89 protein-coding genes and 3 pseudogenes (2 of these 92 running past the window's edge) are annotated in these 115,343 nt (G+C 62.5%); 50 read left to right on the top strand and 42 right to left on the bottom strand.

Annotated features, from left to right (window positions below; all coding sequences use genetic code 11):
• On the top strand, positions 1-287 hold the final stretch of the coding sequence (gene glmS, locus SMA01S_RS04885; RefSeq protein ID WP_066818044.1) for a glutamine--fructose-6-phosphate transaminase (isomerizing). The gene continues 1,537 nt to the left of window position 1, outside the view; the window shows 287 of its 1,824 coding nt (coding positions 1,538-1,824); its start codon lies off the left edge, out of view; it ends in the stop codon at positions 285-287.
• Positions 288-473: 186 nt separating this feature from the next.
• A complete protein-coding gene (locus SMA01S_RS04880) occupies positions 474-1,844 on the top strand; it encodes a cytochrome P450 (protein WP_066818041.1) in 1,371 nt (456 codons plus the stop codon).
• On the opposite strand, the gene SMA01S_RS04875 is transcribed toward SMA01S_RS04880, so the two are convergent.
• A complete protein-coding gene (locus tag SMA01S_RS04875) occupies positions 1,841-2,659 on the bottom strand; it encodes a helix-turn-helix domain-containing protein (RefSeq protein WP_066818038.1) in 819 nt (272 codons plus the stop codon). The two genes, SMA01S_RS04880 and SMA01S_RS04875, sit on opposite strands and share 4 nt — an antisense overlap.
• 94 nt (positions 2,660-2,753) lie before the next feature.
• On the bottom strand, positions 2,754-3,866 hold the full coding sequence (gene dapE, locus SMA01S_RS04870; protein WP_066818035.1) for a succinyl-diaminopimelate desuccinylase: 1,113 nt from the start codon (positions 3,864-3,866) through the stop codon (positions 2,754-2,756).
• Between the two features lie 89 nt (positions 3,867-3,955).
• Here dapE and SMA01S_RS04865 point away from each other — a divergent pair, with 89 nt between their 5' ends.
• The 4 genes from SMA01S_RS04865 (at position 3,956) to SMA01S_RS04850 (ending at position 7,004) form a co-directional block, all read left to right on the top strand.
• A complete protein-coding gene (locus SMA01S_RS04865; RefSeq protein WP_066818032.1) occupies positions 3,956-4,300 on the top strand; it encodes a hypothetical protein in 345 nt (114 codons plus the stop codon).
• 2 nt (positions 4,301-4,302) lie between these two features.
• Positions 4,303-4,752, top strand: coding sequence for a cupin domain-containing protein (locus SMA01S_RS04860; RefSeq protein ID WP_066818030.1), 450 nt, complete (start codon positions 4,303-4,305; stop codon positions 4,750-4,752).
• A 125-nt stretch (positions 4,753-4,877) separates the two neighbouring features.
• A complete protein-coding gene (locus SMA01S_RS04855; protein ID WP_245649160.1) occupies positions 4,878-5,981 on the top strand; it encodes a DUF47 family protein in 1,104 nt (367 codons plus the stop codon).
• Between the two features lie 9 nt (positions 5,982-5,990).
• Positions 5,991-7,004, top strand: coding sequence for an inorganic phosphate transporter (locus tag SMA01S_RS04850; RefSeq protein WP_066818028.1), 1,014 nt, complete (start codon positions 5,991-5,993; stop codon positions 7,002-7,004).
• Between the two features lie 19 nt (positions 7,005-7,023).
• On the opposite strand, the gene SMA01S_RS04845 is transcribed toward SMA01S_RS04850, so the two are convergent.
• The 4 genes from SMA01S_RS04845 to SMA01S_RS04830 all read right to left on the bottom strand — a co-directional run bounded on the left by SMA01S_RS04845 (position 7,024) and on the right by SMA01S_RS04830 (position 12,261).
• Positions 7,024-7,455: a globin domain-containing protein gene (locus SMA01S_RS04845; protein ID WP_066818026.1), complete on the bottom strand. Its 432-nt coding sequence runs from the start codon at positions 7,453-7,455 to the stop codon at positions 7,024-7,026.
• 50 nt (positions 7,456-7,505) lie between these two features.
• The gene (locus SMA01S_RS04840; RefSeq protein ID WP_066818022.1) at positions 7,506-8,177 is read right to left on the bottom strand and encodes a glutathione S-transferase family protein; all 672 of its coding nucleotides are present in this window, start codon (positions 8,175-8,177) and stop codon (positions 7,506-7,508) included.
• 72 nt (positions 8,178-8,249) lie between these two features.
• On the bottom strand, positions 8,250-10,772 hold the full coding sequence (locus tag SMA01S_RS04835; protein ID WP_084250075.1) for an ATP-binding protein: 2,523 nt from the start codon (positions 10,770-10,772) through the stop codon (positions 8,250-8,252).
• A 7-nt stretch (positions 10,773-10,779) separates the two neighbouring features.
• Positions 10,780-12,261, bottom strand: coding sequence for an ATPase domain-containing protein (locus SMA01S_RS04830; RefSeq protein ID WP_066818020.1), 1,482 nt, complete (start codon positions 12,259-12,261; stop codon positions 10,780-10,782).
• Between the two features lie 198 nt (positions 12,262-12,459).
• Here SMA01S_RS04830 and SMA01S_RS04825 point away from each other — a divergent pair, with 198 nt between their 5' ends.
• Positions 12,460-13,119 carry an SH3 domain-containing protein gene (locus SMA01S_RS04825; RefSeq protein ID WP_084250074.1) on the top strand — a complete coding sequence of 220 codons (660 nt, stop codon included), beginning with the start codon at positions 12,460-12,462 and terminating at the stop codon, positions 13,117-13,119.
• 40 nt (positions 13,120-13,159) lie between these two features.
• Here SMA01S_RS04825 and SMA01S_RS04820 read toward each other — a convergent pair whose 3' ends face one another.
• On the bottom strand, positions 13,160-13,546 hold the full coding sequence (locus SMA01S_RS04820; protein ID WP_066818015.1) for a carboxymuconolactone decarboxylase family protein: 387 nt from the start codon (positions 13,544-13,546) through the stop codon (positions 13,160-13,162).
• A 108-nt stretch (positions 13,547-13,654) separates the two neighbouring features.
• On the opposite strand from SMA01S_RS04820, the gene SMA01S_RS04815 reads away from it, so the two are divergent.
• Complete coding sequence (locus SMA01S_RS04815) at positions 13,655-14,557, top strand: LysR family transcriptional regulator (protein ID WP_066818012.1); 903 nt, start codon at positions 13,655-13,657, stop codon at positions 14,555-14,557.
• A 17-nt stretch (positions 14,558-14,574) separates the two neighbouring features.
• Here the strand turns inward: SMA01S_RS04815 and SMA01S_RS04810 are convergent, their stop codons facing one another.
• From SMA01S_RS04810 to SMA01S_RS04755, 12 genes are all read right to left on the bottom strand, one after another.
• Positions 14,575-15,705, bottom strand: coding sequence for a zinc-binding dehydrogenase (locus tag SMA01S_RS04810; protein WP_066818009.1), 1,131 nt, complete (start codon positions 15,703-15,705; stop codon positions 14,575-14,577).
• Between the two features lie 62 nt (positions 15,706-15,767).
• Positions 15,768-17,123, bottom strand: a complete 1,356-nt coding sequence (locus SMA01S_RS04805) for a M28 family metallopeptidase (protein WP_066818006.1) — start codon at positions 17,121-17,123, stop codon at positions 15,768-15,770.
• 54 nt (positions 17,124-17,177) lie between these two features.
• On the bottom strand, positions 17,178-17,816 hold the full coding sequence (gene yihA / locus SMA01S_RS04800; protein WP_066818003.1) for a ribosome biogenesis GTP-binding protein YihA/YsxC: 639 nt from the start codon (positions 17,814-17,816) through the stop codon (positions 17,178-17,180).
• Between the two features lies 1 nt (position 17,817).
• Positions 17,818-19,524, bottom strand: a complete 1,707-nt coding sequence (gene yidC / locus SMA01S_RS04795) for a membrane protein insertase YidC (protein WP_066818000.1) — start codon at positions 19,522-19,524, stop codon at positions 17,818-17,820.
• Positions 19,525-19,551: 27 nt separating this feature from the next.
• Complete coding sequence (gene yidD / locus SMA01S_RS04790) at positions 19,552-19,764, bottom strand: membrane protein insertion efficiency factor YidD (RefSeq protein WP_066589294.1); 213 nt, start codon at positions 19,762-19,764, stop codon at positions 19,552-19,554.
• Positions 19,761-20,084, bottom strand: coding sequence for a ribonuclease P protein component (gene rnpA, locus SMA01S_RS04785; RefSeq protein ID WP_245649156.1), 324 nt, complete (start codon positions 20,082-20,084; stop codon positions 19,761-19,763). Before rnpA ends, yidD begins: the two co-directional genes overlap by 4 nt.
• 80 nt (positions 20,085-20,164) lie before the next feature.
• A complete protein-coding gene (gene rpmH, locus SMA01S_RS04780) occupies positions 20,165-20,299 on the bottom strand; it encodes a 50S ribosomal protein L34 (protein WP_066589281.1) in 135 nt (44 codons plus the stop codon).
• A gap of 244 nt (positions 20,300-20,543) precedes the next feature.
• Positions 20,544-21,962 carry an efflux transporter outer membrane subunit gene (locus tag SMA01S_RS04775; protein WP_066817997.1) on the bottom strand — a complete coding sequence of 473 codons (1,419 nt, stop codon included), beginning with the start codon at positions 21,960-21,962 and terminating at the stop codon, positions 20,544-20,546.
• Complete coding sequence (locus SMA01S_RS04770) at positions 21,955-23,121, bottom strand: efflux RND transporter periplasmic adaptor subunit (protein ID WP_066817994.1); 1,167 nt, start codon at positions 23,119-23,121, stop codon at positions 21,955-21,957. The genes SMA01S_RS04775 and SMA01S_RS04770 overlap by 8 nt, the downstream gene beginning before the upstream one ends.
• Entirely contained in the window at positions 23,114-26,344 is a 3,231-nt protein-coding gene (locus tag SMA01S_RS04765; protein ID WP_066817990.1) for an efflux RND transporter permease subunit, read from the bottom strand. Before SMA01S_RS04765 ends, SMA01S_RS04770 begins: the two co-directional genes overlap by 8 nt.
• A gap of 142 nt (positions 26,345-26,486) precedes the next feature.
• The gene (locus tag SMA01S_RS04760; RefSeq protein ID WP_066817987.1) at positions 26,487-27,827 is read right to left on the bottom strand and encodes a sensor histidine kinase; all 1,341 of its coding nucleotides are present in this window, start codon (positions 27,825-27,827) and stop codon (positions 26,487-26,489) included.
• A complete protein-coding gene (locus tag SMA01S_RS04755) occupies positions 27,817-28,491 on the bottom strand; it encodes a response regulator transcription factor (protein ID WP_066817984.1) in 675 nt (224 codons plus the stop codon). Before SMA01S_RS04755 ends, SMA01S_RS04760 begins: the two co-directional genes overlap by 11 nt.
• A gap of 188 nt (positions 28,492-28,679) precedes the next feature.
• Here SMA01S_RS04755 and SMA01S_RS04750 point away from each other — a divergent pair.
• Together SMA01S_RS04750 and SMA01S_RS04745 are read left to right on the top strand one after the other, a co-directional pair.
• Positions 28,680-29,405 (top strand): annotated as a pseudogene (locus tag SMA01S_RS04750) (magnesium chelatase domain-containing protein); the annotation flags it as partial.
• Between the two features lie 68 nt (positions 29,406-29,473).
• On the top strand, positions 29,474-30,370 hold the full coding sequence (locus SMA01S_RS04745; protein ID WP_066817982.1) for a hypothetical protein: 897 nt from the start codon (positions 29,474-29,476) through the stop codon (positions 30,368-30,370).
• On the opposite strand, the gene SMA01S_RS04740 is transcribed toward SMA01S_RS04745, so the two are convergent.
• Positions 30,367-30,591, bottom strand: a complete 225-nt coding sequence (locus SMA01S_RS04740) for a DUF6471 domain-containing protein (RefSeq protein ID WP_218016836.1) — start codon at positions 30,589-30,591, stop codon at positions 30,367-30,369. The genes SMA01S_RS04745 and SMA01S_RS04740 overlap by 4 nt on opposite strands.
• 101 nt (positions 30,592-30,692) lie before the next feature.
• Between SMA01S_RS04740 and SMA01S_RS04735 the strand changes: the two genes are divergently transcribed.
• Both SMA01S_RS04735 and SMA01S_RS04725 read left to right on the top strand, forming a co-directional pair.
• Positions 30,693-31,655, top strand: coding sequence for an IS1595 family transposase (locus SMA01S_RS04735; RefSeq protein WP_439654298.1), 963 nt, complete (start codon positions 30,693-30,695; stop codon positions 31,653-31,655).
• A 218-nt stretch (positions 31,656-31,873) separates the two neighbouring features.
• Positions 31,874-32,656 (top strand): KilA-N domain-containing protein, encoded by a 783-nt coding sequence (locus tag SMA01S_RS04725; RefSeq protein WP_084250073.1) that lies wholly within the window; start codon positions 31,874-31,876, stop codon positions 32,654-32,656.
• Positions 32,657-32,771: 115 nt separating this feature from the next.
• On the opposite strand, the gene SMA01S_RS04720 is transcribed toward SMA01S_RS04725, so the two are convergent.
• A complete protein-coding gene (locus SMA01S_RS04720) occupies positions 32,772-33,206 on the bottom strand; it encodes a hypothetical protein (protein ID WP_066817966.1) in 435 nt (144 codons plus the stop codon).
• A 65-nt stretch (positions 33,207-33,271) separates the two neighbouring features.
• Here SMA01S_RS04720 and SMA01S_RS04715 point away from each other — a divergent pair.
• The 6 genes and pseudogenes from SMA01S_RS04715 to SMA01S_RS04690 form a co-directional block, all read left to right on the top strand.
• A pseudogene (locus SMA01S_RS04715) lies at positions 33,272-34,066 on the top strand (YifB family Mg chelatase-like AAA ATPase); the annotation flags it as partial.
• A 204-nt stretch (positions 34,067-34,270) separates the two neighbouring features.
• Positions 34,271-34,843 (top strand): DUF805 domain-containing protein, encoded by a 573-nt coding sequence (locus tag SMA01S_RS04710; RefSeq protein WP_369405657.1) that lies wholly within the window; start codon positions 34,271-34,273, stop codon positions 34,841-34,843.
• 45 nt (positions 34,844-34,888) lie between these two features.
• Entirely contained in the window at positions 34,889-35,437 is a 549-nt protein-coding gene (locus SMA01S_RS04705; RefSeq protein WP_084250072.1) for a DUF805 domain-containing protein, read from the top strand.
• Between the two features lie 711 nt (positions 35,438-36,148).
• Positions 36,149-39,151 carry a TonB-dependent receptor gene (locus SMA01S_RS04700; RefSeq protein WP_066817957.1) on the top strand — a complete coding sequence of 1,001 codons (3,003 nt, stop codon included), beginning with the start codon at positions 36,149-36,151 and terminating at the stop codon, positions 39,149-39,151.
• 62 nt (positions 39,152-39,213) lie between these two features.
• Positions 39,214-40,764, top strand: a complete 1,551-nt coding sequence (locus tag SMA01S_RS04695; RefSeq protein WP_066817954.1) for a tryptophan halogenase family protein — start codon at positions 39,214-39,216, stop codon at positions 40,762-40,764.
• Complete coding sequence (locus tag SMA01S_RS04690; RefSeq protein WP_066817948.1) at positions 40,761-42,299, top strand: tryptophan halogenase family protein; 1,539 nt, start codon at positions 40,761-40,763, stop codon at positions 42,297-42,299. The genes SMA01S_RS04695 and SMA01S_RS04690 overlap by 4 nt, the downstream gene beginning before the upstream one ends.
• Before the next feature lie 250 nt (positions 42,300-42,549).
• Here the strand turns inward: SMA01S_RS04690 and SMA01S_RS04685 are convergent, their stop codons facing one another.
• Entirely contained in the window at positions 42,550-44,112 is a 1,563-nt protein-coding gene (locus SMA01S_RS04685) for an aldehyde dehydrogenase (NADP(+)) (protein WP_066817947.1), read from the bottom strand.
• Positions 44,113-44,564: 452 nt separating this feature from the next.
• Between SMA01S_RS04685 and SMA01S_RS04680 the strand changes: the two genes are divergently transcribed.
• Positions 44,565-45,530: a LacI family DNA-binding transcriptional regulator gene (locus tag SMA01S_RS04680; protein WP_245649154.1), complete on the top strand. Its 966-nt coding sequence runs from the start codon at positions 44,565-44,567 to the stop codon at positions 45,528-45,530.
• A 280-nt stretch (positions 45,531-45,810) separates the two neighbouring features.
• On the opposite strand, the gene SMA01S_RS04675 is transcribed toward SMA01S_RS04680, so the two are convergent.
• From SMA01S_RS04675 to SMA01S_RS04655, 5 genes are all read right to left on the bottom strand, one after another.
• Positions 45,811-47,394 carry a DUF5597 domain-containing protein gene (locus SMA01S_RS04675; RefSeq protein WP_066817942.1) on the bottom strand — a complete coding sequence of 528 codons (1,584 nt, stop codon included), beginning with the start codon at positions 47,392-47,394 and terminating at the stop codon, positions 45,811-45,813.
• Positions 47,395-47,733: 339 nt separating this feature from the next.
• Positions 47,734-50,154, bottom strand: coding sequence for a glycoside hydrolase family 2 TIM barrel-domain containing protein (locus tag SMA01S_RS04670; RefSeq protein ID WP_066817940.1), 2,421 nt, complete (start codon positions 50,152-50,154; stop codon positions 47,734-47,736).
• Positions 50,155-50,267: 113 nt separating this feature from the next.
• Positions 50,268-52,262 carry a glycoside hydrolase family 9 protein gene (locus tag SMA01S_RS04665; protein ID WP_066817939.1) on the bottom strand — a complete coding sequence of 665 codons (1,995 nt, stop codon included), beginning with the start codon at positions 52,260-52,262 and terminating at the stop codon, positions 50,268-50,270.
• A 280-nt stretch (positions 52,263-52,542) separates the two neighbouring features.
• A complete protein-coding gene (locus SMA01S_RS04660; RefSeq protein WP_066817931.1) occupies positions 52,543-54,051 on the bottom strand; it encodes a tryptophan halogenase family protein in 1,509 nt (502 codons plus the stop codon).
• A 199-nt stretch (positions 54,052-54,250) separates the two neighbouring features.
• A complete protein-coding gene (locus tag SMA01S_RS04655; protein ID WP_066817928.1) occupies positions 54,251-57,712 on the bottom strand; it encodes a TonB-dependent receptor in 3,462 nt (1,153 codons plus the stop codon).
• A gap of 1,059 nt (positions 57,713-58,771) precedes the next feature.
• Here SMA01S_RS04655 and SMA01S_RS04650 point away from each other — a divergent pair.
• The 4 genes from SMA01S_RS04650 to SMA01S_RS04635 all read left to right on the top strand — a co-directional run bounded on the left by SMA01S_RS04650 (position 58,772) and on the right by SMA01S_RS04635 (position 64,214).
• Positions 58,772-59,890, top strand: a complete 1,119-nt coding sequence (locus tag SMA01S_RS04650; protein ID WP_169804186.1) for a sensor histidine kinase — start codon at positions 58,772-58,774, stop codon at positions 59,888-59,890.
• 4 nt (positions 59,891-59,894) lie between these two features.
• Positions 59,895-60,695, top strand: coding sequence for a LytR/AlgR family response regulator transcription factor (locus SMA01S_RS04645; protein ID WP_066817925.1), 801 nt, complete (start codon positions 59,895-59,897; stop codon positions 60,693-60,695).
• Positions 60,696-61,514: 819 nt separating this feature from the next.
• Positions 61,515-62,939, top strand: coding sequence for a GH39 family glycosyl hydrolase (locus SMA01S_RS04640; protein WP_245649153.1), 1,425 nt, complete (start codon positions 61,515-61,517; stop codon positions 62,937-62,939).
• 207 nt (positions 62,940-63,146) lie between these two features.
• Entirely contained in the window at positions 63,147-64,214 is a 1,068-nt protein-coding gene (locus SMA01S_RS04635; RefSeq protein ID WP_066817923.1) for a glycoside hydrolase family 43 protein, read from the top strand.
• 707 nt (positions 64,215-64,921) lie between these two features.
• Here SMA01S_RS04635 and pcaF read toward each other — a convergent pair.
• The 10 genes from pcaF to bglX are packed head-to-tail and all read right to left on the bottom strand — an operon-like array spanning position 64,922 to position 75,455.
• A complete protein-coding gene (gene pcaF / locus SMA01S_RS04630; protein ID WP_066817921.1) occupies positions 64,922-66,127 on the bottom strand; it encodes a 3-oxoadipyl-CoA thiolase in 1,206 nt (401 codons plus the stop codon).
• Positions 66,124-66,792 (bottom strand): 3-oxoacid CoA-transferase subunit B, encoded by a 669-nt coding sequence (locus SMA01S_RS04625; RefSeq protein WP_066818700.1) that lies wholly within the window; start codon positions 66,790-66,792, stop codon positions 66,124-66,126. The genes pcaF and SMA01S_RS04625 overlap by 4 nt, the downstream gene beginning before the upstream one ends.
• Positions 66,792-67,502, bottom strand: coding sequence for a CoA transferase subunit A (locus SMA01S_RS04620; protein ID WP_066817918.1), 711 nt, complete (start codon positions 67,500-67,502; stop codon positions 66,792-66,794). The genes SMA01S_RS04625 and SMA01S_RS04620 overlap by 1 nt, the downstream gene beginning before the upstream one ends.
• A 60-nt stretch (positions 67,503-67,562) precedes the next feature.
• The gene (locus SMA01S_RS04615; RefSeq protein WP_066817915.1) at positions 67,563-67,940 is read right to left on the bottom strand and encodes a Rieske (2Fe-2S) protein; all 378 of its coding nucleotides are present in this window, start codon (positions 67,938-67,940) and stop codon (positions 67,563-67,565) included.
• On the bottom strand, positions 67,933-68,781 hold the full coding sequence (locus SMA01S_RS04610; RefSeq protein WP_157093800.1) for a dioxygenase family protein: 849 nt from the start codon (positions 68,779-68,781) through the stop codon (positions 67,933-67,935). Before SMA01S_RS04610 ends, SMA01S_RS04615 begins: the two co-directional genes overlap by 8 nt.
• Entirely contained in the window at positions 68,778-69,896 is a 1,119-nt protein-coding gene (locus tag SMA01S_RS04605) for a maleylacetate reductase (RefSeq protein ID WP_066818696.1), read from the bottom strand. The genes SMA01S_RS04610 and SMA01S_RS04605 overlap by 4 nt, the downstream gene beginning before the upstream one ends.
• Positions 69,865-71,355, bottom strand: coding sequence for an aldehyde dehydrogenase family protein (locus SMA01S_RS04600; RefSeq protein ID WP_066817912.1), 1,491 nt, complete (start codon positions 71,353-71,355; stop codon positions 69,865-69,867). Before SMA01S_RS04600 ends, SMA01S_RS04605 begins: the two co-directional genes overlap by 32 nt.
• 2 nt (positions 71,356-71,357) lie before the next feature.
• Complete coding sequence (locus SMA01S_RS04595) at positions 71,358-72,386, bottom strand: hydroxyquinol 1,2-dioxygenase (RefSeq protein WP_066817909.1); 1,029 nt, start codon at positions 72,384-72,386, stop codon at positions 71,358-71,360.
• A 40-nt stretch (positions 72,387-72,426) separates the two neighbouring features.
• Entirely contained in the window at positions 72,427-72,936 is a 510-nt protein-coding gene (locus SMA01S_RS04590; protein ID WP_066817906.1) for a cupin domain-containing protein, read from the bottom strand.
• Between the two features lie 53 nt (positions 72,937-72,989).
• On the bottom strand, positions 72,990-75,455 hold the full coding sequence (gene bglX, locus SMA01S_RS04585; RefSeq protein WP_084250066.1) for a beta-glucosidase BglX: 2,466 nt from the start codon (positions 75,453-75,455) through the stop codon (positions 72,990-72,992).
• 581 nt (positions 75,456-76,036) lie between these two features.
• On the opposite strand from bglX, the gene SMA01S_RS04580 reads away from it, so the two are divergent.
• The 9 genes and pseudogenes from SMA01S_RS04580 to SMA01S_RS04540 all read left to right on the top strand — a co-directional run bounded on the left by SMA01S_RS04580 (position 76,037) and on the right by SMA01S_RS04540 (position 90,200).
• Positions 76,037-76,840, top strand: coding sequence for a helix-turn-helix domain-containing protein (locus SMA01S_RS04580; RefSeq protein WP_245649152.1), 804 nt, complete (start codon positions 76,037-76,039; stop codon positions 76,838-76,840).
• A gap of 602 nt (positions 76,841-77,442) precedes the next feature.
• On the top strand, positions 77,443-79,791 hold the full coding sequence (locus SMA01S_RS04575; RefSeq protein WP_084250065.1) for a TonB-dependent receptor: 2,349 nt from the start codon (positions 77,443-77,445) through the stop codon (positions 79,789-79,791).
• Positions 79,792-79,865: 74 nt separating this feature from the next.
• A complete protein-coding gene (locus SMA01S_RS04570; protein WP_084250064.1) occupies positions 79,866-80,936 on the top strand; it encodes an alpha/beta hydrolase fold domain-containing protein in 1,071 nt (356 codons plus the stop codon).
• A gap of 93 nt (positions 80,937-81,029) precedes the next feature.
• Positions 81,030-82,076: an alpha/beta hydrolase gene (locus SMA01S_RS04565; protein ID WP_066817894.1), complete on the top strand. Its 1,047-nt coding sequence runs from the start codon at positions 81,030-81,032 to the stop codon at positions 82,074-82,076.
• Positions 82,077-82,324: 248 nt separating this feature from the next.
• Positions 82,325-85,699 carry a glycosyl hydrolase gene (locus SMA01S_RS04560; RefSeq protein WP_084250063.1) on the top strand — a complete coding sequence of 1,125 codons (3,375 nt, stop codon included), beginning with the start codon at positions 82,325-82,327 and terminating at the stop codon, positions 85,697-85,699.
• Positions 85,700-85,760: 61 nt separating this feature from the next.
• Positions 85,761-86,009, top strand: coding sequence for an SAM domain-containing protein (locus SMA01S_RS04555; RefSeq protein WP_066817888.1), 249 nt, complete (start codon positions 85,761-85,763; stop codon positions 86,007-86,009).
• 30 nt (positions 86,010-86,039) lie between these two features.
• Positions 86,040-86,718, top strand: a pseudogene (locus SMA01S_RS24095) (IS5 family transposase).
• Positions 86,719-87,029: 311 nt separating this feature from the next.
• Positions 87,030-89,507 carry a TonB-dependent receptor gene (locus tag SMA01S_RS04545; RefSeq protein WP_084250062.1) on the top strand — a complete coding sequence of 826 codons (2,478 nt, stop codon included), beginning with the start codon at positions 87,030-87,032 and terminating at the stop codon, positions 89,505-89,507.
• 138 nt (positions 89,508-89,645) lie between these two features.
• The gene (locus SMA01S_RS04540; RefSeq protein ID WP_066817872.1) at positions 89,646-90,200 is read left to right on the top strand and encodes a nuclear transport factor 2 family protein; all 555 of its coding nucleotides are present in this window, start codon (positions 89,646-89,648) and stop codon (positions 90,198-90,200) included.
• Positions 90,201-90,399: 199 nt separating this feature from the next.
• Here the strand turns inward: SMA01S_RS04540 and SMA01S_RS04535 are convergent, their stop codons facing one another.
• Entirely contained in the window at positions 90,400-91,182 is a 783-nt protein-coding gene (locus tag SMA01S_RS04535) for an OmpA family protein (protein ID WP_066817869.1), read from the bottom strand.
• Entirely contained in the window at positions 91,182-92,354 is a 1,173-nt protein-coding gene (locus tag SMA01S_RS04530) for a hypothetical protein (protein WP_245649150.1), read from the bottom strand. The genes SMA01S_RS04535 and SMA01S_RS04530 overlap by 1 nt, the downstream gene beginning before the upstream one ends.
• 783 nt (positions 92,355-93,137) lie before the next feature.
• Here SMA01S_RS04530 and SMA01S_RS04525 point away from each other — a divergent pair.
• Complete coding sequence (locus SMA01S_RS04525; protein WP_218016835.1) at positions 93,138-94,319, top strand: MFS transporter; 1,182 nt, start codon at positions 93,138-93,140, stop codon at positions 94,317-94,319.
• Positions 94,320-94,399: 80 nt separating this feature from the next.
• Positions 94,400-95,623 (top strand): GntR family transcriptional regulator, encoded by a 1,224-nt coding sequence (locus tag SMA01S_RS04520; RefSeq protein ID WP_066817860.1) that lies wholly within the window; start codon positions 94,400-94,402, stop codon positions 95,621-95,623.
• 8 nt (positions 95,624-95,631) lie between these two features.
• On the opposite strand, the gene SMA01S_RS04515 is transcribed toward SMA01S_RS04520, so the two are convergent.
• From SMA01S_RS04515 to SMA01S_RS04505, 3 genes are all read right to left on the bottom strand, one after another.
• A complete protein-coding gene (locus SMA01S_RS04515; protein WP_066817857.1) occupies positions 95,632-96,405 on the bottom strand; it encodes an SDR family oxidoreductase in 774 nt (257 codons plus the stop codon).
• A 1-nt stretch (position 96,406) separates the two neighbouring features.
• Positions 96,407-97,828, bottom strand: coding sequence for a carotenoid oxygenase family protein (locus tag SMA01S_RS04510; protein WP_218016834.1), 1,422 nt, complete (start codon positions 97,826-97,828; stop codon positions 96,407-96,409).
• 275 nt (positions 97,829-98,103) lie between these two features.
• Entirely contained in the window at positions 98,104-99,345 is a 1,242-nt protein-coding gene (locus tag SMA01S_RS04505; protein WP_245649159.1) for an acyl-CoA dehydrogenase family protein, read from the bottom strand.
• Positions 99,346-99,960: 615 nt separating this feature from the next.
• Here SMA01S_RS04505 and SMA01S_RS04500 point away from each other — a divergent pair.
• The 16 genes from SMA01S_RS04500 to SMA01S_RS04435 form a co-directional block, all read left to right on the top strand.
• Complete coding sequence (locus tag SMA01S_RS04500; protein ID WP_066817853.1) at positions 99,961-101,361, top strand: TldD/PmbA family protein; 1,401 nt, start codon at positions 99,961-99,963, stop codon at positions 101,359-101,361.
• A complete protein-coding gene (gene tldD / locus SMA01S_RS04495) occupies positions 101,358-102,854 on the top strand; it encodes a metalloprotease TldD (RefSeq protein ID WP_218016832.1) in 1,497 nt (498 codons plus the stop codon). The genes SMA01S_RS04500 and tldD overlap by 4 nt, the downstream gene beginning before the upstream one ends.
• Positions 102,855-102,856: 2 nt before the next feature.
• Positions 102,857-103,879: a thioredoxin-disulfide reductase gene (gene trxB, locus SMA01S_RS04490; RefSeq protein ID WP_084250084.1), complete on the top strand. Its 1,023-nt coding sequence runs from the start codon at positions 102,857-102,859 to the stop codon at positions 103,877-103,879.
• Positions 103,880-103,892: 13 nt separating this feature from the next.
• Positions 103,893-104,228, top strand: a complete 336-nt coding sequence (trxA, locus tag SMA01S_RS24090) for a thioredoxin (protein ID WP_157093798.1) — start codon at positions 103,893-103,895, stop codon at positions 104,226-104,228.
• A 41-nt stretch (positions 104,229-104,269) separates the two neighbouring features.
• Positions 104,270-105,151 (top strand): hypothetical protein, encoded by an 882-nt coding sequence (locus tag SMA01S_RS04480; protein WP_157093797.1) that lies wholly within the window; start codon positions 104,270-104,272, stop codon positions 105,149-105,151.
• Complete coding sequence (locus SMA01S_RS04475; protein WP_066817846.1) at positions 105,151-106,059, top strand: helix-turn-helix transcriptional regulator; 909 nt, start codon at positions 105,151-105,153, stop codon at positions 106,057-106,059. The genes SMA01S_RS04480 and SMA01S_RS04475 overlap by 1 nt, the downstream gene beginning before the upstream one ends.
• 2 nt (positions 106,060-106,061) lie before the next feature.
• Positions 106,062-106,211 carry a hypothetical protein gene (locus SMA01S_RS24800; protein WP_169804183.1) on the top strand — a complete coding sequence of 50 codons (150 nt, stop codon included), beginning with the start codon at positions 106,062-106,064 and terminating at the stop codon, positions 106,209-106,211.
• Positions 106,208-106,810 (top strand): sigma-70 family RNA polymerase sigma factor, encoded by a 603-nt coding sequence (locus SMA01S_RS04470; RefSeq protein ID WP_066817844.1) that lies wholly within the window; start codon positions 106,208-106,210, stop codon positions 106,808-106,810. The genes SMA01S_RS24800 and SMA01S_RS04470 overlap by 4 nt, the downstream gene beginning before the upstream one ends.
• Positions 106,779-106,988, top strand: coding sequence for a hypothetical protein (locus tag SMA01S_RS24460; protein ID WP_157093796.1), 210 nt, complete (start codon positions 106,779-106,781; stop codon positions 106,986-106,988). Before SMA01S_RS04470 ends, SMA01S_RS24460 begins: the two co-directional genes overlap by 32 nt.
• Positions 106,989-107,203: 215 nt before the next feature.
• Positions 107,204-108,169, top strand: coding sequence for a hypothetical protein (locus SMA01S_RS04465; RefSeq protein WP_066817842.1), 966 nt, complete (start codon positions 107,204-107,206; stop codon positions 108,167-108,169).
• 42 nt (positions 108,170-108,211) lie between these two features.
• Complete coding sequence (locus SMA01S_RS04460; RefSeq protein WP_066817839.1) at positions 108,212-109,996, top strand: ABC transporter ATP-binding protein/permease; 1,785 nt, start codon at positions 108,212-108,214, stop codon at positions 109,994-109,996.
• Between the two features lie 266 nt (positions 109,997-110,262).
• Positions 110,263-113,334, top strand: coding sequence for a TonB-dependent receptor (locus tag SMA01S_RS04455; RefSeq protein WP_066817835.1), 3,072 nt, complete (start codon positions 110,263-110,265; stop codon positions 113,332-113,334).
• Positions 113,335-113,445: 111 nt separating this feature from the next.
• Positions 113,446-113,769 carry a thioredoxin family protein gene (locus tag SMA01S_RS04450; RefSeq protein WP_066817832.1) on the top strand — a complete coding sequence of 108 codons (324 nt, stop codon included), beginning with the start codon at positions 113,446-113,448 and terminating at the stop codon, positions 113,767-113,769.
• A gap of 10 nt (positions 113,770-113,779) precedes the next feature.
• Positions 113,780-114,730 carry a hypothetical protein gene (locus SMA01S_RS04445; protein ID WP_066817829.1) on the top strand — a complete coding sequence of 317 codons (951 nt, stop codon included), beginning with the start codon at positions 113,780-113,782 and terminating at the stop codon, positions 114,728-114,730.
• An 89-nt stretch (positions 114,731-114,819) separates the two neighbouring features.
• Entirely contained in the window at positions 114,820-115,143 is a 324-nt protein-coding gene (locus SMA01S_RS04440) for a thioredoxin family protein (RefSeq protein ID WP_066817826.1), read from the top strand.
• A 104-nt stretch (positions 115,144-115,247) separates the two neighbouring features.
• A protein-coding gene (locus SMA01S_RS04435) for a PLP-dependent cysteine synthase family protein (RefSeq protein WP_245649149.1) crosses the window boundary here: on the top strand, positions 115,248-115,343 show its beginning. The gene runs 969 nt beyond the window's last position; the window shows 96 of its 1,065 coding nt (coding positions 1-96); it begins with the start codon at positions 115,248-115,250; its stop codon lies off the right edge, out of view.

Raw genomic sequence — 115,343 nt, 5'->3', positions numbered from 1 at the left:
CGATCATCGTCATCGCGCCGTCGGGTCCGCTGTTCGAAAAGACCGTCAGCAACATGCAGGAAAGCCAGGCGCGTGGCGGTAAGATCGTGCTGATTTCCGATGCTGAAGGATTGGCCGAAGCAGGCGACGGCTGCCTGGCGACGATCGAGATGCCCAAGGTCCACCCGCTGATCGCGCCATTGGTCTATGCGGTGCCGGTACAGTTGCTGGCCTATCATGTGGCTGTGGTGAAGGGGACCGACGTGGATCAGCCGCGCAACCTCGCGAAGTCGGTCACCGTGGAGTGATCTTTTATCTCCTGATCATCGGCGGCATCGTCGCATTGCTGATCCACACTGCGCGGGAAGGGCGACGGTCTGACCGTGCGGCCAGCGAAGATCCGGACGACGGCGACGGCGGAGACAAAGCAGGTGACTGATCAGCGGCCGCCGGTTTGGTTGCCGGTGCTGGTCCGCTTAGGATAAGCAGGGCCTATGGCCTATGCCCACACGTTCGGTGCCAATCCGCATTGGTTGCCGCGGAACCCAGGAGGGTCGCTGGCGCATATCCCCGGCGATGATGGCCTGCCGATCCTTGGCAACTCGCTCCGCCTGCTGGCCGACCCCGTCAAGTTTGGGCGCGAGATGTTCGAGCGGTTCGGCCCGGTCTATCGCAACCGCGCGCTCGGCAGCACCAGCGTGACGTTGCTCGGCCCCGACGCCAACGAACTCGTCCTGTTCGACCGCGATCGCTTATTCTCGTCCGAACAGGGCTGGGGACCGTTGCTCAACCTGCTGTTCCCGCGCGGGCTGATGCTGATGGATTTCGAGAAGCATCGCGCCGATCGGAAGACTCTGTCGGTCGCCTTCAAGCCTGAGCCGATGCGGCATTACGCCACTCAACTCGATGCTGGCATCGCCTCGCGGATCGGCGAATGGAGCGGTAGCCTGCGGTTCTATGACGCGATCAAGAAGCTGACGCTCGATCTCGCCGCGACCAGCTTCCTCGGCGTATCACTCGGCACCGAGGCCGACCGCATCAACCAGGCCTTCGTCGATGAAGTGCAGGCGAGCGTCGCGCCGATCCGCTCGCCGCTACCGGGAACGATGATGCGGCGGGGTGTCAAAGCGCGCGCCTATCTGATCGACTGGTTCGAACGCGAGATCCCGGCGCGGCGGCGCGGCGCGCGGGGCGGCAATGGCGAGGACTTCTTCTCGCAATTCTGCCGCGCGACCGACGAGGACGGACAGGAGCTGTCGGCTGCCGCGATTGCCGACCACATGAATTTCCTGATGATGGCCGCGCACGACACGATCACCTCGTCGGCGACGACCCTGGTCATGCTGCTCGCGCGCCATCCTGATTGGCAGCAACGATTGCGCGAAGAGATTGCCGGGCTCGACGCGCAGACACCGCTGACTGAGCAACTCGATCGTCTGACCCTGACCGATTACGCCTTCCGCGAGGCACTGCGGCTGATGCCCCCCGTACCGTCCCTGCCGCGCCGCGCGCTCAGGGATTTCAGTTTCGGCGGCTTCGACATTCCCGCGGGCACCAATGTCGGAATCGGTATCGCCTGGACGCACCGCATGGCCGACATCTGGCCGGATCCGCTGCGATTCGATCCAATGCGCTTCACGCCCGAGGCGTCGAAGGGCCGCCATCGCTTCGCCTGGGTGCCCTATGGCGGTGGCGCGCATATGTGCCTCGGCTTGCATTTCGCGCAGATGCAGATGAAACTGCTGATCGCACACCTGCTGACACGCTATCGGATCGAGATCGACCAGGGCGCCGGCGATGCCTGGCAGATGTTCCCGATCCCGCGGCCCAAGGACGGCCTGCCGGTCAGATTGATTCCCGCCTAACCATTCCGCGCCAGTTCGGCGCACACCGCGGCGGTATGTTCGTCGGCCGGGAAGGTGCAGTCGATGCGGATTTCGTCGAGCGTCACGTCGTGCGGCGCGGCGAAAGTGGTGATCGTTTCGAAGAAGCGCAGCTCGCCGCGCGGGCTGGCGAAGGTGAAGGTGACGATCGGGTCGCCGTCATCGTCGGCGTCGCCAAGCTGCCAACGCTGCGGCACGCCCGGATAGGACAAGGCGGCGTCGAGCAGCGCGCGCGAGCGGCGATCTGTGGGGTTGGCGGCAAGGTCGTCATGCAGGTGCCGGACGAAGCGCCGCGCGACCTCCGGCCAGTTCAGAATGACCTGACGGAAGTCGTTGGGATCGAACAATTGGTGGATCAAATTGCTGTGCGCGCTTTGCCAATCGCCGAGCAGCAGCTTGTTCATCCGGATCGCCGCCTGGTTGACCTCCAGCACTTCCCAATGACGGCTGATGACGAAAGCGGGATAGGGTTCCTGATGCGTCAGGATCAGGTCGATCGCCTGGCGGACGCGGTCGAGCGCGGGCGCCGCCAGCGCACTTTCGGGATGGATCGCGGCATAGCCGGCGGCGCGGAGCAGGGCGTTGCGGTCACGCAGCGGCATGTCGAGCGCATCGGCCAAGCGCGCCACCATCTCGCGGCTGGCGCGTGCCTTGCCGGTTTCGATGCAGCTGAGATGTCGCGTCGAAATCCCGGTATCGAGCGAGAGATCGAGTTGGCTCATGCGCCGTGCGCCGCGCCATTCGCGCAACAATTCGCCGACCGGGGAGAGAAGGGGCGCAACGGAGGAACTGGCCACGAATCGTCCTGCATTCAGTGATCTGCAGGCAGCCTAGCTCATGCCGATACGCACCACACGCCCAGATTCCGCGACGCCACGAGCCGTAGGCTCATCAACCAACTGCCGTGATGATCTCCGCGTAGATGTCGACCAGGTCATGCAAGTCCGCGATCGCCACCGCCTCGTCGGTCTTGTGCATCGTCGCGTTGACCAGCCCGAATTCGACCGTCGGGCAGAGCTGGGACAGGAAGCGTGCGTCGCTCGTCCCCCCGGTGGTGGACAATGCCGGCACGACGCCCGCGACTTTCTCGATCGCGCGCGTGACCAGGGCCGACAGCGCGCCCGGCTGGGTCAGGAACGCTTCGCCGGAAATGCGGGCGATCACATGCGCGTCGGGCGCGTGCGCCTTCACCGTCCGCTCGATCAACGCGACCAGATCTTCGCCATTCTGCTCGTCGTTGAACCGGATCGACATCCGCGCCGATGCCTTGGCAGGGATGACGTTGGTCGCCGGGTTACCGACGGTCACGTCGGTCACCTCGATATTCGACGGCTGGAACCAGTGGTTGCCCTGGTCGAGTTCGATCGCGTCGATCGCCGCCAGCGCCGCGACCAGCTTGGGGATCGGATTGTCGGCGAGATGCGGATAGGCGACATGTCCCTGGCGTCCCGGCACGTCGACCCAGATATTGACCGACCCGCGCCGCCCGATCTTAATCATGTCGCCCAGCCGCGCGGTCGAGGTCGGTTCGCCCACCAGGCAGTAATCGGGCGTCAGTCCGCGCGCAGCCATTCGGTCGAGGATCGCGCGCGTGCCGTAAATGGCGGGACCTTCCTCGTCTCCGGTGATCAGCAGGCTGAGCGTCGGCCCCTCGACCCGCGCGGACGCCGCTGCAAAGGCGGCGATCGCGCCTTTCATGTCGACCGCGCCGCGGCCGTAGAGCAGGTCGCCGCGAACCTCCGGCACGAATGCGCCGCTCGTCCAGCTGTCGCCGGGCGGCACCACGTCGAGATGCCCGGCAAAGGCGAAATGCGAACCCTTGCCGTGGCGGATCGCGATCATGTTCTCGACCGGACCGTCGGGCTCTTCGCCAACGGTGAAGCGGTCGATCTCGAACCCGATCACGCTAAGCGCCTGGGCAAGGACGTCGAACACTTCGCCTCTGGCGGGCGTCACGCTTTCGGCGGCGATCAATGCCTTGGTGAGTTCGACGACGTTGGGCACGGCATTCCCCGACTGGACAGGACCTGCCTCTTGCCTTGCAACGGCGAGAAGGGAAAGGTCCGCGCGTACGGGGGTGCGGAGAATCACCAATGCCTATTCTGTTCCTTCTCGCCGCCGCGTCACTCGTCCCGCAGGAGGCCGACGACAATGTGGCCGTCGACATCAGCCCGGGCCATTGCGTCGCCGCCGCCGATCGGCTCGACGACGCCGTCCGCCTGGCGCGCGAGATGCTCGACAGCAAGAGCGCGGCCGGCGGGCCCGACCGCACACCGACCGAGGCGCGCGTCGCGCGGGCGCAAGCCGTGGCCGCGGCGATCAGGACGCGTTTCCCGAAGGTAGCCGCGACCGACGACGACCGCGATGATATTTCGGGCGGCGACGTGATGCCGTTCGCCGAACAATGTCTGACCGCGAAGCCTCCCAAGGGGAAATAGGCATGCCCAAGCTCGATCTGGATGCGATCCCGCAGAGCAACGCCACCGGCTATCCACCCGAATATGCCGGCGTCGTGAAGGAGCGTTGGTACCGCCGACTCGCGCCGGCCAGCGGCGTCACCGATTTCGGCTTCAGCCACGTGACGCTCAAGCCCGGCGCCTGGTCGTCGCAACGCCATTGGCATGAAGGCGAGGACGAGTTTGTCGTCATGCTGTCGGGTGAGGCGATTCTCGTCGACGACGACGGTGAACATGCGATGCGCGCGGGGGATGTCGCGGCATTCCCGAAGGGCGATGGCAACGGCCATGTGTTGCAGAACCGATCCGACAGCGACTGCGTGTTCATCGCGGTCGGCGGTCGGGGAGCAAGCGATTGCCACTATCCCGATATCGACATGCATCTAGCGGGCGCGGTCGGCGAGCAGCGGCGCAAGGACGGGAGCAGGTTCTGATTGGCGGATCGTCCGGCGGTTTTGTGATGGCGCGCAGCCGCACTGGATGCTAGCGGAACGATCGGCCGGTCGTCGCTTGCGTGGCCGCCAATGAGGGAGTTCTGACAATTCGCCAGATCGCGGCTTTGCCGTACCGGACCGAAGGCGCCGCCAGCGACGCCCCGATCCGTATCCTGCTCGTCACCTCGCGCGAAAACCGTCGCTGGGTCATTCCCAAGGGCAATCCGTCTTCGGGAGTGGCCGCTCATGCTGCGGCTGCGATCGAGGCCGAGGAGGAAGCGGGGGTGCAGGGGCTCGTCTGTCCGACTCCGCTCGGGACCTATCGTTACCGCAAACGGCAAAAGAACGGCGCGTCGCTGATGATCGACGTCGATGTCTTTCCGCTGGCGGTCAATCGCGAGCTGACGGCCTGGAAGGAACAGGGCGAACGCGAACGGCGCTGGGTCAGCCTGCCCGAAGCGGCGTCGATGGTCGACGAGCCCGATCTCAGCGATCTCATCCGCTCGTTCGGCCCGTCCGAATTCAAGGCGGCCGCGCGCCGCACCGGCTTTGCCGCCGCTACCAAATCGAGGATCAGTCCCATGTTCGCCTGGTTTCAGCGCCTGTTGCCCAAGAGCGGCAACTTCTTCGAGATGTTCGAGGCGCATTCGCTGACGGTCACCGCCGCCGCCGATGCGCTATCGCGACTGCTCCAGGACGGCACGGGCGCGGCGCCGGATCATATCCGCGAAGTGATCGAGCGCGAGAACGACGCCGACGAGATCACCCGCGCGGTGCTCAAGACGGTGCGCGAGACCTTTCTGACGCCGTTCGACCGCGGCACCATCACCAGCCTGATCGGATCGATGGACGATGCGATCGACGAGATGCAGGCCGCGGTGCAGGCGATCGATCTGTACGAGGTTCGCGAGTTCGAACAGGAAATGAAGGACATGGCGGCAATCATCGTCGATGCCGCGCGGCTGACCGCGGAGGCGATGCCGCTGCTGCGCGATGTCGGCCGCAACGCCAGCCGCCTTCACGAGCTGACCGAGCGACTGGTCCGGATGGAAGGCCATGCCGACGACATCCACCGCGCCGGTGTGAAACGCGGCTTCGTCGAATATGGCCGCGACGACACGCTGCGCTTCATCGTCGCACGCGAAGTCTACAAGCATCTCGAACGGATCGTTGACGCATTCGAGGACGTCGCCAACGAGATCGATGGCATCGTCATCGATCACGCCTGAGCCCAGTCGATGAACGATCTCGCTTTCCCGCTGCTGGTCGGCCTGATCCTCGTCGCGCTGGCGTTCGACTTTTTGAACGGCCTGCACGACGCGGCCAATTCGATCGCGACGGTGGTGTCGACCAGGCTGTTGAAGCCGGTTCATGCCGTGCTCTTTGCCGGCGTGTTCAATTTCGCCGCCTATTTCCTGACCATCACCTTTCCCAGCCTGCACAAGGTCGCGTCGACGATCGGGCAGGGGCTGATCGACAAGAACCTGGTGACGCCGGGGGTCGTTTTCGGCGCGCTGATCGGCGCGATGTTCTGGAACATCGTGACGTGGCTGAAGGGCATTCCGTCATCCTCGAGCCACGCCCTGGTCGGCGGGATCATCGGAGCGGGCGTCGCGCATGCCGGCATGACCGGCATTCAGTGGAACGGGCTCAACAAGACGCTGATCGCGATTGTGCTGTCGCCGGTGCTCGGCATGATCCTGTCGATGCTGATCATGCTGGCGACCAGTTGGATGTTCTCGCGTGCCAGCAATCGCGGCGCCGAGCGCAGTTTTCGGGTGCTCCACCTGATCTCGTCGGGCACCTATTCGCTGAGCCACGGTCTCAACGACGCGCAGAAGACGATGGGCATCATCACCGTGCTGCTGTTCTCGACCGGCTATCTGCACGGCAAGTTCGAGGTGCCGCATTGGGTAGCGATCAGCTGCTATATCGCGATGGGCCTGGGCACGTTGATGGGCGGGTGGAAAATCATCGAGACGATGGGCAGCCGCATCACCAAATTATCCCAGCATCAGGGATTCAGCGCGTCGGCCGGCGGCACGATCATGGTGTTCACCGCCTCGCTGCTCGGTATTCCCGTGTCGACCACGCATACGATCACCGGCTGCGTCATCGGCGCCGGTGTCGCCAAGCGCGCGAGCGCGGTACGCTGGGGTGTCGCGGGCGACGTCGTCGTCGCCTGGATCGTCACGATCCCGGCGTCGGCAGCGGTCGGCGCGCTGTTCTACTTGCTGACGACGTTGTTCTGATCGGCAACCGTGCGGCCGGTCAGGCTGCGTCGTGGAGGTCGCGATAGTCGTTGCTGGCGGCGATCATGACATCCGCGACCAGGGCGTAAGCGCTCTTCCAGGCCTGCATCGTCGCGCTGTCGATCGTGGAGCCACCATGCACGGTAATCATGTGCATCAACGCGTCGCCGGCGACCGCATAATGGCGGTCCTCCACCCCATAACCGACATGCCGCTCGGCCAGCTTGCGGAGGCCGGGCAGCATGACGTCCAGGCTGCTCAATCCCGTGACGATCTTGGCCAGGGCCGAGATCAAATGTCGGCCTTGTTCGGTCATGTCGTTCCGGAACAAGGGGCGGGTGTCGGGGGCGAGTAGGAACAGGCGATCGTAGAACAACCGCGCGGCAGCATCGGAGTCGAGCAGGACCTGGACGAAACTGTCTCGGACAAGATTGACCTGGTTCGGATCCATCGCCCCACCGTCATCGCGATCGCGGGTAAATATGCCGTATAGGGCCCTGCCTAGGTGTTTGTCGCCGGATGTTCGAATTTCTCGATCACCCATTCCTCTTCCTGCGCGCCGGCGATCCAGTCCTGCATGAAGGGGTGCGTCAGCACCGCCTCGACATAGGCCGCCGCGAAGCGCGCGACCGGCAATTGATAGGTGACGATGCGCGTACAGACGGGCGCGTACATGATGTCCGCCGCGCCGAATTCACCGAACAGGAAAGGCCCGGTGCCGCCGAACCGCGCGCGGGCTTGCGCCCAGATTTCCATCAACCGGGTCAGTTCGGCGACGACATCGTCGTCGGGGCGCTTGGGCGGATAGACCTGGCGGATGTTCATGCCGTGCTTGTTGCGCAGCGCGGCGAAACCCGAATGCATCTCCGCCGCCATCGATCGCGCCATCGCCCGCGCGGCATCGTCCTTCGGCCAGAACTTGTCGGCGCCAGTCTTGTCCTTGAGGAATTCGACGATCGCCAGACTGTCCCAGACGACGATGTCGCCGTCCCACAGGATCGGCACCTTGCCCGATGACGGGGCGAATTCGTCGCCCTGGCGGCGCTTGTCCCAGTCGTCGTCGTACAGTGGCACGACGACTTCCTCGAACGGCAGTCCCGATTGCTTGCACGCCAGCCAGCCGCGCAGCGACCAACTCGAATAGGCTTTGTTGCCGATGATGAGCTTGAGCATGGCGCCGGGGGATAGAGAGCCGGGTAGGGCGCGGCAAGCGGGTGAATGCGCGATCGGCCGATCGGCCGTCGCTCAGTCGCCGATGACCTCGCGAATCCTGCCGGTCAGCGCGTCCATCGCGAACGGCTTGGTCAGCACGTGCATCCCGCGTTCGAGCTGGCCGTTGCCGATCACCGCATTTTCGGCATAGCCGGTGATGAACAGCACCTTGAGATCGGGGCGTTCGACTCGTGCAGCGTCAGCCAACTGACGACCATTCATCCCCCTGGGCAGGCCGACATCGGTGACCAGCAACTGGATCGCCGGATTGGCCTGGAGCATCGCCAGTCCGGACGCTCCGTCTCCCGCTTCAATCGCGGTATAGCCCAAATCGGCGAGGGCATCGGCAATCAGCGCACGGATCGCCGGCTCATCGTCGACCACCAGGACGGTTTCGCTGCCAGCGGACGGTGTCGGAGGTGCATGATCGGGTGATACCTGCTCCGCATCCTCGCGCGAATGAACGCGCGGAAAATACAGGCACATCGTCGTCCCTTGGCCGAGCTCGGAATAGATCCGCACCTGGCCGCCGGACTGGCGCACGAACCCATAGATCATCGACAGGCCAAGGCCGGTTCCCTCGCCGAGCGGCTTGGTCGTGTAGAAGGGATCGAACGCGCGTTCGATCGTCTCGGCGGACATGCCGGTGCCGGTGTCGGTCACGCACAGCGAAATATATTGGCCGGGTGGCAGGTCGCGGTCGCGCGCGCCTGTGTGATCGAGCCACTTGTTCGCGGTTTCGATCGTGATGCGGCCGCCATCGGGCATCGCGTCGCGCGCGTTGATGCAGAGATTGAGCAGCGCATTTTCGAGCTGATTGGGATCGATCAAGGTCGTCCACAATCCTCCCGCGCCGACCACTTCGAGCTCGATCTGCGGGCCGACCGAGCGCCGCAGGAATTCTTCCATATTGGCGATCAGCCGGTTGACGTCGGTCGGCCTCGGGTCGAGCGTCTGGCGTCGGGAAAAGGCGAGCAGCCGATGCGTCAGCGCCGCCGCGCGCTTGGTCGCGCTGCGCGCCATTTCGACATATTTGTCGATCTCCGCCGTCCGGCCCTGCTTGATGCGCATCTCGATCAGTTCGAGTCCGCCTGAGATACCGGTGAGGAGATTGTTGAAATCGTGCGCCAATCCGCCGGTCAGTTGGCCGACCGCTTCCATCTTCTGTGCCTGGCGCAATTGTTCCTGCGCGGCCTCGCTTTCGCGCGTCCGTTCCTCGACCTGCTGCTCGAGCGACTCTGCCAGCGCGGCGAGCGAAAGTTCCGCTTGGCGCCGCTCGATTGCCGCCTGCGTACGATCGGCGACGTCGCGGACGAACGCGACGTCCTCCGCGATCCACGCGCGCGGCCCCTTGTCGTTGAGATAAAGCAAGGCGACGAAATTGTTGTGATCGACCAGCGGCATGTTGAGCACCGCGCGGGCATGGATTGCTTCCAGCGCGGCGGCGGTCGCGGCGGTGCGCGGGTCTTCGCGCGCATCGGCGATTGCGACCAGTTCGCCGCGCTTCAAGTCTTCGATATAGGAGCCATAGTCGCGAAAATGGAGCACGCCCGCCAGGCTATCGGTCCCGGCAGCGTTCCAGTCGCGCTCGATCGTAATGGTTTCCGCCACCGGATCGATGATGCCATAGCCCGCGCGGCTGACGCCGAGCGTCGACCCCAGGATCTCCGTCGCCAGGAACGACATCGCGGCAGGGTCGGTCATCTGGCGCAGGCCATCGCCCAGCGCGATCAACGCCGCCTGGTGGCTTTCGGTGCGGCGGCGCGACGTGATGTCTTGCGACACGCCGACCATCTGCGAGATCCTGCCCCGGGCGTCATATTCCAGCCGCCCATTGACCTGAACCCAATGGAGCGAGCCGTCGGGCCATAAGATCCGATATTCGACATCGTAATGCTCGCCGCTTGCCATCGAGCGCTCGGCGGTGGCGCGCATCCGCTCGCGATCGTCGGGATGGATCGCAGCGATCAGCTGATCGAAGTCGAACGGCTCGTCAGCGCGCCGGCCGTAATGGGCCTTGCATTCGGGCGACGCATGCAGCGTGTTTGTCTTGAGCTCCATCGTCCAGGCGCCGAGCCCGCCGGCGTTCAGCGCGACGCGCAACCGCTCCTGGCCCGCGCGGATGTCCTCGAGCCGCGTCCGCGCCTCATATTGCCGCAATCGCGCACGCCGGGCCGCGCGGGCGAGGCTGATCAGCGTCGTCGGATGGAAGGGGCGTTCGAGGAAGGTGACGTTACCCAGAATCTCGAGCAATCGTACCGCGCCCGGATTGCGTTCGAGCCCGCCGCCGCGCGCGGTCAGGACGATGAACGGGAAATCGGACCATTCCGCCTGGTCGGCAAGGAAGCCGGCGAGGTCGCGCAAGTCGGCGCCGCGCAGCGCCTCTTCGGTGACGATCGCGAAGCCCGCTCCGCCGCGCAACGCGCGAACGAACGAGGGAATGTCGGGGAAGGCCGCCGCTTCGAGACCTGCCTCGCGCAGCATCGCTTCTGCTACGGCCGCGTCGCGCCCATGCGGCGCCAAAATAACGGCGCCTTCGGCAATCGTGCGATTCAAGAGACGATCACCTCTGCTTCACGTCGAGCAGCCCGGCGTCATCGTCGCCGACGAGGCTCGGCACACCGCGCAGCACGCCCTGGAAGCCGGTGAGCGGCTCGCCGAGCGTAATCCCTTTATGGTTGATCATGAACTCTCTGATCGTATCTTCATGGAAGCCCGTGCGCTTCTTAACGATCGAGATGGCGCGCCGGACCCGTCCCAATGCTTCGAAATAGCGCAGCAGGATGACCGTGTCGGCGAGGTAGGTGACGTCGACCGGCGATTTCATGTCGCCGACCAGCCCGTGCTGGGCGACGGTCAGGAAGGTCGTGCTGCCCTGGCGGTTCAGATATTGGAGCAACTCGTGCATGTGCAGGATCAGTGCCTGCTCCTCGGGCATCGCTGACTGATAGCCGTTGAGGCTGTCGATCACGACGGTGCGGGCGCCGTACTTTTCGACGCAGACGCGCACGCGCTCGGAGAATTCGCCTGGGGTCAATTCGGCGGCGTCGATCTGTTCGATCACCAACCGCCCGGTATCGACCATCCCCTGGAGGTCGATGCCAAGCCCCTTCGAGCGCTCGAACAGCAGCCCGAGTTCCTCATCGAAAATAAACATCGCCGCGCTTTCGCCGCGGTTGATCGCGGCTTGGACGAAGCTGAGCGTGAGCAGCGATTTGCCGGTGCCGGCGGGGCCAAGGATCAGGTTGCTCGCCCCGCGTTCGAAACCGCCGCCAAGCAGTTCGTTGAGGGGGTCATTGTCGATCGGCACGGTCTCACGCTTGAAGTTCGTCCGATGTTCGGCGGATACCAGTCGCGGAAACACGCGGATGCCGCCCGTCTGGATCACGAAATCGTGATATCCTCCGCGATATCGGCGGCCGCGATATTTGAGCACGCGCATCCGCCGGCGCTCCGGCCCGTAATTGGGCGATAGTTCTTCCAGGCGGATCACCGCGTGCGCGACGCTGTGCACGGTCTTGTCCATGACATCGGCGGTCAGATCGTCGAGCATCAGCACGGTCGCGTCATTGTGCGAAAAATAATGTTTCAGCGCGAGGATCTGGCGGCGATAGCGCAGCGAACTTTGCGCGAGCAGCCGGATTTCGGACAAGCTGTCGAGCACCACCCGCGCCGGTTTCACCCGTTCGAACGCCTCGAATATGCGCCTCGTTGTTTCGCCGAGTTCGAGGTCGGAAGAATAGAGCAGGCTCTGTTGCTGTTCGTCGTTGAGCAGGTTCTCGGGTGGGACCAGCTCGAAAATCTCGAAATTCTTCGGAAACTGCCAGCCATGCGACGCAGCGCCGTCGCGCAACTCTTCCTCCGTTTCGGACAAGGTAATGTAGAGTACTTTTTCATCCTTCGCGGCGCCGGCCATGAGAAACTGGCTGGCGAGGGTCGTCTTGCCGGTGCCGGGGCTGCCTTCGACAAGAAATAGCCTGCCGTTCGCCAGGCCGCCGGCAAGGATTTCATCCAGTCCGGCGACGCCGGTTGCACAATTTCCCATCGTAACTGCATCTCCGCAAACATTCGCCGTTAACGGTATCGCGCCCGTTACGACTTGTTGCTCAATGCTGGATCGGCGATTTCGATCCCCCGGAGCTTGCCGCGGTGGCACCTTTTCGCTGCCGGGAATTGTCCGAAATGATCGTTTATATGAACATTTTCATGTGCTTACAGAATCTGGCCGCAGCGATTGACTCGGATGCCCACGCATGATGCCTTGTGGGGCATGAGGATCGCCCTGCTCGCGGCGCTGGCCGCCATGACCCTTCCCGCCACGGCGCACGCGGACAAGCTGCCGCCGCGGGACGAATGCGCCGCGGATGCGTCGTTCGCCGCGTTCCGCACGACATTGAAGGACATCGTCGCCCGCAAGGACGCGAAGGCGCTGTTGGCGCTGACGCCGCCGGACATCGAATATTCGCTCGACCCGGGCATCCCGGGCAAAGCGGGGTTCGCGAAGGAATGGGACCTGGCCCACCCCGCGTCATCGAACCTGTGGACCGAACTCGATCTGGCATTGTCGCTCGGCTGCGCACTCGATCCGGGCGAGGCGAGCATTCCCTATATGTATGCGCGCCTGCCGCAGTCGCGTGACACATTCGCGACCACAATGCCCAGCCGGCCGCGGGTCAATCTGCGCGCCAGCGCGAATACCGACAGCCCGGTCGTGGCATTGCTCGACTGGGACATCCTGACCGTCATCGACGAGAAGGACAGTGCATGGACGCACGTGAAGACCGACGAGGGCAAGGAAGGCTATGTTCGCGTCGATTTCCTGCGCAACCCGCTCGCCTATCGCGCGATCTTTCGAAAGCGCGACGGCAAGTGGATGATGGCGATTTTCATCAACGGCGATTGATCCCGAGGCGGCCGCGCATCGCGCTCGATGTCACGGTTTCCTAAGGCGCGCTCACCCCCAGCACGTCGCGCAGTTCAGCGAGCGCGTTCCGGACGGCCGCGCCGCCAGCATAGAAAACAAGTTGAAGAATCGCTTCAATTATCTGCTCGCGGCTGGCGCCCGCGGCGAGCGCCGCATGTGCGTGAGCACGAAGCTGAATAACCGGATGCCCCAATGTCACGCATGACGCGATGACGACGAGTTCGCGCGTAACGAGATCGAGCCCTGGCCGCGCCATGATACCTCCGAGCGCCCATTCGATCGACATGTCGACGAAGTCGGGGCAGATGCCGGCCATATCGTCGACCAGCGCCTTCGCCGCGCCATCGCCGTGGAGTTGCTCAAGAAGCATCATGCCCCGGCTATGGGCTTCCTTGTTGCTCAGCATCTGCGATCTCCAAGATACCTGAGGGATTGAATGACGCAGGGTTTCGCCCAACCGGCACGCGCGATAAACAGTTAAAAATTTCGAATTGATCGAAGCCGGAGTTGTTAATTGGATCGCCTTCGCAGTATCGCCGTCTTCGTTCGTGTGGCGGAGCGCGGGAGCTTCGCCGCTGCCGCAGGTGATTTCGGGATATCAGGCACGATGGTAGGCCAGCATATCCGGGCGCTGGAGGGCTGGCTCGGCGGGCGCCTCCTCAACCGGACGACGCGGCGGCAATGCCTGACTGAACTCGGCCGACTCGTCCAAGCGCGTTGCCGCGACATTCTACGCGGCCTCGACGACATGGAGGCGCTGGGCGCATCGGCGTCAGGCGAAATTGCCGGGCAGCTTCGTGTGATGACGCCGGTGTCGTTCGGCGCGCACGCTCTAGCGCCGGTCCTCAAGGACTATCTTCGCAACCACCCCAAGGTGGAAATCGACCTTATCGTCAGCGACGCGCGTCGCGACATGGTCGAGGAGGGGATCGACGTCGTCGTCCGGGTCGGCGAGTTGGCTGACTCCACGATGAAAGCCAGGGCGCTGGCGCCGTATCGCTCGATCCTGTGCGCCGCGCCGTCCTATCTCGAGAAACACGGTCATCCGGTCACGCCGGATGAACTGACGTCCCATGCCTGTCTCGGCTTTGCCAATCCGGTGGCGGGTCGGCGGTGGCGGCTCGTCGGCGCCGATGGCGAACGGGTCGTCCCGATCAGCCTGACGCTGGCGGTAAATAGCGGCGAAGCGCTCCGCATGGCCGCGTTGAGCGGCCTGGGCATCATCATGCAGCCCGAAGTCCTCGTGGCCCAGGATCTCCGCACCGGCGGGCTGGTGCCCGTTCTCGAGGATTATGCCTCGGACGTCCGCCCGACGCATGTCCTGCTGCATCCCGATCGCCATCCGCCGCCGAAGGTGCGCACCTTCGTTGACTTTCTGACCGCACGATTTGGTCGTCGCCTGGCAGGCGAGAACTAGCCCGCGCGGCGCGGCGATCATCCTGTCCTGGACGGCACGATCAGATACTTCTCACCGGTCTTCTTCGCGCTGTAGGCGAGCAGCGTGTCCTTATCGAGCGCCTCGGCAAGGGAGATTTCGGCGGTGTAATGGCTGGCGAAGGTCGTGCGGATCTCGGCGGCAACGCGGGCGCGCATGCGGCCTACCACCTCGGCGCCGGCCTTCATCAGGAACGGGGTCAGCAGAAACCCGCTGACGCTCCAGGCAAAGCCGGTGTCGCGGCCGATCAGCGTCGGGCCCAGGTCGAGCATGCCATAGATATAGACCTGCTTGTGCGTGTTCGATCCGTAGCGACTATAAGTCGTTGCGTTGCGGTTGGCGGCGACTTCCATCGCGGCGATGATCTGACCGGCCAGGGGACCGCCGCCGATCGCATCGAACGCGATCGTCGCGCCGGTTTCGGCGAGCGCGTCGACCAGGTCGTCGCGGAAGGTCGGCGATGTCGAATCGACAATGTACGTCGCGCCGATATCGCGCAGAATCTTCGCCTGTTCGGCCGATCGCACGATGTTCACCAGCTTCACTCCATCGGCGATGCAGATGCGGTTGAGCATCTGGCCGAGGTTGGACGCGGCGGCGGTGTGGACCAGGGCGGTATGGCCTTCGGCGCGCATCGTTTCGACCATCGCCAGCGCGGTCAACGGGTTGACGAAGGCGGACGCGCCTTCGCGCGCGGTGACGCCGTCGGGGAAGGGGAGCAGGTCGGTCAGCCGCGCCTTGCGATATTGCGTGTACATACCGCCGCCGATCACCGCGACGGTCTTGCCGATCAAATCCTCGGCGCCTTCACCGGCCGCGATCACGGTGCCGGCGCCTTCGTTGCCGACGGGCATGGATTCGTTGAGGCGCGCTCGCACGATCGGCATGCGCTGTGCGGGGATGTCGGCCGTCAGCACCGGGCGATCGGGCGTACCACCCTGGCGCAGGGTGGCGAGGTCCGCGGGTCCCGTGAGCAGGCCGAGATCCGAGGGATTGATCGGAGCGGCCTCGATCCGGATGATCACCTCGCCCGGACCCGGAGGCGACAATTCGGCATCGACCAGCGACAATTCGAGCTTGCCGTCGGTTACCAGCGAACGCAGTTCGAGGCCCTTGGTCGATGCGGTCATAAATCCTCCCGGTATTTTTCGATTGTTCGGTATGTAGCCCAGGGAGGGATCGGTTCAAGCCCTCATGATTTTGGGCGACCGTTGGGTTTCCACTCCGGCTTGAACCCGCCCGAGGCGAGCAACCGGATCGGCGCGACCAGCGAGCGGATCGCGCTGGTCATATAGTCGATGTCGAGATTCTCGACCGTGTCGGTCGGCTGGTGATAGGTCGGTACCACCGCCCAGCCCGAAAAGGTGTGCGCGACGATCCCCTTGAGCGCGAGCGAGTAATTGTCCGATCGCTCGAAGAAGCTCTGCTCGGGATAAGGATCGGCGGCGATCAGCGCGCCCTGGCTCTTCATCATGTCGAACAGGTTGGAGCGTTCGGAGCCGGTCATCATCAACGATCCCTTGGGAAGCTTGGGATCCTGCGCGCCGATCATCTCGAACTCGATATTGGCGACCAGGTCGGTCAGCGGCACCGGCGGATGCTCGCCGAACCAGGTCGAGCCGAGGCCGCCGATTTCCTCGCTGCCATAAGCCACGAACAGGATACCGCGCTTCTGCGGCCCCCTTGCGGCGAATGCGCGGGCGAGTTCGATCACTGCGACCGTGCCGGAGGCGTCGTCATTGGCGCCGGGCATCACCGTGCCGTCCGGTCGAACGCCCAGATGATCGAGATGCGCCGACAAAAGGATCACGCCCGCCTTGGGATCGGTGCCGGGCAGATAACCGACCGCGTTGGTGGTGATCGCCTTGGAGGTCGAGATCGGCACATCGATCGACACGTCGGCGCCTGCCGCGATGCCGGCCAGCGTGTCGGCGGGAATCGTCGCCACCGTCATCGGCGGGCGACGGCTTGGGGTGCCTTCGATCGTCGTCGGCAGTGATGGCTTGCCGCCGATCATGCCGAGAAACTTGCGGCTGGCGTCGCTCTCTGCGGCCAATACGAGCTTGATCCCCTTGCCGCGCAGTTTGCGGGCAAAGGTCATCAGATCGTTGGCCGGCCCGGTATAGACGATCACGTCGGCCGAAGGGATCTCGCCATCCGGGCGCGAGACGATCACCGCTTTGCCGCCAGCGGTCCCGCCGCCCGTCACCAACAGTGTCACACCTGCCACCGGCTTGCCGTCGATGGTCAGGGTCGGCGGACCGGCGATGGCGCGGCGAGTGAGCGGCGCGGTCTGTAAATAGGAGTCCATCCCCGGCGCGCGGTGCAGTCCGAAATCGCGGAAAAGCGAGGCGACATAGCCCGCGGCGATCGCCTCGTCGGCGGTCGCGCTGCCGCGGCCGCGCAGCCCGGGTCCGGCGAGCAGCATTTCCTCCGCGAGGACCCTCGTGCGGTCGATCGCCGGCGCCGACGCTTTGTCGCGCGACGCGGCGGGCAGTGCCGGCAACGACGCGAGCGCCAGCGCCGCGATAAGGCCGATATTTTTCATGGATGGTCCCCCGGATCGGTTTTCCCGATCCTTAGGAACTGGGGCGGACGAAAGCTAGCCGAGCGCCTCGATCACTGCGGCGCGCAATTCGGGCATGCCGAGCCCGGTTTCGCTGGAGGTCGACAGAATGTCGGGATGCGCGGCGGGGCGCTTGCGGGCTTCCTCGGCAGTCTCGGCGGCGACCTTGTCGAGCTCGGTCGGCTTGATCTTGTCGGCCTTGGTCAGGACCAGGCGATAGCTCACCGCCGCCTTGTCGAGCATGTCCATGATCTCGCGGTCGACATCCTTGATGCCATGCCGGGCGTCGATCAGCACCAGCGCCCGCTTGAGCGCCTGGCGCCCACGCAGGAAGTCGTTGACTAGATAACGCCACTTCCTGACCACATCCTTGGGCGCCTTGGCGAAGCCATAGCCGGGCATGTCGACCAGCCGGAAGGCGAGGGGTTCGCCCACGTCGAAGAAGTTGAGCTCCTGCGTCCGTCCCGGCGTGTTCGAGGTACGCGCCAGGCTGTTACGATTGGTCAGCTTGTTGAGCAGCGACGATTTGCCGACGTTCGAGCGGCCGGCAAACGCGACTTCGGGCACCACCGGATCGGGCAGATGTTCGAGCGCCGGCGCGGATTTGAGGAACGCGACCGGGCCGGCGAAAATCTTGCGCGCCGTCTCGATCGCGTCCTCGTCGAATTCACTCACGTTATTTGACCACCGCTTGCTTGAGGGCAGGGTGCCGCGCGTAGAGGATACGCTGCTGCAACACGGTCAACAGGTTGCTGGTGATCCAGTAGACCTGAAGCCCGACCGCGAACGGCGCCATCACGAACATCAGCACCCAGGGCATCAGCGCGAAGACCTGCTTCTGCGCATCGTCCATCGGCTGCGGGTTCATCTTGAACTGCAACCACATCGAGATGCCGAGCAGGATCGGCACCACGCCGATCGCGATCATGTGCGGCGGCGTGAAGTGCAGAATGCCGAACAGGTTGAGCGGCGTCAGCGGATCCGGCGCCGACAGATCCTTGATCCAGGCGACGAATGGCTGGTGCCGCATTTCGATCGTCAGCATCAGCACCTTGTAGAGCGAATACATGATCGGGATCTGGAGGAAGGTCGGCAGGCAGCCGGCGAGCGGATTGACGCCTTCCGCCTTGTACAGCGCCATCACTTCCTGCTGCTGGCGCTGCTTGTCGTCCTTATGCTTTTCCTGCAGCGCCTTCATCTTCGGCTGGATAGCGCGCATCTGCGCCATCGAGGCGAACTGGCGTTGTGCGATCGGGAAGATCAGCAGGCGGATCGTCACGGTCAGCAGCATGATCGCCACGCCGAAATTGCCGACCATGCGGAACAGCCAATCGAGATAATAGAAGATCGGCTTTTCGATGGGACGGAACCAGCCCCAATCGAGCGCATAGTCGAACAAGCCGATGCCGGCCTTATCGGTATAATGGTCGAGCAGGCGCACTTCCTTCGCCCCGGCGAAGAAGCGGCTCGTCTGGCTCAGGCGCTGACCCGGCGCCAGATCCTTGGCGATGCGCGAATAATCGGCCTGATAGCCGCCCTTGCCGGTCGACTGGAATTCGCCGGCGAAGCTCGCAGCCTGGTCGGGAACCAGCGCGGTCAGCCAATATTTGTCGGTGAAGCCGAGCCAGCCGCCAGTGGTCGAGAATTTCTGCGCGGCCTTGTCGACGTCCTTCCAATTGACGTCGTAATGGGCGCTGCCGTCATGGACCGACATCGGGCCGACCTGGATCGACCAGGTGTCGAGATCCTTCGACGCTTCGGCACGATTGACCAGGCCATAGGGCGCGACCTTGATCGGCTGGGCCGCGCCGTTGGCGACGGTCTGGCGGACGGTGAACATGTAATCCTGGTCGACCGCCAGATCGATTTCGAAACGCTGGCCCTGGCCGTTGGTGGTGGTCAGCGTGACCGGCTTGCCAGGCGCCAGGACGCTGCCGCTCGCCGTCCAGACGGTATCGGGCGTCGGCGGCTTGATGCCGGTATCCTGCCAGCCGAATTCGGCGAAATAGGCACCCGCGGTTCCCGCCGGCGACAGCAGCCGGATCGGCGGCGAGTTCTTGTCGATCGTTTCTTTATACTGGGTCAGCAGCAGGTCATCGATCCGCGCGCCCTTGAGGTTGATCGAGCCCTTAAGCGTCGGCGTGTCGATTGGAACGCGTTGCGCCGCGGTTTCGCCGAGCACAGCCTTGATGTCGCGAATCGCACCGGGGCTTGCCGCGGTCGGTGCGCCAGGGCTGGGCTGGACCTGGGTCTTGCCACCCTCGATCTTCGTGACGGGCGGGTTTGCCGGCGGCATGATCCGGTTCATGACCAGCGGCCACGCGAACAGCAGCAGTACCGCGAGCACCGCGAACATGATGAAATTGCGATTGTCGTTCTTCACGCGCTCAGGAACCTTCGATCAGAAAAATCAGGGAACGGGGTCGGGCCCGTACCCGCCCCAGGGATGGCACCGGGCAATGCGCTTCACTGCCAACCACCCGCCCTTCAGCGCGCCATAGCGGCGAAGCGCGGTGATTGCATAGGCCGAACAGGAAGGTTGATAGCGACAGGTGGGTGGCATCACTGCCGACGGGCCGATTTGCCACAAGCGAACCAACGCGATCAGGATTTTCGCGATCATCGCGAAACCTTTGCCAGCGCTTTGGTCAGATCGGCCTTGAGTTGCGCGAAGTCGCGAGTCAGCGCGTCGGGGCGTCCGATCAGCACGTGATCCGCGCCGGCGACACCGCTGACGCTCAGTACATCGTGCGCCAGCGCCCTAAAACGCCGCTTGATGCGGTTGCGAACGACGGCGTTGCCGATCTTCTTGGTGACCGTATAGCCGACGCGCATCGTCGCATCTTGGTCGTCGCGACGGCGGACCAGCAGCACGAAGGCGGGCATCGGCGCGCGCTTGCCGGCATTGGCCGCCAGGAAATCGCGCCGCTTGGTCAACGTCACCACGGCTGCGGAAACGGCACCAGCCCGCGCTCCCGAAGGAGGCGGGCTGGCCGAATCATCTTGCAAAGCAGGGTCGGGTGTTACGCCGACAGCTTCTTGCGGCCGCGATTGCGACGCGCGCGGATCACATTGCGTCCGCCCACCGTCGCCATCCGCGCGCGGAAGCCGTGCCGGCGCGCACGCACCAGGTTGCTCGGCTGAAAAGTCCGCTTCATCGTTCATTCCCTGTACGTCGAAATTGAAAAGGGCCGCCACAGGGACGGCCTTGTGGGGTGCGCGCTTAAGCGAGAGTGCGGCTGAAGTCAACGCGTGAAGGGCGTTCGGCATCGGGCCGCAGATGGGGTTGCTGTGTTGGCGGCGCAAGACACGAGCCAGGATTGCATCGCGATCGTCCCGCACCGGGCGGGTCCGTCGAATAGTGGCGCGAGCGATGAAAATGACGCTGGGAGGTTGCGGCGGTCACAGCACCCCGCGGTCGGCCACCCAGCCGCCGCCGGTCGCCTCGATCAAGCGTACGCTTGCCTGCAATTCGCGCGTGCGCAGATCGAGCGCAGTGCGCTTGGTGCGGAGCGCCGTGGTCTGCGCGCTGACGACGTCAAGATAGTCCACCGCGCCGCCGACATAGCGATTCATCGAAATCTGTTCTGCCTGACCCGCCATTTTCACTGCCTGCGCCTCTGCGGTTGATTCGTCGCCAAGGTGATGGAGTTGCGAAAGACCGTCCTCCACGTCTTGGAACGCCGTCAGTACGTGCCGACGATACGCCGCCGTCGCCTGATCCCAGCGTGCCTTCGCCACGGCGACCTCCGCGTGGCGCCGCCCACCTTCGAACAAATTCAACACCGCACCCGGGCCAATCGACCAAAACAGATTGGGTGCGCCGAGCAGTCCGGCCAACCCGGTATTCTGAAACCCGCCGGCTGCGCCAAGGCCGATCGCCGGGAAAAAGGCAGCCTTCGCGACGCCGATTTGAGCATTCGCCTCGGCCATCCGGCGTTCGGCCGCAGCTACGTCGGGCCGCCTTTGCAGCAGTGTCGAGGACAGGCCTATTGGAACGGTCGGCAACGCGAACTCGACGTTTGCGGGTGCGATCGAAAAGCTCGACGCCGGCGTTCCGACGAGGCTCGCTATCGCGTGTTCGCATCGCGCGCGGGCCGCTTCGATGTCCGCGAGTTGCGCCTTCGCCTCTGCGAGTTGCGCCCCGGATCGGCCGATATCCAAGCCCGAGGCTATCCCGCCCTTGAAGCGCCGCTGCGTCATGTCGTCGGCCTTCTGATAGGTCTCGACGGTCGCGCTGAGCAGCGACGCCTGCGCATCGTAGCCGCGCAGCGCGATGTAACTCAGGGCCAGCTGAGATTCGAGACTGAGCCGGATCGCGGCAAGATCAGCAGCGCTGGCCTGCGCCGCGGCGCGCCCTGCGGCGATGTTGTTGCGGACTCGACCCCATAGGTCGAGTTCGAAAGAAAATTGGCCGCCCAGCGTGTCGGCCGGATAGAGGTCCGGCTGGTTGCTGCCCCGCAGCGGACGGTTATCCGATTGGCGGTTGGCGGTCGCCTCGCCTGACAAGCCGATGCTCGGGAACAGGCCAGCCCGGTCGACGCGCAGGTTGGCGCGTGCTTCGTCATAACGGGCAAGGGCCTCGGCCAGCGTAGGATTGTCGTGCTCGATCCTGGACTCCAGCCCATCGAGCTGGCGATCGCCGTACAACGCCCACCAATGCCCGACCGATGCCGGGTCGCCAGGGGTCGCGGCTACCCAAGGCACCGCTTCTTTGAACGCTGGTGGGGTTACCGTAACCGGGACGTGGTAATCGGGCGCCATCGAACAACCAGCGAGCGTGATCGCCGCCGTCAGCAGCAAGGCGAGCGGCTTACGCATGGCGTCCCTCTAACCGGACCAACTCGCCGTCGCTGATCGAATCGGGCGGATTATCGACCACGCGATCGCCAGCATGGAGTCCCGAGACGATTTCCACCGTTTGACCGAGGTCGCGACCGATGGTGACGTGGCGTAGCCGGACGTGTGCGCCGGCATCGACGAGCGCGACTTGCGTGCCCTGCGCGCGGAACACGAGCGCGCTCGACGGGATCTGCACGCCACCGCCCTGGATCGGAACGTCGAAGCGGACCTGCGCATAGCCGCCGGGTCGCAGCACCTCGCCGGGATTGTCGGCGACCAGTTGGACCTGAAAGGTGCCCGACTGTGTGTCGATCGCGCCGGAATCACCCACGACATGCGCGGGGAAGGTGCGGCCGGGATAATCGGGTACGGTCAGGGTCGCCGACAGCCCGTCGCGGATCGCTGACGAATAGGCTTGCGGGACACTGACGTAGATGCGGATGCGGCCGACATCGGCGACCGCGAACAACGGCTGCTGTGCTGTGGCGCCAGGACCGACAAGGTCGCCGATATCGGCGGCGCGGGTCGTTACCACACCGGCAAAGGGGGCACGCAGAGTCGCGAAGCTCTTGAGGGCGAGCAATCGGCCGAGATTGGCCTTGGCCGCGTCGACCAAGGCTGTCTTTGCAGCGAGGCTACCGTTCTTTTCGTCGGCTTCCTGCTGCGAAACGGAATTGGTGGAGAGCAGATCATTCCAGCGCGCGGCGGTGCTGCGCGCCAGCCGCTGATCGGCAACCGCGCTGGCGAGCGCCGCGCGCGCCTGGTCGATTTGCTGGTCGAGCTCGGGCGTGTCGATCAGACCAAGCGGCGTGCCCGCGCCGACGTGCGCGCCGATATCGCGGTACCAGGCCTTCACATAGCCGCCGACCCGCGCGTAGAGTTTGGCCGCATTCCACGCCTCCATTGTGGCGGGCAGCGCGAGCGGAGCGGACGCCGCGTCGTGCGTAACGCCGACCAGATGCACAGCCGGGATCGATCGTGCGTCGGACCAGCGCTGCGCGATCGCCGTGTCGCCCATCCGTCCGGTCACGCCCATCGCGACGGTACCGACGGCGATTACCGTGGCGACGATCCCCGCAATCTTGAGTCCCTTGGGGCCCCGGGGGGCAGGCTCCTCGACTTGCTCCTCGCTAGGCATAAGCCAGATCTCCATCGTATTCAGGGGTTGGTTCGGGGCTGTCGGCGGTGCGCCCATCGCGACGATGGGCGATGCTGAACACCACGGGGACGAACACCAACGTGGCGATCGTCGCGCAGATCAGGCCGCCGATCACCGCGCGGCCGAGTGGGGCATTTTGTTCGCCACCTTCGCCAAGACCTAGGGCCATCGGGGCCATGCCGATGATCATCGCGAGCGCGGTCATCAGTACCGGACGGAAACGAGTCGCGCCGGCTTCCGCCGCGGCTTTGAGCGCGTCGCCCGTCGCCGCCAGCCTTTCGCGGGCGAAGCTGACCACCAACACGCTGTTCGCGGTGCCGACGCCCATGCACATGATCGCACCGGTCAGCGCGGGCACCGAGAGCGGCGTATGGGTCGCGAACAACATCCACACGATCCCGGCGAGCGCCGCAGGCAGTGCGGAGATGATGACGACCGGATCGATCCACGATTGGAAATTGACGACGACGAGGAGGTAGATGAGCAGGATTGCGCCGGCGAGACCGAACAGCAGGCCGGCAAAGGCGGTGTTCATCGTCTCGACCTGGCCGCGCAGTGCGACGCTCGCGCCGTGTGGTCGCTGCGCCTTCAACTGGTCGAGGACTTTCTGGATGTCGGTAGCGACCGCGCCGAGATCGCGGCCCTGGGTCGTGGCATAGACGTCATAGACCGGCTGTACCGCATAATGCGACACCACCGCCGCGCTCGGTTCGCGGGTCATCTTGCCCAATCCCCCGAGGATCTGGAACTGCCCGGGCTGCGATCCGGTGATCGGCAGATTGTCGACGTCGGATAGCGAGTCGACGCGATATTGCGGTGCCTGTACGACGATCGGGTACGAGACGCCGTTCTTCGGGTTGAGCCAAAAGGCGGGCGCGACCTGGAAGCTGCCGGCGAGGTTGACCGAGAGGCTCCGTGTCACGTCGTTCTCGGTGATGCCGACCCGGTCGGCGCGGGTGCGGTCGATGTCGAAGCCGAGTTCCGGATAGTCGTTCGCCTGCTGCAGGCGGACGTCGGCGATCCCCGCGATATGGCGCAGCTTCGATACCAACAGATGGGCATAAGCTTCGCTTGCCTTGGTATCGGGGCCGGCGATCTGGACATCGATCGGGGCAGGGGCGCCGAAGTTCAGGATCTGGCTGATGATGTCGGCAGGCAGGAAGGAGAAGGTCGAGCCCGCGAAATCATTGGGCAAGGTCGAGCGCAGCGCCTTCACATAGTCGGCGGTCGGTCGATGGTCCTTGGTCAGGGTGACCAGGATATCGCCATCCTGCGGCCCGACGCCGCCGGTGTTGGAATAGGCCCGGTTTATACCGCTGACCGGCAGGCCGATATTGTCGACGATCGATGCGAGCTGGTCAGGCGGAACGATCTGGCGGATGCGCTCCTCGATCCGGTCGAACAACGCCGCCGTTTCCTCGATCCGGGTACCAACCGGGGCTCGCACGTGCAGGCTCATCTGACCGGTATCGACCGAGGGAAAGAAATTGCGGCCCAGTAACGGGATCAGCGCGAACGACATCAGCACGACCAGCAGGAAAGCGGGCACGAAAAGCCGGCGCCTGGCCAGGGCGAAATCCAGTACCGACACGTAATAGCCGCGCACCGCCTCGAACCGCCGCTCGAACCCATGCTGGAATTTGCGCAACGGGTTGCGCGTGCCCGGCCGGCCGGCCTTGGCGTCGTGGCTCTTCATCACGTCGGCGGTGTGCGGGCCGCCATGCTGGCGCAGCAGGAAATTGCCCATGGTCGGTACCAGGGTGCGCGAGAGAACGAAGGAAGCGATCATCGCGAACACCACGGCCTCGGCCATCGGGGCGAACAGGTACCCCGCGATGCCCGGCAGGAAGAACATTGGGAGGAAGGCGATGCAGATGCACAGTAGCGAGACGAAGGCTGGGCGAACGATCTGCTCGGCGCCGTCGAGGATCGCCTCGCGGACCGACTTGCCCTGTTCGAGGTGCCAGTTGATGTTCTCGATCGTCACCGTCGCGTCATCGACCAGGATACCGACCGCCAGCGCCAGGCCGCCCAGCGTCATGATGTTGAGTGTCTCTCCTGCAGCGGCCAAGGCGGCCACCGCAGCAAGGATCGCGAGCGGGATCGAGGCGGCGATGATCACCGTCGAGCGCCACGAGCCGAGGAACAGAAGGATCATCAGCGAGGTCAGCACCGCCGCGATTCCACCTTCGCGGACCACCCCGGAAATCGCCGACTTCACGAACAGCGACTGGTCGGACAGCGGGTCGACCTTCAGCGAGGCGGGCAATGTCTCCTTGAGCTTCGGGAGCAGCGCCTTGACCTGGTCGACGATCGCGATGGTGGATGCCGAGCCGCTCTTGAGCACGGTCATCAGCACCGCCCGCGCGCCATTGACCCGCACGATGTTGCGCTGCGGCGGCGACCCGTCGTGGACATGGGCGACGTCGCGCATATAGACGGTGGCGCCATCGATGGTCTTGATCGGCAGGTCGTTTAGCTGGTCGACCACTTCCGGGCTGTTGTTCAATCGCACGTTATATTCGAACTGGCCGATCTTGGTCGTGCCGGCGGGGACGATCTGGTTTTGCGCCGCGAGCGCAAGGCCGACATCGGCGGCCGACAGGTGGCGCGCCTGCAAAGCGGCCGGGTCGAGGTCGACCTGTATCTGCCGTTCCTTGCCGCCATAGGGAGACGGAATGGCCGCGCCTTGGACCGAGGCGAGTGCCGGCCGGATGAAGTTCTGTCCGAGATCGAAAATCTTCTGTTCGGACAACGATCCGGAAGAAAGCGCCAGTTGCAGGATCGGCACCGTCGACGCGTTGTAGTTGAGAATGAGTGGTGGCGTCATCCCAGGAGGCATCTGTTTAAGGACGGTCTGGGAAACCGAGGTGACCTGTGCGGTCGCGGTGCGAATGTCGACGCCGGGACGGAAGTAGATCTTCACGATCCCGATGCCCGCCAGCGACTGGCTCTCGATGTGGTCGATGTCGTTGACCGTCGTCGATAGCTGACGCTCGTAATAATAGACCACGCGGCCCGCCATCTCCTCGGGCGGCAAGCCGCGATAGGTCCAAACGGCGGCGATCACCGGAATCTTGATGTCGGGAAAGACGTCGGTGGCGGTGCGCAAAGCCGCGAGACCGCCCGCGATCACGATGAGGATGGCCAGGACGACGAACGTATAGGGCTTGCTGAGGGCGAGCTTGACGAGTTGGAGCATCGGCGGTCCCGGGCTTCTGAACACGATCGCGGAGTCGGCGCAGTCTAATGCTGCGCCGCACCAATCGAACGGCGGTCCGTTTCCTCCGCTTTGCAGCGCGATGCGAGTGAAATGAATTTAATGTTGTGCCGCAGTGCAGCAGCTACATTCGGATGCGCGCGAGCAATCCCGGGGCGGCATCAGCCAGGTCCAGACTGAAGCCATGGACGTGCATGATCGCGCTCACCACGCTGAGACCAAGGCCCGAGCCGGGCACAGACGCCGCATCCGGCAAGCGATGAAAGCGGCGCATGACCGCTTCGCGATCCATGACGGCGATACCGCGACCGTCGTCGGCCACTTCGATGGCAACGCCGCCGTCTGCGCTTACCGCGCGCAACTCGACCCGCGTCCTGGCGAATTTGATCGCGTTGTCGACCAGATTGCTCACAGCCTCGAACAGCAGCTCGCGGTCGGCATGAACCGTGAGCTCGAGCGGAGCCCGTACCTCCAACGCAATTCGGCCGTGATCCGCCAGTGGGCCGTAGAGCTCCGCGATCTCCTCGATGAGCGAGCCGATATCGACCTCACCGAGCCCCGAGCGCCGGGCGCTGGCTTCGAGTTCCGAAATGCGCAGCAACGCCGAGAATCGCGCGAGCAGATCGTCAAGGTCTTCGGTGGCTTCGGCCAGCACTTCCTGCCGTTCGTCCGTCGGCAGTGGCTGGGTAGTCAGTTGGTGGAGGCGGGCGCGTACCCGGGTCAAGGGCGTGCGCAGATCGTGGGCAATGGCGTCGGTTGCCGATTTAACTTGGGCGATAACCCGGGCGACCTCTTCGATCATGTGGTTGAGCGTGGTGGCGAACTGATCGAGCTCATCGTTGCGCCCGGCAACCGGCATTCGCGTCTCCAGATTGCCGGCGGCGATCGCCTGGCTCGCGCGCTGGAGGTCACGCACTCGCCTGAGCGGCCCGATGCTGATCAGAACCGCTACGGCGAGCATGCCGATCAGGCTTGCGATACCGCTGCTGATCAAAATCTCCATGATCCGCCGACGCAGATCGTAGATCTGGCTGATGTCGCGACCCAGCAGGACAATCTCGCGGCGCGGCGTACGCACGGCGAGAATGCGCAGCGGGCCATGCGTCCCCGGACGGGCGGCGACGTTGAAGGGTCGGTCGACGGCGGCAACTCCAGGGAGGCTGATATTCCCGACGACCAGACCGCCACTTTTGTCGATCAGCGCGAAATAGCTGAATCCCTGCGCGTCGTTGGCGATTTCCGACTGGATTCTGGCGGGTAGTCGATCGCTCGGGGTGGCTACGAGGCTGCGGGCCTTTTCGTAGAGAATATGATCGTTTCGCGCGGTTAGCTCGCGCGCCGTCAATACATAGATGAGCCCGAGCATGACCATCACGCCGGTCAGGAAGAGCACGCCGAGCAACAGCGTCAGGCGGAAGCTGCTGGTGGATCGGACGTCGCGGAAACGCAGCCGCTCAGACAGCATCGAGCCTGTAGCCTTCGCCCTTCAAGGTCGAGATCGCGGATGGCCGGCCGGGCCGATCGAGCTTCTTGCGCAATCGCGCGATATGGACGTTGATCAGGTTGGCGCCCGGATCGAAATGATAGCGCCACACCTGCTCGAAGATGACGCGACGACTGACCGGCTTGCCCAGGTTTCGCGCGAGAAATTCGAGCAGCCGGAACTCCATGTGAAGCAGGCGGACGGGTTCGCCCTCGACCGTGACCGATCGACGGATCAAGTCGATCTCGATCGCGCCTGCCCGCAGAATGGCATTTTCCGACGCGGCGGCGCGGCGCAGCAGGGCTTCGATGCGCATCACCATCTCATCGGGAGCGAATGGCTTGGTCAGATAGTCGTCGCCGCCCGCGCGCAGGCCCGCGATCCGCTCGTCGACGTCGCTCAGCGCCGAGATCATCAGGACCGGCGTCAAGATGCCGCTGTCGCGCAGTCGCTCCACGACCGCCAGCCCGTCCAGCGTCGGCAACATGCGGTCGAGCGTGATAGCATCGAATGGCTTCGCCATCGCCAGTTCGACGGCTTCTGCGCCATCGCGAACGGTCGTCGATTCGTGGCCATTACCGCCAAGCTCTCGCACGATCGCCTCCGCCGTGACGGCGTCATCTTCCACGACGAGGATACGGGCCATGGCGCGCAACGTATAACGCAATCCGGCCGAGGCAAGGTGCAAAGGCTGGTGAGGGGGGGGCTCTATGGGCCACTTCATGCCCGACCCAAAAAGGGGGGCGATGTCGTTCGCGTGAAGATTGCGCCAGAACGGTTGAATATGGAGGCGCGTCCCGGGCTTATTTGTCTAAGCAGGATCCGGGAGCATCAATGACCACCATCGTTTCGACCGTCGCCTATCTCGGACTGGAAGCCCGCGCGGTCGAAGTGCAGGTGCAGCTGATCGCCGGGCTGCCCAATTTCATCGTCGTCGGCCTGGCCGACAAAGCGGTGGCGGAAAGTCGCGAGCGCGTGCGCGGCGCGATCGCGGCGATGGGGCTGTCGCTGCCGCCCAAGCGCATCGTCGTGAACCTGTCGCCCGCCGATCTGCCCAAGGAAGGGACGCATTTCGACTTGCCGATCGCGCTTGGTCTGCTCGGCGCGATGGGCGTGGTCGATGCCGAGACGCTGAGCGAATTGGTGGTCGTGGGCGAACTGGCGCTGAACGGGCGAATCGCCGCTTCCCCGGGCGTGCTGCTCGCCGCGCTCCATGCCTCGAGCGAAGGGAAGGGGCTGGTCTGCCCGGCGGCGCAGGGCGCGGAGGCGGCCTGGGCGGGGTCGATCGACGTCATCGCCGCCCCCGACCTGATTGGGTTGCTCAATCACCTCAAGGGTAATCAGCTGATCGGCCCGCCCCGACCGGGCGAAGCGGAGGAGCCGGGGATCGGCCCCGACCTCAGGCAAGTGAAGGGTCAGGAAACCGCCAAGCGCGCGCTCGAAATCGCCGCCGCCGGCGCGCACAATCTGCTGATGATCGGCCCGCCCGGCGCGGGCAAATCGCTAATGGCCTCATGCCTGCCGGGCATTCTGCCGCCGCTCGACGCCGGAGAGGCGCTCGGCATTATGTAGCAAATGCACCAAGGCGATGACACTGACCCCATCTAGCGAGGGCGATTGCATCGGAAATGGTTACATTGCTGCTTTTGCCGTTCCTAAAAAGGAACGAAGAGCGCTATGAAAGTTACATGGGGAACAAGAAACGACCAGTCGCACTGGTGCTCGCCGCGCTGTACGCGGTTTGGCAAGTTTTCGTCCAACCTGTCTGGAATCTCAATATCGAGAGACTGGCGGAGAAAGAAAAGATCGACACCACGCTGTCGAATTGGGATCGTCTGATGGATACCCTGTGGGCCATCGGGGCGTATGTCCCAAAGTCATTCCCGCTTGGGTTCGTGGTAGGCGCGCTCATCTTCGCCTATTGGGACGCCATCATTGCGGCCGTCCGAAAATACATATTACGCAAGCCGGATGCGCCCATCGAAGGCGGGAGCCCACTGCGGGCATGGCTTGGGCGAATGGTGCCATTCTTCGAAGAGGACGACAGTATCTTATTGATGCTGTGGGTCATCAACTTAGGCACCGTCCCATTCCGCTTCGGGGTAGTTAGCGGAGATATAAAGTTCACATATGTGGCCGGAGACAGCACGCGCCGATACGTCAAACTCAGCGTTCTTTTGAAAGAGAGTTGCACAACCGGATCGCCGTTAGAACCGGGATATTACGGCCCTCTCTGGCTTCATGTGCCGATCCCAAAGGGCCTTCGTCGCGAATTGCCCGACACCTTTGGATGGACGCCATATCCGTCTCTATCCTTCGAAAATCTCGACATACAATTGGTTTCAGAGGATGGCCTGCACAGTAAATCCCTCGAACTATGGGACAGCATGCGATTGAGCGCGGGGGAAAACGTAATCAGATATGACGAAACGATGAAGCTATTCAAATCAGATGAAGAGCGAAAAGATGTTGCCGAAGGCTTGGCCAAAGCCGCAGCGTTGCTGAAAAAAATTGCGAAGGACTAGTCTAGTTTAAGCGACGTTACTCCGATTGCTTCTAGGCATTGGATCAAGAATACCGCTGTGAATTTGCCCCGGCTGATCTTGTTCCTGATATTGGGCTCGGAGTCCATCACGCCAATGTCTGCCAGCTTTCCGACCAGATCGGCGTAGGTCATTCCCTTGCGGGCAAGCTCGGCCTTCAACAGCCGCTTGACCTTATCCTCCCACTCCTTCTCGCGAACCAAGTGCGGCGCTCCTATGATGTGATTTGTCATCATATACGATACGATTGCCGTTGACAACAGTATGCAATGTCATCATATAGAGTGCATAAGCACTGGAAACGATGACAATGCAACATTTCCTCCTCTCTGCCGCCGCCCGCTCACTCAGCCTCAAGGCTGTTTTCCAGATGGGCGAGGACAAGGCTTATGAGACGTTCTGCCAGCTTCGTTGGCCGGAGAACGATGGGGAGGCCGTTTGCCCGCGTTGCGGCTGTGTCGAGACGTACAACATCACGTCGCGCCGTCGCTTCAAGTGCGTTGCCTGCCATCACCAATTCAGCGTCACCAGCGGCACGATCTTCGCCAGCCGCAAGCTCAGCTACACGGATCTACTCGCCGCGATCGTCATCTTCGTGAACGGCGCTAAGGGCGTTTCCGCCCTCCAGGTCGCGCGTGATCTGGACGTGCAATACAAGACCGCCTTCGTTCTCTCGCACAAGCTGCGTGAGGCGATGGCACTAGAGGATGCTGGCCAGACCCTTGGCGGCGTCGTGGAAGTCGATGGCGCCTATTTCGGCGGCTACGTGAAGCCTGCCAACGTCAAAGATAACCGCGTCGATCGCCGCACCAAGGCGGTGCAGTCGGGCAAGCGCCAGTCGGTCGTGGTCGTCCGCGAGCGCGACGGCGACATGCTCACCTTTGTTGGCAAGAGCGAAGCGGATGGCGTGGAGATCGTCGCCACTGTCGTTGAGGCGGGCGCCGTGGTTCATGCCGACGAAGCCAGCCATTGGGATGCTCTGCACGCCCGCTACGAAACGCTCCGCATCAATCACAGCGAAGCCTATTCGCTCAACGGTGCCTGCACCAACATGGCGGAAAGCTTCTTCTCTCGCCTCCGTCGCGCCGAGATCGGCACGCACCACCATATCTCAGGTCCGTACCTCTACGCCTACGCTGGCGAGATGGCGTGGCGTGAGGACAACCGCCGTGTGTCGAACGGGACGCAGGCTCACATGGTCGGCGAAGCCGCGATGGCGTCGGGTGTGTCGCGGAAGTGGGCGGGATATTGGCAGCGCGGCGCCTGAGGGGGCGTTCTACCGATGTTCACCATTTGTTAATCTCTGGGGCTTGCGTCGGAACATCGAGTCGCCGTACAACGAAAAACCCGCCGGTGGTCTAGACCGGCGGGTTTTCGTCAACCACCAGCACGGAGGCTAGCGGCACTTGATTTGTAAAGCGATCTCTGGGGTAAAAACCCGGAGCCGTCAAGGGTTCCGTGCATGGCACATAAGGAACTCTTTATATGGCTCTAATCAACCAACCAAGCGGGCTCATCCTTCGCGGTAAGCCGATTCGCGAGGATGGCGAAGGCCGTCTTTGTCTGGATGATATCTTCGACTTGTCCGGCGCGAAGGAATCCAAGGCGCCGAAGCACTGGCGCGGCAATCGAGCTTCGCGCGAACTCCAAGCCGAACTCCAGAAAAAGGTAACCGCCGGTTACCTTAAAGACGGCAAGCCAAACTCTCCGGTGATCCATGCGGGACGCGGACGTGGTGTAATGGGGACATACGCGCATCCGATCCTTGCTGCCGCCTATGCTGGCTACCTAAGCCCGAAACTCGAAATAGAGGTCCGCGAGATATGGCTTCGGTTTAGGGCGGGTGATGCAACGCTAGCAGACGAGATTCTGCAGCGGGCATCCGTAGAAGCAAACCACTGGGCCGGGGTGCGAGCCTTGGCTCGCTCCAATCGCAATGGCTATACCGATGTTCTAAAGGAACACGGCGTAGTCGAAAAAGGCTATATGGCATGCACCGAGGCAGTTTATCAGGCGCTACTCGGCGGGAAGTCTTACGAACTACGCGCGCGGCGCGGCTTACCCGACAAGACAAACCTTCGCGACCACATGAACGTTGACGAACTGTCATACGTGATGGCAGCGGAAGCGTTAAGCGCAGAGCGAATTGAAGAAGAAGATCGCCAAGGCAACGCCGACTGCGTTGCCGCAAGTAGGTTAGGGGCATCGGCGATCCGAAGCGCCATCGAAGCCGATCGGCGCAACCGGCAAAAACGATTAATGGGATAATGCGCCAATCCGGACGCAACCGCTTGATCTCGCGAAGCGCTTGCGCATAATCAGTACGTCGAGAGCATGCTCCTGCGTCCGGTCGCACCCCTCCCGTGGCCGGACGCGGTTGCAGCTACCGCGCAATCTCCCAAAGCTGCCAAAACCCCGCCTCGCCCTCTGTAGAGCGCGCGTGCCCCAATTCCCGCTGACGGCGTAGGGCGCAGGCAACGCGCCGCGTCATGGCGTTGAGCGCCGCTGTGGTGGCCTGTAGCCCGCGCTCCACCACCATGCGCTCTGCGATCTCCCGCGTCGTCATAGGCGCTCTGGCGGTTCGCAGGATCGACAGAACAACCCGCGTCATCTCCCCGCGCTTCGACCAGTCGGCGGGCGGGCGGAACACCTTGGACTTGATCGCCTCTACCGCCATCTCTGGCGCGAGAATGTGAAGCGTGGCGTCTATATGCTCCAGGTCTTTGGCAAGCTGGCCAAGGGTGACGTGAAGGCGCTCTATCTCGCCCGCGATCTCGGCTCGCTTCTTGACGAGGCCCTCTACCATGTAATCCGTCATACGGTGACATTACGCACTACGGACGATTACATCTATCTATCTGCTGGTGCATTTGCTACATAATGCCGGAGGCGCTCGAAGTGTCGATGGTCCAGTCGGTCGCCGGGACGCTTGACGGCGGGCGGATCACGCGGGCCAGGCCCTATCGCGCGCCGCATCATTCGGCGTCGATGGCGGCGTTGGTCGGCGGCGGCCTCAAGGTGCGGCCTGGCGAAGTCAGCATGGCGCATCTCGGCGTGCTGTTTCTCGACGAGCTTCCCGAATTCCAGCGCGGCGTGCTCGATTCGCTACGCCAGCCGCTCGAGACCGGGACGGTCAGCGTCGCCCGCGCCAATGCGCATGTGACCTTTCCGGCGCGCGTGCAGCTCATCGCGGCGATGAACCCGTGTCGCTGCGGTCATCTCGGCGATGCGTCGCTCGCCTGTGCCCGCGCCCCCAGATGCGCCGCCGATTATCAGGCCAAGGTGTCGGGGCCACTGCTCGATCGCATCGACCTGCACGTCGAGGTGCAATCGGTCAGCGCCGCCGATCTCGTTCTGCCTCCGCCGGCCGAAGGATCGGCGGAGGTCGCGCGGCGCGTGATGGCGGCGCGGCAAGTCCAGGCACGGCGTTATGCCGACGACACTGCCCGCACCAATGCCGAGGCCGATGGCGATCTGCTCGAAGCGGTGGCGACGCCCGACGACGCCGGGCGCGCCTTGCTGGCCCAGGCCTCCGAAGTGATGCGGCTGTCGGCGCGAGGCTATACGCGCGTGCTCAGGGTGGCGCGGACGATCGCCGATCTGGCCGGTGCGGCGGACGTCGGGCGGGTCCATGTCGCCGAAGCGCTGAGCTATCGCCGTCGGGTACCGTCCAGCTAAGGGACTGCGCCAAGGGGATTTGGTTGTATTCCCCCCGCAAAGCCGTCAGGCTGCCCCTGCGACTCGGGGGAGCATCTCGATGACGGGATGGAAGGCGCCGGATTTGGCGCTGCATATCTGCCGCATTTCAGGACCTGCTGCGGTCGACGGGCGCCCGTCGGTGACGTTCACCGGCGAGGATATCGCAGCATCGGCTTGGCCGGCGTGCATTCCCGCGAGACGATAGCAAACAGGAGACGTTCGATGGAATGGATGTTGATGCCGTTGAAGCGCTATGCGGACTTCCAGGGGCGATCGCGCCGGATGGAATTCTGGATGTGGATTCTGTTCACGCTCATCGTCGGGCTCGTTCTGGGATTCATTGATGGCATTCTGGGCTTTCGGCTGGGGCCGAGTTCGTCATCGTCATTCTCCTCCGGAGGAGTCACCGGCTTTTCGACGTTCTCGAGCATAGGCATTCTTGGGCTGTTATGGTCGCTGGCGACGCTGGTGCCCAATATCGCGGTCGCGATGCGCCGCCTTCACGACACCGATCGGACGGGTTGGTGGCTGCTGTTGCCGGTAATTCCCTACGTTATCGGTCTGGTCATCATGCTGGGCGCTGCCGCCGGCCAGAATCTCGGCCTGATCGCCGTTGGCGGGATCTTCTCGCTCATCGGACTGGTGGGCGCGATCGTGTTGCTGGTCTTTTATTGCCTGCCGGGTACGCCTGGCCCGAACCGCTTTGGACCGGATCCCTTGGGCAGCACCGGCGATCTGGCGCAAACCTTTCGGTAAGCGCTCTGCTGGGACAAGACTAAAACAGAACGAAGGGGAAAATCCATGGATTGGATGTTGTTGCCGCTGAAGCGCTACGCCGAATTTTCCGGCCGGTCGCGGCGGCAGGAATTCTGGATGTTCATGTTGCTGCTTCTCATCATCTGGATGGTCGCCTTTTTCGGGATCATGGTGATGGGCGCCGGCGCGCTGAGCATGGCGGGAGCGAATGCGGACGGTTCGCCGCGCGTCGCCGGAATGATGGGCATGTTCGCCTCGATGGGCATCATCGCGGTGGTTCTGGGCATCGTCTGGCTGGCTTTGCTGATCCCGACGCTAGCGGTGCAAATTCGTCGTCTGCACGACACCGATCGCTCGGGCTGGTGGATCATGATCTATTGGGGGCCGGCCATCCTCAGCTGGATCGTCAATTTCGCCGGCGCGGCCAACCAGAATACCAGCTTGATAATGCTGGGCGGCCTGTGTTCGTTGCTGACGCTGATTGCTTCGATCGTTCTGCTTGTCTTCTGGTGCCTGCCCGGTACCAGCGGCCCGAACCGCTTCGGGCCCGACCCCATGGGCGGCGTCGGCAACTTGTCGCAGACCTTCCAATAAGTAGGCGCGGCGGCTTGTTCGGACGAAATCGCACGTCCGGGCAAGCCGCCGGTCGGCCGGGGCGGGTCTTGCCGCCCGAGAAAACGCAGCACACCGTAGTCGATCAGGACGTCGGTCGCACGGCGCTCCTCGCCGCACGGTTGCGATCCTTCCAATTTTCCAAGGTTGCGCGCGACGTGGCTTAAGATCACCTGGTCCATGATCTGCCCAGGGCGAAACCCTGCGCTGTGCCAACGTGACGATGCGTTTGCTTGCACCCAGAAGGCCCTGATCGAATCGGCTTGAGTCATCGCGATTTCGTGGCGTGCATCGCGATCGTTCAGCGAAATTGGCCAGTGGGAAGCTGGCCAATCATGTCGGGTTGCAGCCGTCATTTCTGCGCGGTGCGACCTGCGAATTGCACGAGCTATTTTCACCACCCGGGACGCCGGACCGGCCCGCGATGCTTTGAATGCGCCAGGTCCGCAAGGAATAGATTCAAACCAAATCAATGGCCCAAGGGAACAGGTATAACCTGGCATCCGCCTGGGAATTGGTTTTGGTAACGCTCCCTTTTTCGTTGACTTGTCTGACATAATATGGTCCCAAAGACGCCGAGATCGGCCAATCGGTGCGCGGGAAAGCGCAGCGGCCAGGCTGACGGAAGCACAGAATCGGCGTCGCAGGAGTGCGAATCGTCCCATTCGGCGGAACCCAAATGGAGGGGAATTGATGAAGCGCAACCCGATCATTTTCACCGGCGCGTCGGCCATGGCAATCGCGGTGGTGGGCCTATCCGTGCCCGCATTTGCGCAGGATGCGAAGCCGGCGGCGGATGCTCCTAGCGCGCAAGACGGCGGCGACGCGGCCAAGGGCGATGGCAAGGACATCGTCGTAACCGGTCGCCGGGCGGCGTTGCAGGCTGCCGACGAGCGCAAGCGCCGGAGCGAGACCATCATCGACTCGGTCGTCGCCGATGACGCCGGCAAACTGCCGGACAACTCGATCACCGAAGTGCTGCAGCGCGTGTCGGGTGTCACCATCGTGCGCTTCGGTGCGCTGAACGACCCCGATCACTATTCGGTCGAGGGAACGGGCATCCAGGTGCGCGGTCTGACCGGTGTCGCCTCGCGGCTCAATGGGCGCGAGATCTTCAGCGCGAACAACGGGCGCTCGCTGCAGTTCGGGGATGTCACCCCGGAGATGATGGCGGCGGTCGACGTGTACAAGGCATCGACCGCGGACCTGATCGAGGGCGGCACCGGCGGCCAGATCGACCTGCGCACCAAAGTGCCGTTCGATTATAAGGACGATCGCTTTCACGTCGCCGCAACCGGCGACCTCAGCATGGGCGATCTCGCGCGCAAGGGCGATCTGTCGGGATCGATCCTGGTCACCAAGCGCTGGTCGACCCCGATCGGCGAGATCGGCATCCTTGGCGACGTCGCATATAGTCGCCTTAGCTCGACCTCGGACTTTTTCCGGGTGGAGCCCTATTACCGTCAGCACATCTCGGGCGCCGATTATTATATTCCGGGTGGCTATACTTACGGCGAGGAGCAGTTCCAGCGTACCCGCACCGGCATCTATGGGGCTGTGCAGTGGGCGCCGTCCGATTCGCTGACCTTCACCGGCACCTTCTTCCAGTCGCGCTACAAGAACCGGTCGGGCGACTGGGGGGCATTCGTATCGTCGCAGTCGATGGCCGTCGATCCGACGAACAGCAAGTTCGACAGCAACAACATGCTGATCTCGACGCCGGAGCTGTTCAATCGCGATCAATCGAGCTTCCTGCCCACTGGTTCAACGACGAGCGGCGGCAACAAGGGCGCCTATGCCAGCAGGACGACGACCAAGGATTATTCGCTGAGCTTCGACTGGTCGCCGACGAATAGCCCATTGTCGATCAAGGGCGCCCTCCAGCGCGTCGATTCGGCACAGCTTTCCGATCGCATGGACGTGTTCCGTGACGTTGCGTTTCCGGGTGGGTTCGGGTTCGACCTGAGCGGCGACCTGCCGCTCGTCACCATGCCCGCGGGCTCGCAGGCGAAATTCAACGATCCAGCCAATTACTTCTGGGCAGCATCTATGCCGCACCAGGAGGACAATAGCGGGCGGCTCGATTCGGCGAGCCTCGATCTCGAATACAAGTTCGAGGACAGCTTCTTCAAATCGATCAAGATCGGGGGGCGTGCGGCCAAGCGGACCGAGCGCGACTATAATAACGGCTACAATTGGGCGGCGCTGGGCCGCGGTTGGAACGGCGATCCGCAGCTGACCTATGCCAACGCCGCTCCGGGCGACGTCGAGCTCCACGTCTTCAAGAATTTCTTCCACGGCCAAGCGGCACTACCGGGGAACCTGATGTTCCCGACCGACGAGCTCGTCCGCCGCTTCAATCGCGCGCAGCTAACCGCCTCGCCGCCCGCGGGCTTTTGCGGTGCCCCCGGCAGCGATCTCTACAACAACTGCTCGGCATCCGGTCCGCTGCCGCAGACCGGCTATGGGGGCGCCGGGGGCATCCGGCCGATCGGTTTCGTGCTGCCGTTCGATCGGGTCGATAACGAGACCAAGACCTACGCCGGCTATGCGCTCGCGCGGTTCGGGTCCGAAGGCCTTGGCCTTTCCGGCAACGTCGGCGTGCGTGTCGTCCACATCGAGAACGAAGGCAGCGGCTTCGTTCAGCAGAACGGCGCGACCTTCGTCCGGAACGGCCAGCTGCAGACGCTCGTAAATATGGGGGTTCCGCGTGGCGGCAAGGCTTCCTTCACGCGCGTCCTGCCGTCGATCAATTTCGACTATGCGCTGGCCCCGAACGCCAAGATCCGCTTCGGATACAACATCACCATGGACTTGCCGACGTTCAATGCCTTGCGCGCGTCAGGCTCGACCGGCGCGGCGACGATCGGCGGTGCTAATCCCGGTGATCCGAACATCTTCACCAATTTTACCGCCGACACGGGCAATCCGCTCCTCAAGCCGACCATGTCGAACAATTTCGACCTGTCGTTGGAATATTATCCCCGCCCCGGCACCTCCTTCCACCTGGCGCCATTCTATAAGCGTTTAACCAACCTGCCGGTCTATTCGCTGACGCAGCGAAATGTGACGTTCGTCTTCCAGGACGGGACCACTGAAACCGCACTGGCGGCGGCGACCGACTATATCAATTCGCCCAAGGCCGCGACGGTCAAGGGCTTCGAGATCGGCGGACGCATCTTCTTCGACAAGCTGCCGGGCGTCCTCAGCGGGCTTGGCTTCGAAGGCAATTACACCTTCGTCGACAGCAAGAATCCGGGAGACCTGTATCGCGACATCAACGGCGGGATTCACAACAACGCTCCGCTGGTTGGATTGTCCAGGCATAACTTCAACGCGGTGCTGCTGTACGAGCGCAAGGCGGTCTCGTTCCGCGTCGCCTATTCTTGGCGGTCACGTTATCTGCAATCGACCAACAGCAACGGCACCAACCCGACTTACAATTACTTTTCCGCGCCGGGCGTCTCCACGCCCGTTCAGATCGCGCTGCCGATCTATGGCGCCAATTACGGCCAGTTGGAAGCTGGTGCCAGGTTCAAGGTCACCGAGAACTTCTCCTTCTCGATCCAGGGCACCAACCTGACCAACTCGATGCAGCGCACCTTGATGGGCGGGTATCCCGGCGACAAGCTGTACGGGCGTAGCTGGTTCCAGACCGATCGGCGCATCAGCACCGGGATCAACCTCGCATTCTGATGTGTCGCCTTCGGCCGCCGGGTTGCATAACCTGGCGGCCGAAACGATCGGGCGGACGGGACATGATGAAGCGGGTGATCATCGTCGGCGGCGGTACCGCCGGCTGGCTGAGCGCGGGGTACCTCGCCAAAAGGCTGGGCGCCGATTTGCCGGGCGCGGTTGCGATCACGCTCGTTGAATCGAAGGAGATCGGCATTCTCGGCGTGGGGGAGGGCACCTTCCCGACGATCCGAAAGACATTGGCGACGATCGGCGTCGACGAGGCCGAGATGATCCGCCGGTGCGGCGCGACGTTCAAACAAGGGGCAAAATTCGCCCATTGGCGGCACGCTCCCGGCACCGGTCGGCACGATCACTATCTCCATTCGTTCCAGAGCACCGAGGATCGCGAGGGGCTCGATCTGTTGCCTTATTGGCTGCTGGGCCTGGCAGGCGACGAGAATTGGGACGAGGTCAACACACCGCAGAAAAAGGCCGCGGATGCCCGCCGCGCGCCCAAGTTGCCGACCCATCCGGACTATGTCGCGCCGCTCAACTATGCCTTCCATTTCGATGCGGTAACGCTCGCGCAATTGCTGCGAGACCAGGGCATCGCCAATGGTGTCACCCATCTGATCGACACGGTCGAAGAGGTGTTGACGGGCGAGCAAGGCATTGCGGGCGTCCGCACCGCCGCCAATGGCGTACTGACCGCTGATCTCTATATCGATTGCACCGGCTTTCGTGCCGAACTGATCGGCAAGGCGTTGGGCAGCCCCTATCGATCGTGCCGGGACGTACTGTTCTGCGATACCGCGCTGGCGATCCAGGTGCCCTATGCGACCGAAGACGCGCCGATCGCTTCCTATACCATCTCGACCGCGCAGGAAGCGGGATGGATTTGGGACATCGGGCTCGACCGGCGCCGTGGCATCGGGCACGTTTATTCCTCGTCGCATACCGACGATGCCCGCGCCGAGGCGGTGCTGCGCGACTATGTCGGTCCAGCCGGCGAGCGGCTAGAGACGCGCAAGATTCGCTTCGAGGGCGGCTACCGCGAAATTAATTGGGTGAAAAACTGCGTCGCGATCGGGCTGTCGAGCGGGTTCTTCGAGCCGCTCGAGGCAACCGGCATCGTCTTTGCGGAAGTCGCCGCGGCGATGGTCGCCAATCTGTTTCCCTGGGGCGGCGATTTCGAAACTTCGGCGCGCCAGTTCAACCATATCATGCGTCGCCGCTACGAGCGTGCGCTCGATTTCATCAAGTTGCATTATTCGATCAGCCAGCGCCGGGACAGTGATTTCTGGCGGGACAATGTCGACCCTTCGACGAGCCGGGACTCGCTGCACGAACTGCTCGATCGCTGGCGTTTTCGTCCCCCGACTGAGATCGATATCGACGCCAACGTCGACATCTTCGCCGAGCCGAGCTGGCAATATGTCCTGTACGGCATGGGCTGGAAGACCGATCTGTCGGCCAAGGCCGGCGCTTATCGCTATCATGACGACGCGCGCGCCGCCTTTGCCGAAGTGCAGCGGCAGGCCGATTATGCGATCCGGACGTTGCCGAGCAACCGCGAACTCGTGCGATATGCGCAGACCGCCGGGTTCGGACCGCAGGGGAAGCGAGCATGACCGGCGGGCGCGGCGAAGGGCCGATCAAGCGCGTCGTCATTGTCGGCGGTGGTACCGCCGGCTGGATGACCGCGGCGGCGTTGGCGCGGCTGACGGCCGCCGGCGTCGCGGTGACTCTGATCGAGTCCGATGAGATCGGCACGGTCGGAGTCGGCGAGGCGACGATTCCCACACTGCACGACTTCAATCGCTTGCTCGGCATCGACGAAGACGATTTCGTTCGCGCGACGCAGGCAACCTTCAAGCTCGGCATCGAGTTCGTCGGCTGGGGCCGGCCGGACGATCGCTACATCCATCCGTTCGGGCGGCTTGGCCGCGATGCGGTGGGGATCAAGTTCCACAACATCTGGCTACGCCAGACGCGCACTGCCGCTTCGGCACGCGAGGCGGGCAGGATCGGCGATTACAGCATTGCCGTGCAGGCGGCGCTGCGCGGCCGCTTCACGCGGCCGGCGGGCGATCCCGCGTCAGTCCTGGCGTCGCTGGGTTACGCCTTCCATTTCGACGCCGGGCTTTACGCCCATTATCTTCGCGGGCTGGCCGAGCGGAGTGGCGTGACGCGGATCGAGGGGCGGATCGAAAAGGTCGATCTCGAGCCGGAGAACGGCTTCGTCACGGGCGTGGTGCTCGCCGATGGGCGACGGATCGAGGGCGAGTTGTTCATCGATTGCTCCGGCTTCCGCTCGCTCATCTTGGGCAACGCGCTCGACGTGAAATTCGAGAGTTGGCAGCATTGGCTTCCGTGCGATCGCGCGATCGCCGCGCCCTGCGCCAACCCTGAGCCTCCGGTCCCCTATACCCGGGCAACCGCTGACGCGGCGGGCTGGCGCTGGCGCATTCCGCTCCAACACCGAATGGGCAATGGCTATGTCTATTCGAGCGCCCATCTTGAGGATGACGCGGCCGAGGCGCGGCTGCGCGCCACGCTCGAAGGCCAGTTGGCCGCGGACCCACGCCGGCTGCGTTTCACGGCCGGGCGGCGCGAGACACTCTGGGTCAAGAATTGCGTCGCGATCGGGCTGTCGGCGGGGTTCCTCGAACCACTCGAATCGACCAGCATCCATCTGATCCAATCAGGTATCGCCCGGCTGCTCGCCTTGTTCCCCGACCGGAGTTTCGCGCAGCACGAGATCGACGAGTATAACCGCACGTTGCGCCTGGAATATGAACAAGTGCGCGATTTCGTCATCCTTCATTACCATGCCACCCAGCGCGACGACACGCCGCTCTGGCGAAATTGCCGGACGATGTCCGTGCCCGACAGTCTGGCCGAAAAACTCGAATTATGGCGCGGCAATGCGCGCGTTTTTCGGCGGCAGGACGATTTGTTTACCGAAGACAGTTGGGTTGCCGTGCTGCTCGGCCAGAACGAGATGCCGCGCGGCCAGGATCCGCTGGCCGATGCGTTGCCCAGCGATGAATCCCGCGATTTTCTGGCCCATCTGCGCGACGTGATCGCCAGGACTGCCGCCGCGATGCCGACCCAGGCCGAGTTCATCGCCCGACATTGCCAGGCTCCGCCACTTGCGGCGTGACGGACCACAAGGAGGCGATCGCGATGCCTTATAGGGCTACCAGCGGACTCGCCTGCCACGGATAGGGCATTTCGGTCGCCATGTACCGCCTCGACTTTTTCGGGCGCGCCGGCCCCAATCGGTCGCCGTCGGGGCGAGCTCCCAGGTCATCGTAATACCGGGCGCGACCCTTGCGGCCGTCGGCAGCCGCGCCGCCATGCTTCGTGCGCCGCCCGTGGTGCGAAACTAGAGGAGGGAACGGGAGATGCGCTCAGCCCGGCTCGCCGTCGACAAGGCGGGGCAGCGCCAGCGGGTTGTCGTGTTTGACCGGCTTGGGCAGCAGCGCGTCGGGCAAATCCTGATAGCAAACCGGTCTCAGGAAACGTTCGATCGCCGCGGTGCCCACCGACGTGGTGCGCGAGTCCGACGTCGCGGGAAAAGGACCGCCATGAACCATCGCGGGTGACACCTCGACCCCGGTCGGCCAACCATTGGCCAGGATTCGGCCCGCCTTTCGTTCGAGCAGCGGCATGAGCGCGGCCGCATCCGACAGATCGGAATCGTCGATCTGCAATGTGATCGTCAGCTGGCCCTCGATCCGCTCGATCACCATCCGAAGTTCGGCCATGTCGCGACAACGTACGATCAGCGAGGCGGCACCGAACACTTCGTGCGACAAGACGGGATCGGCAAGGAAGCTGGCCGCATCGGTCCGCAGCAGCGCGGCGCGACCGCGATTGCAGCCCTCGCTGGCGACGCCCTGGGCCAGTTGCTCCACTGCGTCATGGCTCGACAGTGCGGTGACGCCGCGCTCGTACGCCGCATGGATGCCGCCGCTGAGCATGGTTTGCGAGGGTGTTCCGGCAAGCGCTTCGGCAGCGGCAGTGGTGAACTGCTCGAGATCGGCGCCGTCGATTCCCAGTACGAGGCCGGGATTGGTGCAGAATTGTCCGGCGCCGAGCGTCAGCGAACCGACATAAGCGGCGCCGAGTGCGGCTGCCCGCGCCGCCAGCGCACCTGGAAATAGAAGAACCGGATTGACGCTCGACATCTCGGCGAACACAGGAATTGGCTCGGGCCGGTGTTGCGCGATTTCGAGCAATGCCAGACCGCCGGCGCGCGAGCCGGTGAAACCCACCGCCTTGATATGAGGATCGGCGGCCAGTGCCGCACCGAGATCGGTGCCGGGACCCTGTAGCAACGCGAACACGCCTTGGGGCAAGCCCTGCGCGTCGAGCGCGGCATGGATCGCCCTGGCGACCAAAGCCGACGTGCCCGGATGCGCCGGATGCCCTTTCACCACCACCGGGCACCCTGCTGCGAGTGCCGAGGCGGTGTCCCCGCCGGCAACCGAAAAGGCGAGCGGGAAGTTCGAGGCGCCAAAAACCGCGACGGGGCCGAGCGCGATGCGGCGCTGGCGTAAATCGGCGCGGGGCAGGGGTACGCGATCGGGTTGCGCGGAATCGATTGTCACGCCGGCCCAGCGACCCTGACGCAACAGCCGCGCGAAAAGGCGTAATTGTCCTGTGGTCCGGGCACGCTCGCCTTCCAGCCGCGCACGGGGCAATCCGCTTTCGCTCATCGCGCGCAGAATCAGCGGGTCGCCAAGCGCTTCGATTTCGGTCGCGATCGCCTCGAGCAGCGATGCCCGGGCATCGGGGTCGAGCTCACGGAACAGGTCGAATGCCGCGTCCGCCCGCCGGCACGTGTCCGCCACCGTCGCCGCATCGGCGATGGGGAAGGCCGGTTCGATCGCCTCACCCAGCGACGGGTCGATGGCGCGAAAAGCGGAATCGCGTGCGGATTGCGTTTCTGTCGGCAAGATCTCGGACAACCTCTCGTCTCCGGTGCTAATTATTGATTGAGAGCGCTACCAATTTTACGCGCTACTAGCAATCCGCTCGGTGACGCGGTGGCGGATTTGTATCGACAGCTCGATCATTGCCCCCGGCGTGATAACGTCGAACGCTAGGGCCTCGCAATTGTACGCAATCGGGCAAATACGACACCGGCTCCATGCATAGGATGTCGCTGGGATATCGACATCCCATTCATTACAAGCCAAGGAATTGCGGCGCGGTTCGATCGTTAGGATCGCTAACAATAAGGTGGATAGCGCGATATCGCCGTCAATCTGTCCAGTATTTCAGCTGGCCGTGGTGGGAAGCAGTGGGCTAGACGAACAGGATGAACGAAGAGAGCGGCCACATTAAGCGGATATCGCGCCGACAGGGGGCGGGGGCCCCGACCATCACCGACGTCGCGCAGCGCGCGGGCGTCTCACCGATGACCGTTTCGCGCGTGATCAACGGCGCCAGCCATGTCCGGCCGCGCGCGCGCGATGCCGTCAACGCGGCGATTGCCGCGCTCAATTATGCGCCCAACCGCGCTGCGCGAAATCTCGCGGGTGGCGGGCAGGTCCGCGTCGGGCTGCTCTACAGCAATCCGAGCGCGGCCTATCTCAGCGAATTTCTCGTCGGCACGCTCGATCAGGCAAGTCGCAGCGACATCCAGCTGATCGTCGAGAAATGCGATCCTGGCGGCGAGGAGGCTGCGGCGCGGCATCTCATGGCCGGCGGCATCGACGGCATTCTGCTGCCCCCGCCGCTCTGCGATTCAAAGCCCCTCCTGGCATTGCTCGCTGCGGAAAAGGTGACGGCTGTCGTCGTCGCCTCGGGGCTTCCGGCGGAGGGCGTCTCGGCGGTCAGCATCGATGATTTCGATGCTGCTCGCGCCATGACCCGTCAGATTGCGGGTCTGGGCCACAAGCGGATCGGATTCATCATCGGCAATCCCGACCAGACCGCCAGTGCGCGCCGACTGGATGGATACCGCGCCGCGCTCGTAGAAGAAGGCATCGCGGTCGACGAGGCGCTGATCGTCCAGGGGCTATTCTCCTATCGGTCGGGTCTCGAAGCAGCGGAAAAACTGCTCGACCTGCCCGTTCCCCCCAGCGCGATCTTTGCCAGCAATGACGACATGGCTGCCGCCGCGGTCGCGGTGGCTCATCGTCGCGGACTGGATGTGCCCGGTAAACTCACCGTATGCGGGTTCGATGATACCACGCTGGCGACCGCCATCTGGCCCGAATTGACGACGGTACATCAGCCGATCGCCGACATGTCGCGTGCGGCGGTCGAAATTCTCGTGTCGGAAATTGCCGCTCGGCGCGAGGGCGAGCGGCGCCAATCGCGCCGGATCGTTCTGGATTTTACGCTCGTGCGTCGTCAGTCGGATGGCCCGCCGGGTTAGCGGGCACGACGCAGGCCGGCGTTAACGAACGCCGCGCCACGCTGTTACAGTGCCGCTACTATATTGACCGGCGCGGCTCGCGGGAGCGCGCCGATCCGGTGCGCCGCCAAGGCTTCCTTATCGAGGTCTGGATAAAGAGAACGAGAATCATACGAATATCGAAACTCTCCAAAGACTTGGGCTCATTACCGCGACTGGCCAAAATTCGATCAGCGACCCGTGTCGGCCACACGAACAAACCCCACCTTGAGTGGGAAGATTTGCGGCGCCAACCGACCAATCAGCGAGAGATGCCGAACCGTACCTTGAGGAGCGTCGGCTTCGTCAGGTTGATGCCGTGATCCACCTGGTCGCCGTTCCAACGGCGCTTCATGAGCCAGCGGCCATTCTGGAACGTGCCTTCCTCGACCACCATGAAACGTCCACCGCCATCGGGTGCGGGGGCGGTTTCGCTGAAAGCGAGGCGCACGTCGGACCCGGCAAGCAAGAATTCATCGGGACCTAGCCCGATGACTGCCGCGCCGCCAACGGGACGGTCCTTGTTGGGATTTGGCGGGGCATCGCGGCCCCCGAACTCCCAAAGCCCGTATTGCGCAGTGATCTTCCAGCGGCCGAGAATCGCGGACTGATCCGACACGTCCTGACCCTTCGCGAAACCGACCGTGGGATGGTCGTACGCGAGCCGAGCCCATTCCTGCGCGATCGGCGCCATCAGCGCGAATTTGGAAGAGACAGCTTCGAGATTCTCGGGCGTGTTCAGACCGCCGAGCGGGAAATTGGAATAGGTCGGATCCATCCCGAACGGAGACCAGCCGATCGCCCCTTTGCCGAGCGCTAGCCAGAAGAACCGGGCGAATCCCAGGTCGTTGCCGGTCTCGGGAATGAACAGTGGATTATCCGGTCGGGCGTAGTGATCCATATACGCATTGACGGCCGTCGAGTTGCGCTCGTAAATGTCGGGCGCTTCGATCGCGATATGCGGAGCCGCGGCCTTCCAGATGTCGATCACGGCCCAGTCGGGCCCGCTATTGCCCCCGGCGTCGTTAAAGGCGTCGCTGAGCGCAGCATTGACGTACATCGGCAGGTTGAGTTCGGCTTGGCCGGCAGCGGCGATTTCGTCGATATAGCGTGCAAGGTACCAGGCGGTGAAGTTCCGCGCAGCGGTCTTCCCGAAGGCCTGCGTCCAAGTGCCGCTTTTCCCGGTTCGCCGCGCAAGCTCTGTGGGGATGGGTGCCGCGAACAACCGGTTGGCTTCGGGCGAATAGTCGCGATCGAGGCCGTAGCTTCCGACTTCGTTCTCCGGCTGCACCATGATGACGGTGTGATCCGGATCGATCTCGCGGATGTGACGCATCAGGGCCACGAATGCGCGCTTGTCGGCTTCGAGCGTATTCCGGCCGAGTGGCGTATGAACATAATGCTGCTTGCCATCCTTGGTCAGCATGTGCGGGAAACGCTTAGAATCCGCCTTCACCCATTCGGGCGCATAAGCCGGCCCGGTGTTCTTCCAGGTGCCGAACCAGAGCAGGACCAGACGGACGTGGTTCTCGCGGGCCTGCGGAATCAATGCGTCGACCCAGGAAAAGTCGAACTTGCCCTCGACCGGCTCGATCTGTTCCCAGGCGACCGGAATTTCGAGCGTGTTGGCGTGAATGGCGTGAATCGTCGGCCAGACCTCGGGCAACATGCCCGGATAATTACTTGAATTGTGCGCCTGCCCGCCAAGGATCAGGAAGGGGGCGCCATCGACGTACAAAGCGTGACGGCCGTTTTTGGAAACGATCCGCGGCAGTTCGGCGGCCGAGGCAGGGAGGGCAAGACACAGCGAGAGGAGCATGCCGCAGAGGCTGCGAAACAGGTTCATTCTCTCTCCCTTGATTAGCCGATACCTCAGCCAAGCGAAGGCTCGGCCCAACGGCAGTGCTTGTGCAATCACCCGCGGCTCCTCCCACGATCCGCCGCGGCTGCATTTTGGCAACGGTCAGACTCCGGTTCGGCCGGTAAGACACAAGCACGCGCCCAAGTCCAATGGGGTGTGTTAAATCCATGGTGGAAATCGCTGTAAATATACGAAAAATTACCAAGCTATTCCCGTTTGCTGGATTGCTGGACTGTCCCGAATAGCGTCAGTCCGGTTCGTAACTTTTTCGCGTTCAAGGCAGAGTAATTGCCTGATGCGTTGCTCGAACCGCGATGGCTGGGTCTATTTCGATACGCTTTCCAGCTGAAGGCGCTTTGTCGGCAATCCCTCGACTTTGACGTCGATCAGGACGGGCCCGGTTTTGGTGCCCGCGCGCAATGCCGCAACGACGCGTCCGTGGAAGCTCTTGCGTGTGCCCGACTGGAAGCTCGACGCGTCTTGCGGATTGCCGTTACCGATGCCCGCCAGCGTCGCGGCGCCGACGGCCCGCACCGACACGACACGATCGGCGCGCTGGTCGTAAACCGGCGTTCCGGCGGCATCGACCAATTCCACGGTCACGTAAGCGAGATCTTCGCCATTGGCGGTTAGGTGGCGGCGATCGAGAGTCACGCGCGCGCTGGCTGGCGTGCCGGCGGTGCGCAATTCCCAGCGCGCTACCGCGTGTCCATGATCGTAACCGACGGCCGTCAACCTCCCAGGCGCATAGGGCGTCTTGAACACGGTCTTGAACTCGCTCTCGACCCCTGTTTGCTTGCGCCCGAGGCTGACTCCGTTGAGCAACAGCTCCACTTCTGGAAGTTCGGAATAGACCACGACCTCAAGCGGCTTCCCTTCCTGCCCGGGCCACGTCCAGCTCGGATGGACGTCGTCGAGCGCCCAATCGAGATGGGGTGGCGTAATCGGATAGAAGTGCCGGTCGGGAAGGTCCTGGGTTCCTTCAGGCTGGCGAACGAACGCCGAGATCGGATCGATACCCGTCTTCCACAGCACTTCGCGGTAATAAGCGGCGGGCCTCTTGCGTCCGGTCGCGTCGATTTCACCGCTATAAGCGAGATGCCAGGGGTAGGGGCCGAGCTTCTGCCAGTCCTGGCTATAGCCCATCCAGCCAATGCCGGATTCGCCGAGATAGTCGACGGCAGTCCAGACGAAATCACCGATCACCCAGGGCATCGTTTCGACCGGCCGCCAATATTCAAAGGCATCCCGCGAGGTCGATTCCGAGGTGTACATGACCCGCTGCGGGAATTTCAGATGATCGCCCGCGAACAAATGCGCTCGATAATTGTATCCGGCCACATCAAGCGCCGCGAACTGGTTGTCGCTACCGGGCGGATCGATGCTGACCGCTTGGGTCACTGGCCGGGTCGGATCGAGGGCGCGCACGCGCTCGGCCAGCTTCTGCGCCGTTTCGACGCCTAGCGGCGATCCCTGTTCCGGAATTTCGTTGCCGATGCTCCAGAAGATCACGCTCGGGTGATTGCGGCCGCTGACCACCATGCTGGCGATATCCTGCGACCAGTCCGCAGCGAAGAAACGGGAATAATCCTGGGCGCGCTTGTCCTTGTTCCAACTGTCGAAGGCCTCGTCGATCACCAGCATGCCGAATTCGTCGGCGGCGTCGAGCGTGGCCTGGCTCGCCGGATTGTGCGCGCTGCGGATGGCGTTGTACCCTGCCGCCTTCATCAGCGCGACCTTGCGACGGTCGGCGTCTGGGAACCCCGCTGCGCCGAGCATGTAATTGTCGTGGTGGATGTTCCCGCCGCGCAGGACCACGCGTTGGCCGTTGATGCGGAGACCGTTCGTCGCATCGGCGGTGATGGTGCGGACCCCGAAGCGGGTTCGGCGCGTGTCGGTGATGACGCCGCCTATCCGCGTCTCCTGCACCAGCGTGTAGAGATTGGGAGAAGCGGGCGACCACAAGGCCGGGCGCGGGATCGCGAGCGATTGGTCCCATTCGCCGCTCGCCCCTGCTCCTAGAGCTTGGCGCCGACTGGTCTGCGCTACTACCCGGCCATTCGCCGCTATTATCTTGGACACGAGTTCGACCGACTGCGCCCGGGCCGCACAATTGCTCGCGGACGTCCGGATGGCGACCATGCCCATGTCCGGCGTCGCCTTGGGCGTGGTCACGAAGACCGAGTCCGGATCGATGTGGACGCAATCGAGGATCTGGAGCGTGACCGGCCGGATGATGCCTGAGCCCGCATACCAACGCGACGACGGATCCGCGTGGTTGACGCGCAGAGCGATTACATTGTCGCCGGCCCGCAGCTTGCCGGTGAGATCGACCGTGAACGCGGTGTAGCCATAATGGTGCCCGGCGACGCGGCGGCCGTTCACCCAGATCGTGGCGTCCATATAGACGGCTTCGAATTTGAGCCGAACGATCTTGCGCATCGCCGATGCGTCGAGTTTCAGATGGCGCCGATACCAGCCGATACCACCCGGCAGATAGCCGGAATCCTGGCCGGCCGTGGCGCCGCGATCGAATGGCCCGGCGCCGCCACGCCCGTCTATGATCGACCAGTCATGCGGTACCACGACCGACTTCCAGCCGCGATCATCTAACGTCGGTGTTTCGCCGCCTTTGACGTCGCCCCTGCTGAAGAGCCAACCCTGCGACAGCCTTTGCTCGTCGGCTGCAGCCGGTGTCGTCGCGGCGAGCAAAAACAGGATCATCGCCAGCGCGAGCTTTGCCACGAGCGCGAGAGCCCGAAGCAGCGCAGTTGCCGTTTGCCGCGACGGCGCACCATTCCGGCTGGGCGATGACAGGCTTGGGCGAACGTTCCGTGAGTTGGTTGGCCTCGAAGCCATCAGACTAACCTCGACAACATGCGGATGTAATTTGCCTGATAGCCGTTTGAGACTTCGGCAATCGGCCAGGAATTGAGCGGCCAGCCGTCGTTGAAATCCTTGTATGATTTTTGCGGCGGCTGACCGTAGGGCGGCTGGGGGCGTTCGGAACCGCATAGCGGGCTGATCTGAGGGCAGCGCGAATCCCAATCCCATTGCCCATAATTGGGGCCGCCGACCAGGAACCCGGGCGGTGGGCCGAACGTCGATTTCTTCGCATCATCCCACTTGGCCGATCCGTCAGCGAACCAGGTATGGAATATCTGGTTCACGGAGTTGGTAGCGCCGAGGCCGTACATGTTGGTGAGATAGACCTTACCGAACGGATTCACGCCGTGGAGATAGTGAAGATAGCCCGCAGCGGCGTTCACCACGTCCTTGCGCGGATGCGTGCCAAGCCCGAACTGGTTTAGGTCAAGGAACAGGTTCCCCCAGATGCTCTTCACGGAATTCGAGCCCCAGATATAGTCGGTGATATAGGCGCGATAGGGATCGGCCTTGCCGCTGACCTTGCCCCAGAACGAACCCGATTCCATGCCGCTGGCGAACGCGCTCTTGATCGCGGCGGCGACATTCGGGGTCGCTGTGGGCAAGCTCGCATAGTGCAGCAAAACGAGCTGCGTATCGCCTTCGTAGGGCGTCACGTAATTGTTCCACGCGATCAGATGCGTCTGGTTGTAATTGCTGTCGACAAACGCGCGGTAGGCAGGGTTGGCGGTCAGATCGAAGAGATATACGGCTGCCTGGAGCTTGAGCATCAGCCGGCCGAAATCGTCGGTTTCCTGCTGCCCGGCACCGAGGCCCTCCGAGCCGTTCGAAGCATCATTGTTCTGGAACAGCACCTTGGGATTTGCATCGGCCCAGTTCCACGCCAATTCGGCCCGGCTGCGCAAATCGGCGGCATAGCTGGCAAGAGCGGGAAAGGCGCCGAGCACCTTGGCGCCAAAGGCGAAGGCCGAGGCGGTGGCGAGGGTCGCCGACGTGTTGGCCGGTCCGTAATAACTGGGCTGGGTCGCGGACGAAGGCGGGCTGGCGCCGGCCTCCCCGACGATTGACAGGACCGAGCCGTTGGCGAGCTGCATGCGGCGCAGCCAATCGAGCCCCCATTTTGCTTCGTCGACGATGTCGGGAATGCCGTTGCCTGATTCCGGGATGTTGAAGTCGTCGGTCCAGATTCCAGGCCGCTGCGCATAGGCCTGAAGCAGCGCGACGACATAGCCGGCGGCCCAGCTCGTATATTTGTTGCAGTCGCCGGCGTCGAACCAGCCGCCCGACACATCCCTTTCGGTGGAAGGATCGTTCTTCGCCGAATAGAGGCGCGCATTCCGGTCCTGACCCGGCGCCACAAAAGCCGCGCCGTCCGCCCAGCCGGCTCCGGCGTTGGTCGCGGTCTTTTCTTGCCCGCATCGCTGGTAGAAGAAATACCGCACCGCCGCCTTGAGCACCGGCGCGTAGACTGTGGCGCTGATCGCAAAGGTGGGGGAGACTTGCTGGCGTTGCGCGTCGCGGATGAAATATGAGCCTTCGGCCGTCACATCGCTGAAGTCGAAATGCCAGGCCTTGTCGCCGGACGAAATATCCTGTGCGCCGCCATTCCACGCCGCGGGTGCCCCCGAAAAGACGACGGCATTGGTCGTGGCGTTCACGACTTCGTAGGTCGCACCGGGGACAAAGGAATCGCTCGCGTCGAACCCGGTTTGCGGATCGCGGATCACGGCGATCTTCTCGAGGGCGGGAAGATAGCCAAACTGATCGACCACGATCGCCGGCCCCAGCAGCATCGTGGAGGCCGTGGGGGTGGGGCTGGGCGTAGGGTTCGGGCTAGGAGTGGGCGCGGGTGAAGCCGCCGCTCCCCCGCCCGTTGATCCGCCGCAACCTGCCAGGCCCAGCGCCAGCAAGTTGACGCCCGCCGCCAGAAGAAACTTGCGGCGATCGGTCATCGAGTCGTGTTTCATGCGGTCCTGGGCTCCCAAAATTCCTTGCGGGCGGCACATGCTCCCGATCCCGCTTTCGCTCGCGAAAGCAGCAAGATCTGCGCGTGACGGACGATCCCGTTTGTCGGTGCGAAATGCCCGCAGATTAGCCGCAGGCTTCGGCATTCAGTCGGCAGCATATTGGGCTATTTCTCCACAACAATTACAGTCGGTGCCCGCGCGAAAGAAATGTTGCGAGCGAGCGGGTAAATGACCAACCCGGCCGGTCCGTTGACAAGGTGACCAACCGGCGGGCAGCAGCTCAGTCGGCGGGCGCCGTTTGCGGTGCCTTGCAGTGACGATCGATGAAATCCTGGTGCGACGTGACCGCCTGCGCCGAACGCATGATCTCTTCGCGGCGCAATTCCATCCCCGTGCGGATCTGCTCCAACGGATAGAGATCGGCCGATACGTCGTAGCGCGCTGGAACGACGCTGTTGCCCAGCAGGATGGCGAGCCAACTCGGCTCCATATAGGATTCAGAATCGCCCAGCGCGATTTGTCCGCTTGCGTTCCAGACATCGAGCTTGTGCCGAAGGCTGTCGGGTATCTCTATGTCGCGGCACGCCGACCACAATTGTTCGGGACGGCGCGAAAGGTAATAGTGCGCAATGATGAAGTCGCGGATGCGCTCGATCTCGCGGGTGGAGATCCGGTTATATTCGTCGCGCAGAACGGGATCGATGATCCGTTGGGGAAAGTATTTGAGTAGCTTCAAGACCCCCATGACGATCAACTGTAGTCCGGTTGATTCTAGGGGTTCGAGAAAGTTGGAGGCGAAACCGATCCCCACACAATTCCGGTTCCAGAACTGCTTGCGGTGGCCTGAGGTAAAGCGGAACAACCGCGGCTCGGCGAGCGGTTCGCCGTCGAGACTGCCCAGCAAGGCGTCGCGCGCCGCGTCGTCGCTCCAGAAATCTGAGCTATAGACCATGCCATTGCCGCTGCGATGTTGCAGCGGGATAGTCCAACGCCAGCCCCCGGCGTGCGCGGTGGCTCGGGTAAAGGGCGTTGGCGCGCCGGTGCGTTTGGATGGCACCGCCATGGCGCTGTCGCAAAGCAACCAGCGCGACCAGTCGACAAACGGCGTGTCCAGCGCCGTTCCCAGCAATGCGGACGCGAAACCGGTGCAATCCAGGAAGAGGTCGCCGGATACCGTAATACCGTTGGCAAGATGGATCGCGGCAATATTGCCGGTCTCGCTATCCAGGTCGACGTGCGTCATCTTGCCTTCGATACGCTGCACGCCCAGTTCGGTCGCCACGTCCCGCAGATAGCGGGCGTACAACGCCGCGTCGAAATGATAGGCATGGTGATAACGCGAATTCTGCGGATCGCTTGGGGTGAAGTTGTTGTTCTTCGCGACGGCGTAGGCGAACGAATAATCATCGATCGGACGGTCGTCGCCTGATTGGCGCATTCTCAGCCAATAATGATGGGTCTGCACTCCTTCGACCGCGTGGCCATAGTCGCTGAACGCATGGAAATGCCGGTTTCCGGCAACGCCCCAGTCGCAGAATTCAATGCCCAGCTTGAACGTGCCCTGGGTGCGGCGAATGAAGTCGAATTCATCGATGCCGAGCAATGTGTTCAATTGCGCCAGTATCGGGACCGTCGCTTCCCCGACGCCGATGATGCCGATTTCCTCGGATTCGACCAGCGTGATGCGCGTTTGACGGGGGTTCGTCTTCTTGGCCAGCAGCGCGGCCGCTATCCACCCCGCCGCGCCGCCGCCCAGAATGACGATATCTTGTTGATCGCCGCTGTTCATAAACCCTGTCTCGCCATGAACGTACCCGGTGCCGTGCCTGCCGAATGGGCTTCAGGCGCATGCAGCGGTGTGATGTCGGTCAAGACACGCGCCAGCCGGCTGTGCCTATGACATGCGACCGGGCATGAACCAGCCGCAGCACTGTGTTCGAAAAGAGGACGGGCGCTTCTCCAGGAAGCGCCCGTCATTGTTCAGACCGTCACAAGCGCACCCGCACGGTGAGATCGAAGCGCCGATCGCTGACGTTATAGTCGTACGGCTCGAACACGCCCGGTATCGGTTCCTGAAGGGTTCGCGAAACCGTGTTGAGGAGGTTGTTCGCGTTGAACGAGACGGAAATCTTCTGGTTCACCGCAAAGTCGAAACCCATGTCCAGATAACCGGCCGGTGCCATGTAGGCCGGGACCATGTTGTACACCGGATAGGAATGGGTCGAGTCGAAATTCGTCGGACTGGTGTTGAGCGTGTAGGGATTGCCACCGCTCGTTGCATAGGACAGCGGATTGACGTTGGTCGACAGCAACGCCTTGTCGCGCCAGTTGTACGCCAGGCGGAAATTGACCTTGCCGCGGCTGTACAGCAACTGGATGTTGTAGGCCCATTTCGACAATCCGGCGTAAGGAAGGTTCGGGTAGGTCTGTGGCACCGAGCCGTCCGGATTGAGGCCAGGAAGTAGGCCACCGACCGGGGGCGTGGTCAGCACGCTGTTGGCCTGCTGGGCAGGGTTGCGGCTGTCGATGAAGGTCAGGTTGGCGTCAATACCCAGCCCGCGAAGTACGCCGGGGAGCTTGTCGAAGAACTTGCGACCGCCAATCTCGATGCCCCTGATATAGGCCGTCTGAGTTGACGTCCTGTTCTGCAGAAAGACCCACGGAAGGTTCAGGCTCGTCGGCGTGATATTCGGGTTATTCGCATCCGACGTTCCTACAGGAGGCGGAGGCTCGCCATTGGCGTAAGCCTTCAGTGGCGTGGGAACATTGTTAATGACGAATGAATAGAATTGCGGCTCATCCTTAATCTGCTTGGCGAAGAAGTCTATGTAGAAGAAACTCGATGCAGACGGATAGTATTCGAAAGTCAGGTCTTCGCTTTTTATCATGGTGGGTTTCAGGTTCGTTCCGCCGCCGTTGACGATAACGCCAGTAAGAATCGAAGGCGTGCTTGGCAGGTTAGTGACGGAGTTAGAGAGCGACCTGGCGTTGATCGAACCGCCCGGGCGGATGTCATTGAGATTGGGCGGAGCAGACGAGATCGACGCTGCACCGCGAATCTTGAACTTGTCGGACGCGTCGAACTTGATGTTGAACGACGGTAGAACGCGCGTGTAGCTATAGTCACGCGTCTGTGGGAAGTAAGATTGAGTAAGCCCATAGAGTGTCGGGTACACCGCAGGTGCGCCCGGCAGGTTATTTTGTTTGTTGATCCAAGCCGTGCTGTCCGCTTCGCTTAGGGCGAGGTTCGAGGCGGCCTGCGTTCCCAGCAGAGCATTCGCGCGCAGGGAATCGTGGAATACGCGAACACCGATATTACCCGAGAATGCCGGAATGAAGCCGATACGGTCATGCGCGAACCTGGCCTCCGCATAGCCGGCGAAGTTCATGATCCGGCTATCGGTCTTATTCAGACCCTGATCGATATAACCCGTAAAATACTGAGCTTTAGTAGGGTTGGGGTAAAGAACATTGTTGATGGTGACGGGCTGGCCATTATACGTCTTGAGCAGATGGTACCAATCATAGCTCTGCAGGAGAGAATCGCTCGGAACAAAAAGATACGCCGGAGCCGCTATTTGACCACCAAAGAAATTTTTGAAGCTCGCAACTTGATAATCGGACGCCGAGACATGAGGATTGTTAAGGAATTGGATATTCCCTGGACCCGCCGCGGCCCATTCCGGCCCCGATGGTTTCGCCAGCCACGACTGACTGAGCGGCGCGTAATAGGTCCCGACGAAATTGTCGTTTTCGGTACGCCTAGCGGCACGAGCGCCAACAGTGATGCTGCGCAGGAATCCACTGTCGCTTACCCGGTATTCGAGGTCGAGATGGCCAGCCAGCATCGTCCCCTTATTGTTGGGCTCATGATAGCCGAGCTGGGCCAGATACGCCGTGCTCTTATCGAGCAGGCCGGCAGTGGGTATGCCGGACACGACCGGCAACGACCCTGTCAGGTCGACATTCACCGAATTGACCTGCGGGCTGGTCTGATTGAGGCCAACGTAGAATTGCTGACCGGCCGAGCGTGAGCTGACATATTGCACCCCGCCACGCACCGCCACCCGGTCCCCGGGGGTCCAGACGAAACTCTGGGAAATATCCAGCGTGGAATTCTTGGTGTGAGATGCCGTCGACCCGCCACTAGGATTCAGTGAGGTGTTGGGGGGGGTGCATTGCGCCAGAATCTTGCCATCCCAACCGGCGGGCGGATTGGACGGATCGATTTGGGAATTAGCCGACCAGTCCCACTGTATCGACGACACGGGAGAGCCGTAGGTCGCGCCGCAATCGATCTGGTACCAGCTGGGCAGCCAGCTGGTGTGCATGGTCGTATTCTGGAACTCCGCCGAATTGCCGGTAGATCCGACTGCGAGGGTTCCCTTCTGGAAGGCGCCATTGGGATCATATTGGACCGGCGTGCCAACCTTAGGCATGACTGTAGAGATAGTGGAAGGATTTGCTCCCACGCTACCGCTATTTCCCCGGCTATTCTCGATATATTGTGAGAAGAATATGGTGTTGGTCAGCGTAAGGTTTGACGCCGGCTTCCACTGAATGGCCTGATACGCGCCGTATCTGTCCCGCTTGTTCTCGCTAGTGCTCCAATTGACCGAGCTCGGAACAAAGGCAAGACTATCGCTACGCGTAGCGGTCGGCGTATATTGGGCGAACATCGCGCCAACCGCCAGATCGCTGCTCTGCGGATACAGGCGGCTGAAGGCGACATCCCACAATATGCCAATTTCGCCGATACCGGTGTCGAACCGCTTGGAGAACATAGCGGAAATGCGGGGGGACCCCTTTTTCGCCTGGGTGCCGTAGCTGCCGCCCACGGTGACGTTGAACTGCGTATCCTTGAAATCGAACGGCACATGTGTGCGCAGATCGATCGCGGAGGCGCCCCCTTCGATGAGGTCGGTACGCGTCGCCTTGTAGACATCGACTCCCGCCATCAGTTCGGGCGTGACTTCGTTCCAGCTAATGGCGCTTGCGCCGTTGGCGCTGAACAGCTGCTGGCCGTTGAGCATGCTCGAATTGAAGGGAAGCCCGCGCACGGTAATACCCGAACCTTCGATCTGGAACGCGGTGTTGCCGCCGTTGACCCCCGTGAAACGCGAGATCGACACACCCGGGACGCGCTGAAGAACCTCGGTGATCGAATTGTCCGGAAGTTTGCCCGCTTCGTCCGCGGTCACCGAGTCGACGATCGTGTCCGAGTTCTTCTTGATGGAGATTGCATCCGCCAGCGCCTTGCGCCGCGCGGTGATGATAATGTCGGTCGCGACATCGTCGCTCTCATCTTTCGCCTTGGCGGGCTTGTCCGCTGTGGCATTGTCAGAGCTCGTTGCTCCCGCATCCTGCGCCCATGCCGGCGTAGCCATGCTCAGGCTTGCAAGGATCAGCGCCGAAACGCTGGCTTCGATCATGAGGTTGCGTGTTTTCATTTTCCCCTCCCATTCATGTTCTTCATAAGATGTTGATATTATTCGCAAATGTTGCTGGTGCGGTACGCTGCGCTCAGATTCATTGGCTTTGTCTGTTCGCGTGCGCGCCGATCACGGGACGTTTGCTGCGATGCTCCTCCCCGTCCCACGGGCTGCGGGTCAGAACCCAGCTGGCCTCGACCGCAGCACACGTCTCAATCGCGCGCTGTCGGGTTGCTTGTTATTGGTACCGCTACCAATTTTGGCCATGAGAACTGACGCCGCCTGTCTCAAGGCTAGCCCTTGCGGGTCGACTTCGACGTGGGCGGAGCACAGATGGTTACACACGAGCGCTGGAGCGCATGTGTCGAGCATCTCGTGGTCAATCATCATTCCTCTACCCTCCATCTCAAATGGCAAGGGGAGGGGTGCTCTGATCGGCATCATCTCTCCCCAAACGGCTCGTCTATTCTTCCGGCCCGTATGGGACGGAGTGACTTCACCACTACTTATCAACGACACAATTTTGCCGCCGCGTCCATGTATTGGGTTGGCGGTATCCACGAAAATTGGCGAAAAATGACAGATGAGAGGGGGCGTCCAGTCCGTTCCGCTAGCCTCCAAGCCGGGTTGCGGTGTTGGAGTCCGTTTCACAACATTTTCTACAAATGCCGATCCACTGGCCTTGGTCGGGGGCCTGTGCGCCCATAAGCAGTTTGAAAGCGACCTGCGGCACGCCCAATCGTCGAATCACCTGACGCAGCGGCTCGCGACGTCCAGCCGATACTTATTGCGTCGCAGCGGGAATTTCAGGAGAGACCATGACATTCGTTCGGTCAGGTGCGAACATGCTCAGCCTGGCGTTGTTCCGGCTAGAGATGGAGAGCGTTGCCGAGTGAAGGGGTGTCCCATGTTTGACCGCCAAGGGCGGCAGCTACGCCTGGCCAGAGTGTTCCGGTTTCCGCGGGTGCCGTCCGGCGGCGGACGTCACGTAAATGGGCTTTATGGCCGCGAATGCGGTATAGGCCGTATCCGGTTATGATCTCCGCGCGGTCCAACTCTTCGATCTTGGCGAATGGTGTGCGACAACGCATCCAACGCGTCCCGTCCGTCCAAGCGGAAGACGCCTGGCATCGCGTTTGGCGCGCATGGCTGCGCCCGGCAATCCTCATCTTCCTGATCTGGACGGCGGTCGGCGTATTCCTGTCCTTGCCGGATATGCTGAAGGGTCTTCCATGGCACCACTTCACGGCGAAGTTAATCGACTCCTGGGCCTGGGCGCTGCTTACTCCGGCGCTACTGCTCATTGACAAGAAGGTCGTGCCGAAAGACCAGAACATCTTCCGCCTCAGCCTGCTCTTTCTTCTCCTGAGCGTCCCCTTCAGCCTGGTTCATACGTATCTCGCGGGATATCTTCTTCTCTTCGTGCCCCAAGTCTGGTGGAATCCGTTAACAAACGGCGAGTTTGCCGTATATTATTTCCTTGGGGGCTGGCAGACTTACTGCGCCGCCGTGGGCATATTTCAATCCTTCAGATATTATAGCCGCTATTTGACGGGGCAGCTCGAATTGGGTCGCGTAGAGAAGAGCCTGCTCGAGTGGCGCTTGAACGCGTTGCGCCTTCACCTCGAGCCGCATTTTCTCTTCAACACGCTAAACGCCATTTCATCCGAGGTCGGCGCGGACCCGGTCTTGGCGCGCAACATGATTGGTGATCTGGCCGCGCTGCTTCGGGGTTCGCTCGATTGCAAAGACAGGTCGGAGATACCGTTGGCGCAGGAACTGACGCTTCTGGAGCATTATATCTCGATCCAGAGATTCCGCTTCGGGGACAGAATCCAAATCGAACTCGACATCGAGCCCGAGGCGTTAACGGCGATGGTACCTTCGATGTTGCTCCAGCCCTTGGTCGAAAACGCGATTCGCCATGGTCTTGAAGGTCGTTTGTCTGGAGGAGCGATCGATATATTGGCCAGGCGAACTGCGGGGCAGCTGCAAATCCGGGTGCTTGACGACGGGGTGGGACTGCCGGCTAATTGGCGAAAGGAGAGTTCGGCCGGCCTGGGGATCCGCGTGACGGGTGAACGCCTTGCCGTGCTCTATCCGGACCTGGGCGAACAAGCCCTGACGATTCAGCCTCGTCCGGGTGGTGGAACCGAGGTGGCCATTTGCATACCACTGAGCGAAAAGTGGCGATAAGGGGATGAAATCGCAACTTGAGCCGATCACCGCTCTTGTCGTCGATGACGAGGCGCCGGCGCGTAAGCGCCTGGCGGATCTGCTGACCAAGGACCGTAGCGTCGGCAAAATTCTTGAAGCAAAGAATGGCGTCGATGCAGTTGCGCTGATCCAGGACGCGCGCCCAGACATCGTATTCCTCGACGTCCAGATGCCCGGAGTGGATGGCTTTGGCGTGATCGACGCCCTGGGCGCCGAAAACATGCCGCTGACGGTGTTCGTCACGGCCTATGACCGGTTCGCACTTCAGGCGTTCGATGCGGACGCCGTCGATTATCTGCTCAAGCCATTCGGCGACTCTCGCTACGAGAAGATGATGGCGCGAGTAAAAAAACGGTTGGACGAACTGCGCGCGGAAAATGCGAGCGACGCAAATTCCTTTGGTCCAGAACTGCTCAAGTTGGCTGCAAAGCGTGCGAAGCCGGGCGAGATTTGGGAATGGATGGTCGTAAAAAAGCGGGACGCGACGCAGTTCGTCATGACGCAGGATATCGACTGGATCGAAGCGGCCGGCGTGTATGTGACACTGCACGTGGGAGCAGAGGAATTCCTCTACCGGGCTGGACTGGCTTCGGTTGTGAACCGGCTCGATCCCTTTCGGTTCATTCGCATCCATCGATCCAGTGTCGTGAATCTAAGATCGATCGCCTTTCTCGAACGCCGTTCCCATGGCGAGTTCGAGGTGGTGCTGAAGGATGGCACGCGCCTGATGCTCAGCCGAAGTTACAGGAACGAGGTCGAAGAGATGCTGGGGCAATCGCTCTGAACTAGCGAATTTGCCCACGCATCGGATGAATGTTCGCCGAGGACGGTGCGTTAGAACGCGCTGCGAATAGGTCGAATCCGGCTTTTGCGACCAAGCCCGCAACCACAAAGGATCTAGAGTGGGCGGCGCTTCCATCGAAAAACAGCCCGCGCTGGTGCCCTGATTCGCGTTTTGCTTACGGCCTCCTTCCCGGCTTGCCATCAACCGAGCCGTTTTACCGGGCCAATTTCCCGGTCCGGAACAATTTCCGCATAGCCGGCATCGCTTCGCTATAGCTCCTTGCGAACGGTGCTGCGGCAGCTCGTCAATGCCAAGGTCGGTGATGAAATTTCCCGGTACGATATTTAGACATTACATTGTTTATCGAGACGTCATTCGATCAAAACTTACATGATATTCGTGCCATTTTTTTGAAAACCTATTCAGTGCTGAAAGTTGATTTGAAAGATCGACTTGGCGCGCTCAACTACACGAGCTTGGACGAGCCTCCACCTGGGGCCGGGGATAATATCCCGGCCCGCCTTTTTGCCTATCGGTACCGATGAGGTGGGACGTGGCGTTGGCTAAGAAGGTATGTCGGCCGCATCGGCGTGTACGAGCGAGCGCGGGAACGGCAGAATGTGCCGAAGCGGATAAAAATAACTCTGGGAGAGAAATGTCGTGAAGAGATGCCGTTATCCCGTCCTTTTCTGTGGAGCGCTGGCCCTTGCGAGCTTCGCCTCTTCGGCGCTCGCGCAGTCCGCAGCCCCTGCGCCGCGCGTGGTGTTGGTGGATCGGGCGACGGCAGAGGCTCCGGTTGATCGCTTTTTCGATCTTTCCGTGGGATCCGATTATCCCGGAACGCTGATCCGAGACGACAGCATGGCTCAGCTCAAGACGGCGACGGGCGAATTGGGTTTTCGCTACATCCGCTTCCACGCGATCTTCCATGACGTGCTCAAGACGGTGCAAGTGAGAAACGGGCAGGTCGTCTACGACTGGACGCGTATCGATGAACTCTACGACAAGTTGCTCGCGCGCAACATCAGGCCCTTCGTCGAGCTCGGCTTCACCCCGGAAGCGCTGAAGACTTCGGACAACTCGATCTTCTATTGGAAGGGCAACACGTCGCATCCAAGGCTCGACGCCTGGGCACAACTGATCGACGCGTTCGCTCGACATATTCGGCAGCGTTATGGCGTCGAAGAGGTGCGAAGCTGGTATTTCGAGGTCTGGAATGAGCCCAACCTCGACGGTTTCTGGGAAAAGGCGGATCGCGACGCGTATTTCGCGCTTTATGACGTGACGGCGCGTACGCTGAAGGCGGTGGATCCGGCGCTCCGCGTCGGGGGGCCATCGACCGCCGGCGCCGCATGGGTGCCCGAATTCCTCGATCATGTCGCCGCGAACCGGGTGCCGGTCGATTTCGTCACCACGCATACTTACGGCGTAGACGGCGGCTTTCTCGACGAAGAGGGCAAGGGCGACACCAAGCTCTCGTCTTCGCCCGACGCAATCATCGGCGACGTTCGCAGGGTGCGGGCGCAAATCCAGGCGTCGCGCTTTCCCAATCTGCCGCTTTATTTCACCGAGTGGAGCACCAGCTACACGCCGCGGGACGCCGTGCACGACAGCTATGTGAGCGCGCCCTATATTCTCACCAAGCTCAAAGGGGTCGAAGGTTCGGTCCAGGGTATGAGCTACTGGACCTACAGCGACCTGTTCGAAGAGCCCGGTCCGCCCACCGCCCCATTTCAGGGAGGCTTCGGGCTGATGAACCCTGAGGGGGTCCGCAAGCCCGCCTGGTTTGCCTACAAGTATCTCAACGCGCTTCGGGGCCAGGAGATATCCGTGAAGGATCCCTACAGCATGGCCGCGGTCGATGGGTCCGGACTGACCTTGCTGGTGTGGGATTGGCACCAGCCCGACCAGAAGCTCAGCAACCGCCCATTCTACACCCGATTGGTGGAGTCATCCCCCGCCGCGCCGGTCAGCGCGCGCTTCGTGCATGTCCAGCCGGGGCGGTATCGCCTGCGTACCTACCGGACCGGCTACCGGCATAACGACGCCTATTCGGCCTATATCGATATGAAGATGCCCCAGAAGCTTTCGGCGGCCCAGCTGGAACAATTGCAAGGGCTGACCCGGGACGTGGCCGAACGCGACGTAACAGTCACTGTTCCCAAAAGCGGATCCCTGACGATCAAGGCGCCCATGCGGACCAATGATATCCTGCTCATGCGGCTCGAACGGATCCGGCGCTAAGCAAAACCCGATCGGACCCTTGGGGCGAAGGCAGAGGTGAATATTAGCGGGGTGAGATGCCAGTCGCCCGCTAATCACCGTGCTTGGCCCGTATTGGCGCGTGCCCGTAATCGTCGCCCGGCGACGACCGAAACGGCTGGCGGCGAGTTGGAGGAAAGAATGACACGCAACGCCCATCGACTTCTCGTCCTGTTTGCGATCCCGGGCATGGCAGCGCTCGGCGCCGCGCAGGCACCCGCGAACGATGAAGTTCAGACCCCGGCGCGGCAATATCTGTCCCAGCCGCTCGTTACCTCGCTGTTTACCGCGGATCCCGCGGCTCACGTGTTCGACGGCAAGCTCTATGTTTATACCAGCCACGACACCGAGGAGGGGCCGCCGCTCCCCGACGTCGAGCCCTTCAAGAATAGCGAGGGCGGGGCGTTCAAGATGCGCGACTATGTCGTGCTGAGCATGACGCGTCCCAACGGACCGGTGCAGGTGCATCGCAATGTGCTCGACATTGCGGACGTACCCTGGGCGGCGCGGCAGATGTGGGCGCCCGACGCGGCCTATCGCAACGGAACCTATTATCTTTATTTCCCGGCCAAGGACCGCGCCGGGGCCTTCCGCATCGGCGTCGCGACGTCGAAGCAGCCGGCCGGACCGTTCAAGGCCCGGCCCCAGCCGATCAAGGGCAGCTTCTCGATCGATCCCGCGGTGTTCGTCGACGATGACGGCAGCAGTTATATGTATTTTGGCGGGCTGTCGGGCGGGCAGCTTCAGAAGAATGTCGGCGGCGTCTACGATCCGAACGGCCCCGCCGGCGATCCGCGGGGCCCGAACGAGCAGGCCTTCATGCCGCAGGTGGCGAAGCTTCGCGGGGACATGCTCGAATTTGCGGAAAAACCGCGTGAGGTGCTGATCGTCGACGAGTACGGCAAACCGCTCACGAGCGGCGACGGGACTCGGCGCTTCTTCGAAGCCTCATGGATGCACAAATATCGTGGGAACTATTATCTCAGCTACTCCACCGGAGGCTCGCATCTCATCGCTTATGCGGTGGGGAAGTCGCCTTACGGGCCCTTCACCTACAAGGGCAACGTCCTGCTGCCCGTGCAGGGCTGGACGACACATCACTCGATCGTTCAGTATAAGGGTCGCTGGTGGCTATTTTATGCGGACACCCAGATCTCGGACAAGACCTGGCTGCGCAACGTCAAGGTGACCGAGCTTACCTACAATGCCGACGGGACGATCCGTACGATCAATCCCTTTGTCACGCCCCGAGATTAGGCCGCGACTGCGGGCGGAAATTCAGCGGCAGCCAAGCGGAGGTGCGATTCCCTGTCGAATCCGCCCTGGAAACCGCCATCAAGAAACAGCCAACTCCGGTCTGGAAATCCCGAAAGCGGTCGCTTATAGACCCGCGACCGTCGATCGGTGGCCTCCTAGCCTCGTCGACACGCGGGCGTGGTGGAACTGGTAGACGCGCCGGACTCAAAAAGGGGTTCCGCGACGAAGCGTTCGTTCTATGCGACGAAAAATTTCATAGTAATATTAGCATTTTAAGTTGCATAAAAATAGCCCGTTTCGGCCATATTCTCTTGCTGGGAGCCATATGGGAGCCAAGAGAATTTAGTTCGGCGAGCGCCAACAGCCTGGCGCTCGGCTTGCGAAGGCCGCATCACGCCCGCCGCCTTTGCCATTCAGCGCTGGCTCTCGATCTCCAGATGACTGGCATGATGAGCGGACACGGCGGCAATTTACCCATTTAGTGATCGCTTGCCGTGAACGAGGGGCAGCCCTCTGCAGCGGATCGCCCGCGCACTTTCGGCACCGTCATTCCGCCTCAACGCTTGCCGCTACGCCGAATTCAGTCGCGGTGTCTTCCTGCCGGCAAACCGTATGCGCTCGAACTCGACTACTAGACGGGTTCGCGTGCGGAATTGCGATCTTTATCGCCCAACCGAAGCTCTTAATCTCCGCTCCTGCTCGGCGCCTCACACGCGCTCCAGCATCAATGCGCAGCCTTGCCCGACGCCGACGCACATGAACACGATGGCGAACCGGCCTCGGCTCTGGTGCAGTTCCTCGACTGCCGTCATCACGATGCGCGCGCCGGACATGCCGAGCGGATGGCCCAACGCGATCGAGCCGCCATTGCGGTTGACGCGGGGATCGTCGGGGCGAATGCCCAGCGCCCGCAGCGTTGCAATCGCCTGGCTGGCGAAAGCTTCGTTGAGTTCGATGACGTCGAGTTGGTCGAGCGTGACGCCGGTCATCCGGCACAGTTTGTGGGCAGCCTCGATCGGTCCCGCGCCCATGATGCGCGGCGCGATGCCCGTCGCCGCCATGCCCAGCACCCGCGCGCGCGGTGTCAATCCGTTCGTGCGCGCCGCGGTCTCGCTCGCGATCAGCATCGCAGCGGCGCCGTCGTTGAGCCCTGACGCATTGCCCGCGGTTACCGTACCGCCCGGCCGGACGACCGGCTTGAGCCGCGCCAACGCCTCGAGGCTGGTCGCACGCGGATGTTGGTCCCGAGTGAAAGGGATCGGTTCGCCTTTTGGCTGCGAGACCGCCACCGGCACAATCTCCACCGCCATCCGGCCGCTGGCGATGGCGGCGGCGGCCTTTTCCTGGCTGGCGAGGGCGAAGGCATCCTGCTCCTCGCGCGTAACCTTCCACTCGTCCGCCACATTCTCGCCCGTCTGCGGCATCGTATCCACACCGTAACTGGCGCGGAGCACAGGGTTAATGAAGCGCCAGCCGAGTGTCGTATCCTCGATCTTCTGGCCGCGGTCGAAGACACCCGCCGCCTTGCCCAGCACATAGGGTGCACGCGTCATGCTCTCGACCCCACCGGCGATGATCAGGTCCGCGTCACCGGCGCGGATTGCCTGCGCGGCCACGCCGACCGCGTTGAGGCCAGAGCCGCACAGCCGGTTGATAGTCGCGCCCGGCACCTTTTCTGGCAGGCCCGCTAGCAATGCGGCCATCCGCGCGACGTTGCGATTGTCCTCGCCGGCCTGGTTCGCGCAGCCGAGCAGCACGTCGTCGACCGCATCCCAATCGACCTGGAGATTGCGCTCGGTCAGGGTGCGCAGCGGGATTGCGGCCAGGTCATCGGCACGGACGGTGGATAGCGCGCCGTTCAACTTGCCGATCGGCGTGCGGATGGCATCGCAGATGAAGGCGTGGCGCGTCATTGATCCTGGCCCGATGCGATGGAGAATGAAGGATCGGCGAGGATGACCGGCGCCGCAGTCTTCGCCTGAACTTCATCGGTAGTCACGCCTGGCGCGCATTCGAGGAGGCGGAGGCCCGGCTTGTCGCAGGCGAGCACGCATAGATCAGTTACGATCAGGTCGACACAGCGTCGGCCGGTGAGCGGCAGCGTGCAGGCGGGCAGGATCTTGGAGGCGCCGGTCTTGCTGGCGTGTTCCATCACCACCACGATGCGCTTCACACCGGCGACCAGGTCCATCGCGCCGCCCATGCCCTTCACCATCTTGCCCGGGATCGTCCAGTTGGCGATGTCGCCCGCCTCGGAGACTTCCATCGCGCCCAGCACGGCCATGTCGATATGGCCGCCGCGGATCATCGCGAAACTGTCCGCGCTAGAGAAGAAGCTCGAGGTGGGCAGGGTGGTGACGGTTTGCTTGCCGGCGTTGATCAGGTCGGCATCGGCTTCACCCTCGAAGGGGAAGGGGCCGATGCCGAGCAGGCCGTTTTCCGATTGCAGCGTCACGTCGATGCCGGCGGGCACATGGTTGGCGACCAGCGTCGGGATGCCGATGCCCAGGTTCACATAATAGCCGTCGCGCAGTTCGCGGGCGGCGCGCTGCGCCATTTCGTCGCGGGTCCAGGGCATCATCCATTCTCCCGGCAGCGGGTCGTCAGCTTTTCAATGCGCTTCTCGTTGATCGTCGAGCGTACGATGCGACCGACATAGATGCCGGGGGTATGGACCTGGTCCGGATCGATCGTACCCGCGCCCACGATCTCCTCTACCTCGACCACCGTCACTTTGCCGGCCGTCGCCATGTTTGGATTGAAGTTGCGCGCGGTCTTGCGGAAGACGAGATTGCCCTCCGGATCGGCGCGCCAGGCCTTGATGATCGAGAGGTCGGCGCGCAGCCAGTTTTCGCGGACATAGTCCTCGCCATCGAAGGTCTCGACCGGTTTGCCTTCCGCAACCACCGTCCCGACGCCGGTCTTGGTGTAGAAAGCGGGGATGCCTGCGCCGCCAGCGCGGATGCGCTCCGCCAGCGTGCCCTGCGGGTTCAGTTCCAGCTCCAGCTCGCCCGAGAGATATTGCTGCTCGAACAGCTTGTTCTCGCCGACATAGCTCGAGATCATTTTCTTCACTTGCCGGCTCTCGAGCAGCGACCACAGGCCGAACCCATCAGCGCCGGCATTGTTGGAGATGACAGTCAGGCCGCAGACCCCGCTCGCACGGATTTCCGGGATCAGGCTTTCGGGGTTGCCGGAAAGCCCGAAGCCGCCCGACATGATCGTCATTCCATCGAACAGCAGGCCGTCGAGCGCGGCAGCGGGACTATCGTAGAGTTTGTTCTTCATCGTTCCTCCAGCGGCGCGATTGCTTGAGCGGCGCATCGCGGGGCGCAGAATTCTTGTGGGTTAGCGGCCAATCGCCAGCAGGCCGTCGTCGGAGAGGCTGACCGGAACGGGGATGAGCGATCGGCCCTCGCCGGCACCGGCAAAGCAGGCGCCGGTGTCCGCCCGGAATAGAGCGAAATGCTGCATGCATAGGATATGCCCGTCGCGGATGAACTGGTCGGGCGCATGGTTGAGCGGCAGCGAGAAATGCGGGCAGAGATTGAGATAGGCGCGCGCTTCGCCGCCCGCGAGGCGAACGACGAACATCGCGAAGGCGCTGCGACCGCGCCCGAAGCGATATTCTTTCGCGCCGCCTGCCGGGATTTCCGCCAAGGGACCGAGCAGGGTTCCGGGCAACGGTGCGTTGGGGCGCGTTCGCCAGAGGCCGGAGTCATCCATCCTGCCCCATGGCAGCACCGGCCAGAGTGAACGGATAATCGATCGCAAGGCTGCCATCGGCTCGTCGTTGCGGGCGGACGACGAGCGAAGACTTCACGCCGAACACCGCGTCGCTTTCGAGATAAGGATCGCCATCGATGAACAGGTGCGTGACGAGCGGGCGGCAACCGGTGGCGGTGATCATGAAATGGATGTGCGCCGGTCGGTTGGGATGCCGGCCGAGCGCCTGCAGCAAGTCACCGACCGGGCCGTCGTCCGGGATCGCATAGCTGACAGGCAGGATCGTCTCGAACGCGAAACTGCCGTCCGCCGCCGTTTCGAAGCTCGCGCGTAGGTGACCGGCGGGCTGTGCCGGATCCTGAACGTCGTACAGGCCGTTGGGCGCGGCTTGCCAGACCTCGACCAGCGCGCCACTGGTCGGCGTCCCATCCTGCGACCGGACCGTGCCGCGCATCCTCAATGATGCGCCCTTCTCGGCGCGCTTCAGGATTGATGTGCCGACGGGGAGGATGGGCTGCCTGCCGGCATAGAAGGGGCCGAACACCGTGGACTCGCTCACGCCGCTACCGCTCGCATGGTTCAGTGCATCGACCAGCATGGACACGCCGAGGAAGTCGGACAACAGAATGAATTCCTGCCGCTCCGCGCTGCACGTCTCGCCGGTGCGGGTAAGGAATGCGATCACGGCTTCCCATTCGGCGGCGGTGAGCCGTGTTTCGCGAATGGCGTCGTGCAGGTGGCGGAGGACAACCGACAGCACGTCCCGCAATCGGGCGTTCGGCGCTTTGGCCATGGAGTCGATCGCCGACTGGGTGATCGCGGCAAAGCTGGAGTCGGTCACGCGGCGGTGTCTTCTATCGGCGCCGGGGACTCGCCCGACCAGGCGCGCGCGATCAGCTCGCGGAGGGCGGCGCGTGTCAGCGGGCGCGGATTCCAGTAAGCGTTTTCCAGCACCTGATCGGTCGCCGTGTCGATGCCGCTCTCCGGCAGGCCGATGAGGCGAAGAGCGCGCGGTGCCCCGACACGTTCGGTCAGCGTGTAGAGTGCGTGCGCCGGATTCTCATCGCCCAGCGCCTGCCGCAGCATCGCCATCGCCTCGGGTATTGCCGGCGCGTTGTAGGCTAGCGCATGGGGCAACACGATCGCATGGGTTTCGGCGTGCGGGAGGTCGAACCCGCCGCCGAGCGTGTGGCAGAGCTTGTGATGCAGCGCCATTCCGACCGAGCCGAGCACCATGCCGCACAGCCATGCGCCGTACAGCGCCTGCTCGCGCGCCGCGAGATCGGCGCCATTCACGACGATGCCGGGAAGCGCGTCGGCGAGGGCGCGGATGCCTTCCTGTGCGACCAGCTGCATCACCGGATTGGCGTCGCGGGCATAAAGGCCTTCCACCGCATGCGCGATCGCGTTGATGCCGCTGGTGCCCGAAATGGCCGTCGGCAGGCTCAGCGTCAGCGCGACGTCGTAGAGTACCGCGTGGGGCAGGATGTCGGCCGAACGGCGCGTAGTCTTACGGCCATCGGCGGTCTCGCCGAGGATCGGGGTCATCTCCGACCCGGCATAGGTGGTGGGGATGGCGATGTGGCGCACGCCGGTCCGCACGGCCAGCGCCTTGCCAAGGCCGATGGTGGAGCCGCCGCCGAACGCGATGACGCCGTCCGCCGCCGATGCTTCCAGCAAGGCTTGGGCGCTGGCGGTCACATCGATCGGGGTGTGCATTCTCGCCCCGGCGAAGCTCGCGACGATCGTGTCGCCGAGCGACCGGGTGGCATCCAGCGCCTGTTGTGCCCGCTGCGGCGTGGAGAGCAACAGGGCGCGGCGCACGCCCTGTTGCTCCAGCACCGAGCCCAGATCGCCGATCGTGCCGTGCCCAAAGATGACCTGTGTCGGCAGGCCCCGATAGGTGAAATTCCGCACCGCCGGTTCAGCGCCGGTAGAAAGGCGGGATCTGCGCATCGACATTGATCCAGACTGACTTCGCCACTGTATATTCGCGCATCGCCTCGAAGCCCATCTCGCGACCATAGCCCGAGCGACCGACGCCGCCGAAGGGCGAAGCGGGATGTACGCGCTTGTAGCTGTTGATCCACACCATGCCGGCGTGCAGCTGTTTGGCGAAGCGGTGTGCGCGGGTGATGTCCTGCGTCCACAATCCGGCGCCAAGGCCGTATTCGGTGCCGTTGGCGATCGCCAGTGCCTCCTCGTCAGTGCTAAAGGTCAGCACGGTGACGAAGGGGCCGAACACTTCCTCCTGCGCCACCCGGTGATCGGGCTTCGCGCGGACGATGGTGGGTTCGACAAAGCATCCGGCGGCGAGTGCCGGGTCCGTCGGCGCCCGGCCGCCGGTCAGCACGTCGCCGCCCTGTTCGCGGGCGATGTCGACGAAGGACAGCACGCGCTCCTGGTGCAATCGCGAGGTGAGCGGCCCCATTTCGGTCTTCGGGTTCAGCGGGTCGCCCAGCCGGATCGAACGGGCGAGTGCGACGAACTTCTCGAGAAAGGCGTCGGCGATCGACTCGTGCAGGATCAGGCGTGATCCGGCGATGCAGGCCTGGCCTTGATTGTGGAAGATCGCGAAGGCCGATCCGCCGATCGCCGCGGGCAGGTTCGCGTCCGCAAACACGATGTTCGGTCCCTTGCCGCCCAGCTCCAGCTGCACCTTCTTGAGGTTGGCCGCCGAGGCCTCGACGATCCGGCGACCCGTCGCGGTGGACCCGGTAAAGGCGACTTTGCCGATGCCGGGGTGCTCCGCGATGCGCTGCCCGGCGTCCTGGCCATAGCCGGTGACGATGTTGACCACGCCGGCCGGAAAGCCGACCTGCTGCATCAACTCACCGATCCGCAACGTCGACAGCGGTGTGATCTCGGACGGTTTGATCACGACGGTGTTGCCGGCCGCGAGCGCCGGTCCGAGCTTCCAGCTGGTGAACATCAGCGGGAAGTTCCACGGAACGATCGCGCCGACCACGCCGATCGGCTCGCGCTCGACATAATTGAGGAAGCCCGCGTCGACAGGTACGACTGAGCCTTCCAGTTTGTCCGCCATGCCTCCGAAATAGCGGAAGCACAGCACCGTGCGCGGCACGTCCAGCGCGAGGCAGTCGCGGATCGGGTGGCCCGTATCGAGCGCCTCGATCCCGGCGAGATTGGCGGTATCCGCCTCGATCGCATCAGCGAGCTTGAGGAGCAGCCTGCCGCGCTCGTGCGCCGCCAGTGCCCGCCACGCCGGGAACGCGCGCTCGGCCGCTTTCACCGCGCGATCGACGTCGGCGGCGGTCGCGATGGCAACCTCCGCCAGCGTCTCGCCATCGAACGGGTTCGCCACCGAGATCGTGCCGCCTTCGGCGCCATCGCACCACTCCCCGTCGATCAGCAGCTTGGTCTGGAAGGAGGGGAGGGGATGGGGCCGCGCCATGTTTAGAACTGCACCGGTGTGACGGGGGCGGTGCCGTCCGCGATCATTTGAGGGATCTTGGGGGAGCCGTTTTCCCAGACGAGCAGCATCGACCGCTTGGTCGAATAGCCCTGATGGCGGATGTCGGCGGGCATGCAGCAGATGTCCCCGGCTCGGGCGAGCACACGCGCGCGCGGTTTTCCGGTTTCCTTGTCCTTCACGTCCCAGGTGATTTCGTCGGACAGCTGGAGGAACCACTCGCAGCGATCATTGCCGTGCTCGACCGGCAAGATGAACTCCTCGGAGGTCGGGCAGAAAAGGCTGTCTCCCACCACCGAGCAGACGCTGGGGTTCCAGGTGACGTCCGAGCGGGAAAGGTAGGCGAACAGGTTATAGGCACTCACTTCATGCTCGAAACCCGGCTCGGCCTCGACTAGCGGCTGGTCCTGCGGCACGTCGGCGAACTGGCGGTTGACCGGGAACCCAGCCTCGTCGGTGCGCAGCGGCGTGTCGCCGGGCAGGCCCACCATACGATGCGCGGTCACCCGCTGGCGCGTGATCGCCGCATCGTTCGTGCCCTGCTTCACGCCCCAAGGCACGCCCGTCTCCATTGGCGCCGCGAAGGGATCGTAGCCCTCGACGGTCCAGTCGGAGAGCAGCTTCTTGAAGGTTTCCATCAGTGCGGCGGACTGGAAGCGCTCCGAATAGTCCCGGCCGGCGCTGCGATAAGCGTCGTTGAAACGCCCGGCGAACATCGTCACTTCGCCATAATGGTTGATCGTGCCGAACACGGCGTCGAAATTCACCACGCCGTAGAAGAAGCCCCAGGCGACGTCGCGCATCATCGCGCGGAGGAATACGTCGATCGGGATGGTGTGCGTGCCGCCCGGCCAGGAGAGATGCGCGAAATATTCGTCCCGCACAAAGCGGAAGCCGCCGGCGCGAAAGGCGCGGAAGCCGGTCTGGTTGCTGATCTCCAGCGTTTCGGTGTCGGTGCTGGCGGTGCTGGTGTGTGAAGCGCTCGGGGCTTCATGCGATAGCGACATGGCCATGGACGTATCTCCTGAAGAGTCGGGAAAAGGCGCGGCGCGATCAGGCCGCGGTCTGGCAGATTTTCGCCCATTTCTGGACGGTAACGTCGCCGGCGATCGTCTGTAGCAGGATGACCGCCGGCTTGTCGGCGTGGAACCGATAGGCCGCGCCGACAGGCAGGAGGCCCTGATGGCCGCGGCCCAGTACGAGCCGACCCATCTTGCGGCCCTCCGGCATCGCATTGAGCAGTTCCACCGCTCCGTCCTGCTCGGGATCGACATGATCCTCGGGAACCGCGAGCTTGATAAGGTGCACGTCGACTTCGCCGTCCATGCACAGGACGAACTCGTCATGGGCGCTGGTGAACCAGGGCGAGGTGCCCTCCGCGCGGGCGGCTTCGATCACATATTCGAAATTGATGCCGACGGCGACGCGTTCGTAGGGCGCGCTGGTCTTGGCGACCTCGAAGACGTTCGAGAAGACATAATTGCGCGGATCGTCGTTGATGATCTCGACGCCACCTTTTTCATAGCCCTCGAGAGAACCGAACCGGGTAATGACATCGGACATCGTCTATCTCCTCTGCGTGCCACGAGGCCGCCAATCTGGGATCGTGCGACGGCTCATTTCCGAACGGAAAACGAGGTTGAGAGCGTCGCTTCGGAACTGTCGCCAACCCAAAGGTCGAAAGGAGCCTCGTCCGCCGTCCAGGAGCGGGTCGCGGCGCTCCAGTAGGTGCGATCCGCTGCCGAAAGGATGAACTTGACGGTGCGGACTTCGCCGGGCTTGAGCGTCAAGCGCTCGAACCCCTTGAGTTCGCGTCGCGGCCGGGAAGACGTACCGAAGCGTTGATGGATATAGAGCTGCGCGACTTCGTCGGCGGTGCGCTGACCGGTATTCTTGACATCGACCGATACGGAAAGCGGTTGGCCGGGCGCGACGACGGTCTTGTCGAGTTTCAGATTGGAAAAGGCGAACGTCGAATAGGAAAGGCCGTAGCCGAAAGGGTAGGTCGGCGCATTCGACGTATCCCAGTAGCGCTTCGCCGCATTCGGCAGATCGTGGGACAGATAATAAGAATAGACCAACGGAACCTGCGACGCGCTCGCGGGCCAGGTGAAGGGCAGCTTGCCACCCGGGACAGCGTCGCCGAACAACAGGTTGGCGACGGCATTTCCGCCCTGCGTACCGGGGTACCAGATGTCCATCACAGCTTGAGGCTTGGCCGCGCCGATCGTGAGCGGCCGACCGTTCATCAAGAGCAATACGACCGGTTTTCCGGTGGCGACGACAGCCTTCAACAATTCCCGCTGTCGGCCTGGCAGATCGAAACTGGACCGGGAAGCCATTTCACCGATCATCAGTGAATCCTCGCCGAGGACCAGCACAGCGACGTCCGATGCGGCGACGAGCGCCATAGCCCGCTTGATCTCCGCATCCTCGTCAATCGCTACTTTGGGCGGTCGCGGAACGAACGCCTCGAAGATCGATGGATTTTGCCGCGCGGGCATTTGAACACCAGCGGCGTATCCCACCCGGACGCCGGCCCCAACCTTGTGCCGGATCCCGTCCAATATGGTTACGGTCTCGCCGACATGGTGGTCGAACACCCAGGGACCAAGCGTGTCGAGCTTGGAGTCCGCCAGTGGCCCGATGACGGCGATCGACTTGATTGCGCTCGGCTTCAGCGGGAGCAAATTGCCCTCATTGCGGAGCAGGACGGCCGATCGCTCCGCCGCGACGCGCGCGGCGTCGCGATGCTCAGGCCTGGCGAGCATGGCCGCCGCCTTCTTCTCGTCCACATAGGGATTATCAAACAGGCCCATGCGCACCTTGGCCTCGAGGATCCGGCGAACCGCCCGGTCAAGCTCGGCCATCTGAATCTTACCGGCAGCCAATGACGCGGGCAGGGTGGAAAAAGCGCTTTGCCCGGGCATGCTCATTTCCATGTCGAGCCCAGCCGTGAGGGCTCGAATGCCCGCGTCCGTCGTTTCCGCGGCATATCCATGGGTCACCAGCGACTGCACCGCCATGGCGTCGCTTACCACGATGCCCTTGAAGCCCCATTGCTTGCGAAGGACATCGGTGAGGAGCCAGCGATTGCCCGCCCCGGGCACGCCGTTGAGCGCCATATAGGCGCTCATGATGCTGCCGGCGCCGGCATCCAGCGCGGCCTTGAACGGCGGCAGGTAGACGTTCCACAGCTGCTCGTCGGAGATGTCGGCCTGGTCATAGTCGCGCCCGCCCAGGGCCGCGCCATAGCCGGCGAAATGCTTGGGCCCGGCGATAATATGGTCCGCGCTGCCGATATAGGGACCTTGAAAGCCGAGGACCTGCGCGCGTGCCATCGCCGCGCCAAGATAAGGATCTTCCCCTGCGCCCTCCACGATCCGACCCCAACGCGGATCGCGGGCAATGTCGACCATCGGCGCGAAGGCCCAATGCACCCCGACGGATCTTGCCTCGGCCGCGGCGATCGTTTGCACCGACTGGACCATCTTCGGATCCCATGAGGCGGCCATGCCGATCGGCACGGGAAAAATCGTGCGAAGCCCATGGATGACATCAAAGCCAAACAGCAGGGGGATCTTCAGCCGGCTCTGCTCGACCGCAATTTTCTGAAGGCGATTGATTTCGGCTGGATCGGTCAGGAAAAGCAGCGACCCCACCCGGCCCGCGGCGATCGCCGCGTCGGGCTTCACGCCATTGGGCATGGTGCTGAAATCGAACTCCTGCGTGATCTGGCCCGCCTTTTCCGCGGGAGTCATGCGCGCAAGCAGAGCATCGACACGTGCTGCTACCTCGGCGTCGCTGACCGGGCCTTTGGCCCCAACAGGCGTGGCGCCGAGGATCAATGAGGCTGTCGCGAGCAGGCCCCAAAAACGTCCCTGGCGGCCGCGCAATCGGGTTCTCCTCTGCCGCCGCAACCGACCACTGGCCGCTGCACACCCTCGTCCGCAAGCGTTTCGCGTCAGGTGCCGCGGGGAGCGGTCCAATGCTGACCAAGAAGGTCCACGGTCGTTGATGATCTCGACGTCGCCTTCCTCGAAGTCCTCAAGAGAGCCGAATCGGCGGATGACGTCCGACATTGCCGATCTCCTCTGCCTGCCGCAGCGCTGGTTCGCGCTCGATTCCCGAAGGCGTTTGGCCCGTGGGCTGGTTGGGGCAACGCTAGAAGCGGAGGGACACCGTCTTCCTGCACAATATCAGCGTGCTTCGGCACGGCTTGCACGGTCACGCCCGAAGGTGGGTACGCGCCGACGCTACTCGACGGTGCGAAACGAGCTATAAAGCCAGCGATCGTTGGAGCGATATCGTATCACTTCAACACCGATCGAATCCATCACCTGGGCTTGTCGAGCTGACGAGCTCTAGGGACGGGGGCGGCAAGATCAGCGCAATCGATCGATGGTGCCTTCAACGGAGACGTTCTCCGTACGAAATGATTGAGCGTAGACAACGACTTCCATTGCTCTGGACCACAGATGGGCGACTAACGCCTGTACAATCGCGCGGTTTCTCGCCACACTTAATGCTAAAACCCGAAGGGTCGGCCGGTAGCGAGAGAGGATGGGACATGCGTACAGGGGAGGGATGTGGCCTCACCGCTGCCGACACTCATGGCATTCTGTTGCGTTCGGAGCATGAGATCCTGCGATCGAGCGACTCGTTGGAATGGCAGTCCTTCTACGCGTCGCATCAGCGCGAAAACCCCTATGCGGATGCATTTCGGGCCAATGAGCACCATTTGATCATCGTCCACATGAACGGCCCCGTTCGCATTCGGCGCGAGCTGAGCGGAGAGCGGCGGGAGGCGCGGATCGGCACCGGCGGCCTTTTTTTCCTTCCCGCTCAGCGCGACTTCGGCGTGGCGCTGCTGGCGCCATTGGAAACCGTGCATCTTTATGTGTCTCGCGCGCTCACCGACGCCGCCGTGCGGGAGCTATGTCGCGACGACATAGACGCGGTGGAATTTCTTCCCCGCATGGGCGAACATGATCCGCTGCTTGAGCAGCTGGCCCGACTGGCCTGCACGATGATGAAGGAAAAGCAGTCCGACCTCTTCGCGGACAGCGTCGCCCGTCTGATCGCGGCGCAGCTGGTGCGGCACCACGCGATCGCACGCCAGACCGAGCTGCCGCGCATTACCGGGCTCCAGCCGAGCCAGATGGCGCGGGTCCGGGCGGTGGTCGCGGAAAAGATGGAGGCGCCGCTCAGCGTCGACGATCTGGCGCGTGCCGCCAACCTGAGCCCGATCCATTTCGCGCGCCAATTCAAGCGCTCGACCGGACGGGCGCCCTATCAGTACATCATCGAGCAGCGCGTCGAGCGGGCACGCGAACTGCTGCGCGGCGACCTGCCGATCGCCGAGATCGCGGTACGGTGTGGCTTCACGCACCAGGAGCATCTGACCCGAATCTTCGGACGGACGACGGGGGTTACGCCCGGCGCCTATCGCCGCTCGATCCGCTGATCGGCGTCCGCCGGGTCATTGGGACAAAAGCCCTGGAGCCCGCTTCCGCGCTCAATAGAGCACGGCGAGGCGAACGTCGTTGCGAGCGCACTACGCTAGGCCCCCGAGGGGGCGACGGTCGATGCGGTTATAGCGGAAGAGCGTGATCGCGGCACAACGGGAAGGGGAGGCGCAGCAGCGCGACCGTCCTCCTCCCGATAATTGTTGCCCTGCTTTATAGTCGTTTCGTGCCCTCAAAATAGCACCGACACGCACGATCGTTCGCCTCATCGGCGCGCTGCGCTTTCGGGCGAAATCGTGCCGAGCCATGCCGAAGCGCGCTGATATTGTGCAGGAAGGCGGTGCCCCTCCACGCCTAGCATTCCCAACCAAGCCATTGGTCCGCGGCGTTCGGGAGGATTTAGACGCACAACGGAGAGGAGCTGATGATCAACGCGAAGGCAGCCTCGCTGCAGCCGGGAATTTCAAGTCCCGAATCGCGCGGCAATCCGTGGAGGCCAGTCCTACGGTGCGGCACACGCTTCCGATCCAGCTGTCATGCCGCGAGCATGGATCAGCAGCAATTTTTCACAGGCAATCACCGATAAAATAGGGGAGGAAATATGATTAATCGTCGCACTATGACCGCGTTCGGCTGCCTATTGGCCGGAACGTCCTTGTTTGCTTTCCCCGCTGCCGCGAGCGCTGATAAGGCCGCTACGGCCCAGCCCGATCAAACAACCGCGGCTCCGGCACCCGACCAAACGGCACCCGCGGCGGATTCCTCGAAGGTCGATGACATCATCGTGACGGCCGAGCGCCGCACGACCAATATCCAAACGGTCCCCATCTCGATTTCGGCGGTGTCCGGTCAGCAGCTTCAAGAGCGGCAAGTGGTTCGCATCAATGATCTTGCCAGCCAGGTACCCGGCCTGTCGGTTACCCAGAGCGGTATCGCGCAGAACGTGAACTTGCGCGGCCTCGGCAACAACTCGGTTTTACCATCCATTACGACCGGCGTTGCAGTGTTCCACGATGGACTCTACCAGCCCGAAGCCATCCTGCTCCTGACGCCATTCTACGATATCGCCGATGTTACAGTGTTGCGTGGGCCTCAAGGCACGATCGTTGGCCAGAACTCCACCGGGGGTTCGTTGCAAATCAATTCGCGAAACCCGGACCTGACCGGCGGCGTGAGCGGCTACATCGAAGCCATAGCGGGCAATTACAACGAACGCCGGGTCAATGGTGCTATCAACCTGCCGATTTCGGACGTTCTGGCGGCGCGCGTTGCGTTCAACGTTGAAAGCCGGGATAGCTTTTTCCACAATTATGGACCGAACGTTGCCGTTGGAACGAACGAGCCGAATTCTCAACCGGGAAGGGTTGAAGACCGCAATATCCGCGTCAGCTTGTTGTGGCGTCCCAGTTCGAACTTCGAAGCGGTGCTCAAGGCGGAACTCAACTCGAGTAATCCGGGAGGATTGACCGGACGGCCACGCCCGGCATGCAGCACGTGCGATCCGGCCTCGAGCTTCTACAATTATGGTTACAACGGCCCGAGCGTTTACAATGGGAATCGCACGTCGATGGGGCCATATGATCTCGCATATGACTTCGATGAGACCTGGCGCGAATATGCCGACCGATACAGCCTCGACATGCGTTACACCACCGATAGCGGGATCGTTTTCCGTTCGCTCTCCGGCTTCCAGCATCTAAAGCAGGTTCGGGCAGACGACACCGATTTCTCGGGTGCGCCAGGGGCAGCCGGTGGCGGGTACTTTTTGCAAGTGATCGGACCAAACGACAACTACTTTAGCCAGGAGTTCAACATTATTTCGCCGAACTCCGGCAAGTTCACCTGGCTCGTGGGCACGAGTTACTTCCGTCGGCACACGCCGGGTGGGGTTACCCTCTACTCGAGCGGCGTTCCCGCAACGCAAGATGGGACGGGCGCAAACCTGATCGTCGATGGCACCGTAACTCAACAGTTGATGGGCATCTTCGGGCAGGTCGGATACCAGCTTACCGATTCTCTGCAGATCCAAATCGGTGCACGCGAGAGCTTCGATAAGCTATCGTCCGGGGGGGCCGCACGCATCCCCGCAGCGAATCTGACTCTTCCCATCACAGGAGTGTACAAGAAGAATACGCCAACAGGCAAAATCTCGCTCAATTGGCAAGCCAGCCCCACGAACTTCTTCTACGCATTCGTTGCGAACGGCTACAAGGGCGGCGGCGTAAACAGCGCCAATGACTTCTTCGGACCCGAGAAGGTGATGGATTATGAGATCGGCTGGAAGAGCCGGTTTCTGGACAATCGCGTCAGCACACAGATTGGCGCTTATTACATGAACTATCGCGGCATGCAGCAGCAGGTGCTCAATCCGTTAACGACCCAGAGTTCGGTTCGAAATGTGGGCGATGCGAAGGTATGGGGAATCGAAGCTTCCGCGCAGGCTCGCTTCGGGCCTCTCTCGCTCGACGCTGGCTTGGCTTACAACAAGTCGAAGGTCGGTAGCATCACCGCCGTGGCCTCCTATCGCCTGCCAGGCGGATTCCTTGGGCCGCAATGTGCCTCGGGAGCGGCGAGTAACCCGCCACTTTGCTTCGACTATGGGCCGTACCTGGTGAATCTTTCGGGCCAGGCGAATCCATATTCGCCTGAGCTGACCCTCAACGCTTCGGTCGGTTATGCTATTCCGCTCGGCAAGGGTACGCTGACACCCCGCGTACAAGTTCAGCATACAAGCAGCCAGTTCGCGTCGATCTTCCAGGATACAGACTACTTCCTCATGAAGGGATACACGACGTTCGATGCATTCCTTCGATATGAAAACGGGCCCTGGCAGGCTGAACTATTCGGTCGAAACCTCGCCAACAAAACTTACGTCGTAGGTCTAATTAATTCCGCCGAATACCTTGGGCCGCGCCGGACCTACGGAGTCCGTGTGTCCCGCAAGTTCTGAGCTCCCTCAGGTGCCGCCGAGCCTCAACTCGGCGGCGCCGCCATCTCCCCATCTGGAATGTTGGCTGACCGCTTATGACACGAAAGAAGATCCGGGCCCTTGGGATAGCGGCAATCCTGACCGCGGTCATTGGAGCGATGGTCGCCAGGCCGGCGAGCGCCCAAAACACCGCGTTTAAGCCACCACTTCCACTCCCCGGACCGGCACCGACGGAGCGAGATGTCGCCTACGCCAAGTCCGACGCTGCGACCGGGCAGGGTCATTTGCTTGATCTCTACCTGCCTAAGGATCGCAGTAAGCCGGTTCCTGTCGTGATCTTCACGCACGGATCGGCCTGGATGGCCGACAACGGGAAGATGGATGCTCAGGGACTTGCGGCCATTCTGGTCCCGCGCGGTTATGCGGTCGCCGGCGTGTCGATCCGGTCGTCGACCCAGGCGCGCTTCCCTGCCCAAGTGTATGACATCAAGGCGGCCATTCGCTGGCTGCGGTCGAACGCCGGAAAATATGGTCTGGACGGTGGTCACATCGGCATCATCGGTGAAAGCTCGGGCGGCTGGACTTCGGCCATGGCCGCGGTGACAGGCGATGTCCCGGAACTGGAGGGAGGGGAAGGCGTCACCGGGATTTCCAGCGCGGTTCAAGCCGCGATTGCCTTCTACCCCCCGACCGATTTTCTGCAGATGGACCCTGCGGCCCTTCGCCCCTGCGATCCCAAGGCTCCGGCCTCGCTGACGGCGCCATTCTGCCACGCCTCAGCAGGCTCGCCCGAATCCCTGCTGATCGGCTGCGCGCTCAATAGCTGCCCCGACGCCGTCGAGCGCGCCAATCCGATCCGCTACATCAGCAAGGCCGATCCGCCCATCATGGTGATCCACGGCGAACGGGATTCCGCTGTGCCATATGGCCAGGGCGAGATGTTCTACCAAGCGCTCAACAAGGCGTGTCATACCGCCAGCTTCCTGAGCTTGCCGATCGCGGGACACGGCACCTGGTATCAGATGATGTCCGACCCGAGCCTTGCCTATGGCGCGACGATCCGGTCGACCAGCTCAGACGGCTGCAAGGTCGAGATACCTCAACCGGTAACGCCAAGCTGGGATATGATCGTCAGCTTCTTCGATCGGTATCTGAAATCGCGGTAGCGGTAGGCTGCTTTCCCACGAGTTCAAGCAACTGGTTTGGCGCGGCCCATCGTTCGCTTCACAGAAAAACATGACCACAACAGGAGAGCGCAAATGCTGAAAATTGGCAGACGTGATCTTATGATCGGCGCGGCCGCGTGTGGCTTCTTCGGGTCAAAGGCCTATTCGGCGGAGGCGAACCTGGCCTTCGTCGATCCAGAGCTCCGACCAATGGCGGCCGACATGATGAAGGCATCTGCCGGCCAGCCCCCGCTCAACGCTCAGACGCTTGCGGCGCAGCGTGTAGCCCTGGGGAAAATCTTCACGCTTCCAGCGTTGCCGTCGCCCAGCTTCACCAAGCACCTCGTCCGGAGCTATGACGGTTATATGGTGCCGATATATGTGGTCAACGCGCGACCGGGAAGCGACCGGCCCGCTATTCTCTACACGCATGGAGGCGGATTCGTCTTGGGCGATGCCGTTGGGAGGATTTGTGACGTACAAGCGTTAGCCGCCGAGTTGGATTGCGTGGTTGTTACCGTCGATTACCGGCTTGCTCCGGAAACGACGTTTAAGGGATCCATAGAGGACAATTATGCGGCTCTAAGGTGGCTGCATTCCAACGCACAGGACCTTGGCGTCGATCCTGCTCGGATAGCGGTCATGGGCGGAAGCGCGGGCGGCGGTCATGCCGCGCTGTTGGCGCTAACGGCGCGCGACCGAAAGGAAGTGAAACTTGCCTATCAGGCGCTGATCTATCCGATGCTCGATGACCGGACCGGCGTCACTCACCATCCTGCTTCTCCCATCGGCACGCTGGTCTGGAAAGAAGCAGAAAATCGATTTGGTTGGCAGTCATTTCTCGGTCAAGGACCGGGCACCGGTTCCGTCCCAGCCCAGGCCGTGCCCGCGAGATACAAGGATCTGGCCGGGCTGCCGCCCACCTTCATTGGTGTGGGTTCGATCGACCTGTTCGTGGACGAAGATATTGCATATGCGCATCGCCTCGTGGACGCCGGTGTTCCGACAGATCTTGTCGTCGTGCCCGGGGCGTATCACGGTTTCGATATCATCGGCCCCAACACCCGCGTAGGCAAATACTTCAACGCCGCAGTCTTGAATGCTCTTCGCCGCGGTCTCTCTATTCGCGAAAGTACCTAACCATGCCTGCAATGGGGCCGGGCTGTTGCCGTTTCAGAGCGATCATCCTGACTGTGAAACGGTGAAATGCCCACTGAAATCGCCTTCGCCTTTCCGCGTAGCGGGGGGCAGGCCCAGTGTGCCTTCTCCGCCAAACCGTGAGCCAGTTCCTGTCGGATCGTGAGGAGCGCCTGGGGACCGCGCCTGGCAGTCGGTGGTGTCGCTTGTCGGCGTGCCCCCTGTGCAACAATAATATTGGAGTGCAATCAATGGGGTGGAGCAGAAGGCATCGATACGGGGTAATCCTTGCCCTTCTGAGCACGGGTTCGGCCATCGGGCAACCTGCCGCCTCGCCCGCTGCCTCGCCAGTGAGCGACTCCGGGGCGAAAGACGCTCTCCTTGCCGGATTTCGAACGCCGCCACAGGCAGCCAAGCCGCAGGTCTGGTGGCATTGGATGAGCGGCAACGTGACAGCGGAAGGTGCGCAACTCGATCTCGAATGGATGCAGCGTATCGGCATCGGCGGGGTGCACGCTTTCGCGGGAGGCATGTTGGAACAGCCCGTGGTTGATCGTCCTCTGCCGTTCATGAGCGATGGCTGGTCGGCTATCTACCGTGGAGCGGTTCGGCAGGCGCGAGCGGCGGGGATGGAAGTAACGATCGCCGGGTCACCCGGCTGGAGTCAGACTGGCGCGCCGTGGGTAAAGCCCGAGCAAGCCATGAAAAAATATGTCTGGTCGACGACCCAGGTTGCCGGTGGAGAGCGCCTTCATCTCAACCTTCCGACGCCGGGCGACATCACCGGGCCCTTCCTTTCGGTGGGGGTGCCGGCGACCGGCACCGCTGCGGGCGCCAAAGCTCGGGGAGACGGTCCGACCATCGCTTTTCGCTCGCCGGCCGCCGATGCGGATTTGAGCGGCGCCTATTCCAGCGGCGGAAAGCCGCTTCCCGCGCTCGCTACGGCTCCGACCGACCTCACCGGGTCGGTCGATCTGCCCATCGGGGAACCCGGCCTCGCGATCGACATCGATCTTGGACATGTTCAAACCATTCGTGCCGTCACCGCGGCGGTCGATACAGGTCATTCGGGCTGGCCGGCGGTCGAGCTTCTGGCCAGCGATGATGGCCGGGCGTTCCGGTCCATCCGCTCCGTCCCGGCGAGCGGCGCCGAGAAGCCGGCGATGCAGCAGACTTTCTCCATACCCGCTACTTCCGCCCGCTATGTTCGCGTCCGTTTCGCGCGGCCACCAGCTGGCCGCGCGTTGCTCGGCCTTCCCCCCGGCTTTCCCAATCCGAGCCGCCCAAGCGAAATCCGACTCCGCTTGTTGAAGCTTCAGGGCAGCCCTCGCCTGGATCAGTTCGAAGCGAAGGCGGGGTTCCAGTCGATTGTCGATCAACGTGCGCTGCCGGCTCCGGACACGGGTATACCGACAAGCGACGTCGTAGATCTGACGTCGCGCGTGCAGCCGGATGGAACGTTGGATTGGACACCGCCAAAGGGTTCGTGGACGATCCTCCGCTTCGGCTGGTCGCTCACCGGCCAAGTCAACGGCCCGGCGGAACCCTCCGCTACAGGCCTCGAAGTGGACAAGCTCGATGCCGCCGCGGTGCGCAGCTACGTTGACGGGCTATTCGCTCTTTACCGCGACAAAAGCCATGTTTCCTTGGGTCCGAACGGCGTCACTGCCCTGCTGACCGACAGTTGGGAAGCGGGCGTGCAGAACTGGACTCCTGGGATCCTCGCCGACTTCAAGCGATTGCGCGGCTACGATCCAACACCCTACTTACCTGTCCTCGCCGGGCGCGTGGTTGAAAACAGCGCCCGGAGCGAAGCCTTCCTGTTCGACTTCCGACAGACGCTCAAGGACCTGGTGGTCCAGAACCATTATGCCGTTCTCGCTGCCGAAGCGCACCGCAATGGCATGGCCTATTATACGGAGGTCCAGGGCGACACGCCGCGTGCGATCAGCGACGGGCTGACGGCCAAAGCTCAATCCGACATTCCGACCGCCGAGTTCTGGTATCGCCCCTTCGCAACCGATCCTGGCCAGCCAAGTCTCGTGGCCGATCTCAGGGAAGCAGCCTCGGCCGCGCATATCTATGGCAAAAAGTTGGTAGCGGCCGAATCGCTCACCGTGGCGGCCGGCAGCGATCCCTGGGCCTTCTCTCCCGCGATGTTGAAGCCCGTCGCCGACCAGATCTTCGCCGAGGGTGTGAACCGGATCCTGCTGCACGAATCCCACTTGCAGCCCTTCGTCGACAAGAAGCCTGGACTGGCAATGGCGTTCTTCGGTCAGTTCTTCAACCGGAACGACACCTGGGCGGAGCGTGCGAAGCCCTGGGTCGACTATCTGGCTCGAACCTCATGGATGCTTCAACAGGGCCAGTATGTAGCGGATGTCGCCTGCTTTTACGGCGAGGAAGAGAATCTGACGCAGCGGTTCGAGCACCAGCCCGACCGAACCGTGCCCGACGGTTATGGCTATGATTATGTGAACGCGGACGCGCTCCTCAATCGCATGAGCGTGCGCGACGGATCGATCGTCACCGACAGCGGGATGGCCTACCGCGTATTGTACGTGCCGGATTATGTCACGCACATGACATTGCCGGTCGTGCGCAAGATTGCCGAGCTGGTCGATGCGGGGGGGACGGTTGTCGCGAAACGGCCCCAGGCCGCCCTCGGCATGGCCGACCAGGCGGCATTCGCGTCCGCCGTTGCCGCCCTTTGGGGTGCCGCCGACGCGAATGGCCATTTCGGTAAAGGGCGGATCATCGCAAGCCCGACGCTTGGTCCGGCCCTCGATGCGTTGACGATCGCGCCGGATGTTCAGGTCCCCTCCGGCGTGCCGCTGATGTCGCTTCATCGCCGGACGGACGATGCCGACATTTATTACATCTCGAGCAGGTCCGATCAGCCTCGTCAGGTCACGGTCGGGTTCCGCGCAAAGGGACGTGCGGCTGACTATTGGGTTCCCGAGACGGGCGAGATCAGGCCACTAACCTATCGGGTCGGCCGAGACCTGACGCGGGTCGAACTCAATCTTGCACCATTTGAGGCGGGCTTTGTAGTGTTTCGCCGTCCCGGTAGCGCCACTGGCGAGAACGTGCCGAGCCCGCATCTGATCGCGGCCAGGCAAATTACCGGGCCTTGGTCGGTACGCTTCCAACCGGGGCGAGGGGCACCGGCAACGGCGACTTTCCCGCGGTTGAGCGACTGGTCGAGCAACGCCGACCCACGCATCCGCTACTTTTCGGGTGCGGCCACCTACAGCCACGCGCTCGCCGTCGATCGGGAAGACCTGGGCAAGGGGCGCCGCGTAATCCTCGACCTCGGTACCGTACGCGATGTCGCCACGATTTCGGTGAACGGCAAGGAGGTCGCCACTTTGTGGCATGCACCCTATCGCCTCGACCTGGCATCGCTCCTCAAGCGCGGAACGAATAGGCTGGACGTTGAAATCGTGAACCTTTGGCCCAACCGCCTGATCGGCGACAAACAGCCAGGCGCCACCCCGGTCACCTATGCGCCCCAGTCCACCTATGCTGCCGACAGTAAGCTTCTCCCGTCGGGGCTGCTTGGACCGGTTCGGTTGTTGGTGGAGGAGGTGCCGACCCGGCCAGCGGCACCGACCGGGCATTGAGCGACGTCGATTGAGACATGGGGATTGTGCCGCCCCGGCGGCGCTCGTGGGAGGATCAAAGATGAAGAAGGCCGGCATGCCATACCTGGGCTTGGCCGTGGTCGTCAGCCTTTCCGGTACGGTCCATGCGCAGGCGCCCGATGCGCCAGCGACCGTTGACGGGCTTGATTGTAAAGCGCTCGACTTCAGCCTGACGAATGCGGATATCCTCACACTCGGGAAGATCGATACCGCGCAGCTGTTGAAGATGTTCACGCCTGAACTAGGGTCCGGACCTATAAACGGGATTCCCAAGGCGGCGAAGGGATGATTCAACGCGTCCGTTGAGGAGGCGTTGAAGATGGCGGATTTCTTCTGGTTTTCGGATGCACAGTGGTCCCGGATTGCGCCGTTGTTACCGACCGACACGCGGGATGCCGCGGGTCGATGATCGGCGCGTACTCTCGGGCATTGTGCATGCGTTGCAGTCGGGAGGGTGCTGGAGCGATTGTCCCGAGCAGGTCTATGGCCCGAAGAAGACGCTGTGCAACCGCTTCGTTCGCTGGGTCGAGCGCGGGATATGGGAGGGTATCTTCGCTGCGCCCGCCGGCGCCGAGAATGCCCCCGACCGGCTCTTCATAGATAGCTCTTGCATCAAGGTTCACCGTACCGCGGGCGGCGCAAAAGGGGGGGCTTGGCCAATGGTATCGGCCAGACGCGTGGCGGCAGGAACACCAAGCTCCACGCCATCTGTGATACCAGGGGCCGCCCGCACGTCGTCCTGCTGACGCCTGGTAATGTTCACGACACGCGGCACCACAGCCGTCATCCCGCCCAAGCGCCATCGCAGGGTCAAGCTTGACTGCAATCCCGCCGTCTACAAACAGCGCAACATCATCGAACGTATGTTCTGCCGCTTCAAGGACTGGCGCCGTGTCGCCATGCGCTTCGATCGCAACATCAAAACCTTCATGGCGACCATAGCTATCGCCGCCACCGTCATCCTGATCGTTATGAGTCCGGACCCTAGTCTTCAGTAACGCAGCGGAGGTCGCCTGTTTAGGTCGAAAACCCAGCAGGTGACGGTGGATGTCCAGCTAAGATTCGCCAACATTTCGGTAGGCGATGACCCTTCTGATACGTCGAGGCGCCACCCCTTCTTCCGTGGGAAGAAGATGATTGCACTGGTTTTGCCATTTCCGACCTCTAGAGCCTTTTCAATGCCGACCTGCACTAAAGCGGGCGGCAGCGACGGCGCCGCAAGTCTAGCTTTGTCTTGGGTCGGGCATTCGCCTCAAATCCAAGAATATCCATAGACGGACGGCGATTAAGCTCTGAAGGGAGGGGAGAAATGGCTAAGTTTAAAGCAATGGATACTTGTGCTGTCCGCTGCGCCTATGCGGCATTGCCGCTTTTTATCGCTGGCGTCGTATCCGCGAACCCCGCCTGGGCGCAATCGGATCCGCCAAAGCCGCCGAGTGCCTCGCCCGCCGCTTCTGAGCCGGCCGCTGCCCCGGCGGCCGATCCGCAGGACATCATCGTAACGGCGCAGTTCCGCGGCACGCGGGTGCAGGACACGCCTCTCGCGATCACGGCCGTCAGCGGCGCGCTCCTGGACGCGCGTGGCCAGACCAACATCACGCAGGTTTCCGCCCAGACGCCCAATGTCACGATCGTCCAAGGCGGCTCGGTCCATGGCGGCGCGACCGCGCAGACCTACATTCGCGGTATCGGCCAATTCGACTCGAATTTCGCCTATGAGCCTGGCGTCGGGATGTACATCGACGACGTCTACTACGCGACCACGTTCGGCTCGGCCTTTCAGCTCCTCGACCTTGACCGGGTGGAGATATTGCGTGGTCCGCAAGGGACGCTGTCGGGCAAGAACTCGATCGGTGGCTCGGTCAAGCTGTACTCACGGAAACCCTCGGCCGATCCCGACGCTTTCGTCGAAGGAACGGTCGGCTCGTTCAACCGCATAGATGTGCGCGCGGGGTCGAACTTCACCATTATCGAGGACAAACTCTACGCCCGGATCTCGGGCAGTTCCCAACATCGGGACGGTTACCTGACCCGGTACGATTATGCCTGTGCAACAAACAATGGAGCGGCGAGCGCTCGGTTGGAGAAAAGCTGCAAGCTCGGCACGCAGGGCGGCAAGGACTTCAAGGGAGTGCGGGGTGCGCTCCGCTTCATCGCGAGCGATGCCCTCGAAGTGAACATCATCGGCGACTTCACGCGCGATCAGTCGGAGACGTCCGCCTCCATCTTGCTATCAGCACCGCCGTTCGGTGGCGTATCCTTCCTCGACGGGACGCCGTTCGACAATCGGTTCGTCACGACCAAGCGATACACGAGTTACGGTACCTATTGTGCCGGTAGCGGAGGCATTTACGCGACGCCTGGCGGGGTCGTCACGGTTCCCGCATCGCAGGGATTCTGCGTTCCGACGCATAATGACTTTACCGACGGCGGGGTCTCCGGCACGATCGATTGGCGGCTAGGAGACGATCTCTCGTTGAAGTCGATTACCGCGTATCGTGCCTATAGCGGCGGATTCGGAGACGATGTCGACCAGTCTCCTCTCGACTACCAAACAAACTACACCTTCAATCGGCACCATCAATTTACCCAGGAGTTGCGGCTCACAGGTAGTTTTTGGAACAAGAGCGTCGATTGGACGGTGGGCGGGTTCTATTTCAATGGCTATTCCCGGCAGAGCGGCCGCACACATTTTCCGTCGCAGGGGCTGGATTTCATTTATAACGATCCCGTTCGTTCAGAGAATAAGTCGGCCTTCGCCCATGTAGAGTGGCACCTCTTCAACAAGCTGAACCTGACCTTCGGCATTCGCTACACCGACGACCAGAAGGACTATCTGTTCTCACGCACCGACGCCACCACCGGACTGGTGCCCGCCTCGCTCGTCGGCATCAACGGGCTCTATTCCAAGTTCAAGGGGACGCACTGGGATTACAAAGCGGGGATCGATTATCATCTGACCCCCGGGGTGATGGTCTATGGGCAATGGTCGACCGGTTTCCGGGGGGGCGGGATCAATGCCCGGCCATTGTTCAGCAACCAGCAGGGTGTCTTCCAGCCGGAGACGCTGCAGGCCTATGAGCTCGGTCTGAAGAGCAGTTTCTTCGACCGACGTGTCCGGGTCAACGTCGCGGCGTTCCTGAACAAATACAAGGACATCGTGATCGACACCTCGTCACCCTATTTCAATCCTAACCTGCCCGAAGACGAGAACCCGGCATCTCCCACCTACAACCCGAAGGCGGGAACCTTCCCGGCGAACGTGCCGATCAACGCGGGACGGGCGAATATTAAGGGTGTCGAGATCGAGGCATTTCTCGAGCCGCTGCCCGGATTGAACATCGACGCGTCGCTCAGCACACTCGATTTCAAATACACGAGGCTTTCGCCGTCGGCGATCGCCTCCGGTCTCAACCTCGACAGCCCTCACGTCTTCACGCCGAAGAGCAAGTGGAGCATCGGCATTCAATATGACTGGGTGATCGGTGGCTTGGGAACGATAACCCCGCGTTTCGACATCAACCACCAGGCCTCGTTCTACTCACGCGATACGGCCCTGGTGCAGCCATACAAAACCTTCAACGTCATCCCCGCATATACGGTTGCGAACGCCCAGATCAGCTTGCGTCCACAAAACAGCAAATGGGAAGCGATCGTAGGGGTAACGAACCTATTCAATCGATATTATCTGTTCAATACGTTCGACCTTCAATTCCTCAACAGTACTGCGGTGGGTCAACCCGCGCCGCCTCGTGAGTGGTCGCTAACGCTGAAGCGCCGCTTTTAAGGAGCTCTGGGACTTACACAGGCGAGGGGGATAGGACGAGCGGTGGCCTGGGCGCCTTATGGCGTTGGCGAGGCGACGATCGCATACGGACCTATCCGCCTCGCCAGGCTCCGCGCAAAGATACTTTAGACGACGGCCATGCGCGTTCACACCGCGTCGGCCGCCGCGTCGAAGGAGACGATGATGCTACGGTGGATGGTTGCGGCTATGACGGCCGCTTTACTCGCTGCGACGCCGGTTACCGCCCAGGAAGCCGTTGTCGGTGCGCCCGACCGAGCCGCGCTTTTTCACAGCACGGATCCCGTGATCGATGCGCGCAAGCAGGTCGTGTACAACATCTACACGAAGATTTTCGAAGAGAATCGCTACGATCTCGTCGACGTCTACATGACCAAACGATACATCCAGCATAACCCGAATATCGCCTCCGGTCGCGAGGCCGTGAAGACGCTGTTTCGCGAGAACCGGCTGCCCAAGATGACGATCCCGGTGTTTGCCGTCGTCGCCGAGGGCGACATGGTCGTGGTGGCCAGCGCAATGGTGCTGCCGCGGCCCGGCGGCAAGCCGGGCGAGACCTATACGACTACGCATTTCGACATGTGGCGGTTCGTCGGCAACCAAGTCGACGAGCATTGGGACGAAGCGCGACTTGGGCCTATGTCGATCGGCATCGTCGAAAAGCCAGCGAAATAGAGACGCTGCCGAACAGGCAGCCATCAGCATCATGACCGGCGGCGCTCCTCCTGGCCGGCGTGGGCTAGTCTTCTGACGCGTCGTCGCTCGAGACGCGTATCGTGCGGCAGATCGCGGCTCAAGCGTAAGGCACGCCCTTTCACTTGGAATGGAGGGCTGCCCCTCGCGAAAAGTGGCCGTGTCAGTTGGAGAGCAACCGTTATGGCCGAGCCAAAACGACGTCGATGGTGACCTCGCGACTTTCGGGACCCAGCACTGACGAGCCTTCGGGCAGGCTATCCGCGATCCGTCCGTCGACAATTTTTTCCGGGACACCAATGGCGATCAGCGCGTCACGAACCACTGCCATGCGGCGGGCGGCTACCTCCGGCGCCTCGCGCATGACCGAACCGTCGTCGAGGCGAGACTGGCCGGCGTGGCCCGTGACAATGACGCGAGCCACTGGCGACGCCATGATCGTTCGGGCGATCAACTCGACCTTGGCCTGGTTGACCAGGTTCAGCACGGTGCGATCGAAGTCCAGTGTAACCGCGAAAGCCATGTTCTTCGTCAGCGGGGGCGGGGTGGGAACATCGCCGCCGTTGCGTGCAAGCACCTCTGGCGGCAGGTCAAAAAGCGACCCTTCGCGTGGCGCTGTTCCATTGTCCGGCAGTACCGCGTCACACGAAAAGTCCAGCTCTGGTAACGGAGAGATTTGAACCGGATCGATGTTGATCCCACCGCAGCTGCTCTGGTCGTCATGGGCCACCCCTTCGACCAGTACCTTGTGCAGAAGCTGGGGAGGCGTGCCGATACGAAACGCGCCGATATAATAGGTTTTACCGCCGGACTCGGCGAGCCAACACTGCCGTGCCGTGTTGCGGAATTCCGGACAAGCGACAAAGCTGACCGGGCGGCCAGGGGAGGGCGCCGCCAGACTCTGGGCAAGCGCAGGGGTGCTGATCACGACGCCGAGCGTGGCCATCCATTTGCGTGCGACCATTACAAGGCACCCATGAAATTGACGAGATCGGTGATCTCGTCTTGCGTGTAACCGATGCGGAAACGGGTATCGTAGAAATTGACCACAGCGCGCAGATCCTGTGCCGAACCGCCGGCAAAATAGGGCGCCCGCGCGGCAAGCCCTCGCATCTGCTGGATCACTACCTTGCCGACATCTGCGCACCGGCCGGTGATCAGGGCACGGCCCGGATCGGTCGTGTAAATCTCGCGCCCGAGATACGGGTGCGGCGGCGTATCCTTGTGGCAATCGATCCGGAACAACGGCAGGTCAGGCGCGGGTGTCGCCGTTGGGTACGTCGTGGTGCCGAGATCCAGATATCCCGGTGCGACATCCATCCCGGTCTGCACCATATTGTGGCACGCCGCACAGGTCTGCTTGACCGGATTGCCGATGAACGCGTTCAGGTCCGCGACGTTCCGGATCAGGAACTGCCGATACATGAACGAAAGATATCCGCGTGCAACGGAGTCGCGGAAAGCCCGCTGCGCCGGGGCTTCGCTCGCCTCGCCTGCACGGGTCGCGGGGAACGGCGGCAGCTTCACGAGCGGAATCCATTTGATCGACGACGCGATGCGCTGCGTCACCCAGCCCTCGATCTCGGGGAACATGGGACGCGCCGAATATGCGCCGACCACCGCCGGCTTGCCGTCGCGCAGCGCACGAGGCCCGAGATACGCGCCGCCGGTGTCGAGACGGCCGCCAGCACGATCGGTCACTTGCGCTGCATAGACCTGGAACAGGAACTTGCGAACCTGGGTCTGCTGCGCTGGAGACAGCCCCCCCTTCATCGCCATATGCGTGCGGGAGGCATCGACCATCTGGGCGATGAGCGTGGGCGCGCGCCCGTCGCTCATCACGTTGCCGCCCAGCCGATGTCCCGTCGCCGGATCGAGAGGCCGCACCTCGCCCGTGCGGATATGCCACAGGCTGAGCGGTCGTTCGGGTTCGACATACTTCATATTCGCGGCCATCCTCGGCCGCCGGAAAACCGAGATGTGCGGATTGCTCGATTTAAGACCGTAGACGCGGTCCGTGTTGCAGCCGGTCGGGTCGCTGACCACGGTGATGTCGAACTCGGGAGAGATCGCGCGGCCGGCGGGATCGCGCGGCGGCCAGGGCAGGGGGATCCGAAACAGTCCCTTGTCCAGCAACAGCGAATGAGAGGAGCGCTGCCCGACCGGGAGATTTGGACAATTCGCCCCGTCGACTGCGGCGAACAGACTGTCCTTCGGGCCTGCGGCCGCCCAACGCGCCCTGATACTTCGCACCGACAGGCTCATGGCGTCCGCGGGTTGGTGGCAGGTGACGCAGGCACGCCCGTTGCGTCCGAGAGGCTCGAAGAAGGGATGTCCGCGAGTGGCGACCGGCCCGTCGGCGTTGAACACCGCTAGCGTCCCTGTCGGATTCGGGAAGGTCGCGTAGGCGGACAGGATCCGATCGGCGCCGGCTGGAATGATGTTGTCTGTAGTCGGCGCGCTGGTGGCGACCCTATCGTTGGCGCGATGGGAGGCGCGTGCCGCCACGGATGCCACAAATAGAGCGGTGGCCGCGGCCAGCATCACTCTTGCGCCACTCTCTCCCATCGTGCGTCGTATCCTAGCGATCCGAGACCGGCGCCCAACTGGATTAGCCGGTCAGCATGAGACCATCTTCGGACAGGCGGGGCCCATAAACCAGCTGCAGGATTTCCCGTGCGGCGCCTCCGGAGGCTTGCGCTGGCCAATAGTCACCTCTGGTTTACCGGATTCCCGACGCTAAACCCGCTCGAACCGTTTTGTGGTGTGCGAAATGGGAGAGGTGCGCGTCCTGTCCCGCCGAAACGCCGACGGACTGGGAGAGAATATTGTATGAGTGATGCGATTGAGACGGTGCTCCGCGACGGAGGACTGCCTCCTCTGGCCGCCCGCGCAGCGACGGAGATGAGCCGCGAGGCTATGGTCGTGGCGATCGCCTGCTCGATCTGCATGGGGCTCAGCTTCGCACCCGTATTCATGGGTACCTTCCCGTTGTTTCTCGAGCCGGTGTCGAATGAGTTCCACTGGAGCGCGGCGATCTTTCCGCAGGCGATGCTGATCTCCGGCCTGACCGGCGCGTTGTCCGGGCCTGCGGTGGGGCGGCTCATCGACACGATGGGCGTTCGCAGGGTGTTGCTGCCGGGGTTGATCGCCTGGGCGGCAACCCTGGTCGGGATGTCCTTTCTGAACGGCAGCGTCGTGACGCTCTATCTCGTCTCCGCGCTTATGGGACCGCTCGCGGCGACCTGCGGCCCGGTCGCGCTTGCGAAAGTCATATCTGGTTGGTTCGACCGCAGCCGCGGCATCGCGCTCAGCGCGGTGCTTGGAGGATCCGTTGCGATCTTTACCGCCATACTGCTCGTATTGGCGCGGGTGCTCATCGTCGATCTGGGCTGGCGCGGAACATATCTGACGTTCGCCGGAATGATCGTTCTCATCGCATTGCCCGTGTCGTTCCTGTTCCTGCGCGAAGCGCCCGATGTCGCGCCACCCGACATGATGGGCATGCCTGGTCCGGTCGGTGTCGACGTGAAGCCCATGGCGGCGTTCCGCAGCCGCCCCTTCTGGACAGTGATGGCCGCATCCACGCTCATTTGCGCCTCGGCCAGCGGCGTGGCGAGCCACTTCATCCCATGGGGCGTCGAGTTGGGCATTTCCGGCGGCACCGCCACGTTCGCGCTGACCTTATATTCGCTGGTAGGTCCGATCAGTGCGCTGATCGCCGGCGCTGCCGCCGATCGGTTGCCGCGCCCGGGTCTGCTCGCGGTCGTCTTCGCTGTTCCTCTGCTGGGCTTCTTGGCCATGCTGACGTCGCAGGAGTGGGCGATTGTCGTTGGTTTTGCGCTCCTGGGCGCCGGCTTCGCGGCAGTGGCGGGCTTGCTCCCGTTCTTCACCAGCCGCTACTTCGGCCTGGCGAACGCATCTACGATCTTCGGCGTTGCGGTGGGGCTCACTACGCTGTCGCTTGGCGTTGGGCCGGTCGTGCTTGGACTTCTCCGCGACACCTGGGGCTCTTATGCCTCCGGTATTCCGGTTGTTGTCGGCGCGCTGCTTCTTGCCGTGCTGCTCACCGCTACCCTTCCGCGCTACCCCAATCGTTGAATTCTCTAGCAACGCGCGCATAATGTTTGACGATCGCGGCAGACGGTAAAAAACATCGCCGCTGATTAAGGAGAGATGTCGTGAGCATCGCGCAGCTGGCGTCGGACCAGCGTTCCGCCCTTCTCGTTTCGCGCTCCGCTGTGATCGCCAATCCGCTGTTCGATGCGATCGTTGGGGCGGGTGCTGCGAACAACAAGGCAGCCTGCCAGATCGCTGCCCAGATCGAGGAGGATCTGATCTGCAAAGGCTGGCCGACCGGCATGCTCTACGGATCCGAAGCTCAGTTGGTCGCTCGCTTTCAGGTTTGCAAAGTTGTCGTTCGCGAAGGCGTGCGCATTCTCGAGAGCCGGGGCACCGCGAGAATGCGCCGTGGCCCGAATGGGGGTTTGATCGTCCTCGCACCCACGGTTCCGGTCCTGCTCGAGGCAATCCATCGCTACGTCACATCATTGCGCAGGACGGCCCTCCAGGGCCATATATGCCGGTCCCTCCTTCGGCTGGTGCGTACAAGAATGCGGGAGCAGCAAAGAGGCCGATCGACGTCCGTGCTCCCTGAGCTTGTCGACGAACTGCTCGCTGCAACCGACCGGTTTGCCGAAAGTGGGCCGCAGGGATACGTGAAGCGTGGAGCGGCAGCCGAGATGGCTCGCTCGCGCGCAGAACAGGTTTTCAGGCTGCTGATGCGGGACCTGGGCGATGAGATCGTCGAGGATCAGCGGCTCGGTTCCGAACTCGATTTGTGTGACCGCTATGGGGCTGACCGGAGCGCGCTCCGGCAGGCCGTTCGCGTCCTCGAATTCGAAGGAATCGCCGTCTCGACCGCCGGGCGCGGAAAGGGATTGATGAGACAGATCCCGGACCCGGCCGCCGTTTGCCGGCTGATCAATTGTTACTTTGCATCGGCAAAGGTTTCTCCAAGCGACGCCATGGACCTGTACCAGTTGTTGAGCAGTGAGGCCGTTTCGATCGCTGCGCGCAATGCCACGGGAACGGACCGGATGCGGTTGGAGGCTGCACAGCGCGACCTGATGCGGTCCGGCCCGCGCGTTGCCTTTGGTCTGATGCAGGAAGCCGAAGACAGTCAGTTTGACATTCTTGATGAGCCGCTCATCGACATCCTCCTGCGCTGTACCAAAAGCTACTCAACATGGTCGTCGTCGCTTCGGGATCCCGAGAGTGAGAAGGTCGGAGAGATCTACCGCGCAGAGACCTTGAAGGTGATCGCGGCTATTCTCCGGCAGGACCCGGAGGAAGCTGCCTCGGCGCAGTGCCTGAAAGTCGAACGGCTCCATAAGCTGATTTAGGCAGGTCGTTAGCCAAGCAAGGTGCCACCGGTAGCGTCGATCAGCTGTCCGGTGATCCAGCTGCCCTCATCGCTAGCAAGGAACGCCACGATATTGGCAATGTCGGTCGGCGTTCCGAGCCGCCCCAGCGCCGATTGGGCTTTGGCGTGCTCGACGAACGCCGGATTTCCCTCCGCCATGCGCAGGAATTCCTCGGTCCCGGTCGGGCCAGGCGCCACGGCGTTGACGGTTATCCCGCGCGCACCAAGTTGAAGAGCGGCGGTTTTGCTGAACACCTCGAGCGCGCCCTTCGCCATGGCGTAGGAGACGACGTTCGGGTTAACGAAGCGAGACGTGGCAGAGGATATATTGATTACCCGACCGCCGTTGCGAAGGCGTGGCAAAGCGGCCTGGGTGATGAAGAAAGGCGCTTTGACGTCGACCGCGAACGCCTTGTCGAATTCGGATGGCTTGAGCACTTCGACGGAACCGAACATGATCTGCCCGGCATTGTTGACCACGATGTCCAATCCGGACTCGCCTGAACATTCGGCCAGACCGCGATCGAAATCGGCAAACATCGTAGTGATCGACGTCTCGGGCGTGTTCAAGTCCGCCTGCAGCACAAAGCCGCGGCCGCCTGCCTGTTCGATCGTCGCCAGCGTTTCTCGCGCGGCGTCGGCGTTGGCGCCATAGTGAATCGCAACTGTTGCGCCGTCGGCCGCGAGCCGCACCGCGATGGTGCGGCCAATGCCGCGGCTCGCGCCCGTGACCAACGCGACCTTGCCCTTCAGATTCCCCATCTTACCAGGCTCCGATTACATTGGTCTCGCCGCGAAGCTGGCGCGAACCGTACCAATAACCATGACCGGTGCTTCGCAGTCGGAAGGGCAGCGCGACGGTGGCGACCGGCTCGCCGTTGATGTTTTGGGCATCGAGGATGAGCAACTCGCTGCGCTTCTCCTCATGACGGCCGACGACAGTCATGACGTAACCCTCACCTTCTGCGGCGGTGTCGTTCTTCGGCACGAACTGGGGTTCTCCGATCGAGCAATTGTGGCCGGCGTATCGGATTTGCGCAGGTTTTTTGCCGTTGACGTCCATGGTGGCGACCCACTGAAAGCCATGGCCGATCCGCTCTTGCTCGGGAACGTCGAGCAGGTTCATCGTGACGAAACTGTACGGCATCGTTTCGAAGCGAGGGTCGATGCGCGGCAACTCGCACGGATAGTCGAACAGCTGCTGCTCGGTGAAGCCGTCACCGTTGCTCTCCATGTCGATTATGACGCGCTTGAGGTACGGCATGGTGTCGGCGGGATCGAAATCGGATCCGTCCGCGTTCGGGAAGAACCGAAAGAAGGACCGTTTGCTGAACGTATTGTCGGCGTAGATATAGCGGCCATCGTCGAATGCGCCGGCGGTATGCCCGTGACACTGCGTCGGCCCTTTGAACCAACGGATCTGTTCACCCTTTCCCTTGCGGGGCAAGACGCCGAGATAGACTTGTTCGGTCGGGTCCCATTTGAAGGCCGGCTCGTGCCGCTTGAGCCATTCAAGCTCATGGCGGAGCGGCGTGACCGGAAAGACCACGAAATTCTCCGTCACCATCACGTCGTGGACCATGCAGGTATACGGCGCGTGGAACCAGGTTTCGTGAATGATCTTCCCGGTTGCATCGGCTTCGTAATAGGCGATGTCGGTGGTCGCCGGGCCCGCGGCGCAATAGCCGAAAAATACCAGCTCGCCCGTTTTCGGGTCGATCTTGGGATGGGCGGTAATCGCCTTCGAAGTGACGACTTCATTCCAATCGTATTCGCCGATTGTCTCGAGCGTGAAGGGGTTCATCTCAATCGCTGGACTGTCCTCCTTCAGCGCGAATAGCTTGCCGCCATGGGCCAGCATGGTGACGTTCGCGGTGCCGCGGCTCAGTCCCTCGACAGAGGGATCGTCGGTAAACGGGTTGCGGTACTCGCCGAACAGCGCACGACCGGCTTTCTCTTCGGCCACAAAGCGAGGGGTACGGACGTACTTCATCTTGAAGTCGACCATGCCGTCCTTGAAATAGAAGCAGGACGCCATGCCGTCTTCGCCCAACATGAAGATATCGTTTTCAACGAAGGCCGGCCATTTGCGATCGCCGATCAGCCGGAAGAAACCGCCGTCGAGCTGGCGCGGCACCTCGCCCTGAATGACCTCCAGGGCGCGCAGGTCGATCTCGGCGCGCATCGGCGCCTCGAAATTGGAGAAATCGTTTCCTGGGAATCTGATCGTCATCGCGGTGAGACCTTTTCAGCAAGGGGCGCGGAGTGCCGTCCGCTTGCCTTTCCGTTGCCCCCAATCAGCACCGGTAACCAGCTGCAACAATAACCCTGTCGGACCCCATGCGGATGGCACGGCCCCTACGTTTCTTGGAGACGGAGCGTGGCGTTGCGAGGCTCAGAGTGGCGCCCGCGATGCTCGACTAGATACGCGTCCATCCGGCAGCAGCGCCGCGCCCTCCATCAGGCGATACCGACCGGCGACTGGCCGAAATGGGTGCGGCCATAATTGATTGCCGAGCTGTCGGACTGATGGGCCAAATGACCACGCAAGACGCCGACATTGCGCCAGTAGCGGCCCATCATCGAATCCTTCCTCGAAGCAGACGTACCGACCGTGCGGAACATGATATCCACCGCTTCGTGCGCCAGATGGATGCTCTGGAGGATGACAAGGGTCAGGCGTCGCCAGTCGTCCTCCGAGCAGGGCTCGCCCGTCGCACAGGTACGGCGGCCGAATTCCATATAATCGCTCGCGGCCTGGAGCAGCGCCGCGCGTGCGGTGTCGACCAATGCCCGGCAGCGACCGTAATTGAACTGATATTCGGCGAGCTCCTGCCGAGGCCCGCCGGTCGGCCCAGTCGCCTTGCGGACGCGGAAGCTCTCCTCATAAAGGTCCAGCGCGCCTTCGGCCGCACCCACGATCACCGCCGCGGATTCGGTGACGATGAACGGACGTGCCGGCCCATGAAATAGCGGCTCGTCGTGATAGATCTCGGGCGGCAGCACCGATTTCATCGGAGGGTAGGGCTTGGCGCGGTGCGTCGGCACGAACACGTCGGTCATTGTCACGCGGTCGGAGCCGGTGCCCTGCATGCCGATTACGTCCCAGTTGCGGACGATCTCATAGTCCGTGCGGTCGAACAGCCCCATCCGCATCGGTGCGCCGTCCGGCTCGGCATCGTCGATCGTGAAAGCGAGCAGGATGTGGGTGGCGTGGGCCGAGCCCGAGGCATAATCCCACGCGCCGGTCACGCGGTAGCCTCCGGTGACCGCAACCCCGCGTCCCTGCGGCGCGGCCACCTCTGGAGCACGGAAGTCTCCTGTGTCACCATAGGCTTCGACTTGCGCCTGGAGCGGATAAGTCGACAGCTGATGAACATGGCCTAGCACGAGCGACAATACCCATGCCGTTTCGGGGCACCCTCGAGCCACGGCCGTCACGAGACGGACATAAGTTGGCAAATCGAACCCGTAGCCGCCAAAAGCGCGCGGTTGGATCACGCGATAAAACCCGGCGTCGACCAGCGCCTGATTCGTTTCGGCGGAGATGTTTCCAGCGGCTTCAGCCGCCGCCTGCGCAACCCGTAACTTATCCCGCATGCCGTCGGCGCGGGCGACGATTTGATGAGGCGTCAGATCCGGCTCCGGCGGCGCGATGGTTTGCGCTTCCTCCCTTAAAAGCCTTGCCGTTGTCATGCTCATCTCCAAAGTTCGGGCGGGCAATCAGCGGGCCGCGAAAGCATCGAGCGCCCGTATTTCCCGCCGCGTTGCCGGTACCGCGCGCCCTCCAGCATCAGCCTGCCGGCATCAAATTCCCGCAGACTCGGGCAGGCCGCGACGATTTCGGTAAATGCGTTTCCAGTTCATCGCGAACTCGGCATGCGAGAGATGAATCCGCGTTTGTGCATAATCGGGGCGCATGATCCTCCTCCGCATTCGTCGGTCGCTCGCGGGGCAATGGTTACCTACAGCAAGGATTCCTACGGCCAGCGCGACCAACTAAACGAGTGGCGAGAATATGTTCGGCGGCGTCCGACCGATTTTCCGCAACGGCACCGCGCGACCCAAAAAATTGTCGCTGCGGTGCCTCGCGAATCATGCATTTCTGCGACCTGACGGCGATCCCATAAGCCGGCGCCGCACGGTCTCGTGCGTCCAGAGGTAACGTTCTCCCGCTGCAAAATGCACTCTCAGGCAACAAGCTGGGGCCGGTCAGGCAACCGCCCAGGCAAATCCTTCCTATAAATGCGTGATCGACGAAGAGCGCCGGAAGTGCCGGCCTCGTTCTGTGAAGCACGGGGATTCAAAGGAACTCGAATGAGCGTCAATAGCCTTTCCCGGCCCGTCGAGGCCCTCGGTGAAAGAGGCGACACGTATCTCCTGCAGACCGAGGCAGATCTCGCCAAGGCGGCGACCTACGCAATAGAAAAGAGTGTCGCGCTGGGTGCGGGCGGCGCGATCGCTCGGGTTCACGAAGGAGGCGGGATCAGCGTCACCGTCGCGAAGGCCAAAGTCGAGAATGCCGTGCGCGAAGGCAGCCAGAGCCTTCAGATCACTATATTCGAAAACGGCCGCACCGGCGTCGCCTCGAGCGAGTCGCTCAGCCGCGCCGCGATCGATCGTGTGGTTGAGCAGGCGATCGGCATGGCTCGTCAGCTTGAGCCGGATCCGGAGGCAGGCCTGGCCGATCGCGATGCGCTCGCTTGGGCTGCGCCCGACGTCCCGCTGTTCGCTCCGTCGAACCAACCTGCCGAGGGCCTTACGGGCGCCGCGTTGGCCATCGAGCAAGCGGTAATAGCGATGTCGACCAAGGATGCCGTCCGGGTCTCGGAAGCCGGGGCGGCAAGCCAGGACTCGCGGTTCGCGCTCGCGACGAGCCAGGGATTCTGCCGGACGGCGAGCAGTTCGGTCCAGCACCGTTGGTGCCAGACGATCGCCCAGCGCGGCGACGAGATGAAGCAAGGCAATTGGTCGTCGGTCGACCGCCAGCTGGGAGGTCTGGAATCGGAAGATGACGTCGGGCGCCGCGCCGCCGAGCAGGCATTGGGCATGCTCGGTGCCGAGGGTCTTGCCACGCGCCGCGTTCCGGTGCTGGTCGATTCGACGGTCGCCGCGAGCCTTGTGCGGAATATGTGCACGCAGCTGACCGGCTCTTCGCAATTCCAGCGGATGACGTTCCTTCCGGATGCGGTTGGTCAGGTGATCGCTGCCCAGCATGTCACGCTCGGCGAAGATCCGTTCGAACCTTTTGGCCTGGCGAGCACGACGTTTGATGATGAAGGCGTCGCCGGCGCGCGCCGCGATATCGTTCGCGACGGCGTCGTCACCGGCCTGTTCCTCGACACGCGCATGGCGCGCAAGCTTCGTCGCGTTTCGACCGGCAACGCCGGCGGCATGCGCAATCTCTCGCTGGCCAGCAGCCATACGGAGCCTGCCGATGATCTTGCGGCCATGTTGCGCAAGATGGGCACAGGCCTGTGGCTTACCCGGTTCATGGGCGGTGCCACCAACGCTGCGACCGGGGTCTATTCCCAGGCAGCCGCCGGCTTCTGGGTGGCGAACGGGCAAGTCATCGGGCCCGTCCAGGGTTTTACGGTGGCCGGCAACCTCCAGGACATGTTCAAGTCGATCGCCGCGATCGGCGCCGACGTCCATCGGGCAGGAGGCATCAGGGCCGGTTCGATCCTGCTGCCCGACATGCAGATCGCCGGCCGGTGATCACCACTCGTTCCACGAAAGAGTCGAGCTCGATGTCTCTGCCTGTTCCCGATCGTCTGGCATATGCGCAAGACCAGCTTCTCGCGGCCAACGATCTCGACACCAACAAGCTTCAGAACGGCCTCTCCGACCTTTGGGCGCGCGGCGGCGACTATGGCGATCTCTATTTCGAGATGACCACACGCGACACCTGGGCGTTGGAACGAGGCAAGGTGGCGCGCGCCTCCTTCGGTATCTCGCAGGGCGTTGGCGCGCGCGCTGTCACCGGTGAGAACACGGCTTTCGCCTATTCGAGCGATATCAGTCCCAAGGCCATCGATGCCGTCACCGCGGCCGCGCGCGCCATGCAGTCACATGGTCAAGATGCCGCGGAGACCGGCCGCGGCGTTGAAATCAAGGCGGGCGGTCAAGGCCTGCCAGCGTATTCGACGCTGGCAGCGGCCGGCGGCTTGGACACGGTCGAGAAGGTCGCGCTCCTGCGAAAGCTGGACGACCTGGCCCGTGCGATCGATCCTCGCATCACCGAGGTCAACGCCCAACTGGCCGTCGAAGACTCGACGATCCTGGTCGGCGCGACGGACGGCACACTCGCTGGCGATATCCGCCCGCAGGTCCGCATCAGCCTTTCGGTTGTGGCTGAAGGCAATGCCAGGCGCGCTTCCGGCTCCGCTGGGGGCGGGGGGCGCTTTACGCTGGGCGAATTCGACACAGGCCGCCTGGAAAAGCTGGTTCATAAAGCCACCTCGGTGGCGCTCACGAATCTCGATGCCATCCCGTCTCCCGCCGGCGAAATGACGGTTGTGCTGGGCAACGGTTTCCCCGGCGTTCTCCTGCACGAGGCCATCGGCCATGGCTTGGAGGGCGATTTCCACCGCAAACGGGAATCGGTCTTCAACGGCATGATGGGTGAGCGGATCGCCGCCCCCGGCGTCACGGTCGTCGACGACGCCACCGTTCCCGATGCTCGCGGCTCGTTGAACGTCGATGATGAAGGGGTCGCAGGGCAGCGCACCGTACTGATCGAGGACGGCCGTCTTGTCGGCCTGATGCAGGACAAGATCAGCGCCCGGATCATGAATGACAAGCTGACGGGAAACGGTCGTCGCCAATCTTACGCCGACCTGCCGATGACCCGAATGACCAACACCTTTCTGGAGCGCGGGCCGTACGATCCGGAAGAGATTATCGCGTCGGTCAAGAGCGGGATCTATGCCGTGGAGTTCAGCGGCGGCACGGTCGACATCACCTCGGGCCAATTCAACTTCTCGGCCGAACAGGCCTTCCTCATCGAGGATGGCAAGGTGACCGCGCCGATCGAGGGCGCCACCCTTATCGGCGTCGGCAACGAGGCCCTCAAGCACATGTCGATGATCGGCAACGACCTGGAACTGGGCATCGGTTTCTGCGGCAAGAACGGCCAGACCGTGCCCGTCTGCGTGGGTCAGCCGACGATCCGCATGGACCAGGTCGTGGTCGGGGGCGCGGGAGCATGACGATGCGAAACGCGCGAACACCGTCCGCCCCACGCCACAGCCGGGTGCTCATCATCGGCTCGGGGCCGGCCGGATATACCGCGGCGATCTATGCCTCGCGAAGTGCGCTCGACCCAGTTCTGATCGAAGGACCGCAACCGGGCGGCCAGCTGACGATCACCACGGATGTCGAAAACTGGCCGGGGGATGCCAGCGTGCAAGGCCCTGATCTCATGGCGCGCATGAGCGACCATGCGCGCCATGTCGGCGCGCAAATCATCTCCGACTATATCGTCGAAGTCGATCTGTCGAAGCGTCCCTTCGAGGCGACCGGAGACATGGGCGACCGCTACACCGCGGACAGTTTGATTATCGCGACCGGTGCCAATGCGCGCTGGCTCGGCCTCGCCAGTGAAACCCGATATCGGGGTCGAGGGGTGTCGGCCTGCGCGACCTGCGACGGCTATTTCTTCCGGGACAAAGCTTGTGCGGTGGTCGGCGGGGGTAACACCGCCGTCGAGGACGCCCTTCACTTGGCCAATTTCGCCAGCGACGTCTATCTCATCCATCGCCGGGACACGTTGCGCGCCGACAAAACCAACCAGGCGCGCCTGTTCGCTCATCCCAAGATCAAGACCATCTGGAACGCCGAAGTCGCCGAGGTGCTGGGAGATGGCGGCAAGGTGACCGGCATCCAACTAAATCATCCGGTGACCGGCGAGCAATCCACGCTCACCGTGGATGGCCTCTTCGTCGCGATCGGTCATGATCCTGCCACCAGCCTGTTCAAGGACAAACTCGCGATGGACCAGGAGGGCTACATCCTGGTCACACCGGGGTCGACAGCGACCAGCGTGCCCGGAGTATTCGCCGCCGGTGACGTGCAGGACAAGCATTTCCGCCAGGCCGTCGTATCGGCCGGAATGGGGTGCATGGCCGCGTTGGAGGCCGAGCGCTACCTCATCGATAAGGATGCTGCGGCCGCCTTGGCCGAGGATGTGCGACCCGCCGCAGCCTCATCCGACGTCGTGCACCATGCCGCGTGAGCAAGGGAAACCAATGTCCAATCTCAAGAACGTCACGACCGAGGCTTTCGAGGCCGAAGTCCTTAAGTCGGCTATTCCCGTTCTGGTCGATTTCCACGCCGTCTGGTGTGGCCCGTGCAAGGCGTCTGCACCGGCGCTGGAGGATGCCGCGCGCGAGTTCGAGGGCGAGATCGCGTTCGTCAAGGTGGACATCGATCAGGAGCCGATGCTCGCCAAAACCTACGACGTTCAAGGCGTTCCGACGTTCATCGTCATGAAGGACGGTCAGCCGGTTGAGCGCTTCCAAGGTCTGGTGTCGCGCGGGAAGCTCGCAGCGGTTCTCGAGCCGTTTGCTGGAGCCGGTCAATGAGCGTCTACCGTGCCTTTGGGGACGAGGCGAAGCGGCATGCCTTGATCGCCGACCTTCGCGGCAAGGGCCCGATCTATACGGCGTGGCTCACTCGCGCTTCGATCGAGGGCGATATCTCAATCGTCTCCGACGACTTTGGTCTCCACCCGGCTCTGGCGCGATTGTTGCCGGTGCTCGGAAGCTTCGGTGAAGCGGAGGACGCTGCTCGCTTTTACGAGGCATTGCTCGACGCCATCCCCATCGGCGCGGAAACGGGCAGTCTGGCACGCCAGACCCTGCTTCTAGCATGGAGCGACCCGGTCTACGGTCGTTCGAAGGTCGTGGAGCATGGGCAGGTTCGCGATGCGTGCGAAGACGTGATTGCTCTGGTGGCGCAGTCGATCGACACGCCGGTCGACAAGACGGCGTGGCGCGCCGCTCGGGCCAAGCTCGCGAATGTTCATGGCGACAACGAGAAGATGGCAGCCGCGATTTATCTGGCAATGTCGCTCGCTTGGGATCTCGAGCGTGCTCCCGGTGCCGCTCACGACGTGATGACCGCCTGGGCGTCGGCGGTCAGCGCCGAAGCCGACGCTTCCGATGAAGATTGCTTCAGTGCCGAGGAGAACGCCGCTTTCGAGACAGCGATGAACAAGATCAACGAAGAGGTGATGGAGGCGCTGTCGCGGCGGCAGTCGATCGACAGCATCGATATTGAGGACTTCCTGGCCGAGGCCGACAAAATCTGGACGGCGGATCCCGCGAGAAACGCGCTCAAGGTTCGATCGATAGCAAGGCGCGAGCGCACGAATGCCAAGATGGCAGCGTGGAGAGCTGCCATTCAACGACGCGTTCTCGAACTCGCCGAGGCATCATTCCCGGCGCGGACGGCGTCCCGGTTCGAACAGAATCGGGGCAGAATGCTCAATCAGTCAAACGTCTGATGGCAGCAACCCCCGCGCAAATCGCCCTGATTTTCCCAGCCAATCCGGTTCGCGGATTGCGCGGCGGAGACGGATGGCACGTTGACAGCGTTTTGCGGGACATCGCGACGATCCATCATCTTACCACCGGCGCGGTCGCCTTCTCCCTGGAAGGAGCAACCGCATTCGATGGCCCAGGCTTTTGTGCGCACATCATCTTCGTGCGCTCGGGCGAGCTGAGTGTCGGTCAGGTGGGCCACAACCGAACCTTGTCAGCCGGCGACATCTCGGTCGCGCGTGCCTGGCAGCCCATGACCCTTGAGGTGGGGGACAATTTGGATGCGCTGATCATCGCCCTCCCGGCCTGGTGGGCGATGCAGCGGTTCCTGGACGGTTTCGCGGTCCTGCCCGACCTTCATGTCGGCAAGGACTATTTCGCCGCTCCGATCATCGCCGATCTCGCCCGGACCCTGTTCGACTTGAAGACCGGTGACGACACTGTCGCATCCCAGGGACTGACCATGATCGTCGACCTGATGCGCACCGCCTTGCCCGCTTGCGTGGATGGGGAAAAGGCCGTGCCGCGCTGGCAGGGGCGCATGGGGGAGATAATCGAGTTCATCATTCGCAACCTCGATACGCCCGGCCTTTCGGCACAAGATGCAGCGGCGAGCCTCAAATGTTCCGTTCGGACGATCTACAAGAGTTGCGCCGCACACGGCACGAGCTTCAGCGCGTTTCTCAACGAGGTCAGGCTGGTCACGGCTCAATACCAGCTCATGCGAACCAACGACCGCATATCGCAAATCGCTTACGGGGTGGGCTTTTCCAGCCTTTCCCATTTCTCCCATCTGTTCCGGGCCCGCTTCGGGGTAGCTGCCAAGACGATGAGGCAGGACCGCGGGACGCGGGTCTCGCGCCGAGGATAAGGATGACCAACGCGCCACTTCAATGCTTGAAGCAGACCGTCGGGATGGCGCTCCGGCTGGAGCGGGCGGTCACCCACGACGGTCATCAAGCGCGGCTGCTCGGGAAGGCAGCGTTGAAGTTCCGGACATATGCGCGGGTGATCGAGCCATGATGCGCGTAGACAACGAACGGGCATCGTGGCTGGCGGAGCACATCTTGCCCTTGGAGCCGAGTCTTCGCGCGTGGTTGGCGCGGCGCAGGGTCGAGGGCCTCGAGATCGACGATATCGTCCAGGAGGCCTATGCCAAGCTCGCAGCGCTGGACAGCGTCGATGCCGTGCGCAATCCATATGCCTATTTCCTGCAAACGGCGCACTCCATCATGTGCACCCATCTGAGGCGCGCGCAGGTGGTATCGATCCGCGCTGTCGAGGATGTGGAATTGTCCCGCTTCGAATGCCAGGATGCATCGCCTGAACAGAAAGCGTCGGATCGAGACGAACTGCGTCGTGTCGGCGAGATCGTTGCGAGTTTTCCGACGCAGGTTGCTACGGTTTTCATGCTCAGGCGCATCGAGGGATTGTCTCAGCGCGACACTGCCCAACGCATGAATGTTTCGGAAAGCACGGTGGAAAAACACATGGCAAAAGGCATTCGCCTCTTTATGGATGCAATTGCCCGTTCCGGAATATCATCGCGTGGTGCGTCTAAGCCACGTAATGCAAGTATCACTGGGTCAGATGGCCGATCGCGAAAGCAGTGCCCGGATTGACGATGCGGCAGCTCTCTGGGCTGCTCGTATCGATGCGCGCGCTTTGTCGGCGGAAGAGGAAATCGAACTCGATACGTGGCTTTCCGCGGATGTGCGTCGTCAGGGCGCGCTTGCCCGAGCACTCGCGATTTCGATCCACATGGCCCGGGCGCAAGCGCCGGGGCCGGAGTCCCGATAGGTACCCGCAAACGGGCGGCTGCGTCGTCTCCTGGAAAAAATCGCACCGCGTGGGTGCGGAAAACGTGAAGGCCGTGCGTCTCTCCGTCACATGCCCGCGAATCCCCTCTGCGAAGGGAGTGACGTGAGCAGCCATTTTCGGGGGAGGGGATCCATGCTGGCGCGCTTCGCGACTATATCCAATGCCCCCTGCCGCGTGTTCAGCAGGAGTTCGCAATGCCACTTCGAGCGTTTCTTGGCGATCCTGCCTTGAGAGCCGAGACGCTCAAGCGCGTTCGCGAAAAGTGGGAAGCGCGACAAATCACCCCTTTTATCTTTCTGAAATGGTCGACCAAAAACCCCATTGCGTCGCTGGCCGGGACGATCGCGGAAACGCAAGATCCGGGACAATTCGTTGCTAGGACAGGGATAACGCTCGAACTCGCGCTTCTGTGCGAAACACTGATCAACGCCGGCATCTCCTTTGTCGACGATACGGAAGCCCCGCTCGGCTTCGTCATGCGCGGCGATGATGCGATATGGTCGTTCGGGACCGAGTGGTTGGACGCGATAGAAGTCGATGACGACGTAAGCGATGTGGTGACGCGCTTCATGCCGGCCTTTCTCTCGCAAATCCTGTCCGACGATTTCCCCTTGTCACCTCAGACCGCGTCAGGAGTGCGCGCGGTTGCGCATGAGATCATCGATCTGTGGACGCGCGAATTGGGCGGCGAAATTGTCTCCCGCCAGGAATGGCGGGCCGTGCGCGCCAACGCGCTTCGCGCGTCCGAGACGAGCGGCGATCCCGAGGGATATCCCGTCGCGGAACTCGTCGAATCCCTGCCATGGCCGCTGACCAGCATCGCGGTGGAGTTTCCAGCGATCTGCCAAAAATTCCTGAATTCGTACTTGCAGGTCCTGGCGGTGCGGTTCCTGCCGGAGCAGGATCAGATTGATTGGATCAAGTGCCTCGTCGGGGCGCGGGAACTAAGCCGTGCTCGAGGCGACGCGCGGTTTGCAGACGCCTCGGACGAAGATATCCTAAATCACCTTCCTCGGGTAAAACGCGCGATGCTCGCGACACAGCAGCCAGAGGCGGTGTCCCGGATGGACGCTGCCAAACAGCGCGCTCGGCCGCTCATGGTCCCCTTTCTGCGCGAGCAGATGGACACCATCCTCACTCTCCTGCGCCGGGACGTCTGATTTCCCGCACAAAGCCTTCCTCCAACCGAGACTGTACGTGCAATGACCGACACCTATGTGACCGATCCATCCGCGGAAGACGCAGCAAGGGCGGAGAAGCCGCCGGAGGTTCCACCCGGCACGGTCTGGCTCCATGTGAAATATGGCGCCGGCATGATCTGGCGGTACATCAAGGCCGACCCAGTTCTCGGGACGCTCCTGATTGCATATCAATTCGTCCAGAGCACCGCGACGATGGTGGTCACCATGAAAATGGTGGTGGGGTCCGGGGCTCTCGTCACCGCACTTGCCGCCAAGAACGGCGCGGTGATCCCAGGAATCGTCTGGCAGCTTCTGGCCTACGCAGTGGCAACGGGCATCCTGGGCGTGATCGGCGTATGGTCACGTCTCGCCCTTCGCATTCGAATGCGCAGGGTGCTCACGACAAGGCTCGTCGATCGCTGGATGCAAGATAACCGTTTTTTCCATCTCGAGCAGCGCACCCAGATCGACTATCCCGAACAGCGTATCCAGGAAGATATCTATACCTATGTAGAGAAGGTTACGCTGATCGGCGTGTCGGTCGTCGCGTCGGTGTTCAGCGTTTTCCTCTACACATCGCAGCTCTGGCGCCTGTCGCCGCCTGTTGTCATTCCGGCATTGGGCACGACCCAGGCCATTTCCGGGTTTCTCGTTTACGTGGCTTTCGGGCTAGCGATCCTGATGACAGTGCTCGTCCACTGGGCAGGGCGGTTGCTGACGCGGGCCGAAGTCGTTCGCCAGCGGCTCGAGGCGCAATTTCGTCTCGAGATGCAGGCGATCCGAGGGAACGGCGAAGCGATAGCCTTCGCGCGGGCTGGCGGGATAGAACGCAAGCGTCTGGCAAACACCTTCCACCTAATCATCATCAACTGGCGTGCTTATACGACAGCGAACATGCGCATTACGCTTGTCAGCGGCCTTCCCGATGTCTTTCTGTTCCTGTTTCCCTCCCTGATCTGCATTCCCTTCGTTTTGCAGGGCAAGATGCAGGTCGGCGACATTCAGGTCGTGGCGCAGTCATTCGCTTCTGTATACATGGGTATCAGCACGATCGCGACGCAATATAGCGAGTTGGCGATTTTGCGTTCGTCCGTCGCGCGACTGCAGTTGTTCGATGAGTTGTTGTCGATGCCGCTGGAGAGCGGTATTCGCGTCGAGGCGATCTCTGACCAGCGCGTCGGCGTACGTGACCTCAATGTCACCTACCCGGACGGCCAGCCGATGGTCGAACTGGATGATCTTCAAATCGCGCCAGGCTCACGATTGCTCGTGCAGGGTAAGTCGGGCGCAGGCAAAAGCACGCTGCTCCGCAGCATCGCGGGTCTGTGGCCGTACGGAGATGGCGATGTAAAGCTCCCCGAGCGCGCCAAGATCGCGTTCCTGCCGCAGCGCAACTATATGCCCGACGGGACGCTTGCCAGCCTGATGTCCTATCCCGATGCGCCGGATACCCACGATGATGCGGACTATGTCGAATTGCTCGAGGCATTCGGTCTCGCGCGACTGGCGCCGCAATTGCACAACTTCATGCCGTGGAACCGCATCCTTTCGCCTGGGGAGCAGCAACGCATAGCCGCGGCACGGGCGATCCTGGCGCGTCCTGATTTCCTCTTCGTGGACGAGGCGACCAGTGCACTCGACGCCCAACTGGAAGAGCAGCTCTACAAGGCACTGGTCCAGCGCTTGCCCGGCGCCGCGATCATCTCGGTCGCGCATAGGGAAAGCGTCGCTGCCTATCACGATCGGCGCTTGTTGATCGAGAATGGCGTAGCGACGGTTTCGCCGCTTCGCCCTGAACCGGCTTGATCGTTGCGAGGCGGATCGCACTATCCCAGCGGAACACCCCGCCTTTGGGGCCCGCGAGCGTCTCGCGCTTTGTGCCAACCGCGCAGAGCAAGTCGGCGATCCACGGACGCGCTTCGGTCGCGCCCATCGAAACTCGTCGGATACGAACGTGCGCGGTAGCGGCGCGACGTGAACTTTTAATGACGTCGGCATTGGGGGAAACGGAGCAACCGTGCGTCTACCTCTCGAATAGGGGAAATCGCGATAGCGAAAGAAGGGGTAGAACGATGGCCGTCGAGAAGCTTTTGAGGTTCAAGCCGTGGCTTGGCGCGAGTGTGGTTGCGCTGGGTATCTCGCTTGCCGCACCCGCGGCCCACGCCGATCCAAAATCTTTCAACGTGCCCTCCGAGCCGGCGGCCAAGGCGATCCCTGAATTCGCGCGTCAAGCGGGCCTGCAGATCGTGGCGCCAAAGGGCGGGCTGCGAGGCATTCGTACCTCCGCTGTCAAGGGGGCAATGGAGCCCCGGGACGCGCTCGCGATCCTGCTTCAGGGTAGCGGTCTCGAGGTGGCGAGCGACGACGGGCGGGTGATTGCGTTGCGCGCCGCGACTCCGGTTGTTGCGGCCCCACCCGCCGCTGACGCCGACACCCCGCCGCAGGCCTCGGTCGAGGGGGTCGCCGATATCCTTGTCAACGGGCGGCGCTCGCTCAACAATGACATCCGCCGTAACCGGGACGACATCCAACCCTATGTCGTCTTCGACTCCCAGCAACTGCAGCAAAGCGGCGCGCAGAACGTCGAGGACTTCCTGCAAGCGCGGCTTCCGATGAATGCGACGCAGCAGACCCAATCTCAGGTTGGTGCGGGCACGCAGGCCACGGGCCGTCTGGATTTGCGCGGGCTGGGTACCGATGAGACGCTCGTTCTTGTCGATGGCCGACGCCTTCCCAGCATCTCGACCGGCGACACGTTCGGGCAGCCGAACATCAATGGCATTTCGATGTCGCAGATCGAGCGGATCGAAGTGCTGCCGGCGACGGCGAGCGGTATCTATGGCGGCGGTGCCACGGGCGGGGTCATCAACATCATCCTTAAGCGCGATTATTCGGGCCTGGATCTCGAAGCTCGATATAATGACGCCTTCGACTTCAAGGCGGGGCAGAGCTATTTCGGGATCAACGGCGGCTGGACGTTCGAAAAGGGCCGCACCCGCATCATGGGGTCGTATTCGCGGTCACGGGCGGGCAGCCTGTCATCCAGCGACCGCGATTTCTTTCGACGCAGCGCCCAACTGCAATTTCGCAACGATCCCACCAATTCGACAATATTGCTCGGCGGCCCCAATATCTGTTCGACCAACGATGGTTTCGACTGCTCGACCGATCCACTCGTGCTCACTAGCGGCACGACACTCAATTCCGCCGTCACCAGCGTGCCCGACAAGTATTCCGGCAACCCCGCCGACCTGGCGGCGCGCGCTGGCAAGCTGATCTATGACCGCTCGAATCTTCCGATCTGGACGGCGCCGAACGTTACTACCTACAATGCCGACATCCGGCATGAATTCGGCAAAAACGTTGAGGTTTTCGTCGATTTTTCGCGGGATACGTCGAACAGCGTCAACTTAACGCCGATCCAGTGGACGCTGGACATCGCCCCGGGCGCACCAGCCAACCCGTTCCAGCAAGAAGTGCTGGCGTTCATCAACATTCCAAACGGGTTGAAGCAGTTCGAGAATGTCCAGAATACGCGCGTCAACGCCGGCGCGATCATTCACTTGCCCCATCGTTGGAGCGCTGCGCTCGAATATGATTGGCTGAGGAACAAGGAGCGCAGCACCCGCAACGTTATTTTAGGCCCATCGTCAGCCGAAGCCGAGGCGGCGCTCGAAGCCGCGGCGTTCAGTGATCTCAGGACCAACCCGCTCGCAAACCCTCTATCGCTTTTCGATGTATCTTCCTCATCCGGCTCAACTGGGACGACACTGCAGACAGCGTCACTGCGGCTGGGCGGGCCGGTGGTGAAGCTGCCAGGCGGCGACCTCACGGCAACCGCCTTGCTCGAGCGCCGTCGCGAGGCGAGCGACGAGACGGTCAACTCGTCTTCGTTCGGTGGGCCAGACATGTATTTTTGGACGCCGAAGGCCGCTCAAAACGTGGAGTCGGCTTATCTGGAACTGCGCGCACCGATCGTCGGCGCGTCGAACGACGTACCATTCATTCACGAACTGGAACTCATGGGATCGGTACGGCACGACCGATACGATACGCGGTATTCAGGCTCCTCCATTCCCGTCGGTAGCGCGACCGGGCCGTTCCCCGATGAGGCTGCGACCACCAAAAAGCTCTCCTCGACCAACTACACGTTCGGGTTCAAATATGCGCCGAGCCAGGACATCGCCTTCCGCGCGAGCTGGGGGAATGGCTTCCTGCCGCCCAAACTGGCCAACCTTCGCGCCGAGACGCCCGCAGTCTTTAGCGATTTCCTTATCTTCCTGCTCAATTTGCGCGACCCGGCGCGGGGCAACGCCCTCATCCCCGGCCCGCTGACGATATTGGCCGGCGGCAATCCCGATCTGCGTCCCGAAAAGTCGAACAGCTTCTCGGCTGGCGTCGTGCTGACGCCAAGGTTCGTCTCCGGTCTCCGGATTTCAGTAGATCTGACGTCGATCCGCAAGAGCGACGAAGTTCTCAATCTTCCGATCTTTTTTTACCTCGCGAATGAGGCATCGTTCCCGGGCCGCATCATTCGCGGCCCCAATCTGCCGGGCGACGCTCCCGGAACACCGGGCCCGATTACTGCCGTGGATACGTCCGCGATCAACTTGTCGAAGTCGAGGCTTCGTGCCGTCGATATGCAGGCCGATTACGACATCAAGGATACCGGCTTCGGAAGCCTGCACTTCTACGGCATCGCCACGCACACGATCGAACTGAGCCTGACGTCCTTGCCGGGTCAGCCGTCGGTCAATCGGGCCGGTTTTTTCGAAGGACCGCTCAAGTGGCGCGCGAACGCGGGCGTGGATTGGAAGAAGGGTTCCTGGAGCGCGGGGTGGAACACCCAGTTCTACGGAAGTTATCGCGTGTGTCAGTCGGTCCTGACCGCCTTTACCTGCGCCCAGGAAGAGGCTTGGCAGGGCGCGAGTAAAATCCCCAGCCAGAATTATAGCGATATCTATGTCAGCTACGAGTTCAAGACGGGCGGGATTCTCGGCCATTCCAATATCCGGGTCGGTGTTCAAAATCTGTTCAACCAGAAGCCGCCCGTGGTGGCCACAGGGATCGATCAGACTGGATATTCGTCATTCGCCGATCCACGACTGCAGCGCTTCACCCTGGCGCTGCGAAAGCATTTCTAGCGCCATGCGGTGCCTAGTTCCTGCCTTTCGAGGCGGCGGATCGGGCGCCAACTCGCGTCGCACCCGGCAGCGGCGCCTAACGACAGTCCGCCCATTTTGATCGAGTGAAATATGAGCGACATCACCGCTGTAGATGAGGCCAATTTCGACAACGAAGTCGTGGCCAGTGACCTTCCCGTTCTCATCGATTTCTGGGCGCCGTGGTGCGCGCCGTGTCGCGCACTATTGCCGACGATCGAGGCGTTGGCCCCGATGTATGCGGACAGTCTCAAGATCGTCAAAATTGATATCGACGAGAATCCGGCATTGAAGGAGAAGTTCAACATCCAGTCGATCCCGCAATTGTACCTGACAAAAGCGGGCGAGCACATCGCGCGCCTTACGTCCCGGACCCGCACGCAGCTAGCCGCCGAACTCGATGACCTCCTACCGTGAGTCTTGCGAGATGACCCTTCAAGCCTTCGGCGGTAGCCCGGCGGTAAAAAGCCAATTGCTCGAGCCGGTGCGGGTGCTGTGGAACGCTCGCGCGTTGGCGCCGGACGCGAACCTCAACTGGAAAAGCGACGGTCAGCCGAATTCGATCAGCGGCGCGCTTGCCGAAACGCACGATCGCGGTGAATTCGAGCAACGGACCGGCATTCCGGCAGATTTGGCGCAGCTGTGCGAGCAGCTCATCGCCGCCGGAGTGAGGAAATCCGAGGCGCCGGATGGGGGATTCTCGCTCGACGCATCCGATACGGTATTGGTGTTCGGTACTGAGTGGCTCGATGCAATTCGGCCTGGGGTCGACCTGAGCCTAGTCGTGCCGCACTTTGCCAGGCACTGTCTCGACCTTTTGCTCAAGCCGAATTTCGCCTTGGCGGCGCACATCGGCGCTGATCTTCGCGGCGTGGGATTTCAGATCCTGTCCTTTTGGGATCGCGAACTCGCGGGGCAAAGCACGACCCGCGGCGATTGGCGCGGCGTTCAACGCGCGGCCATGACCGCAACTGCGAAAGACACCGACCCCTGGAGCTACCGGGTCGCGACATTCATCGAGGCAATTGCCTGGCCTGTTCAATCGGTGTCGCGGGAATTTGCCGGCCTGTTCGAGCCTTTTCTGTTCAACTGGCTCCTGTATCTCGAGACCGCGTTCATGACCGACGAAGAGCGGATCGATCGCGAGCATCTGCTTCGCGGCTGGAAAGCCATGGCGACGGCGCCGCGCGACGAGGCTGGGAATATTGATTTCGACCCGCTGGAATCGCTCCCCGAGTCGAGTCGAGTCATTTCAAGCGACCACATCATGCGGACGATGGATCGGATGACGGCTGTCCGAGAGGCTGCCCGAGATCGCAAGGATGAGGTGATCCGTGCCCTGATGAACACGGTGCTTACCCTTGTCGACAGTGCCTGAAGAATCCGTCGCCGGCTCGACGGAGAGGCGCGCCGACGCGTCGAAATTCCTGACGGCTTCATTCCTCGCGCACAACAGAGGATCAGAACATGAGCGCAGACATCACTCCAGTATCAGATGAAAACTTCGACATCGAAATCGGGCAGAGCGAGCGGCCCGTCCTGATCGATTTTTGGGCGCCGTGGTGTGGACCGTGCATGGCGCTCCTGCCGACGATCGAGGGCCTGGCATCGGTCTACGGAGACGATCTGAAAGTGGTGAAGGTCAACATAGACGAAAATCCTCTGCTGGTGGAAAAGTTCGGCGTCCAGGGAATTCCGAATCTGACGCTCGTCAAGGACGGGAAGGCTGTTGCTCTGCGCGAACGCACCCGCACCCGTCTGGTTGGGGAAATTGACGGTCTGCTCGGTTAGCCGCTCACCCTTCGGCTCGAACCGGCATGACGACCGCAAGATGGAACGTTTTAAATGACAAACGAGCGTCGCGAACGCGCGGCTGAGCCATGCGTGGTGGGCCAGTGACGATCAGCAATAACCGTCATTGGCTCAGCGAATCCATTCGACTGATTGAGGCAGATTTCAATCGGTCCGCCGATACCCACCTCATTCGCCTG

Origin of the sequence: Sphingomonas mali NBRC 15500 (assembly GCF_001598415.1) — a bacterium.
In the GTDB taxonomy this organism is placed as follows: domain Bacteria; phylum Pseudomonadota; class Alphaproteobacteria; order Sphingomonadales; family Sphingomonadaceae; genus Sphingomonas; species Sphingomonas mali.
Note: the sequence above shows the minus strand (reverse complement) of the source record. Positions and strands in the feature narration are given on the sequence as shown.

Coding starts and splice junctions, on each gene's coding strand:
- SMA01S_RS04880 (WP_066818041.1), top strand. CDS start 474: ATGGCCTATGCCCACACGTTCGGTGCCAATCCGCATTGGTTGCCGCGG.
- SMA01S_RS04865 (WP_066818032.1), top strand. CDS start 3,956: ATGCCTATTCTGTTCCTTCTCGCCGCCGCGTCACTCGTCCCGCAGGAG.
- SMA01S_RS04860 (WP_066818030.1), top strand. CDS start 4,303: ATGCCCAAGCTCGATCTGGATGCGATCCCGCAGAGCAACGCCACCGGC.
- SMA01S_RS04850 (WP_066818028.1), top strand. CDS start 5,991: ATGAACGATCTCGCTTTCCCGCTGCTGGTCGGCCTGATCCTCGTCGCG.
- SMA01S_RS04845 (WP_066818026.1), bottom strand. CDS start 7,455: ATGGATCCGAACCAGGTCAATCTTGTCCGAGACAGTTTCGTCCAGGTC.
- SMA01S_RS04840 (WP_066818022.1), bottom strand. CDS start 8,177: ATGCTCAAGCTCATCATCGGCAACAAAGCCTATTCGAGTTGGTCGCTG.
- SMA01S_RS04830 (WP_066818020.1), bottom strand. CDS start 12,261: ATGGGAAATTGTGCAACCGGCGTCGCCGGACTGGATGAAATCCTTGCC.
- SMA01S_RS04825 (WP_084250074.1), top strand. CDS start 12,460: ATGCCCACGCATGATGCCTTGTGGGGCATGAGGATCGCCCTGCTCGCG.
- SMA01S_RS04820 (WP_066818015.1), bottom strand. CDS start 13,546: ATGCTGAGCAACAAGGAAGCCCATAGCCGGGGCATGATGCTTCTTGAG.
- SMA01S_RS04810 (WP_066818009.1), bottom strand. CDS start 15,705: ATGACCGCATCGACCAAGGGCCTCGAACTGCGTTCGCTGGTAACCGAC.
- SMA01S_RS04805 (WP_066818006.1), bottom strand. CDS start 17,123: ATGAAAAATATCGGCCTTATCGCGGCGCTGGCGCTCGCGTCGTTGCCG.
- yidD (WP_066589294.1), bottom strand. CDS start 19,764: ATGATCGCGAAAATCCTGATCGCGTTGGTTCGCTTGTGGCAAATCGGC.
- rpmH (WP_066589281.1), bottom strand. CDS start 20,299: ATGAAGCGGACTTTTCAGCCGAGCAACCTGGTGCGTGCGCGCCGGCAC.
- SMA01S_RS04775 (WP_066817997.1), bottom strand. CDS start 21,962: ATGCGTAAGCCGCTCGCCTTGCTGCTGACGGCGGCGATCACGCTCGCT.
- SMA01S_RS04770 (WP_066817994.1), bottom strand. CDS start 23,121: ATGCCTAGCGAGGAGCAAGTCGAGGAGCCTGCCCCCCGGGGCCCCAAG.
- SMA01S_RS04765 (WP_066817990.1), bottom strand. CDS start 26,344: ATGCTCCAACTCGTCAAGCTCGCCCTCAGCAAGCCCTATACGTTCGTC.
- SMA01S_RS04760 (WP_066817987.1), bottom strand. CDS start 27,827: ATGCTGTCTGAGCGGCTGCGTTTCCGCGACGTCCGATCCACCAGCAGC.
- SMA01S_RS04755 (WP_066817984.1), bottom strand. CDS start 28,491: ATGGCCCGTATCCTCGTCGTGGAAGATGACGCCGTCACGGCGGAGGCG.
- SMA01S_RS04745 (WP_066817982.1), top strand. CDS start 29,474: ATGGTTACATTGCTGCTTTTGCCGTTCCTAAAAAGGAACGAAGAGCGC.
- SMA01S_RS04735 (WP_439654298.1), top strand. CDS start 30,693: ATGACAATGCAACATTTCCTCCTCTCTGCCGCCGCCCGCTCACTCAGC.
- SMA01S_RS04725 (WP_084250073.1), top strand. CDS start 31,874: ATGGCTCTAATCAACCAACCAAGCGGGCTCATCCTTCGCGGTAAGCCG.
- SMA01S_RS04720 (WP_066817966.1), bottom strand. CDS start 33,206: ATGACGGATTACATGGTAGAGGGCCTCGTCAAGAAGCGAGCCGAGATC.
- SMA01S_RS04705 (WP_084250072.1), top strand. CDS start 34,889: ATGGATTGGATGTTGTTGCCGCTGAAGCGCTACGCCGAATTTTCCGGC.
- SMA01S_RS04700 (WP_066817957.1), top strand. CDS start 36,149: ATGAAGCGCAACCCGATCATTTTCACCGGCGCGTCGGCCATGGCAATC.
- SMA01S_RS04695 (WP_066817954.1), top strand. CDS start 39,214: ATGATGAAGCGGGTGATCATCGTCGGCGGCGGTACCGCCGGCTGGCTG.
- SMA01S_RS04690 (WP_066817948.1), top strand. CDS start 40,761: ATGACCGGCGGGCGCGGCGAAGGGCCGATCAAGCGCGTCGTCATTGTC.
- SMA01S_RS04680 (WP_245649154.1), top strand. CDS start 44,565: ATGACCGTTTCGCGCGTGATCAACGGCGCCAGCCATGTCCGGCCGCGC.
- SMA01S_RS04675 (WP_066817942.1), bottom strand. CDS start 47,394: ATGAACCTGTTTCGCAGCCTCTGCGGCATGCTCCTCTCGCTGTGTCTT.
- SMA01S_RS04665 (WP_066817939.1), bottom strand. CDS start 52,262: ATGAAACACGACTCGATGACCGATCGCCGCAAGTTTCTTCTGGCGGCG.
- SMA01S_RS04660 (WP_066817931.1), bottom strand. CDS start 54,051: ATGAACAGCGGCGATCAACAAGATATCGTCATTCTGGGCGGCGGCGCG.
- SMA01S_RS04655 (WP_066817928.1), bottom strand. CDS start 57,712: ATGAAAACACGCAACCTCATGATCGAAGCCAGCGTTTCGGCGCTGATC.
- SMA01S_RS04645 (WP_066817925.1), top strand. CDS start 59,895: ATGAAATCGCAACTTGAGCCGATCACCGCTCTTGTCGTCGATGACGAG.
- SMA01S_RS04635 (WP_066817923.1), top strand. CDS start 63,147: ATGGCAGCGCTCGGCGCCGCGCAGGCACCCGCGAACGATGAAGTTCAG.
- pcaF (WP_066817921.1), bottom strand. CDS start 66,127: ATGACGCGCCACGCCTTCATCTGCGATGCCATCCGCACGCCGATCGGC.
- SMA01S_RS04625 (WP_066818700.1), bottom strand. CDS start 66,792: ATGCCCTGGACCCGCGACGAAATGGCGCAGCGCGCCGCCCGCGAACTG.
- SMA01S_RS04620 (WP_066817918.1), bottom strand. CDS start 67,502: ATGAAGAACAAACTCTACGATAGTCCCGCTGCCGCGCTCGACGGCCTG.
- SMA01S_RS04615 (WP_066817915.1), bottom strand. CDS start 67,940: ATGGATGACTCCGGCCTCTGGCGAACGCGCCCCAACGCACCGTTGCCC.
- SMA01S_RS04605 (WP_066818696.1), bottom strand. CDS start 69,896: ATGCGCAGATCCCGCCTTTCTACCGGCGCTGAACCGGCGGTGCGGAAT.
- SMA01S_RS04600 (WP_066817912.1), bottom strand. CDS start 71,355: ATGGCGCGGCCCCATCCCCTCCCCTCCTTCCAGACCAAGCTGCTGATC.
- SMA01S_RS04595 (WP_066817909.1), bottom strand. CDS start 72,386: ATGGCCATGTCGCTATCGCATGAAGCCCCGAGCGCTTCACACACCAGC.
- SMA01S_RS04590 (WP_066817906.1), bottom strand. CDS start 72,936: ATGTCCGATGTCATTACCCGGTTCGGTTCTCTCGAGGGCTATGAAAAA.
- bglX (WP_084250066.1), bottom strand. CDS start 75,455: ATGTCGGACGTCATCCGCCGATTCGGCTCTCTTGAGGACTTCGAGGAA.
- SMA01S_RS04575 (WP_084250065.1), top strand. CDS start 77,443: ATGATTAATCGTCGCACTATGACCGCGTTCGGCTGCCTATTGGCCGGA.
- SMA01S_RS04570 (WP_084250064.1), top strand. CDS start 79,866: ATGACACGAAAGAAGATCCGGGCCCTTGGGATAGCGGCAATCCTGACC.
- SMA01S_RS04565 (WP_066817894.1), top strand. CDS start 81,030: ATGCTGAAAATTGGCAGACGTGATCTTATGATCGGCGCGGCCGCGTGT.
- SMA01S_RS04560 (WP_084250063.1), top strand. CDS start 82,325: ATGGGGTGGAGCAGAAGGCATCGATACGGGGTAATCCTTGCCCTTCTG.
- SMA01S_RS04555 (WP_066817888.1), top strand. CDS start 85,761: ATGAAGAAGGCCGGCATGCCATACCTGGGCTTGGCCGTGGTCGTCAGC.
- SMA01S_RS04545 (WP_084250062.1), top strand. CDS start 87,030: ATGGCTAAGTTTAAAGCAATGGATACTTGTGCTGTCCGCTGCGCCTAT.
- SMA01S_RS04540 (WP_066817872.1), top strand. CDS start 89,646: ATGCGCGTTCACACCGCGTCGGCCGCCGCGTCGAAGGAGACGATGATG.
- SMA01S_RS04535 (WP_066817869.1), bottom strand. CDS start 91,182: ATGGTCGCACGCAAATGGATGGCCACGCTCGGCGTCGTGATCAGCACC.
- SMA01S_RS04525 (WP_218016835.1), top strand. CDS start 93,138: ATGGTCGTGGCGATCGCCTGCTCGATCTGCATGGGGCTCAGCTTCGCA.
- SMA01S_RS04515 (WP_066817857.1), bottom strand. CDS start 96,405: ATGGGGAATCTGAAGGGCAAGGTCGCGTTGGTCACGGGCGCGAGCCGC.
- SMA01S_RS04510 (WP_218016834.1), bottom strand. CDS start 97,828: ATGCGCGCCGAGATCGACCTGCGCGCCCTGGAGGTCATTCAGGGCGAG.
- SMA01S_RS04505 (WP_245649159.1), bottom strand. CDS start 99,345: ATGAGCATGACAACGGCAAGGCTTTTAAGGGAGGAAGCGCAAACCATC.
- SMA01S_RS04500 (WP_066817853.1), top strand. CDS start 99,961: ATGAGCGTCAATAGCCTTTCCCGGCCCGTCGAGGCCCTCGGTGAAAGA.
- trxB (WP_084250084.1), top strand. CDS start 102,857: ATGCGAAACGCGCGAACACCGTCCGCCCCACGCCACAGCCGGGTGCTC.
- trxA (WP_157093798.1), top strand. CDS start 103,893: ATGTCCAATCTCAAGAACGTCACGACCGAGGCTTTCGAGGCCGAAGTC.
- SMA01S_RS04475 (WP_066817846.1), top strand. CDS start 105,151: ATGGCAGCAACCCCCGCGCAAATCGCCCTGATTTTCCCAGCCAATCCG.
- SMA01S_RS24800 (WP_169804183.1), top strand. CDS start 106,062: ATGACCAACGCGCCACTTCAATGCTTGAAGCAGACCGTCGGGATGGCG.
- SMA01S_RS04470 (WP_066817844.1), top strand. CDS start 106,208: ATGATGCGCGTAGACAACGAACGGGCATCGTGGCTGGCGGAGCACATC.
- SMA01S_RS24460 (WP_157093796.1), top strand. CDS start 106,779: ATGGCCGATCGCGAAAGCAGTGCCCGGATTGACGATGCGGCAGCTCTC.
- SMA01S_RS04465 (WP_066817842.1), top strand. CDS start 107,204: ATGCCACTTCGAGCGTTTCTTGGCGATCCTGCCTTGAGAGCCGAGACG.
- SMA01S_RS04460 (WP_066817839.1), top strand. CDS start 108,212: ATGACCGACACCTATGTGACCGATCCATCCGCGGAAGACGCAGCAAGG.
- SMA01S_RS04455 (WP_066817835.1), top strand. CDS start 110,263: ATGGCCGTCGAGAAGCTTTTGAGGTTCAAGCCGTGGCTTGGCGCGAGT.
- SMA01S_RS04450 (WP_066817832.1), top strand. CDS start 113,446: ATGAGCGACATCACCGCTGTAGATGAGGCCAATTTCGACAACGAAGTC.
- SMA01S_RS04445 (WP_066817829.1), top strand. CDS start 113,780: ATGACCCTTCAAGCCTTCGGCGGTAGCCCGGCGGTAAAAAGCCAATTG.
- SMA01S_RS04440 (WP_066817826.1), top strand. CDS start 114,820: ATGAGCGCAGACATCACTCCAGTATCAGATGAAAACTTCGACATCGAA.